The following is a 115,343-nucleotide window of genomic DNA, read 5'->3' as shown; positions in this document are numbered from 1 at the left end:
CGTCGCGGCATTCGAGGTCGGCGAGTTCGGAGCGTCGGAATGCGCCGGCGAATCCGAGTAGCATTAAGGCGGTGTCGCGGCGTTCGAATACATCGTCGGCCCATCCGTCGCACTGGGTGCGGGCGGTGTCGACGAGGTACCGGATGTCGGACACCAGCAACGGCGCTCGTTGGGTGCGGGGTCGATCGCCGGCGCTGGCGTACTGCCGACGGATACCCGCCAGCGCGGACGTCACGAGGTGGTGCTTGGTGGGCGAGGTGTGCCCGGTGGTCTGGTGGAAATGGTTGATTGCTGATGCCCACGCCGACAGGGTGCTGGCGGCGTAGGCCCTCTCCCCCACCGCGGTGACGGTGTCGGCGGCGTCGACGAGGTACGCGGCGACCGTGACGGGGTGCGCCGGCAACGCGACGTGCCCGTTGCGGGTGCACCAGTCGGTGAACCGTCTCCACCCGGATCCGTAGGCGCGGCGGGTGCCGGCCGACCGGGACGACTCCACTGCAGCGGCGATGCGTGCGGTAACCGCAGCGGGGATCGCTGGCGCTGACGTGCCCTCCGAGGGACCCGAGACGGCCATCAGAGGGCGTGCGAGGGCCGTTTCGGCTGGTCGGGAGTTCATATCCGCAGCCTAGACCCCTCGTCTGACACAGCCGCAAGCGAACTCTGTTCTGAACTGGCGTTTCAGTAGTTATAGTGCGTTAAGTGAAATTATCCGTGTCAACATCAGAGCAGTAAAGGGTGACACGGAATAACTCGGGGTTTCGGTCTCGCTGCCTCCCTCGCGTTTATCGCGACATGCGCCACCCAGACGGGATGTCGGTGGTCAACGCCATCGTGAGGCAGCGCTTTGCCGCATCCGGCCCAGACGGACGGCGCGTGCAGAAGCTACTGAACGACTTCGCTTCGCGGACTCGTCGGAGAAACACCGCCAAACCCCGAGAGACGGCGTCCGGCGGCTATTTGCCAGCACGGACCGCGGGATCACCACGACGTCCGCCCTCTTGTATGTGCAGTTTTGTCACTGTGACACCACTCAGCAATACCTGCAGCGTCGGTGATGCGTTCGTAGTGCCCCGTCCGAGGACCTCACTGATCGCAACAACTGCGTTGAATAAGGCCATACGTACGGCCATACGTCAGATCGCGTACGCGGACGCGCACTGGGCCAAGATGTGGGGTGTCAATCAACCACGGACACGGTCGCGTCGGGCGATACCAAGCTCGTCTGCTGACGGTCAGACCGCCAGCGGGTGTCGAATTACTGCGTCATAAGCAGACAACCCCGCTCCCCCACGGCCGGAGCGGCACCCGTTGATTAGCGATAGGAATGGGTGACACTTCGCGCTGGGCTCCTTGGTTTGCGATCACGGCGCCGTTGGCATCTCGTTCATGAGCCAGGGGCCGAGTTGAGCTGATACCGATAGACCCAGACGACAGCCCACAAGGTTGGCCATCACCGCAGCGCCGCGACCGTGAAGCCGTCCGTACAGCCATACGTCTGGCGCCTCGGCAGCCTCTGCTTACCGCCCGCAAGAGGGAGCCCTCAGTCGTTCGCGGTTGTATGACCTGAGCTGGCCGTTTACACACTATTGGATTATGACCGCACCTAAGACCATACACATGGCCATACCGACGAACGTTATACAGCACCGTGGCCTGACCCAACAACACGCTACCGACACGGCGCTACATACGAGCTCCGTACAGACCGTGCATACGTCCCGCTATTCGACTATTTGTTGCGCGTTACACGCGACTATGCTCAAGGCTTCAAACACACTCGTTACGGTGTCCGTTGCCCCGGTCACCAGCGCGACCTTAGATAACGCTGTTGCCAAAGCTTGTTGTCAGCCACGACTAAAGTCAGTTTATGTAGCCGTACGCCTACCCATGTGCATAGCCCTGCGCCCGGTTGTTGATACAGCGCGTCGTGAACCTCTTGGACAAGTCGAGGGCAGGGCCGTGTCGCTGCACTTCACTCCGGCCCGGATGCAGTACTTTCTGCAGGGTGACGACATCAGGAACTCCACGAACTCTGCTGGTCGCCAACCAGAAGGGGGGCGTTGGAAAGAGCTCCATCGTGTCCGCGGTGGCCGGCATGGTTGCTGCAGCGGGTCGCAGAGTGCTTGTCGTCGACGCCGACCAACAAGCGAACGTCAGTTCCTCGGATCTAGGTGTTGAAGGCGACGGCGGTAGAGGTTTGAGCATGGCTCTGCAGTTCGCGCAGGAGTTGGCGCCCATCCGCAACGTGCGCCCAAACATGGATGTTATCCCCGGGGGACCTGCTCTTGCGGTCGTCGCATCGGTAGCGGCCACCGCTGGCCAGACCGGGATCGATCTTCGCGCAAACTTTGATCACACCCTAAACTCGTTGTGCGCGAGTGAGGGGTATGAGCTGATCCTCATCGACTCGGGGCCCGGTGACGCGCCTCTACTTGATGCACTACTCGGCACAGCCAGGTATCTCATCGTGCCCACCAGGGACGACGACGCAAGCTTGTCTGGGGTTGAACTACTTGCTCTTCGGTACCTCCGCGCACGACAAGCAGGGTCCGTGATCGAGCTACTCGGCGTGGTGCTCTTCGACACCAACCCCCGCGCTACGGCCCGAAATCGTGACGTCTTCGAGCAGGTCAACGACCTACTCGAAGGCAGCGGCGCCGATCCGTTCGAAGCGTTCATCCGGTCCGACAGAGCCGCTGCGGTCGATCTGCGAACTCGACACCTCACACCGTTGGAACTTGTGGAAGCCGCTGAGTCGGACCAGAAGAATCGGTTGCAGCGACTTCGCCAGAAAAGCAAGCCGGGCGAGCGACTGTGGTCACGAGACCCCTCCGGCCTCGCTAGCGACTACCAAGCACTCACCCGCGAGATACTGACCCGCGTAACCCGTGCTGAACGTCAGCGTGTCGAAGGTGGCGTCGCATGAGCAACCGCAAACGACGTGCGGCTTTCAATCCCGAGCTGCTGGGTGATCTCGCCGATGTTCTACCACCTGTGGAGCACGTACGAATTTCGGGCGGCCACGATGAAGGCAACGACTACGACCCTGTGAACAGCGACGCTGCGGCAGAGCCATTGACCACTCTATCGATCGTGGGTTCGGGTGCGACGGAGGACGATTCTGATGAGGACCACCTAGTCAGATCTGCGCCGCAGCATGAGACGACTCCATCGTCATCAGGTGCACGACAAAAAGACTCGACGTCTTGGAAGGGCCAGTCGGAAGGATCTACGACAGCCGCTGTCGTAGAAGACACGAGCACGCGCCGCCGTGACGCGCGTCGGCGTAACACCCGGCGCGACTCGTCGACAACTCCAAGCCGCATCGCGCCCCCTGAAGTTGCCTTGCCACAGGCTGTATACGTCGCCCTAAGGTCGCTCACGCTGGACGAGCGCAACTCGAACCCAGCGACCGCCCGCTCGTACGGACAAGTAGTTCTCGATGCTGTAGAAAAACACGCGGACGAATTGAAGGACCATTGGGTAGGCGCTACGAGCAGTGCCTCATCAGGGCTATTCAAACGGGCTGAGGCCGGCAGACCGACACGTAGGCGACACCAAAAACCGCGGGCACGCGTACCTCTCGCAGGGGTAATCAATGCCGACGCATCGCTTCTCGATCAGCTGGCTATCGATTGGGGCGCCGGGAGTAGGAGCGCTCTAGTCGAAGAAGCTCTGCGCAGGTACCTGGACGTTTCCTCGGCGGACTAGTTGTCGAGCGGATTGCTTGTGTAGGGAACGCAAGCGCTTCGATCTGTCTGCGACTTCCCGCAGATGGGTGACGCGTTCTTCGTCCATCCGGGGACACGTCTCGAAGGTCATCAAAGCCGGTCATGCGCCGAGCGTCGTGCTGCTTGCGGGCGCGGTGCCGCGTCGTTGCGCTGCGGTGGTGGCGGGGTCGATTGCGTCGAGCAGGGTGCTCAGTGACGCGTAGGGGTCGTTGTCGGGTCGGTATCGGGGTTCGTCGGCCATGATCGAGTCCCAGAGCCCTTCGTCGGGGGGTGCGATGCCGTCGTCGACGATGATGATGGCGGCCGTGGACACCGGTGGGGGAGTGGGAATATGTTGGGCTTCGCGTTCGGCTAGCCACTGACGCCAGATGACGCGTTCGGCCCGGTGCCGAACAGTGCGCGAGCGTAATGCGGCGGCGAGGCCGTTGCGGTGGGCGATGTCGTCTAGATCGGCGTCGCCGAGCTGGACGTGTCCGTCTGTGACGGTGAGCAGGCCGGCAGTACGCAGATCCAAGACGGTGTCGTAGCCGCTGGATCGCCCGATCCGCACCTGCTGGAGCAAGGTGTCGACGGTCAGGGGGCGGTCGGCGGCCGCGACTGTGTCGTAAAGGATGCGGTGGCGGTACCCGATGACGCTCCACGCCGGGTGGACCGTGTCGATGGCGGTCGACCGTACGTCCGGGGCTGAGTGGCCTTGTGGCGGTGTTTCTCCCCGTGGGGATACCAGGGCGTAGCGGTCGGCGTTCTGGCCGACGCCACGGGCGATGAGCAGGACGGGAGATCCGGGGGTGTCCCGCAATCGCGCCAGGACGGACCACACGGTGGTTTCCGGCAGTAACCCTGCTGCTGTGGACAACGATCGCCCACCCAACGCCACCACGGGAACACCCTCGACGACGTCTCCTGCTGTTGCCGCACCCCAAGCCAATGCCTGCAGCACCGCATGGGTGGACCACCGATCCCGCCGCGAGGCGTACTCCCGGCTCGCCCAGTGGTGCGCCGAAGCCAGCCACACCGAAACGACCGGGTCGGTAGTACCCCCTGTGTGCTTTAACTTGTGCCCCGTATCTCGGATTGGTTCAGGCAATGACGATACGGCCCAGTCGAGCGCGCGCGCGGTGTCGCGGCGGACGGCGCCGAGAGAGTCGCTGTAGTGGGCGTAAGCGTTCCGGACGCCGGCCCACTCGGGTGTGCAGAGTCGGGCGGCGATGTCGTCGGCGGTGGCGCCAGAAAGTACTGCGTGCGCAATGACAGACTGGCGGGCCTCCGAGCGGGACGCCCACCGAGAGCGGTCGAGTTGGCCGGTGGCGGCGAACGCACGGACCGCCGCTGGTGGGGGAGCGGAACGGCACAATCGGCTGTGCAGCCGAGCTGTGCGGCCCGTTCCGGTGACGCGCTCGGCGACCGTGGTGTCCCGGATCTCGTCATCGACGGTGCGCACCGTGGCCGTTGTGCGTGTGCGTGCGCGGGCGTGGGGGAGTCCGCCGAGGAGCGCTGCGAGGCGGGTCAGGACTGCCGGTTCGGATCCGACGGTCATGGTGTCGGTCGCGGTGGCAAGATCACCGATTAGGTGCCGGTGCCCGCCTTCCCTGCATGCGGACCCGGGGACGGTGATGCATCCGGTCGCGGCGTTGGTCATCGGGACGATGTCCAACGTCGGCAGGCGAGCGGCCAGCAGATTCAGCAGAGGACGTAGCTCGGCGACGCCGGCGGTGACGCCTGGGGCGAAGGGAACCAGGATATGGCGGCCGCCGCTGGTGGAGACGTCGACGACCGCGCGGCCACCGGTCTCCGTCAACCACCCGAGAACCCGCGCCACGTCTGCCTCGACAGCGGCGGCGCCGTGAATCTTGGCGTCGAAGTCCAACGCAAGCACCCGCGCACGCCCATGGGCGAACAGCGGTACCGCCGCCGGCGCGAGCGGCCGTTTGCTCGTCAACGCCCGCGACGAGGTGAAAGACCGCGCCGCCGCGTCGTACAAGCGCATGGACCGGCGCGCCGCCAACATGGGCGCCAGGCGCCGCCATACAGCGTCCGGTGCCGAAATCGGCGACACGACACGTGCATCGATACTTGAAGCTTGATCAGGGCAGCATGTACCCTGAGACCTGTCCAGCAAGACAGTCCCTTCGGGGATCAGCAGCACCGAGGTTCGAGTTCCCGCTCGTTCCTAATGACCTTGAAGCCCTCGGCCGCCCCGCCGGGGGCTTCGTCATGTCGGTGCTGTTCTATGAGGCTCGTCGGCGTTCTCGTCCGAACAAGCGTTGTGTCAATACGTTCAACCCGTCATCGGCAGCTCCTGCGGGTTGTGGTCGAACCCACCTGCAGTCAACTCTTCGACAGTGCTCCCAGCGGCGCGCGCGGTCAGCTCGGCGAGCAGAGCTCCCAACGTGATTCCACGCTCCGCAGCCAGTGCGGTGAGCTGTTGCTTGACCTGGGGGTGCACTTTGGTGTTCATCTGTACCGGTCGATAGGGCAGCTGCGGGCGCCCTATTGGACGTGTTCTCGGTGGCCTGGGCACGGCAGGAATGTTGCCTCGAGACCCCGTCGGGTGTGCCGCGACACGCCGACACCTCGAGAGATTTTCAGATAGCCGTGTCGAGTCGACCCACGTCTTGTCATGAGACCCAGTGGTCTGGACGGACACACGGAGAACCGCCCGTGCAATGGGCGCGGAGACACGCCAATTACTTCCTGAACCTGCACCAGGGTGTGTTGTACCCTGAGACCAGACCGACACAGTCTGTCCCTTCAGTTGGTGAGCAGCACCCGAGGACGAAGTTGGCCCTTCGTGCTTGACACCGAACCCCTCGGCCCGCGGGTCGGGGGGTTCGGTGTTTGTTGCTCGCTCGTATGTTCTGCACATGTAGATGCTGCGCAGATTTCCGTAGCCGAACTAGCCCGTCAGTGGCAGTACCTCCTGGCTGAGTGCGCCGCGTAGTTTGTCAGGCCGGCCGACATGAAGACTGAGGATGTCCGAGACGTAAGCCGTCGTCTCCCTGTAGCCGTGCTGTGCTGCCGCCGCGGTCAGCGCCGCGTAGACCTCCGTCGGGACTGATCCGAGACGAGTAGTCGGACCGAGATGGGGACGTCCCATGAGGTGTACCTCCTTGTCGGGTTCGGTGCAAACAACCACGGACGGCAAGCCCGATACTGCCCTGCGACAGGCCCCGCGCGGGGAGGACACGCCGTAATCGCGACCCAAAATGACCGGCACCGTCCTGAGGGACACTGTCTCCATGGATCAAGCTGGACCACCGCTCGCTCGCCTCCCGCATCCGAAGTTCCGGCTTCCCATCGCGGGGGATCTACTCAGCGTCGACTCATCCAAGCCTGTGCAGCGCGAGATGAAGATGGCCGATGAGCTGGGGGGCATCTACGAACGCAAAATATTCGGACATCGACTCGTGGTGGTGTCTGATCCGATTCTGGTCAACGAGGTCAACAACGAACAGGTGTGGACCAAGTTTCTCGGCCTCCCGCACCGCAAGCTACGCGGCATCGCGGGCGACGGGCTGTTCACAGCGTTCAACTCCGAACCCAACTGGCAACTGGGGCATTCGATACTAGGCCCAGCCTTCAACAAGGCCGCGATGCGCCGCTACCACCAGTCGATGCAGGATTCCATCGACGGATTGCTGACAACCTGGGACAACTCGTCCGCTTCCAAATCGGTCGATGCGTACGACGAGTGCTCGAAACTGGCATTCGATGTGATCGGGCGGTGCGCCCTGTCACACGATTTCGGAACGTTCGACGGCAACGTGCCGTTCGCAGAAGCAATTGCCCGGGCGCTTGGCTACGTCAATCGATCATCGAACGACGTCCCCGTGGTCCGAGCCGTCACAGGTCGATCCGCCGCACGGCAACACGGGCAGGATCTGGCACTGATCCGGGATACTGTCGCCTCACTCGTCGACAGCCGAATGCTCGCTCGGCGTTCCGGCGTCAACGCCAACTCGGACCTGCTACAGCACATGTTCGAGACGGTCGACCCCACGACCGGGAGTGGTCTCAGCATCGACAACATCAAGAACCAAATCATCACCTTCCTCGTTGCAGGGAACGAGACGACTGCGTCGACCATGGCGTTCGCACTGCATTTCTTGAGTCGTAACTCGGGTCTGCTGCAGTCTCTGCGGGAAGAGGTGGAATACGTCGCTCCCGGTGGCGGCGCGGTCGAGTTCGACGACGTACCGAAACTCCGTCGCGTTCGCCGAGTGGTCGACGAGACGCTGCGTCTCTGGCCCGCTGCACCCGGTTACTTCCGCAAGGCGCGTGAACGCGGCCCGGCTGAACTAGGCGGCTACGAGATTCCCGAAGGATGGGTCTTCGTTCTCCTTCCACAGGTACATCGATCCGCATCCTGGGGAGCAGACGCCAGGAGCTTCGACCCCGATCGGTTCATGGCCGGCAAGATGGACCATGCCCCCGATCGTGTCTACAAGCCGTGGGGGACAGGTTTGCGAGCGTGCATCGGTCGTCAGTTCGCCCTTCACGAGGCGGTGTTGGCCCTCGCGTCCATTGTCCGGCGGTACAACGTGACACCTGACGGCACGTACGAGCTCGACGTGCGGGAGGCCATCACTTTGCGACCCCACGGGGTTCGATTGCGGCTCTCACGATGCGATTAGATGTAACGTCTGGTCTCGCCTAGTCGGGGGAGTACGCGCATGGATGTTCTGAACAGTTGGCACTTGATCGAGACTCTTACACCGGGAGTAATGACGGTCGTCAGTTCGGGTGGGAGGACCCGGAACTGGACGAAGGTCGACCGTCTCTCTCCCGCCCCGGACATTGATTTGCCCTCTTTTGTCACACACGCATGCCACTCTCGGCAGATCCAAGAGCACCGTGTCGCGAGCCGCCGCGGCATGATTCTGATCCGCGTGGTGCCGGTATTGGGGCCCTCCGGCGAGGCACACGGCGCTCAACTGTGGCTGGGCGAGTCCGACATCGTTCCTGACCCACCTCGTATCGTTTCGGGAATCTCGTGGTTGCTACAACGCACGGTGATCGCCCAGTCGCTCGAGGCGGCCTTGATGTCCGGTGTGGACCCCGCCGATCACGTCCCAGAACGCACGCCCGCCGAGTACTACGCCAAGGCCGTCAAGTTCGATGATTCGGAGTCGTTGTTCGCCGCGGCGTTGAACCCGGAGCACGGCAAGAGCTGGGAAGGCCCGATGTCCGTCCTACACGCCGACGGGCACATCATGCGTTGGCACTGTTGGGGCAAGGGGCGCACAGACCCCGGCAACATCGGCCTGCGACTGCTGTGGCACGACGTCACCGACACGACTCCACCTGACAAGCCGACGCTGCTCGAACTGGGCCTACCCAGCGCACTGGAGAGCGCGGGCACCCGGATGGCGGTGTTCGATGCGCACACGGGAATCCTGACGATGTGGTTGACGGATGCACCGGAATGGGTCCGATGGAGAGACGTCGCCAGCGGACGCGATGTTGTCCACGAGGAAGATCGATCGGTCTTGACCGATGCCCTCGACCAGTGGTCGCGATCGACCCATCGACCCGTCGTCGCGCTCGTTCGCATCAGGGCCAAGAACGGCACTGATTGGCGGTGGCAACGTACGGAAGTAGAACTCAGGCCCTACCCAGGACAGTTGAGCGGGCGTCTGATCCTGGCTGTCTTACCCGCGTCCGCGCCGACGTCGCATGATGGTGCGGCAAGGATTCCGGTCCGGCGGCAGTCGTGATAGTTTCGCCGAGGCACTCCACCTTCTAGGTCGAGATTCCTGTTGGCCGAACGGCCTTCAGACGCAGCCCATCCATCACGGGTGCTTGTTCGTGTCCGTGACGTCAATACTGCGTCTGGAGTTTGTCTATGTTTTTCGTACTGCCACAGCAGCGTCAGGCCGGCTCGCCTCGCGGACGGCTACGGACCCGTTCGTACGCCGCGACAACGCGTGGAACGGGATATCGCAACACCTCCGCAATCTTTGCTGCGGTCGAGTCGCTCAGTCGGCTCTGGCCCCGCTCCAACGCTCCGATGTACTGGGGGCTGACACCCACCTCATTGGCCAGCGCGCCTTGGGTCAGCCCACGAGACGTGCGCAAGTCACCCAAGTACTCCTCGTCTTCGACTACAAAGACGAAGTCGCTGATCGGCCGACCCAGTTCCTCCGCACAGCGAGCCAGTGAGTCGATTCGAGGGTGCGACTGTCCCCGCTCCCATTGCGAGTACGTCGACGACGCGACACCCACCAGACGGGCCACTTCAGCCCCGCTGAGGCCTACGGCAAGGCGGCGTGCCCGAAGCTGTTCTGGCGCGAAGCCTCGCAATCGCCGCCTCAACGAAGAAACCCCACGAGGGAACACGATGCCACTTGCGTTGAAGCTGTAGCACATAAAGGATGTTTAGATGCTACGGTGAAACTGGTTGTTTAGATCGTCGATTCGTAAAGATGCAGGAGGGGGGGCACTAAAGGCTTAGAACAGTCCCTGAACGCGCGAGCTGATTGCCGTCCGCATAGCGCGTCCAGGGACCAATCCACACACCAGAAAAGGGCGTGGTAGCTCCAGGCTACCGGCGGCGACCGTTCCCGAGACGACTTGGGAGCGTGTCAACGAGCGCTCTCCACCAAACGAGCAGTGCCCGTCCCCAGGTCCTGTCGAGCACAATTTCACGGTCAATATGCAGCTGTTGTCGAGATCGAGCATTGGCACCGATTGCTGAGCATCGCCTGCTTTCCATTCGCGCGCCGCCCACCTGTTTCGATCTGCGCGTCATTAGCGAATGACGCCACGTCGTTCAGCCCTCAGTGGCCGCACCTACTGAGGGCTGAACGATCGGCTATTGACCCAGCTCGGCGGGGGCCAATTCACTCACGAGTTTTGTGAAAGGTCCAGAATGTTGAACAGTGACAACAGTTTCGGGCGTCACCGTCGTCGTAGAACAGCAGCGCGTTCCGCCGTGGTCGCTGCATCCGCAGTCGCGGTGGCGGTCGCTTTCGCCGGCCCCGCTGCAGCCGACGAGGTCCAGCCAGGTCTGACGACCACGACCCCGCAACAGCCGGGTCTGTCCACCACAGTCCCCGCACCCACCCAGCAGCGTGAGTTCCTGCCCGGGTTCACCCCGTCCCCGCAGGTGCAGCAGTCGCAGTGGCGCAGTTACGACGACTATCAGTCCGGCCGCCAGCAGTCCTCGACCGTCCAGACTTCCGACTACACAACACCTTCGGTGCAGCCTGTCCCACAGGTCGGACCCCCGGCCCCGATCGCGCCGCCGCAGTCGCCTCCCGTTCCCACCGTCGACCGCAAGATCATCGCCCCGGTCGACGCACCCGAGGGCACCATCCTGATTGGCAGCCAGGCCGTCGCCCGCCCTGACTGGGTGGACGCCCGCTTCGCGGAGCAGTTCAACAACTCTGCCTCCGCCTTGCAGGCGGACGGCGCCAACGCCCTGGTGAACGCCGGCCTCGTCGACGCACCGCAGGCCGACCGCACCGCCGCAGGTGCGGCGACGGGCATCGTCGTCGGCGGCGCTGTCGGCGCAGCAGCGCTCGGTGTCCCCGCAACCGCACTCGGCGCTGTCGGCGGAGGACTCATCGGTCTCGGAGTCGGAGCCGCCACCGTGCCGTACACCTGGTGGGCACCCGGTGTCGGGTGGGTCTTCGGACCCGGCGTCGGTGCGGCCATCGGCGCGGGTGCCGGAGCTGCGGCACTCGGCATCCCTGCCACCGTCATCGGTGCCGGTATCGGCGGCGCGATCGGTGGCGCGATCGGTGCAACTGCACTCGGCGGTCAGCAGACGACCATCACCGAACCCGCTCCCGCACCCGAGGCACCGGCTCCCGCCCCGGCCGCTCCGGTGTGGACACCCCCCGAGCAGGTGCAGCAGGTCCTCGACACGACCCCGGCCTACGTCGAGCAGGCCCGCCGAACGATCGCCGACCTCCCCGGTGGCACCGACGCCCTCGCCGCGGTCGACACCGCCGTCGCCGACAACGTCCCGTTGCTCGATCAGGGTGCCGCAGCTCTGAACGACGCACTCGCTGCCTTCCTACCCGCCTGACCTCCGGGTGCGGCCGGGCCTGTCCGGTCCGGCCATATCCGAAAGTTCGGCGCAGCAGCTCGCCAATCACCCAGTCGAAGGAGGACGCGCGATGCCCACCTCGAATCGAACGGACGACGAGTGGTTCCCACCTTTGTCCACCCACACCGGCACGGCAGGACCGGTTGCGTCACAGACCGACCCGGTCGACGAGCACTACTTGGAAGCGCCCACCGTCCGCGTGACGACACTGACCGAGCAACGCCCCACAGCTCCGTGGCAGGCGGTCCTCGCTGACGTCGCCGACTACCTGCCCGCCGGGGCGCCGATGGAGATCACCGTGCGCGAACCCGGGCACGGGTGGGTTCACCGTCACCGATCCTCGCTGGCGGTCGCTGCGTCTGCCGTGGCCCTCGTCGCCGTGGTCGGCGGCGCCGCCTACGCCGTGCTGCCTTCCGCACCCGAGGAGGCACCGACGCCGTCGCTGACGCAGGACCTCGACGCCGTCGAGGCCGTGACCACCCACGCCGCGCCGCCGTCTCCCACCGAGTCGCCGGTGGTGCCGTTCGAGCAGTGGTGCGCCCAGCAGCCCGGTGGCCAGGTCGCCGCCGCCGACTCCGCCGATCCGGACCTTGCGGTCATCGCCCGCATCGAGGATGCCTACTACCTGACCCGCGACGTCGATACGGCGAGCGCGCAGCTCGCCGACGGCATCGACCTCGACCCGGCCGCGTTCGCGGCTGCCGTCGACGCCATTCCCGCCGGCACCGAACACTGCGTCCTCGCCGACGAAACAGCCGCCTCGCAGTTCCGGGTGACCGTGATCGAACGTCGCCCCGGCGGCGAGCAGAAGCGGTTCGTCAGCTCCATGACCACCGCCCCGACCGCAGCCGGGGACGCGGCCGTCATCGCCGCCATCGGGCCGGCGTCATGACCGGCACGTTCGGCGAGAGCTCGTCGTACCTCGACTGGCTACCGACAACCGATCACGTCGACACCGCGGCACCGGCGCTGTCCGACGTCCCCGCAGGTCCCGGTAAGTCCCGAGTCGCCGGCGGTCCCGCCGCAGCGGACAACGGAGTAGGCCCGGTCATCGTGGTCGCCGGCGCTCACGGCGGCTCCGGCGCCAGCGTCGTCGCCGTCCTGCTGGCACTGGTCACCGACACCACGACACTCGTCCTCGACGGCACCCCGGTCGGTGGAGACATCGTGCACCGCGCACCCGCAGCCCACGCCACCGTCACCTGGGCGACCTGGCTCACGGGCGAACGGCCGGTCCCCGCCGGGTGGTCCGTCCTGGGCCGCGACCGCCGCGCGGCAGCGACACCGGCGCACCTCGCGGACGCCGTGACGGCCGCCCGTAGCGCCGTGGGAGAGGCCGGGGTCGTGATCGTCGATACCGGGGCGTGCATCGGATCGACGTGGTTCGACGCCGTCGCCGACCTCGCCGATTACATCGTCGTCACCATCGACGACCGACCGGGCGCGGCGAACGCCGCCCGCCCCGTCCTGACCGAGCTGCGGGGGCGTCTCGGAACCGCCGGGATGGGCCGCAGCGTACAGCTCGTCGTCGCCTCCCAGCGCCTCGGCGTCGACCACGTCACCGGGCCGCTCGCCGACGCCCTGACCGGGCGGGTCGCCGCCGTGCACCACCTGCCCTACGACGCCGAACTCGCCGCCGGAATCGGTATCGACCCGGCCGAACTATCCGCCGCCGCCTACGCCACCGCGAGCGCCGTGTTGTCCGCATTCCGAGCTCCCCTGCACCGAGAGGCCCACCGACCATGACCCCACACGCCCCGTCCGTTCCGGACTGCGCCCGACCGTCGAACCAGTGGGGGCGCCTCGTCGCTGTGCCTGTCGCCGCGGCGGTGCTGCTGAGCGTCGGCGCCGCCGGCACCGCGACCGCCGCCCCGCGCAGTCGGCGCCCGCCGCATGCGACGTGCTGCACGTGTTCGGGCTGCAAGGCACCGGGGAGTCCGGGGACGCCGCGGCCACCGACGTCGACTCCGGCTTCCTGGGCTCCGCCATCACCATCCCGCTCTCCCTCGCCGCCGCCGAGGTCGGCCGCACACTGATCCCGTACGCGGCGAGTTTCGGCGGCAAGCCCGGCGACAGCACCGACCTGCCCTACGCGCAGTCGATCGAGGACGGTGTCGCCGCGGCCGGGAAGTTCCTCTCCGACTACGCCGACCGGTGCCCCGGCGCCAAGATCGCGCTGACCGGCTACTCGCAGGGTGCGCAGGTCGCCTCCGAGGTCGCCCGCGCCATCGGCAGCGGCACCGGCCCCGTTCCGGCGGCCGACGTCGCCGCGGTCGCCCTGTTCTCCGACCCGACCCGCCCCGTGGGTGCGGCGACGTTCCCCGGCTCCTCGACACCCGAGGCACCGGCGGCACCGCCCGGTGTGCCCGCCTCCGACCTCGACGGCCTGGCCGTCATCGCCGCACCGGCCGACGGCGGCGGCATCGCCCCCACACTCGCCGCCCCCACGACAGGATCGTCCAGCTCGTCGGCCTCGGAATCTCGGGCGTTCGGTCAGCTCAGCGGCCGGGTGGCGCAGTTCTGCACCCCCGGCGACCTCGCATGCTCGCTACCTGCGAACTCCTCGCTGGCGAAGATCGCCACCAACATCTCCGGGCAACTGCACCTGCAGGAGCAGGACCCGCAGCGCACCCTCACCGACCTGGCCGGGGCCGTGGGCGGCGCGACTCTGCGTACCGCCGCCGACGTCGTCAACGACGACGTCGACTTCACGGGCGGCACGTTCCAGGTCTCCACCGGTGGCGACACCGTCCTCGGGCGGCTCGCCGAGAACTCCGCACAGGCCTCCGACACTCCGGAGGCCGACGCGAAGATCGTCCGCGCCGTGGTCAAGGCCGGTGTCATGGGACTCGGCGCCGCGGTCACCGTGGCCAGGAAAGTGCTGACCCCGGCCACGATCACCGAACTCGCCACCGTGGGCCTGGCCAACCCTCCTGCCGCCCTGGCGGTGCTGGGCACCAAGATCACCGCCGCGGTGACGCAGCTCTTCCCGCCGGCCACCATCTCGTCGGTGCAGCGGCGGATCTACTCCGAGATCACCCGCGGCATCGAGGACAACAAGGGCCTGCTGACCCTCGCCACCGACGTCCGCTACTGGGACACCGTGCGCCTACACGGCACGTACGACCAGGTCCCGGTCACCGCAGACGGGCAGACCCCGGCGAAGTTCACCGTCGAGTGGTTCACCCGCCTCGCCGATGCCCTCGCCGACACCGGCGGCGGCGCCGGTACGAGCGGCGACGTGATCACACGAGCGACCACGACGACACCGGCCACCGAAACCGCAACGACCGCGCCGTCATCGACGCCGAGCGCGACACCCGGGGTCGCCACATCCACTGCCGCAGCAACGCCCGCAGGTCAGCAGTGAGGGCGACCCGCCGCAGGCCCTGACCCCCGCCCGAGATGCACCCGTACCCGTACCCACAGGAAGGAGAACCCGATGTCGGCACCGTCCACCGCCACCGCCGGTAAAGCGATCGCCGCGGGTATCTCCGCGCTCCTGGTCCTGGTGGTCGCGGTGGTGGTGGTCCTGGCCCGCACCGACGATCCCTGCGCGCCGCCGACCGCAGGGGGAAGCGGGTCCGGGCAGTTCGGGGCCGGCGCTCTCGTCAAGCCGACCGATCCGGCACAGACGACCCTCACCTCGGGTTTCGGGCCGCGGGACGGGACCGCGCACCAGGGCACCGACTACGCCGGACCCGTCGGCACCCCGATCTACGCCTACACCGACGGCACCGTGCGCGAAGCAGGTCCAGCGGACGGGTTCGGCAACTGGATCGTCCTCGACCACCGGATCGACGGCGCCGTTGTTTCCACCGTCTACGGGCACATGAGCAGCGACGGGGTCCTCGTCACCACCGGTGAGCAGGTCACCGCCGGTCAGGAGATCGGATTGATCGGCAACGCCGGTCAATCCACCGGCCCGCACCTGCACTTCGAGATCTGGGACGGCGGCCGTCTCCCCGACGGCGCGGGGACCGCCGTCGATCCGGCACCGGCGGTCGACGCCGCCGTGCCCCCGGGGTCCGCACCGCCACCCGCACCGGCCACCGCTCCCGACTCCGGCGCCTCTCCGGAGTCCGGCGGAACGAGTGGACTGGGCACCGAGCAGCTCGCATTGGCGAAGCAGACCGTCGCGATCGGCGAAGCGATGGCAGTGCCGCAACAGGGCATCGTCGTCGCGCTCGCGACCCAGTCGCGGGAGTCGACGTTCCAGCTCTACGCCAACTCCAACGTCCCCGACTCGCTGGACTACCCGCACGACGCCGTCGGGTCGGATCACCTGTCGGTCAACCAGTTCCAGCAGCAGGTGACGATCTGGGGCGACACCGCAACGCTGATGGATCCCGCCACAGCGAACCGCCTGTTCTACGAGCACCTTCTCGCCGTACCCGGGTGGGAGTCGATGCCCACCGCCGTCGCCGCTCAGACGGTGCAGGGCTCGGACCTGCCCGACGCCTATGCCGAACACGAATCCCTCGCCCGTACCCTCTACGCGCAGTTCGCGGGAGCAGGGAAAGACCTTCCCGCCGCCGACCGCGCCGCCCTCGCCGGGGCCGCAGCAGCAGCCACCGTGGGAAGCGCCGCCGCCGGTGACTGTGCGGGGTCTCCGTCGAATCCGAACGGCCCGACCTTCACTCCCGGTGGACCGTTCGGCGCCAACGTCGTCGCCGCCGCGATGGCATGGCTCGGCACCCCCTACGCCTGGGGCGGCGGAAACACCGACGGCCCGACCAACGGCATCAGCGACGGCGGAGGCGCCGCCGACGCGCACGGCGACACCGGCAAGGTCGGGTTCGACTGCTCCGGCCTGACCCTCTATGCGGTGTTCCAAGCATCAGGCGGCGCGATCAGCCTCCCGCACTTCACCGGCGACACCTCCAACCCCGGCCAGCTCTACGACCCACGCGGGCGCGACATCCCACTCGATCAGAAGCAACCCGGCGACCTCATCTACTTCGGGTCCGCAGGAGACACCCACCACGTCGGCATCTACTACGGCGCCGTCGACGGCACCGAAATGTTGCTCAACGCACCGCAATCCGGAGACGTGGTCCAGGTCATGCCGCTCTCCGGCTGGGCGGGCGAAGACATGTACGTCAGGAGATTCGGATGAACCACACCATCACCCACACCCGCCCGTCCCGCACCGGGCGGGGCGCGTTCGCTGCCGTCGCTGCCGTTGCCGTGCTCGCCGGTTGTGGAACAACCACCACCGACGCACCCGACGGCGGTCAACCGCCGACGTCCACGCGTGCGCCGGCACCGTCCTACTGCGTGGACAAGGTCGACCCCGCCACCGGCACGAACCTCTGCGACCCGGAGAAGGTCATGGCCGCCGCCGCGACCGCGCTGTACTCCTACCACCCGAGCACCCAGACCCAGAAAGGCGTCGACATCGACGCCGCCGCAACCCTTCTCAACCCGTCCTGGGTGCAGCAACTCGGCACCTCGTACTCCGCCCTCGCCCCCGTCACCGGCGCCCAATGGGACCGCTGGCGCCTGGGCAACCAGACGGTGACCGCCACCGCCGCCGTCACCCCGGACGATCGCCCCGCCGACACCGAGACCGTCGCCCGCCGCGTCGTCGCCGTCTCCCAGACCGTGCAGGACCCGGACGGTCTGGACGTCGAGGAACTGGCGCCGATCGCGCTCTACACCAGCGTCACCCGCGCCAACGCTGTTGCCGGATGGTCGCTCTCGTCGGTGGTCGTGCGATGAGCATCCCCGAGATCCGCACGGACAGCTCCGACCGAGCCGATACCCGCCGCGTCCCCGAACCCGGTGTCGCCGCACCGCCCCGCCACCGTCAGGCGCCGGTGTGGCTGGACCGCATCGAGCGCACCGACCTCTGCGCTGCGGAGCCGCTGGTGTGGCTGCTCGGCGCCCACGGCGGTGCCGCGGTGTCCACCCTCACCGCCTCCCTCGCCTGGGCCGGGGACAGTGGCCGCGCCTGGCCCTCCGGCGGGCACAGCGACTCGCCCCTCGTCGCCGTCGTCGCCCGCACCCACGCCGCAGGTCTGCGCGCCGCGCACGACCGGGCGATGGCCCACCGCGCCGCTCTCACACCCGACCCGGTGCAGATCCTCGGCGTGATCCTCGTCGCCGACACCGACCGCCGCCCCAGTCAGCAACTGCGCCGCGAGATCACCCGTGTGTCCTCGGTGTTCGAGCACGTCTGGCATATCGGGTGGGTCGAGCCGTGGCGACACCTGCTCCCCGACGAGCTCCCCGAATGGGGACCTCGCTCGCAGATGCCCACGGACAAGCGCGCCGCCGCCGACACCCGCACCGTCCCCGTGGAGCCGGTGCGGGAGCTGCACGACAGCCTCCTCGCCGCCGCCGCCGCTGCCCTGCGCACGACATCCGACGGGAGTCCGCGATGACCGACACCTGGCGAGGCCGCGCACCACCGGGCGCCGCATGCACCGACGACCCGAACCACCATCCGATCTCTTCGCACACCACTGAAAGGAACCAATCATGTTGCTGCACACTCTGACCGCGACCACCGACTATCTCGCCCAGGTCGGCCCGTCCGGCGTCGAAGCTCCTCCCGGCGCCCCGAAATACCAGCAACTGTTCAACATCGGCCTCTGGGTCGCCACGGGTGTCCTTGCCATGGTCGGGGTGTTCGCCGGGGTGAAGTTCGCCATGGGCCACGCCGACGGCACCAACACCCGCGGCCAGCAGATGGGCATCGCCGCCGTCGGTATCGGTGCGGTGTTCGCCGGCACCGCGACCACCCTCGTCAACACCCTGATGACGTGAGCGCCCGAGACATGACCGCGGCAACCTTGATACGCGCGGAGATCCCCACCGACTACTCACCGAAGACGCCACCTGCGGAGGTGACGGCCGGCCTGGAACAGGTCGGGGCCTGGTTCTACTGGGGCGTCGTCGGCACCCTCGCGATGCTCGGCGTCGTTGCCGGGGTCTATCTGGCGACGGCGTACTACCGGGGTGGGCAGCTCGGCGAGGGCGAGAAGCGGGCGGCAATCGTGGCGATCGCTGCGGTGATGGTCGCCGGGTCCGGCGGCTGGGCAGGACTCGTCCTGTGATCGGGCGCTTCGGCCACCGTTCCGCCGCGGTGGCCGTTGCACTGATCGTCGCGGCCTTCGTGGCCGGGTGCTCGAACGACACCGCAACCGGCGACGACACCACACCCAGCGCTGTCGATGTCGCCGCGTCTCCCACCGAGGTGACGTGGCGCCCGTACCAGGGCGTCGAGGTTCCGTACAGCACGGTGGACGGGCCGACCGCGGACACGGCGTCGGCCGCACCGACCGGGTATACCGCCACCCCGCAGGGCGCGGTGCTCGCCGCGATCCAGGGACAGGCCCGGCTGGCGTTGGCCCCCGACACCGCCTGGGCCACCGTGACCCGCACCCTCGTCGCACCCGGTGACGGACGCGACGCGTACGCGATCGCCCGATCTGCCGCCTCGATCACCGACGCTGCCGACCCCGCCACCACCGCGGCGTTCACCGGGTTCCGGGTCTCGTCCTACGACGACACCCGCGCCGTCGTCGAGGTGGCGACGACCATGCCCGGCGGCCAACTGACCGCGGTGCCGGTGACCGTCCTGCGCGCCACCGGCGACTGGAAGATAGCCCTCCCCGCCCCGACCGGCGGCGAGGACGATCCCACCGCACCGGCGCCGACGGACCCTATCCCGCTGACCTCCATGGATGGGTTCACCGCTTTTTCCGCCCCCTGACTAGGGCGAACCGCCCGGCCACCGCCCGATCCGACAGGAGCTTCAAGTGCAGGAATCACCCACACCACCACCAGAACCGAACTGGGTCGACGAGCACCCCAAAGCCCGTTGGCTGGCGACCTCCCGCACCACCGGCGTCGCTGCTGTCGGGTTCATCGTCCTGGTGGTCGTGCTCGTCGGCGTCGTTCTGGTCCGGAGCGGCGGTTCCAGCGACACGACTCCTGCCGCGGCGCCGTCCACCTCCGCCGGGCCGACCTCTGCACCCTCCACCGCCAACGGCGCGAAGGGCGGGTTCGGGCCGTCGATCGCCGACCCGTTCGGCCGTGAGATCGCCGTCCCGATCAACGAGCAGGGACAGCTTCTGTCGCAGACGGACCCCGGTGACCGGCCGGGCTTCGAGAGGGACGTCCCGGTTCCCGCGCCGGCCGGGATTATGTGGCAGCGGATCGGCGCCACTGTCGCCCCGTTCTCCACCTCGGATGGGCCGACCCGCATCGACGGCCGCCTCGCCTACGGCTTTACTCGTACACCGCAGGGTGCGGCGCTAGCGGGGTGGCAGATCGCCGCCCGCACGCTTCGGAGCGGCGCCGACGTGCGCGAGGTGTACAACCACCAGATCGTGGCCGACCCCGGCGTAGCAGAGTCGAAGCTTGCTCAGTTGGCGGCCGCAGGTCAGTCCGACTTCCAGCTCGGCCGCGCGTGGGTCTTCCCGCAAGCATTCAAGGTCACGGCCTTCAGCGATTCATTCGCCGTGGTGCAGTACGCGACACCGATCCCCGGAACCGGTCAGTGGGATGCCCAGCAATCGTCGCTGACATGGACCGACGACGGGTGGAAAGTGCGACTGAGCGCAGTCGACGTCGAACTCGGCCGCATCTCGACTCTGAACGGGTGGACGCGGTGGTGACCGCAGTTCGCCGCGCACTGATCGGGCTGATGCTGGCGCTGTCAGTTCTGCTCCTGTCGCACGGGGTAGCGAACGCGCAGCCCGGGATCGGTGCTGACGAGCCCGACGGTGGGTTGTTGGGGATGTGCGACTCGCTCCCTGACGCCGTCTCGGGAATTGATGTGGTCCCTGGAATAAGCGTCGGGAACACCTGCACCGCAGTGACCGCTGTCGCCGATCCCTCCGGCGCCACGGAGGCCGCAGTGGACTGGGCTGCGTCCGGCGCTGTGGGTGAGGCTGCGGAAGCGTTCCTCGAGGGATTCGGGCAGGCGGTGAACCTGATGTTCACCTGGTGGCTGGACATCCCGTTACCGGATCTGGCAGACCCGGCCTCGGTGGGTGTTTTCCACTCCTACTTCTACTGGATCAACGCATCGCTGGTCGCGGTGTCCATCGCTGTCGCCGCGGTGCGCCTGGCGGCCGCGAACGCCGCCGCCCGCGCCGAGCGGGCCACCGACACCGCGAAGATCCTGGTGCGGACGGTGTTCGCGACGGCGACGTTCGCTCCGCTGCTGATCGTCACGCACGCCGGGGCGGTGAAGTTCGGGAAGTGGATCGTCGAGGACGCCGCCGGCGGGAACGTCGCCGACGTCCTGGGGACGATGTTCGACCTGTCGCAGGTGTCGTCGCTGCTCTCCGCCGGCCTGGTGATGGTGTTCGCGCTCCTCGGCATCGTCGGCGCGCTGGTGCAGGCGGTGTTCGTCGTCGTGCAGTATGCCATGTTGATTCTTGTCGTGGGATTCCTGCCCACCGCTGCCGCCGGATCGGGGACCCCCGCCGGGGAGCAGGCGTTCAAGAAGATGATCGGGTTCGCCCTCGCCACAGTCCTGTTCCCGATCCTCTCGGCCGGGGTCTACGCGTTGGCACTGTGGTCGGCCGGCGGCGACGACGCGATGAGCAAGCTCTGCGGCATGGCGCTGCTCGCGCTGTCGTGCCTGTCCCTGCCGGTTCTTCTTCGTCTGATCGTGCCCGCCGTCGCCGCCTCAGGAGGCGCATCCGGAGCGGGGGCACTCGCCGGTGCCGCCGTCGCCACCGGTGCCGTCGCCGGTATGGCGATGAAAGCGGGCAGCGCCGGAGCCTCGGCCGCGGCGGGAGGTCGATCCGGTGGAGGAGTCATCGGTGGTCAATCCCCGGATCGTGCGACCGGCGCGATGACGAACCCTCCGTCGACCTCCGCCGGGCAGGGCGGCGGCGGCAGGTCGGGATCTGCCGGTGCCGCCGGAGCAGCGGGCGCGGCGTCCGGGGCGCAGCCGAACTCCGGCGTCGGCGGGTCGAAGGCCTCGTCGGGTGCGACCGCAGCCGGCGCAGCCTCGGCCACGAGAGCCGGAGCGACAGCGGTCGCCGCCGCCATGCAGAGCACAGAGAAAGCCTCCGGCGCCGCCGCTGGGGACGACGACCGGAACGGACAACGAGGCGGCCGCACACCGTGACCACCGCCATGAGGCCAACCACCACCCGCAGCGACCAGAGGGCTCCCATGACCAGCGACTCCACACCCACCGATTCCGCACAGACCGCCGGAGGTACCCGATGACCGCGCAGGACACCGATCGCCCGGTGCGCACATACGCCGGTTTCGTCGACGAACGACGCACCTACGCGTTCGGGCTGACCCCGTTCTCCTTCGCCGTCATCGCCGCCATCGTGCTGGTGACCTTGACGCTGATGTTCCTCACCGGCTCCGCGCTGGGATCACTGGGGCTCGGCGGCGTGCTGGTCATGTTGTGGGTGCCGTTGGTGCTCAAGGGGCCTCAGGGCAAGACCGGCTACGAGATGCTGCTCGTCCACGGACAGTGGCGGGGGCACCGCAAGGCGGGCCGCCACATCTACCGCGCCGGATCCTTGTCGAATCAGGCCGGCGGCCGCTCCCGGTTGCCCGGTATCGCCGCGGAGACCGAGATGTGGTGGGCGCTCGACACCAACGGTCACCGCTTCGGGATGATGCGTATGCCCAGCACCCACCAGTACTCGGTGCTGCTGCGTTGCCGCATCGGCGGCGCTGCCGGGAACGATCAGCACATCGTCGACGGGCTGGTCGGGTCGTGGGCGAACTTCCTCGCCATGCTCGGCCAGGTCCCCAACATCGCCGCGGCCGCGGTGACCATCGAAACGCTCCCCGACACCGGCGAACGCGCGCGAGCGAACGTCGACGCCATCACCCACCCCGGCGCCCCTGCGTCGGCCCGGGAGATCCTCACCGAACGGATCGCCGCGTCCGCGACGGGATTCCGGGTGCACGGGCGGGTGGCGATCACTTTCGACGCTGCCACCCCCGCGCAACGCAAGGACCCGATGGCCGCCGCGGAGATGATCGGGGCGCAGCTCCCGGTGCTGTACTCCCAGCTCGCGCACACCGACGTCACCGCCCTGCCCATGAGCGACAGCGAATACGCCGCCGTGGTGCGCCGGGCGTTCGACCCGGCTGCCGAGCCGGACATCGAACGCGCCCTGACCCTGGGGGAGTACGTCTGCGACTGGGCCGACGCCGGACCGATCACCGCCGAGGAGGACGCCGGCAAGGTCACCTACCGGCACGACTCCGGCGTCTCGCGGGTGTGGACGATGACCTCCCCTCCGTCGGGGTTCCCCACCGAGCGAGTGCTGTCCGGGTTGCTGTCCCCGAACTCGCAGGTTCCGCGTAAGCGGGTGACGGCGATCTTCCGGCCGTACTCCCCGGCCGATGCCGCCAAAACGGTCGAAGGTGACTTCAAATCCGCTGTCGCAGCGGTCAACACCGCCCGCGGAATCGGTTCCGCCACCGCGGACATCGCATTGGAGTCCACGAACACCGCCCGCGTCGCCGAAGCACGCGGGCACGGGTTGGTGTCGATGTCGATGGTCGTCACCGCGACCGCCGAAACCGCGGACGAGTTGACCGCGCTCGATCCGGAGATGCGGGGGCTGATCTCCGGCGCCCGGATCACCGCCCGGCCGGCCTACATGTACCAGGCGGCCGCGTTCCTCGCCGGCCTCGGCATCGGTGTCCTGCTCCCCGACCACAGCACCATCCCCAAGTCACTGCGCGGCTGAATCGTTGCTGCCGCTGCGCGGCTGACGCCGCCGCATCTCCCCGTCCACCAGTAGGAGGTCTCATGCTTCGTTCCCTTCTCGGCCCGGTGTCCCTACGCCGCCGCATCTCCGACCTGACCGGGTCCGGTCAGCTTCGACCGGCGAAACAGTCCCGCTCGGTCACCGACCCGATGAAAGCCGCCGCCACCCGCCGCCGCATCGAAGCGAAAGCGGCCGCCAAGGCCGAAGCAGAGGAGGTCAAACGCGCTGTACGCGAACGGGACCCGTCCCGCACCGACCGCACGACCAGCGGGTGGCGTAAGGCGCTCCCTCTGCGCACCCGCGGGTTCGACGGCCGCGGCGGCGGCCGGATGTCCGTGGTGGACCGGCCCGCCAGCTTCCGGGCCACCACCGATCAGGCGTGCGGGCCGTGGCCGTTCTACGTCGGCACCGGCCACCCCCAGTCCGGGACACCTCTCGGTGTGGACCCCGACAGCGGTCAGGCCGTCTGCTACGACCCCGTGTCCGCGGTGTATCGCTCACCGCGCCAACAGAACACACCGTCTCTGTTCATCCTCGGACTGCCGTCCCTGGGTAAGTCCACCGTCGCCAGAATCTTGGTGGCCGGGGCGATCGCGCAGGGGCAGATTCCGATCATTCCGGCGGACCTCAAACCCGACGAAGCCGCGCTGGTCGAGTTCTACGGCGGTGTGGTGATCCGTCTCGGCCACGGCGAGGGGTACCTCAACCCGCTCGCCGTCGGCGCCCTCGGCTCGATCCTCCCGCTGCTCGATGAGTTCCCCGACGTGCGGCGCAAGGTCGCCGCCCAGGTGCTCCAGCGCCGACGCCGGCTGGTGTCGGGGCTGTGCGAGCTCGAACGCGGTGGCCCGCTCACCCAGTCCGAGTCGAACGTCCTCGCCGTGGCGCTGCGCGTCCTCGACGCCGATCCCCGGTTCACCCCGCAGAACCCGCCGCTGCTGTCCGATCTGTTCACCCTCATCGAGAAGGGGTCACCCGAACTGGCCCGCAAGACGATCAGCGTCGACGACCCGGGCAAGTACGCCGACAAGGTCGAAGGGCTGCTCGAGACGTTGATCGGTCTCCTCGACGGCGAGCTCGGCGAGGTGTTCTCCCGCCAGACCACCACGGCTCTCGATCTGGCGGGGGAGCGCCCGCCGGTCGCGGTGTGCGTCGACGTCTCGTCCATCGGCACAGAGGATCCGACGCTGGAAGCGGCGATGATGCTCGCTTGCTGGTCGGACGCGTTCGGGGCCGTCGAAGCGGCCCATGTTCTCGCCGACGTGGGCCTACGGGAGAATCGCACGTTCCTGGTGGTCCTCGACGAGCTGTGGCGGGTCCTGGCCGGGGGCTCTCAGATGGTGCTGCGCGTCGATCAGCTCACCCGCCTGACACGCACGATGGGAACCGCGTTGCTCATGATCACCCACACCGTCGCGGACCTGGAAACGCTCGCCACCGCCGTCGACATCAGCCGCGCCAAAGGCTTCATCGAACGCGCCGGGGCCGTCATCGTGGGCGGGTTGCCGACGCAGGAGATGGACAAGCTCGACGGCATCATTCCGTTCACCCGACAGGACCGCGATCTGGTGTCGTCGTGGTCCACTCCGGCCGGTATCGACGACACCGGCCGCGAACTGCCGCCGCCGGGGCGGGGGAAGTTCCTGCTGCGCATCGGCACCGCCCGCCGACCGGGGGTGGTGCTGCAAACAGTCATCACGGCCACCGAAGCCGCCGCCGGCTATCACGAGACGAACGCTCGCTTCGCCCACGTCGGCGGCGGCGGGCGGTGAGGGGCAAGCCGTATCCGGCGGAGATCCGCAACCGGGCGGTGCAGATGGTGATCGACCGACTACCCACGGCTCGTTCGACGTGGGCGGCCATCGAAGCGGTCGCCGCGCACCTGTCCCTGCACCCGAACACCGTCCGGTGGTGGTACCGACAGGCCCAGGGCGTCACGGACGAGCGGCCCCTGATGCCGAGCGAGCAGAACGGCGAGATCGCCCGGCTGCGGGCAGAACTCGTCGAAGCCCAACGCCTGATCGCCGACCTCGTCGGCTCGACCCACACGCACTCGGCAGAAGGAGTCATCGCATGAGCACAGGAAGAGGCGCGAAGAACCCGGGCTCCGGGGTCGACCCCGCGGTGGCCATGATGGGCGGCGCGATCGTCGTCGCTGCCCTCGCGTACGGCGGTGCGGAAGCGGCGCTGCGCCTGGGTGGCGCGCTGTCCGAAATCGACCAGGACGTGCCGGGATCACCGTTCGCGCTGGTGAGATCCCTGGCGAATGGGTCGTTGGTGTGGCCGACAGGTGCGACGATCATCGCCGGCGCGTTCGGGATCGTCGCCCTGGCCGTCATCGTTGCCGGCACCGTGTGGGCGCTGAAACGGCGCCGACGGGTCACCCGCGTCGACGACGCCGGCAGGTTTCTCGGCCGCCCGCGTGAGATGGCACGGCTGGGGGAGAAGGTCCTGCGGGCGGAGATCGCCCGGTTGGGGGATCCGGTCGCCGCCGACCGGCCGGTGGCGGCGCCGTTGGGCCGGTTGGTGCTGGGACCGAACACGTTCGGCATCACCCTGTGCGCCGGGCCGGAGGACGTCGCCACTCACATCTGGGGGCCACGGATGGGTAAGACGAGCTGCGTGATCATCCCGCAGCTCCTCGCCGCCCGCGGCGCGGTGCTCACCACGTCGAACAAGCGCGACGTCGTGGACACCACCCGCGCGTACCGGGCCGAGAAGGGCCCGGTGTGGGTGTTCGACCCGCAGGGTGTGGCGCAGGAGTTGCCTCGGTGGTTCTACGACCCGCTGACCTGGGTGCGCTCGGCTCGACCGTCGACGACGCAGGGCATCAACGACACGGCCGAGTCCGAGAGTCGCCGTGCGGAGTTGACGAAACTGTTGGGCGAGAGCGTCGTCTCGACGATGAACCGGTCGGCGCAGGAGACGAAAGCGGCGACCCTCGCCGGGATCTTCGCCACGTCGTTGACGGGGGAGAACACCAAGCGGGAACCGTTCTTCGACCCGATGGGGCAACGCCTGGTCACCGGGTTCCTCCTCGCCGCAGCGGTAGAGAGGTTGCCGTTGCCGATCGTCTACACGTGGGCGACGACCCCGGAGAACCAGGAACCGGTGCGGCTGCTGCGGGCGCACGGGTTCTCCCGGTGGGCGGAGTCGATGATCGCCCAGTACAACGCCCCCGACAAGCAACGCGGGGGAGTGTTCGCCACCGCGGCGAACATGCTCGGCGCCCTCGCGTACGCCGAGATCCACCCCTGGATCAGCCGAGTGGGGGAGCGCGACACGCGCCCGGAGTTCGACCCGGCCGTCTTCGCCGCCGAGGACGCACCGACGTTGTACTGCCTGTCGATGGAGGACGCCGCCAACGAGTGCGGCGCCCTGGTCACCGCGCTGACCGTCGCCGTCACCGACGCCTTGGTGGACCAGGCCACCGCCACCCCCGCGCAGGGGCACCTGCCGGCGGGCCGGCTGCGGGTACCGGCGACCTATGCGCTCGACGAGGCGGCGAATGTGGTGCGGTGGCGGCAGCTGCCGAACCTGTACAGCCACTTCGGCTCCCGCGGCATCACCGTCACCACCATCCTGCAGTCCTGGTCCCAAGGCGAGGAATGCTTCGGGCAGGGCGGGATGAAGAAACTGTGGGGCGCGTCGACGATCCGCGTCTACGGCGGCGGTGGGTCCACCGACGACGGCCGGTTCCTGGAGAACACCTCCGCCGCCCTCGGTGATCACTGGGAGATGAACCGGACCGTTTCCATTAACTCCTCCGGCCGGTCGTCCTCGCAGCAGCGGCAGAAGGTCCGCACCCTCCCGGCTGATGCTCTCGAAGCGATCCCCGCGGGGCGGGCGATCCTGCGGGCCGCGAAATGCCCACCAGCACTCGTCGAGACGATGCCCTGGTACACCGGCCCGTTCGCGGGCGCCGTTGCCGACGCGAAGACCCGCGCCGGCCAGGACCCCGCCGTGCAGATCAACGCCGAGGACCCGGATCCGGCGGACGCCACGTCGCTCCTCCCGCAGCCCACGAAGCATCCAGCCGTGGTTTCTTCGCCGACGGTGGCCTTCTCGTGAGCGACGAGTTCGACCTGGACGCCGACGACGGTCGGGACCCTATGCAGGACAGCGGCGCCCACGAGGCACGTGCAGCGGGGGAGCATGCCGACACCGAGGCGCGGGGCCCGTACTACCCGAACGCGTACAGGTTCTTCGCCGACTTCCTCGCCCCCGCGTACCGGCGCAAGACCATCGACCACCCGGCGATGCGGTGGTGCCCGAGCTGGTTCCTGCACCCCGAAGCGAGAGCCCGCGTCGACGCACTCTGGCGGGCATGGGAGTACCTGCGCCTCGACCCGGCTACCGGGATGAGCGTGTGGTGGAAGGACCACGCCGACCACCACATGTCGAGACTGCTGTCCCCGGACGGCACCTTCAAGGACTGCACCCCCGACCACCGGCAGGTGCACCCGCTACCGAGCATCACCATCCCCACCGAACTGCTGGCGCTCCACACCGCCGACTCACCCGTCTCACCAACCTGACGTCCGAGCACGTACCCGACACACCCTCAACTTTTGAACAGAGGAGCCCTCATGGCCGACGACGAACACGAACAGCTTTCCCGCCAGACCGGCATGGTCCTGCGCACCTCCATCCAAGTCGCGATGCAAGTAGCCGAGGCCCTCGCTCGCCGACGTGAACACAACCTCCGCACCGCGGCCGCCGCATCCGAGGCACACGCACGACCATTGACCGCCCGGCTCACCGCCGAACAACGCTCGGCAGAAGCGTTGCTGCGGAGAACCGATGACCGGCAGTGGTGGGTCACCGCCGCCGATACGCAAATCGTCGACGCCGTCCGGGTCGCGCACACCTGGAAGGACACATCTCCGGTCGCTGACCGCGCAGCGCACACTATCGAGGACCGGCTGCGCACCGACATTGGCATTGACCTCGCCGCGCTGCGTGACACCGTGAACACCGCTGCCGTCGCGGCCGCCGTCGAACGTGAACTCGCCGACCGAGCAGAACGCGAGAGTCGCGACCGTGACCGATCTGCTCTCGACGAACCGAAATCGCAGAACACTGGTACGACGCAGCGCATCCCGGTGACCGGTATCGACTGGGACACTGCGCAACGCCGCGAACACGACAGGGCAGCTTTCACTGGTGCAGGCGTGGACCCGGAAGCAATCGACGCGCACCTGCTCACCGATACCTCCAACGCCGCCGTACTCGACAAAACATCCATGCGCTTACCAACGAAGACGCCTACGGCGACACCGGGGAACCGGGGACAAGACGCCGATCGCAGCATGGACCGCGGTGGCAGATGAGCCAATCGTGCGGTGTCGTCGTGTATCGCTTGTCGAGGTCGGCTCGCCTCAGCAACCCCGTGTCTTACGGTCTGTTTCGACAACACCCCCGGTTGCGCAACATTTTCACGCATGCGCATGATTCCTACCGGGCTGGCCGTTGCATGTCCGACTCGACTGAGGCACACATGTCCCAACATTCAGGTTCGTCCGCCGCCTCTTCTGTGGGCCTCGACCTGCAGATGGCGCTTTTTCGCGCGTCGGTCTGTCGAGGGGATCTTGGGTCGGTCTCATGCTTATGTTCTTCTTTGCCAGCAAGGCATGATCCTTGACGTTGCCATCCTCGCCCTTGGTGGCGTGACGACAGCCCTCCACGTCCGCCAGGACGGACATTGGTCAATCAATCTTGACGAGGCCTCGCACGAGCTTTCCCGCGGCCAGGTCGTCGTAGGCGTCTGCAACCTGGTCGAGGGTGTAGGTGCGCGTGACGAGCCCTTCGATATTCAGCACACCGCGCCGATACAAGTTCAACACGTGGGGAATGCCGGTAATCGGGCTGGCGCCACCGTATTTCGACCCTACCAAATTCTTGCCGTTACCGTTGAGTATCTCGATCGGCATCAACGGAATGTGTTGAGAGGCGGTCGGGGGTGTGATTCCCGACTGCACTACTGCGCCGCCGACACGGGTGGCGCGATAGGCTTGCACCAGCCCATCCACAGACCCTGTACACACGATTGCGTGGTCGACCCCGCGGCCCGCGGTGATAGCTAACACATGGGCCGCAAGCTCGTCGTCCGACTCGATCGGGATGAGAATGGTCGCCCCGAATCCCAATGCAGCGTCGAGCTTGTTCCCGTGGTGATCGGCCACAATTACTCGTCGAGCGCCGGCAGCATTTGCCGCCTGGACGGCCGCACTTCCCTGGCCACCGGCGCCTACGACCAGGACGTCGTCCCCTGGTTGCACCTCGGCGGCATTCGCAACCGCTCCATGACCGCCTACCACACTGCACGAAGCGAGTGCCACAACATCGAACGGGAGATCGCGGTCGACGACAACTATGCTCGCCCGATCGACCACAGTCTGCTCGGCAAAAGCTCCGACCATGCAGAGCGACCCGACAGTCGCGCCAGCCGCGTCGCGTCGCCGGTAGGTGCCGTCGAACTGCGGCCCGTCGAAGATGCGTCTGCCTTCCTGGCACCGGTGGTGTTCGCCGCGGACGCAGAACTCGCAAGCACCGCACGCGGGCTGCCACAGGAAGGCGACGTGATCACCCACAGCGACGTCGGAGATCGCCGAGCCGACTTCTGTGACGACACCCGCGCCCTCGTGCCCAAGGACCATCGGTGTCATTCCCACCGGCAGTTCACCGAGTATGGCGTGCTGCTCGGTGTGGCATACGCCTACTGCTCTGACCTCCACCATGACCTCGGTCGCCGACGGTGGGTCGAGCTCGATGTATTCCACCGCCACCCTTGTTCCGACGCCCCGAAATAAGGCTGCCCGAACTTGTCTCGATGAAGCCCTCATGTCTGTTCGCACCGTGTTCACTTGAGGACCTCTCGGCGGCGCATCCATGCATCTATGACCGCCATTGTTTGCCGAAGAAACGGACCGTCGAACAGAAGGTGGTCCGCACCGGCTATCTCGACGTGGTCTGCGTCGCGATAGCGACGAGCGGTCGCGCTCGCGATTCGAGGGTGTACAGCTTTGTCGTCCCCAGCGCCGATGACCAACACCGGGCACGTGATGGCGTCGGTGTTCACACTGGCGGCACGGCGGGGGTCAAAGAACGGGAAGGTCATCTCGGAATACGCGCGGCCCGACTCGGCGACCGATTCTTTGTAGAGCTCAAGGACTCGACCGGCGTTCTGATGCTGCGCCGCAAGGCGGAAATGGGGCAGAGTCGGCATCAACGGGCGCCGCCATGGTGCGCCGAAACGCGTGAAGTGCGATCCCCACAACCGAATCATGTTGGGATACATAGCGAAGATGCCTGCTGCCGGGGCCGGAGCTGCCGCGACCACACCGGCGACCGCGGTACGCGCGGCGACCAATTGCGCCAGCAACCCGCCTAACGACAACCCCACTACCAACGGCTTCGAGTCCAGGGAGCGACATAGCGCGACCAAATCGTCCGTGTAGTCCAGCAGGCTCACACCCGCGATGCGCGACGCACCCACGTAGCGGGGGAGTTCGTGATGACGCAGCGTGGGGGTGTGCACCGTGAAACCTCGGTCAGCGAAGGCTTGTCGAGCCGGCTCCCACCAATTGCCACGACACCCGGTCCCGTGGATAAGCACCACATGGCAAGACGACATGAGCCGAATCTACCCAGATCACACGATTTGTCAATCGTTCGATTTGTCTATTCGCGTCGGTCCTTACGTTGGCTGATGCAACGTGCAGGTGCTGGGTTGAGCAATACGGTCGATGATCGCGCGGCATGCTGGGCGCCGCCCGGAGTTGCTGAGGGAGGCAGCCGACTACGTACTCGAACACGGTGTCACGAACCTGTCTCTGCATCCGCTGGCTGCGGCTTTGGGATCACCATCGCCGTCGTGCGCCAGTCCGGCTCCAACGAACAGCTGCTCGATGAGATGAGCCAGGAGATCAATAACGAGCTGCTCATCGAACTACACAGGCCCCTGCCCTCACGGACGAACCTCCCGTCGAAACGTTGCGAGTGGTGTGGCGCCGATGGCTCGACCCCGGGAAGTGGCGTCGGTTCCGGGCCATGTTCGAGCTCTCACCGCTGTCGTTCCATTATCCGGAGCAGTACCGATGGTTCACCGAGTCCGTCGTCAGGGACTGGCTCCCGCCGATCGAGGACCCGTTGGTTCGCAGCGGTGTTTGAGTCAGGCGAGGGCAGTCTGGGTTCGTCTCGCTCGTTCTCGCTCCACCCATGCCCCCACCTGTGCCCGAGAGCGAAATTCGAGCTTGGCCATTATTCTCTCGAGGTGGCCCTCCACGGTGCGGTGGGAGATGATCAAGGACGCAGCAATCTGACGGTTTGTCAGTCCCTGGGCGACCAGTGCGGCCACTTCCAGCTCCCGCCTCGTGAGCACCGACGGCTTCTCTGGGCTGGCAGTAGCCGGAACGGGAACTTCGTCGAGCGCGACATCAATCGCGTGCTCGACGGTCTCTACGGTCCAGTCCTTTCCTCGGGAATTGACCGGCAGGGGGCGGCGCAGCGCCGACTCCACCCGTTCTCGCGCCCGAACACTGTCGCGACGGATATGCGGTCCGAACGCCGCGATTGAGGTGCCCAGCCCGTCCCACGCAGACTGGGCCGAGTTGAACAAGTCCGCAGCACGGCGGTTCTCCCGCCGCCGCTCGGCGCACCAGGCCAACACCTCGAGCGACAGCGCTGTGCAGATGCGATCCATGAGGTCCCGTTGGGCGCGCAGTGCAGCGCGGGCGCGCTCAGTCGCTGCGTCGAGATCGTCCAGGTGAAAGTAGGCGACACTGCTAACCCACGAAGTGTAGGCATTCACCCACCGTTCGCCGTATTGCCCAGCCTGTGCTGTCAAATCGGCGCACGTCTTCAGCCCGTCGTCAGGACGGCCGTCATAGATTTGGGCGATCGCGAGTTGCATCATTGCGATCAGTGTCGCCGCGGGGTCCCCTGTCCGACGGTGACCTTCGATGGCCTGCGCGAAGTGGTCGATAGCCTCTGACGTGTGACCGGAGAACAGTGCTCGTAGGCCGGTGAAGTGGTCACAGTGCGCAAGCAGGACGGCGTTGCTGGTACGTTCACCGATGTCGCGGCACTCCCGCAGACATGCCGCCGCGCCCTCTCGGTCCCCCTGAAGGAGAGCGACCCAAGCCGTCACCCACAACACGTCGCCGCGCGCGGAAGACTCGTCACCTAGAGCTGCGCTGACGCGATCCAACCAACCGCGCGCTCCGTCGAGATCGCCGTCTGCGATCCAGTGGTATCGCAGCGCAACCACCAGTTCGGCAGCGGGAGTCAAGTCGCGAATTTGGATAGACCAGTCGACGGCAGCAATCAAATTGTCGTGCTCAGTGCGCCAGCGGGCTGCGAGCTCGGACTGGCCCGCCCCGAACCACGACGCCGGTTCCGCTGCTTGCGCGGCCATCCCCAGGAAATAGTCTCGGTGCCGTCGCCGCACTTGTTCCGCCTCACCGGATTCGACGAGCCGGAGCGACCCGTACTCACGCAGAGTCGTCAATTGTCGATAACGTACGGTCCGACCGGACTCGACGACATCGACGACCGACTTGGCGACAAGACAATCCATCAAATCCAGAATTTGATCACGGGGCAGGTCGCCGAACCCGCAGATTGCCTCGACTGCATCGATGTCGAACCGGCCAGGGAACACCGCTAGCCGAGCCCACAAACGTCGCTCTGGCTCCGAACACAGATCGAAGCTCCACTGAATGACGGTACGCAGGGTTTTCTGGCGTGGAACCACATTTCGACCGCCCATGGTCAGCAACCCAAAACGTCGATTCAACCGTTCGACCACCTGAGCAGCAGAAAGAGAACGCAATCGCGCAGCGGCGAGCTCTATCGCCAACGGAATGCCATCTAGGTCGGTGCATAGCTTCGCGACGTCGTCGGCATTGCTGTCGGTGAGTTCGAAATGGGGGGCGACGGCCCGAGCACGATCCACAAGCAGCGCCACTGCGTCATGTGTGGCGATATCAATGACCGTTCCGCCGGCTACCACTCCCGGGGTGTCGAGCGGCGGGACGAAATAACAGTGTTCGCCGCTGACGCCCAGCGGCTCGCGACTTGTCGCTAGCACGCGGACGTCGGGGGCAACGTCCATCATTGCTGTGACGAGATCCGCAAGAATATCGAGCAGATGCTCACAATTGTCCAGAACTACAAGCGCGTGACGCTCGCGAAGGTGGCCGAGGAGTTGAGCTCGAGGATCCCCGCCGGGCGATACGCGGAGAGACATCGCCGCAGCCGCCGTCGCGACGACGGACTCACAACGGCGAACGGACGACAGGTCGACCCAATACACCCGGTCCTGGAACGACCGTGAGAGCCGGTCGGCTATCTCCGCCGCCAACCGTGTCTTTCCGACCCCACCAGGCCCGAGGAGAGTTACGAGTCGCGCCTGCTCGAGGAGGCGACGTACCCCGGACATCTCGTCGCGCCGGCCGATGAAAGAGGTCGCGGCATGAAGCCGCAGTATTTCCGTCATCGACCGACAACTCCTTCCGCCGAAAGGCCGGCCACCCGACTGTACGTGACGGCTAGTGACCTGGAACACAGGTGCTATGGGGGTGTTCTCCCCCCTGTGGTCTCGACTTGCCGCGGGGATCGTATTGGGAGGAGCCGGCGCGGTCCCGCTTAGGGTCACCGCGAGCGGCGCCACCGACCGAACTAGGAGGACGTCCCGATGACGACAGCAACAGCAACACCGTTGAGCCCTGCGGACCGTGGCATCGACGCAGACAGACTCGCTCGATTGCCAGCTGCGATCCACGCCGACGTCGCCGCCGCTAAATTCGACGGCGCCGTCGTGCTCGTGGCCAGGCACGGCGACATAGTGCTGCACGAGGCGATCGGTTACGCGGACCGCGCGACGAACCGGGCGCTCGAAACTAACTCCGTGTTCACGACATTCTCGATTCTGAAGCAGCCCACGAATGCGACACTGCTCCAGAAGATCGACCGCGGTGATATCGCATTCACAACCCAGGTGCGCGAAGTAATCCCGGAGTACGCACAGAAAGGCAAAGGAGCCACCACCGTCGCAGATCTGCTCCTGCATAAAGCCGGGCTGCCGCACTTCCCCCCGCTGCCTGTCGAACAGATCGGGGACATCCAGGCGGTCACCGCAGCGGCGTGCCGACTCGCACCGCAGGCCGTACCCGGCACGTCGATCAGCTACTCGGCAATGCTTGGACACAGCGTCCTCGCCGAGATCGTCCGACGCATCGACGGAGGACATCGATCATTCGGCCAGATCATGACCGAGGATTTATTCGTTCCCTTGGGTATGCACGACACCAGCTTCGGAAGCCGCGCCGATCTGGTGGACCGCGCCGTGCCCGTCGTGTCGCGTGATCGCCGACCGGGACTCTTCGACGCGGAGATGCTCGAAGGACTCGGCGCAATGATGAGCGAAACCTTTGAGCTGCCCGCCGGTGGGGCGTGGACGACGGCATCGGACTGGTTCCGGTTCGCCGAGGCGTGCCGGCGGGGCGGTGAGCTCGACGGAGTGCGAGTCTTGAGCCCCGCAGTACTTCGTCTTGCCAGGACGATTGCGACGGGTGATCTACCGAACAGCCTGTGGGACTACTCCCGCGAGATGCGCGGGTGGCACGAGTTCCCGGCGTACCTCGGCCCTGGTTTTTACTTGCGCGGCGAGGGAATCTTTCCTGCTGCGTTCGGCACGCTCGCGTCCCCGAGCACTTTCGGGGGCATCGGCGCCGGTTCGAACTGCTTCTGGATCGACCCGGACACCGACCTCACCTACGTCTTCCTGTCGGCGGGCCTTATGGAGGACTCTTACAGCTGGGAGAGGCATCAGCGCTACGCAGACCTGGTGCATTCCGCGGTAATCCGATGACACTGACTGTCCAGATTGACCGTGCGCGCGCAGGTGTGGGCGCCTCCGGATCTACAGCTTACGTGGAGCAGGGCACGGCTGGATCCGTGGAACGAACTGGATCGCGGAGGCCCCCGTGCCCACCCCGCGACCCGTAGATCGGTGAGGTCGATCAAGTGATCCCACTGCGCTGAATGAAACCCGGGCCCCTAGAAGGCGTGAGCGCGTCCGACGCGGAGTTCACGGTGTGCCCCGCACCCCGACCCGCTGTAAGGCAGGTGCTTTCAACTCATGCTAAGCGGTCGACCAGCTGGCTCGACGGTGCGTCCGCGGTGCGGATCAGCGTCCTCACAGATCGCTTGCTTGGGATCATGCTGGACCTTCGTCGATCTTGGCGAGCACGATGTCGAACCGCACGCTCGACCATGCTCCGTCGACCTGCCGTCCGTCCGGTGTGAGTTCATCGGCCGCATGTTCGGCGAAGTCCTTCACTAAAGACTCCTTTACGCCGAAGACGCTGTCGTGGTCGAGGAGGTCGTCACCGCGGACGAAGATGTGGGTGACCAAGCGACGGTGGCCGTCGGCGGTGACCATGAAATGCAGGTGAGAGGCGCGATACGGCGACCGGCCCACAGCCTGTAGCATCCGGCCGACCGGCCCGTCGTCGGGGATCGGGTAGGGCGTCGGGGTAATTGCCCAAAACCGGTAGGAGCCGTCGTCGCCGGAGAAGAGGTGTGCCCGCCCCGCGACACGGCCGTCGTCGTGCTGAACGTCGTACAAGCCGTCGCCGTCGGCCTCCCACACTTCCAACCGGGCGCCCGAGACCGGTACGCCGTCGGTGTTCGTGACGGTTCCCTCGACCCAGCACGGCTGCCCCGGGGCACCGAACGCCATGTCGTCGCCGTGCTCGATGCGCGGCGCGCGCTGAACGAAGAAGGGACCGAACACCGTCGCCTCGGTGGCGTCGCCGCGCACCTCGTTGTTGATGGCAACGGTCTGCATCGACGCACCGAGGGTGTCTGAGAGCAGCACGAACTCCTGTCGTTCGTCATTGGTGATGTGCCCGACCTCAGTGAGGAACGCTATCGCCTGCTCCCACTCCTCCTCGGTGAGTCGCACGTCGCGCAGGAATGCGTGCAGGTGGCGCGCCAGCGACGTCATGACGTGGCGCAGTCGCGGGTTCGCACAGCCGTCGAAGGACCGCAGCACACGCTCGGTGACGTCTTCCTCTACGTCGCGCTGCTCGTCGGAAATCGGCGGGTCGTCATCGGTGCTCACAGCTTGTCTCCTTCGTAGGCCGCTCGCAGCAAAGTTGTCAATGAGATCTCGGTGACCGGCGTCGGGTAGTCGGCGGGGATCGCCGCGAGTACGCGCAGGACTCAGGCATCCTGAGGTCTTCCAGCGCGGTTAGCGGACACCCGTGTGCAGGTCCGTCAGGCCCGCGACGGCGTCCTCGGTTCCGAGCGCCCGCGCGACGCGAGCCGAGGCGTCCGGTGCGATCGTCGCGTTGAACGCCAGGACGTGCGGCAGAACGACGGCGTGCGGTAGGTCGAACACGCAGCACCCGACGGTCCAATCTCGTCATTTTCGCGCCGTCCTCGGTCAGCCCCCCCACGTCGATCGCCGCGCTGCCCGAGAAGGTGGTTGGGTCCGCGACGACGGGTACACCGCTGATCAGGGCGACCGCCTCCGCGCACGCCGCGCCACCTTGACCGGGATATGCAAGACGACCTCGGTGTGGCGCGCAACGTCGGGTAGGTCGGCGATAATTGCGTCGACCCTGGGCGGCGACGCGGTCGAACGCGATGACCAGCACCCGCCGGGCGCCGAGCGTGGCCACCTTCGCATTCAACGCCGACAATGCGTGACCGGCTGCGAACACGACGCGCTGCGGCAGCGTCTCGTGAAAGAATGCGTCAGTCACATCCGCACCGTTCGATTTGCGGTTGGTGCAGATCGGCATCAACGAACGGTTTCACAGCTATGCGCGTTCGATACGCGGATGCCTATCGGTCTGTAAAGCCGAGTGTGGCCGGCGTGGCTACCCGCGGTGGTCTACCCGGCCAGCGGGCCGACCGTTGGGTGCACGGTGGTGTCGGGACGAACGAGGGCTCGCCATCCAGCAACGATGCGTAGTCGATCGCGGCGAAATCTTCGGCCAGAGATGATGCCGGGCAATGCGCAGCATGTCCTGAGGTGTCAACCGTCGTCATGTGGTCTCCTAACTTCATCGCGACACTGCCGCGATCGGGGCGCTGTCTTGCACTACGGCAGGCGCTGAGCGACGCACCGCACCGCTCCGCAGCTCAAAGATGGGCCGCGGGCGGTCGCGGTATTCGGCTCATGAAGGACCGAAGTAGCTGACGTCGTCGTTGCCGATCAGGTCTGGAACCGTCCACCCATCGAGGTCGTACTCGGCGAGACACTTCTCGGCGAGCCCGGTCATCTGCTCGACTCCACCGCGGTTCTGTGCGGCAAAGAGCAGCTCGGCTTTCACGTTCTCGTGGTTGCCCGAGTAATTGCGTTCGTACAACTCGTGGCGGCCACCGAACTCCGAGCCGATCGAGTCCCACAGCGCCTTCATGACCTTCACGCGGTCGACCGCTGAGATCCCGTTCGACCCGCGGACGTACCTGTCCAGGTACGGCCGGACGACCGGACTCTGGAAGTCCGCGGCGCTGGAGGGCAGGTAGATCAGACCCGACGCGACATCCTGTTCGATGATTTCTTTTATCCGCGGGTACCCCTGCATCATGAACATGCGGTAGGTGAGCCCGTACTCGAGCTTCGGGATCACGGTGTCGCCGATCCATGGCTCGGGGTTATGTGCCATCGCATCGGTGATAGTCCAGAACAGGTTCCGCCAGCCGATCACCTCGCCGACGCGGGTCTGCACGCCACGGAAGCTGGACGCACCCGTGGTCTCGAGGGCCTTCATCAGCAAGCCGGCGAGGAAGTCGAGCTTTACCGCGAGTCGGGTGCAGCCCTGGAAGGTGAACCGCGGCAGGAAGCCCGATTGCGGGAAGAATGCGTTGATTCGGTCTACATCGCCGTACATGAAGACGTTTTCCCAGGGTACCAACACCTTGTCGAAGACAAAGATGGTGTCGTTCTCGTCCATCCGACTCGACAGCGGATAGTCGAACGGAGTGCCCATCACTGCGGCCTGTTCGGTATAGGACGTCCGACAGATGAGCTTCACGCCGGGCGCGTCCATTGGCACCGTGCAGATGAGCGCGAACTGCTTCTTCTTGATCGGCAGCCCGTAGTGCGCGATGAAGTTGTAGTTGGTGATCGCTGATCCCGTGGCGACTACTTTGGCACCCGAGACGACGAGGCCGGCGTCGGTCTCTTTCTCCACCTTCATGTAAACGTCGCCGACCTCGTCCGGCGGGAGGTCGCGGTCGACCGGCGGGTTGATGATTGCGTGGTTCCAGTACAAGACCTTCTCCTGCGACTCGCGGTACCAGCGCTCGGCGTTGGCCTCGAAGGGTGCGTACAGGTCCTTGTTCGCGTGCAGCGTCCCCAGGAAACTTGCCTTGTAGTCAGGGCTGCGGCCCATCCAGCCGTAGGTCATCCGCGCCCACTCGGCGATGGCGTCGCGTTCTTTGACCAGGTCCGCCGAGCTCGTCGGCGCCTTGAAGAACGGCATGGTGACACCGCCGTTACCTGTGTCGGTCGGAGCGGTGACCTTGTCGCGTGTTTCCGGGTCGTGCATTGCGTCGTAAAGACGGGCGGTCATGCGAACCGGATTACGGAACGCTGGATGAGTCGTCACATCCTTCACACGTTCACCCCGGAGCCAGATTTCGCGGTCGTCTCGCAAGGATTCGATGTACTCCGAACCGGTCATCGGCCGAGTGGCGAAGGTCTTCGCAGCCAGGCTTTCCGCATCAACGACGGGGTTCTCCGTCAGCAACGGCGTCTTGGTCGGGTCGGTCTCGCGGGTTTCGACTGTGGTCATGGTTGCCTCTCTGTTCAAGCCTCGGTCACGCTCGGATAGCGTCCGGGATCGTTGTGTGGACGGGGACGAAAGAAGTCTTCGCGTCGAACCATCCGGTGATGGGGTCGTCGGAACACCCGTCCCAAGCGTTGCGCGCCGCAACGGACGACAGTCCGTGAAAGCTGCTGCTGTGGTACAGCAACGGTTCACCCTTACCCACCCGGGTCTCCACGATCTCCCCGATGAAGATGCGGTGATCGCCGCCGTCGTAGGTCTGCCACGGTCGACAGATAACCGTCGCGAGCGACGTGGCGAGGTATGGGGCCGTCTCACCCTCCACCAACACCGGCTCCGGGACCTGCGGTCGGCCGGCAAAGTGCATCGCCGTGTCAATCTGGCAGTCGGCCAGAAAGTTGACCGCGAACGGACGGCCATCGAGGAAGGAGCAGGCGCGCGATTTCTTGGTCAGCGTCACCTGGCACAAGTAAGGATCGTGCGAGACAGCGGTGAATGCGGTGACCGTGCACCCGTGAGGCTGTCCCTCGGCGTTCAAGCAGCTGACCACCGTGACGCCGCTGGCGTAGCGACTGAAGACGTCGTGCAGTGTCATCGCGGCGGTCACAACGCTACTGCCGCCGACGAGTGCCGGTCGCACTCTGACATTTCGATGGTCGCTCCCATGATCTGCTCCTTCGATCGAACGGTGGACGCCAGGACCGCGCAGCGTGCCCACCCGAGATCACCGACAATGGCCTGGGTCACACCGGGCCGTCGCGGGGCGGATCACCCCCATCGGTACCTGTGTTCGCTTTCATAGGCCTACGGGGTATGTGATTTCGCATAGGTTGCGAGGGCCGACGAAGGAGGGTGGTCCGGAGCCTGATGACCCACAGACAGTCGCTGACGACTTTTATCGGACGCCGACGAGAGATCAACCACGCCCGTGCGCGCATGCAAGAGTCCCGCCTGGTGACCTTGGTGGGACCTGGTGGGGTCGGCAAAACGCGCATGGCCGAAGAGATTGCGTCCCGTTCCGCACGCGCGTTCCGCGATTCCGCCTTATGGGTCGATCTCGCGGCAGTCCGCGATCCAGAGGCCCTACCCGCGGCGGCCGCCGCGGCGCTGGGGGTGACCGACCAGTCCAACCGCGCCGTCATCGCCCGGATCGCCGACCACCTACGAGACCGCAGCATGATGATAGTGCTGGACAACTGCGAACATCTGCTCGAAGCGGCTTCCGACTTCGTCTCGACAGTGCTCGACAATGACCCCGGGGTCCGTGTTCTCGCGACGAGCCGCGAACGCCTGGGCGTCGGCGGGGAGGTCATCTTCGAAGTACCACCTCTGACCACCCCGGAGACGGCCATCGGTCGCCGCGCTGGGGACCTCGCGACCTACGAGTCGGTCACGCTGCTGGTCGAACGTGCCCACGCGGTGGTCCCCAACTTCGTGATGACCGACGAGAACGCACCCGCAGTGGCACAGCTGTGCATTCAGTTGGACGGGATTCCGCTCGCGATCGAGCTGGCCGCCGTCCGGCTTCGATCGTTGTCACCCGAACAGTTGGTCCAACGTCTTGATGACCGTTTCGCCCTTCTGTCAACTGGCAGCCGCACAGATCTTCCCAGGCAGCAGACGCTGCGCGCGCTCATCGACTGGAGCTACGACCTGTGCTCGACCGAGGAGCGCAAACTCTGGTCCCGGCTCTCGGTGTTCCCCGGTGGATTCGATCTCGATGCGGCCGAAGCCATCTGCAGCGATCAGGACGACGCTCGCCAGGTCGTCGACGTCCTCGACCAACTCGTGGCCAAGTCGCTCGTCCGGGTCGACCGCAGCGGTTCCTCTCTACGATTCTCACAACTGATGACCGTCCGCGAGTACGGCCATGAGCTCCTCGACACCAGCGGCGAGAAAGAGGCCGTCCTACGGGGCCATCGCGACCACTACCTCTCGCGCGCCGAGGACTATGCCGCGGACTGGTTCAGCCCCCGTCAATCGCTGCTTCTCGCTCGATGGCGGACCGACCACGCCAATTTCATCGCTGCACTCGACTGGTCCCTACGGGAAAGGCATCTAGACGAGGCGGCTCGGTTCGCAGTCGCTCTGCGGTATCACTGGATCGCCGGTGGCAATCTCGCCGACGGGCGCATCCGCCTTGAACGTCTGCTCGACCGGCTCCCGGTCACCGATGTTGCGCGTGGGAACGTCCTGTGGGTCGCCGCATGGACGGCTCTGATCCAAGGGGATCGTGCGGGTGCCGCTCAACACCTGGACGCCTGCAACACCACCGCACGGCGCGAGGATGACCGTCGCCTCCAGGCCCACCACGACCATTGGGCGGCGCTCCATGCCCTGTTCAGCGGCCGTCTCGGCGACGCAATCCCCTTGTTCAACCGCGCGGTTGAGGTCCATGGCGAGTTCGGTGACTCGGCGGCCACCTTGACCGCCCAGTTCCAGCTCGGAATGGCGCATGTGTATGCCGGAGATTTCGAGTCCGCACTAGCGACCTCGTCCGACGTCGTGGACGTCGCCGATACGTACGGCGAGCAGTGGAACAAGGCGTACGCCCTGTGGGTGTCGAGTATCGCCCACTACCACCGCGGCGACCTCGACGCCGCTAAGACAGCAGCCCAGCGAGCCCTCCGCATCCAGCGGGACTTCCAAGACAAGATTTGCACTGCCTTGTCTATCGAGCTTCTTGCGTGGGTGGCCAGTGCAGAGAACAAAAAGGCAAGAGCCACCGAACTGTTCACTGCCGCCGGCACTGTGTGGTCGCTCCTCGGGACGTCGGTCTCCGCATTCGGACCGCACATCCAGGCCGACTCCGACGAAGCCTTTAGGCGCCTCCGACGGACGGCTCCGGCGGCAACGGGGCACGACTCGGAGGGCCCGTCGTCTCGTATGACCATCGGCGATGCGGTGGACCTAGCGCTCGAGATTGCGGCTCCGACCGTGCCCGCGGATGCCGAACGCGGCACTCACCTCCTCACGTCTCGCGAACTGGAGGTGGCCGAACTCGTTGCCCAAGGGCTGAGCAACCGGGTGATCGCCGAAAAGCTCGTGGTGTCACGACGCACCGTTGACGGCCACGTCGAGCGGATCCTCAATAAGCTCGGCGTCAATTCGCGCACTCAGGTGGTGGCCTGGCTCAGCGCGAGAAATTGCCGCAATTAGGAGGTGGCCGAGGTCCTCCTATGGCTTCGTCGAGACGAAGTTCCTTCGTTTTCGACGCTGTCGGTCGACGGTGGTGCGACCTCGATCGCTAGATCGTACGACCCGGACTGAGCCCGCGACCCCGGCGACGCGGGGCGTTGGGCGATCCGGGATGTACAGGCGCTCCCGGAGCTACCCCTGGCGAGGCATCGTCTGCGCGCCGGTATTTCGGCTGAGTCCACCAAGCGCCATTCAGACGTCAACCGTTTACCAGCAACGCCGTTGAAGCGCTCTGTCGCTACTTGCATTCGCTCTAAGCCATGTCACGATCATGCGCCACGCCGGCGCGACACATCCGTATGCGCCAGCGGTGAAGTCCGAGAACAACTGATTACTGAGTATGCGGTCCGCCCACGATGTCGGCGACATCGATAGTGGTCCAATGCCGTTCGGCCAGAACGCGGGTCAAGGTACGCCTCGCGGACACCGGCAATTCGAAGGACTGTCGGCTCCTCCGTTGTCCGCAAGCTCATCGACGGGTTCGTTTGCCGGTTCGACAACTCTGGGGTTTCGAGCGCTCATCTCCCGATCGAGCGAGCACCCCTACACCGCCTCAGGTTGATCGTTCTGCAGTCGACCCCCGATCACCCCATCCTTCCGAACGGGTGAGGACGGGGGCATTCCTACGCCTGTCCGCGCGTGTGATACGGATCACCGTAGTGGGTGTCTGAAGCTGCAACCACGAGGGAGACTCCATGTTCGATACGCTCAAATCGACTGCCGACGTCGACGTCATTGTTGTCGGTGCCGGTTTCGCCGGCATCTATGCGATGCACAAGTTCCGCGACCTCATGGGGTTACGCGTTCACGGTTTCGACGCGGCTGCAGACGTCGGCGGCACCTGGTACTGGAACCGATACCCCGGCGCTCGAGTCGACATCGAGAGCGTTCATTACTCGTACTCGTTCGACGAGGAACTCCAGCAGGAGTGGCATTGGTCCGAGCGATTCCCGGCGCAACCGGAAATCCTTCAGTACCTGAACCATGTCGCCGACCGACACGACGTCCGCAAGGACTTTACGTTCGGCGTCCGTGTCGACGCTGTTACCTGGGACGACTCTGCAAGCGTGTGGCGGGTCGCCACCGATGATGGGAAGACCACCACGGCACGCTACTTCGTCTCCGGTGGTGGAACGCTGTCGGTTCCCAAGATCCCCGACTTCCCCGGTGTGGAGACATTCGCCGGCCAGACCCTGCTGACCGGCAACTGGCGCGAACCGGTGGATCTCGGTGGCAGGCGAGTCGGTCTGATCGGCACGGGCTCCAGCGGCATCCAGGCCATCAGCGAGATCGCGAAGGAAGCCGCCAGTCTCACCGTCTTCCAGCGGACGGCCAACTACGCCACGCCCATCGGTAACTACCCGACCGACCCCCAGGAGGAACGCGCCGAGAAGGCGCGATATGACGAGCTCCGGGCGGCGTCTCGCAATCACTTCCTCGGTGTCCCCTACAACGAGGTGCAACCCTCGGCTGTCAAGGCCACACCCGAAGAGCGACGCGCGTTGTTTGATGACAGATGGAACCGCGGTGGTTTCCGTCTGTTCATTGACAGCTACAGCGACATCCTCAGCGACAAGGCCGCGAACGACACCGTGGCCGAGTACATCCGTGGTCGCATCCGTGAGCGTGTTCAGGACCCGATGACCGCGGAAATGCTCTGTCCGACCTCATACCCCTACGGCACAAAGCGTCCCCCACTGGAGACCGACTACTACGAGGCGTTCAACCGAGAAACGGTCACGCTGGTGGACGTCGCCTTGAACCCCATCGACGCAGTCGTTCCCGAGGGCGTGCGTCTCAAGGACGGCTCCGTCCACGAAATCGACGTCCTCGTGCTCGCGACCGGGTTCGACGCGTGCACCGGGCCGTTGCTCGCCATGAACATCACGGGCCGCGACGGCGTTCGGCTGGCCGACGAGTGGGCCGACGGTCCGCAGACCTACCTCGGCCTAACGGTGCACCACTTTCCCAACCTGTTTATGGTTACCGGGCCGCAGAGCCCGTCGGTTTTGTACAACATGCCGCTGGCTATCGAGGACCACATCGACCTCATCGGCGACACGATTGAGTACATGTTCGAGCACGGTCACGCCGTGATCGAGCCCACGTCGAAGGCCCAGGCGCAGTGGGTCGACGAGACGAACCGCATCAGCGAGATGACCCTGCTCCCGCTCTCCGCCAGCTCCTGGTACATGGGCGCCAACATCCCCGGCAAGCCGCGTCGGGTGCTCGTCTACCTCGGCGGAGCACCTCGATACCGCGCCATCTGTGACAACGTTCAAGAGAACGACTACCGCGGCTTTGCGTTCGCTCCCGACTCCGCCTCGGTGGCCACCGCCCGCGCGTCGCAGGAGCTCGATCCCTGCTTCATGTTTATCGTCCAGGCCCTGAAAGCGCAGGATTTCGCCGGGTTCCGGGCCGCGGGAGTAGAGGCGTCCCGCGCGGTCGTCGACTCGTTCGTCGAGATGCAGGCGCCGGCCAGGAAGGTCGCATCCGTAACCGAGCACGCCTACGGCGACGACCCGTCACAGCGGCTCCGCGTCTACACACCGGTGGGTGCCGATACGCAGCCATTGCCGGTCATCGTCCACCTGCACGGTGGTGGTTTCGTCGGCGGCGGACTCGACGTGGCGGACGAGCCCGTCCGCGACCTCGCGGACCGCGCCAAGGCGGTCGTAATCTCGGCCACCTACCGACGGGCACCTGACGCCCACTTCCCAGCGGCCCACGACGACGGTTATGCGGCGTTCCGCTGGGCGGTGAACCACGCCGGCGAGTTCGGGGGGGATCCGACACGGGTTGCCCTGGCCGGTGATTCCGCGGGTGCCAACCTTGCAGCGGGCGCAGCTCTGCGGGCCCGTGAGGACGGCATCGCCCTCGCGGCCCTGCTACTCGTCTACCCACTGGTGAACGCGACGATCGAAACCGCGTCCCGCGCCGAGTTTGCATCGGGATACGTGATCGAGCTCGACGACCTCACCTGGTTCGGCGAGCAGTACGCCTCCTCGCCGTCGGATCTTGACGACGTGCGCCTCGCGCTCGATGCGGCTGACCTCAGCGGGCTGCCTCCGACGTTGGTGATTACCAACGAGTGCGACCCGCTGCGCGACGAAGCCGAACTCCTCGCCGCAAAAGTGCGGGAGGCCGGTGTCGAGGCAAACCACATCCGCTTTGACGGACTCGCGCACGGTGCGTTCTGGATGTCGGCGGCGGTATTCAGGTGCGGCGATCAGCGTGAGGCGGCCGGCTCGTTCCTGGGCGCTCATCTCGGTAAGCCGAGCCGCATTTCCGTAAGCTGACATTCCGTGTCCGGGTTCACGCCCGGAAGCGATCGACTCCCCGTCACCTTACGTTGCCGGGGAGTCGATCGGTCTCTCGACCCGTTGCAGTTTGACCTGCACATCGATGGGCGCGGCCTCACTCGTTGAGCAGTCGCACCGCCGTCGAGGACCAGCATCTGGCCGTTCACGTGGTCCGACGAGGCCGAAGACAATAACCGCAGGACTCCGAATACCCTCCGCATAAGCGACCCGTCCAATGGCGCGATGGCGGTGCTACCGAACGAATTCTGGATTATCGTAGGTGCCGCCGACCAAGCAGGTCCGGTGAAAGCCCGAGCAGATGGCATTGATCTGGACCCGTTCGCACACCAGGACAGCGACATGATCTTTAGTGCCATTTCGATAGAGGACACTCGTTGCCGTAATGGGATTATGTCAACAAAATGGCCCAGAAGCGTAGCGAGACAGCGCAAGGACGGCGACGCAGGCGAGTACGCCGACACCACGGCTCGTGGCCCGTACTACCCGAACGCGTACCGCTTCTTTGCCGACTTCCTCGCCCCCGCGTACCGCCGCAGACCATCGACCACCCGGCGATGCGGTGGCGCCCCAGCTTGTTCCTGCACCTCGAAGCCCGCGCCCACGTGGACGCACTCTGGCGGGCATGGGAATCTGCAGACATACCTTCAGGGCGTCCGTGGGCTCGTGACGGACGGTGCTGCGGGCGCGTCGGACGATCTGCGGGCGTACCGGAAACCCGGTACGTCCGCAGATCACCCAAAACTACTCATTCGTTGCGGCCGCCGATTCCGGTCGAACCGTCGCTGGACGGTTTCGGTATCAGACCCACGGAGTTCGACCCCAGTTCGCTTCGCCAGGTGTCGCCGCTAGTCATCTCCGCCAGCCGTTCGCCACGGCTGACGGGTGGTGGGCGAGTGGAGTCACCTCGATGGTCATGTACGGGAACAGGGGTAGATTCCAGAGGATCTCGTGGAGCCTCTCGTTGTCGCGGACGTCGAAGACGCTGAGGTTGGAGTACTGCCCCACCAGCCGCCAGATGTGCACCCATTCGCCGCCGCGTTGCAGCTCCTGCGAGTACGCCTTCTCCCGCGCGAGAGTGTCCGTTCGGACATCGGGGTCGAGGTCGAGGGGGATGTCCACCTGCATGGTTACTGCGAACAGCATGGCCTCAGGCCTTCTGCACCGAGGGCGTCGAGTCGAGAACAAAGTCGTAGGTCACTTCCTGGCCGCCGTCGACGTCTCGGGGGTCGAGGATCAGTTCGGGCTTGACGGCGTCGGCGACGTCGTCGTCGTTGTGCGCATCGCCGGGGAAGTAGAGCTGGGTGGTGATCTGTTGGTGTCCGGACGCGGCGACTTTGAGGTGCAGGTGTGCGGGGCGCCACGGGTGCCAGCCGGCCGCAGAGATGAGTTTGCCGCAGGCACCGTCGGTGGGGATCTGGTACGGGGCAGGCTTCATCGTGCGGATGCGGAAGTGTCCGTCCGTATCCGAGGTGACGGTGCCGCGTAGGTTCCACTCGGGGATGCCGGGAGCGAACTGGGAGTAGAAGCCATCGGAGTCGGCGTGCCAGATCTCGATGACCGCGCCGCCGAGCCCCTGCCCCGCGGTGTCGGTGACCTGTCCCTGGAACAGCAGCGGAGTGCCCTGCTCACCCTCACGGGTGGGCAGGACCGCGTCGTGGCCGAGTTCGGGGGCAGCGGGGACGTAGTACGGGCCCTCGATGGTGCCCTTGCTGCCCTCGCGGGTCTCGCTGGCGACCTCCTCCACGACGTGCTCGACCCACACGTCGAGGAAGAGCGGCCATTCACCGTCCCGGCCGACGTCGATGAGCCACGCCTTGAGGGCGTTGTACTCGTCGTAGGTCACGCCGTGTTCGCGGATGGTGTCGTGCACGGCGCCGAGAACCTGGCGAGCGAGTGTGCTGACACGCTCGGGGGGCGTCGATGCTGCGAACTGCTTGTCGGAGGTGAAGCGCTGGGTCGCGTTGGCGCCGGATGCCGCGGCGGTGGCGGTGGCGGTCTCGGATGCGTGATCGATGGTCACGGGTGATTCTCCATTCTCGTGCGGGTGGTGCGGGCTGAGTCGAGTGGTGTGAGGGGCAGTTCAGGTGTCCTGCCGGTAGCGGTCGAGTTGGTCGGGGTCGATGTCGACTCCGATACCGGCGCCGGCGCGGACGGAGAGTTCTCCGTCGCGTATGGCGAGCGGTTCGGTGAGGAGGTCGTCGCTCATGTCGAGGAAGTTGGACAGTTCGCCGGCGCGTCGGGACGTGAGGTCGAAGGCGGCGCCGAACGCGACGGTGCACGCGGAGCCGAGTTGGCCGTCGATCTGGTTGCCCATGACGACCTCGAGGCCGAGACCCTCGCAGAGGTGGTGGGTTCGGCGTGCGCCGGTGAAGCCGGAGCGGGCGGTCTTGATGCTGACGGCGGTCGCGGAGCCACCGAGTACTTCGCGGGTGATCTCGGCGGGGGTGACCGCGGATTCGTCCGCGACGAACGGTACGTCGAGCTGGGAGACCAGCCATCGCCGACCGAGGACATCGTCTGCAGGACAGAGCTCTTCGGCGAGTGAGAGGTCGAGGTCGCGCATCTCGGCCATGGCGCGGGCGGACTCGGACGCAGTCCATCCGCGGTTGCCGTCGACATACAGTTCGACGTCGGGGCCGAGGTTCTCGCGCAGCGCGCGGACGACGGCGGTGTCGAGGGAGACGGGCCGACGGCCGACCTTGATCTTGAACACCTCGATGCCGTACTCGGCACGCATGCGGGTGGCTTCGTCGACCATGGCGGCGGGGGTGTCGAAGCCGAGCATGTGGCTCACGCGCAAGCGGTCGGTGTAGCCGCCGAGGAGGTCGGTGACCGGGAGGTCGAGGGTGCGTCCGAGCGCATCCCAGATCGCCATGTCGATCGCGGCTTTGGCGACGGGGTTGGCGACGGTGCGGGCGAGACGTGAGTGCACTACTTCGTGCTGGGTCAGTGTCAGGCCGACGACGGCGGGTGCGAAGAGAGTCTCGACGACGGCGACGATTCCGCGTTGGGTCTCGCCGTAGGTGAAGGGGCGCGGGGGAGCGTCGGCGATGCCGACGACGCCGTCGTCGGTGTGTACACGGATCAGAACATGCTCTGCCGCAGTGACTTCGCCACTGGCGAAGCGCAGCGGCTTGAGGTACGGGATGGAGTACGGAATCGCGTCGACGGCGACGATTTTCATGAGATGTCCTCCAGAACAGTGAGATCGGTGGATACGTCGGACGGCAGGATGCCCGCATCCTCGAGCGCCGAGATCAGAGAGGTCACCAGCGGGAGGGGCTTGCCGCGGCTCCACGCGAGTGCCAGATCGATCGTGTCGGCCCCGCTGACGTCTCGAAAGGCGACTCCGTCGAGTTTCATCGAGCGGACCGACTCCGGAACCAGTGCCACGCCCAGCCCCGCCGCAACGAGGGCGAGGAGAACCGAGGTATCGGGCGCCTCGTGTTCTCTCTTCGGGGCGAAGCCCGCGAGCCGGCAGCTCCTCAAGACGACCTCGTTGACTGCCGAGTGCGCGTCGGAATACATCACGAAGCTCTCGAAGGCAATGTCCAGGATTTCGAGTGCGGGCTCCTGGGCGAGTCGGTGATCCACCGGTAACGCGAGCACCATGGACTCGCGGGCGATGGTGCGCACCTCGAGGTCGTCTCCGGCCACCGGTGGCCGAAGAACCGCCAGGTCCAGTTCCTCTGACCGGAGACCCTCCACTTGTGCAGGTGTCAACAGGTCCCCGTGTATCTCCAGGACCACCTCGGGAAGTCGTTGACGCAGAGCGCGAGCGATGGCGGGCAGGCGGTCGAATGCGGCCGTCCCGGTGAATCCGATGCGCACCAGGCCGGTCCGTCCCTCCTCGATGCGCCGAACGCTCGTCACGCTGTCGTCCAGTCCGGCCAGCAGTCGGACGGTCTCGCGGTAGAAGTACTCACCCGCGGGGGTCAGGCTGACCTGCCGTGTGGTCCGGGCCAACAAGGTGACGCCCAGTTCGGTCTCGAGCTGCCGCACGGATTGGGAGAGGGCGGGTTGCGCGAGGAACAGTCTTCTCGCTGCCTGCCCGAAGTGGCGGGTCTCGGCGACGGCGACGAACTGCCGGAGGTGGCGCAGCTCCATGGGTCGACTCCGATCTGGGTGATTGAGTGATCCACACCACGGTAGGTCGTGAAAACATTTCCTACAAAGACTCGATTCCGCCCTATTGATAAGCAGCAGCGATCAATGGACGTCCTAACCGATACTGGGTCTTGACCTGGTGTGACGAGCGACACGCACTGTCACAGTCGAGGGAACCCCAACGTCCGGAGGACTCGATGACCGAAATGCTCGACCATGTGCGGGACCAGGTGGCCGCGGCTGTGGTGGACGACGCCGACGCCGGCATCTACCGCGCCAACCGCACCATCTTCACCGACGAGGAGATCTTCGAACTCGAGATGAAGAACATCTTCGAGGGCAACTGGATCTACCTCGCGCACGAGTCGCAGATCCCGAACAACGGCGACTACTTCACCGTCCACATGGGCCGTCAACCGGTGGTGATAACGCGTGACAAGGACGGTGAGCTGCACTTGCTCATCAACGCGTGCGCTCATCGCGGCGCTATGCTCTGTCGTCGCAAGACCGACAATCGACCCACCCTCACGTGTCCGTTCCACGGGTGGACCTTCCGTAACGACGGAACGCTGCTCAAGGTCAAGGACCCCGAGGGCGCCGGCTACCCGGACACCTTCGATGTCGACGGCTCGCACAACCTGACGAAAGTTCCTCGGTTCGGCAACTACCGCGGCTTCCTGTTCGGCAGTCTGAATCCGGACGTCTCGACACTCGAGGAGCACCTGGGTGACACGACGAAGGTGATCGACATGCTCGTCGATCAGTCACCCGACGGTCTGGAGGTGCTGAGAGGATCGTCCACCTACACCTACGACGGCAACTGGAAGGTGCAGGCGGAGAACGGTGCCGACGGCTACCACGTCAGCGCCGTGCACTGGAACTACGCCGCGACGACGTCGCGGCGCAACAACGGGGAGTCGAAGAACACCACCAAGGCACTCGACGCCGGCGGCTGGGGCAAGTCCGGCGGCGGCTACTGGTCGTACCCCAACGGCCATCTCTGCCTGTGGACCTGGGCGGCCAATCCGCAGGACCGTCCGCTGTGGGATCAGATGGATGCGCTCAAGGAGAAGTACGGAGATGCCAAGGGCGAGTTCATGGTCAAGGGCTCCCGCAACCTGTGCCTCTACCCCAACGTGTATCTGATGGATCAGTTCAGCACGCAGATCCGGCACTTCCGCCCGATCGCGCCGAACAAGACCGAGGTCACCATCTACTGCATCGCTCCGAAGGGTGAGAGCAAGCAGGCCCGATCGCACCGCATCCGGCAGTACGAGGACTTCTTCAATGCCTCCGGAATGGCCACCCCGGACGATCTCGAGGAGTTCCGGTCCTGCCAACTCACGTTCCAGGCCACGAATGCGCCGTGGAACGACATGAGCCGAGGCGCCGAGCACTGGCTCACCGGTCCGGACCCGGTGGCCGAGGCGTTGGACATGCACGGCGTGGTCTCGGCCGGTGTGAAGAACGAGGACGAGGGTCTCTTCAACGTCCAGCACGGCTACTGGCGCACCACGATGCTCGCCGCCATCGACCGCGCATCGACGACCGAGGAGAAGTGACGATGACCTTCACCGAGACTCGGATCACGCAGACGGCGATCGAACAGTTCCTGTATCGCGAGGCCCGCTACCTCGACGACCGTGAGTTCGAGAAGTGGCTCACGTGCTACGCCGACGACGTCGAGTACTGGATGCCGTCCTGGGGTGACGACGATCTGCTCACCGAGGACCCGCAGACCGACATCTCTCTCATCTACTACGAGAACAAAGGTGGTCTCGAGGATCGCGTGTTCCGTATCCGTACCGAACGATCCAGCGCCACCTCGATTCCCGAACCTCGGACCAGTCACAACATCAGCAACGTCGAGGTGATCGAGCGCTCGGGCGACATGGTCGACGTCCGCTTCAACTGGCACACGATGTACTTCCGATACAAGACGATCGATCCGTACTACGGAACGTCCTTCTACACGATCGACTTCTCCGGCGAGTCACCGCTGATTCGTCGCAAGACGGTCGTCCTGAAGAACGACTACATCCACCACGTCGTCGACATCTATCACTTCTGACCGCCGTCGGACTCCGACGACAGCAGTGCGAGAGGATCTTCCATGAGTCACCGTGTCGCGTTGTCCTTCGAGGACGGCGTCACCCGTTTCATTACCGTGACCGACGGGCAGACGGTGGCGGACGCGGCCTACCGGTCGCGCATCAACATCCCACTCGACTGCCGCGATGGCGTCTGCGGGACGTGCAAGGCTGTGTGCGAGTCGGGGGAGTACGACGGTGGCACCTACCTGGAGGACGCGCTGACGGAGGAGGAAGCGGGCAACGGGTACTGCCTCCCCTGCAGCATGACGCCGGAATCCGACCTGGTCCTGCAGATCGCCAGCACGTCGGCGGTGGCCAAGACGCAGGCGTCCACCTACGCCACGACGGTCAGTGCCGTCGAGCGTTTGTCTCCGACCACCGTCCGATTGGCCGTCACGTCCCCGGCGGGAGCCGATCTCGCGTTCCTGCCGGGTCAGTACGTCAACATCACCGTCCCCGGCACACAGGAGACCCGGTCGTACTCCTTCAGTTGTATCCCGGGGGCGGAGGAGCTGGAGTTCCTCGTCAAGCTGATCGACGGCGGAGCGATGTCGACCTATCTGTCGGATCGCGCAGCGGTGGGAGACGCCATTTCCTTCACCGGGCCACACGGCAGCTTCTTCCTTCGTGAAGCGGAGCGGCCGGCGCTCCTTCTCGCGGGAGGTACGGGGCTCGCCCCGGTGCTGTCGATCCTGCGGACGCTGGACGCCACGGGCAGTTCTCGAGACGTCCACCTGGTCTACGGCGTCAGTACGGACGACGACGTGGTCGAGCTCGACACGCTGGAAACCCTGGCGAACAGCCTCGAGGGATTCACCTGGGACTACTGCGTGTCCGATCCCGACACCGCGGCCGCCAACACCGGATACGTCACCGGGTTCATCGAGCCCCGGCACCTCAACGACGGAGACGTCGCGGTGTATCTCTGCGGACCGCCTCCGATGGTCGAGGCGGTACGCGGACACTTCATCGACAAGTCGGTCGAGCCGACAGGCTTCTACTACGAGAAGTTCGCGCCGTCTGCGAAGTCGGCGACCTCCGATGCGCAATCGGAGGACGAGGTGACTGCGGCGCCGGCCGACGAACAGCCGACGGTCGAGCCCCCCGATCCCCGGGCCGAACCGGTGTCGGCCGACGCGGAGGACTACGACGGTTTCGTCGTTCCGGACACACTCGAGCACGAGACCGAGGACAGGTCCCCACGGACGGTGTGTGGCCAGATCGTCTTCGATCGACGTGTCGCGGCGCTCGACGCCGCCACCGGTGAGCGCGTGGCTCCCGAGGACGAGCTCACGGCGATGCGCTCGATCGCGGGTCAGTCGCTCGTCGTGGGCTCGGGTGGCGGCCGCGCTTTCGCCCCCGATGCGGAGCACGGCGTGCTCGTGACGGCCGATGCCGGGTCGATTGCGGGGCAGCGCGTGTGGTCCACTGCGCCGACCGAGCCGCTCGTGGCGCGGCCGACGCCCGTGTCCGAGGAGATCGACCAGCAGCCCGCCGGGTACGAGATCGGGGAGGAACATCCGTCGGTGCACGAATCCGATGCCGTGTTCGAAGCTCGGCGTGCCCTTGAGCTCGGCGCACTGGAACTGGTCATCGGACGGCTCAGCTCGCAGCAGCTCGCCGGATACCGACTTCTGGCGGAGGCGACCACGCGGTACGTCGACGGGGACCGTTTCGTCGACGCCGCGGCGTACACGGACACCAACGCGGCGTTCCACGACTACCTGTTCATGCAGACCCGCAACGAACACCTGTTGCAGGCGTATCAAGCACTCGGCGTGAAAGCCGCGATGGCCGAGGTGCTGCGGAACGCGACATGGTGCGATCCGCTGTGCGCGCAGGACCACCTCGACATCGTCGACGCCTTCGAGGCCGGCGACCGAGACGGCGCCCGGACCCTGATAGCCGATCATGCCGAGCGGTCGAAGGTCACGATGAAGCGAGCGATGCAGGAGACTGTCGACAGCAAGCGTCCGAAGTTCGTCAGCCCCGGCCGGTTCGCCGGCAAGGTCGTGCTCGTGACGGGTGCCGCGCAGGGGATCGGCGAGTGGGTGGCGCGGCGCATCTCCGCCGAGGGCGGCACGCTGATCCTGGCGGACCGGTCCGAGCTGGTCGACGCGGTCGCGTCCGAATTGTCGAGCGACACAGCGCCCGCGCACCCGGTGCTGGCGGATCTCGAGACCTGGGAGGGTGCGTCGGCCACCGTCGAGGCGGCGATCGAGCGGCACGGCCGCATCGACGTCTCCATCCACGTGGTGGGAGGCACCATCTGGGCGAAGCCCTTCTGGGAGTACCCGCCCGAGCAGGTGCAGAAGGAGATCGATCGGTCCCTGTGGCCCACGCTGTGGTCCTGCCGAGCAGTGATTCCGCACATGGTCGCGCAGGGCGGCGGGACCATCGTCAACGTGTCGTCGGTGGCCACGCGCGGAATCCACCGGGTCCCGTACGCAGCAGCCAAGGGCGGCGTCAACGCCATCACGTCTGCGCTCGCTCTCGAGGCCGCGCCGCACGGGGTGCGGGTCGTCGCCACGGCGCCCGGCGGAACCGATGCGCCGCCCAGACGCATCGCCCGCGGGCCCGGTCCTGCCGATGACCAGGAACGTGAGTGGTACCAGGCTCTCGTCGAACAGACGGTCGACTCGTCGCTGCTGGGCAGATACGGATCCCTGGACGAACAAGCTGCTGCGATCTGCTTCCTCGCATCGGACGAGGCGTCGTACATCACGGGGACGGTGCTGCCGGTCGCCGGCGGTGACCTCGGGTGACGCCAAGTCTCGACCCTGCCGGCACCGCTCGTTCGCCGATCTCGAGGTCGAGGCCCCACTACGCTGAGCCCGTGTCCATCCGCCCGTCCGTGGTCGGCCGTCAGCGACTGCTCGACGATCTGGTCGCTGCCGCGACGCGGTCCGTCGTCATCGTCGTCGACGGCGTACCCGGTGCCGGAACCACCACGGTGATCGACGAGACCATCCATCTTGTCCACGAGCGGTGTCCGCGTGCCGTCGTTCTGCGCGCCGCTGCGGTGCCGTGGGAATCGACCGTCCCCTACGGGATCGTGCGGCAACTCGTCCCGGCTCCGGGTGTCGTCGACGCTGGGCTCGATGTTCTCGCGCAGGCCGAGTCGATCGGTACGGCGATGCAGTCCGATATCGATTCACACGTGCTGGTCGTCGTCGACGACGCGCACCACGCGGACCGCGAGTCGCTGCGCCTGCTGGCCACCACGGTGCGCCACGGCCGGGTCGGCGGCATCGCCGTGCTCCTGTCACGACACCCCCGGCCGTGCGGGACGGGAGCCGCGCACGACATCCTCGACCGTGCCGCGGACGAGACGTATGTCGTCGCCCCGCTCGGAGTATCCGACGCCGCAGACCTCGCGGCTCTCGGTGGAGCGGTGCTGCCCATGTCCGCTGCCTCCCATCTGGTGCGCCACACGGGAGGCCTGCCTCGACACATCGTCGCCCTGCTCGCCGAAACTCCCGCATCCACCTGGAACAGAGGACGGACGGAACTGCCTGCACCGTCCTTCGTGAACTCTCGGGTACGGGCAGCCTTGACCCGGTGCGACCCCACCACCCGCGCATTCGTCGAGGCAGTCGCGGTTCTACCCGCTCCCACGTCCCTGACGGTGGTCTGTGCCGTCGCGGCCATCGAGGATCCGTGGTCGGCGCTCGACACCGCGACGACTGCAGGACTGGTCGTCGTGCACCGGGGCCCCACGGCGATTCTGCTCGAGCCGCCCGACCCGATGGTGCGCGCGGCGGTCCTCGCCACGATCGGTTTCACCGACCGTGCTCGCTTGCATCGACGAGCAGCGGGCGCAGTCGAGGACCAGGCCGATGCCCTCACACATCTCGTTCATGCCTCGGCGCTGCCCGACGACACCCTGTCCGAACGGCTCGTCAGCCTCGCGGAGGAACGAGCAGCCAAAGGCGAGTGGGCATCCGCCGCGCGGCTGTACGAACTGTCGAGCCGATCGAGTCGAGACCCCACCGCTCGCGACGAACGATTGATCCTGGCCGTGGACGCGATGATCGGCGCCGGTGACGTGCCGGGCGCCGCCGCCCACATCGCCGAGGTGGAAAGCCTGCCCGACAGTCCCATGCGCGACGTCGTGCTCGGATACCTCGCCATCCTCCGAGGGCGAGCACACGAAGCGGACGACCGACTCCGGCGCGCCTGGGAATCCGTACGGAGGCGACACGATCCACATACCGCGGCGGTGATCTGTCACCGACAGGTACTGCACAACCTCGCCCGGTGCCGCGGAGCCGATCTGGTCCTGTGGGCCGACCGAGCAGTCGAACTCGTCGGGCCGGACCACGCGACCGCGGTCGAAGCACAATCCATCCGAGGTCTCGGTCTCGGTGGCACCGGCCGCACTCAAGAAGCCCTCAGCAGCTACGAGGACCTCTGGAGCCATGCATCCACCGGCGCTGTCGGCCAGCGGGTACAGATGGGCGCGGGATGGCTGCACCTCGCAACAGATCTCGTCGACACCGCTCGCGCCGAACTCGAATCGGCCGTCCCGACGGACTTTCTCGGCGGGTCCACCCGAATCTCGCTGTGGGCGCACGCCTGGCTCGGACGCACGTACTTCCTCACCGGCGACTGGGAGGCGGCCCTTCGCGTCGTCGAGGCCGGTGTCGATCTCGTCGGGCGCTCGGGATCGGTGTTGATCGCGCCCCTCCTGCGATGGACAGCCACCCAGATACATGCGCTCCGCGGAGACTGGACACGAGCCGAGGACAGCGCACGCGCCGGTGACGCCGGCGCTCGTGACTACGAGATCATGCGTGTGCCCGCGTGTCTCGGGAGAGCGGCAATCGCCGAGGCACGTGCCGACTATCCCGGGGTCCTACGGTGTCTGGCCCCGCTGACCGAGTCCTGGGCTGCCGACGACGTCTCGGAGCCGGGCTTCTGGCCCTGGGCGGACATCTATGCGAACGCGTTGGTGGTCGAGGGGCGCCTGGACGATGCCGAAGCCTTTCTGGCAGTGCACGAGCAACGTGCTGTCGTTGCCGGTCACAAGTCCACACAGGCGCGCCTCGGATACGCACGCGGACGGTTGCACGGTGCCCTGGGGGACCTGGCCGCTGCGCGCGCGTCGTTCGACGGCGCCCTGGCAGCCCTCGCCGATCTGCCTCTGATCTACGACCGGGCGCGGGTCAACTTCGCGTACGGCCAGACGCTTCGGCGAGCGGGGAAGCGGCGAGAGGCGGACGCGGTCATTTCCGCGGCGCGCGAGAGCTACCTCGCCATCGGAGCGAGTGCCTACGTCGCTCGTTGCGATCGGGAGCTCAAGGCCGGTGGCATGCGGGCCGTCCTGAACAAGGATCGGCCCCATGACATGCTGACGCCCCAGGAGGATGCGGTGGCGGCTCTGGTCGCCACCGGTCTGAGCAACCGTGAGGTCGCCGCGGAACTGTTCCTGTCGGTGAAGACGGTGCAGTTCCACCTGACGCGGGTCTACGCGAAGCTGGGGATACGGTCCAGGGCCGAGCTGGCCGCGCGGACGTCTTCCAGTTGAGACCCGTCGAATACCACACCGACAGAACGACATCGACGATGTCCACGCCCCTCGGAGGAGTACACACATGACGGTCTCACTCGCGCACGACCTCGTCCTCGGACCTCCGGGCTCGGACTCGGTGGTATTCCTCGGCTCGCTCGGCTCCGATCGCTCCATGTGGTCTGCTCAGGTGGCGGGGTTGGCGGACATCGCCACCACCGTCACCGTCGACGTGCGGGGACACGGCGGCACGCCGGTCGGCGACGGCCCTGTCGCAGTGGAGGATCTCGCGGCAGACGTCATCGGTCTTCTCGACACCCTCAAGCTGAGCCGGGTGCATCTGGTGGGGCTCTCTCTGGGTGGCGCCGTGTCGCAGACCGTTGCCGCTCTGCACACGCACCGCGTCCTCACGCTCACGGTTCTGTGTTCCGCCGCCGTGTTCGGCGATCCGGAGCCGTGGACCGATCGCGCCGAGACGGTCCGACGGGACGGGCTGGCCTCCATAGCGGAAGCCGTGGTGGGACGGTGGTTCACCGAGGAATGGGCGGCCGATCACCCCGACATCGTCGCCGGGGCCGTCGCGATGGTGTCCGCTGTGACGGACGAGGGCTACGCCCTCTGCTGTGAGGCGCTGTCGCGCTTCGACTCTCGCTCGATCCTGGGTGGGATCGATGTCCCCACCCTGGTGATCGCCGGCGATCGCGATCCCGCCACGCCTCCGGAGACCATGGCCGTCATCGCCGATGCGGTGCCGAACGCGCGGCTCATCGTCCTATCGCCCGCTGCGCACCTCGCGGCAGTCGAGCGAGCGGACGAGGTGACTGCACTTCTGCGCGACCACATCGGATCCCGCACCTGATTCGATCCTCGGAATCAGGGCTGCGGGATGCCCGCGGCCGCGACCGGATCGGTGGACTGTGCGACCGTACGGTGCGGCACCGTCATCGTGACCAGCGCGCCGATCATCGCGACTCCGGCGAACAGGTAGAACGCAGTCGCGGACGAGACCCCGGCGCCCAGCAGGAAGCCGCCCACCAAGGGGCTGCCGATACCGCCGAGGCGACCGTACCGGCGCACCACGCCACTCCCGCGGCTCGTGAGCGCGTGGGGTAATAGGTCGACACGAAGCCGTAGATGAACAACCCAAGAACACCACGCCCTAGAGGGGCCGACGATCAGGCCGGTACGTCCGCCAATGCCGTCCGACATGTAGACGATGTCGGTATCCGAATGACGTTCATATGCAAGCCCCGTCCCCATCACAAATCGGGGGCCTGTAGCACCGAACCGGTCACGGTGTGAGGATAGCTCGCCCTCGCACGGTGCCGGCGTCCAGATCGTCGAGGGCGCTCTGAAAGTCGTCGAGTGCGTACTTCGCGGTGTGCAGAACCACGGATCCGCGTGCCGCGAGAGCCATGAGGTCGCACAAGTCGTTGTAGGACCCGACCAGGTTGCCGATGACGTTGATCTCCGACGACACGATGTCGATGGTCGGCACGTCGATGTTCTCGCCGTATCCCACGACGTGATAATTGCCCGCCTGCCGCAGCATCGCGATGCCCTCCGCCGTCGCGCCGCCTTCACCGACGAAGTCGATGACCGCTTCGCCGCCCCGCCCGCCGGTCAGCTCGAGCACCTGCTCGATGTGGGTGCCGTCGGCGACGACGCCATGATCCACTCCGATGGACAGGGCCAGCTTCACCGCGTCGGCATTGCGGTCGACGACCACGATCTCGGCCGCGGTCAGCGCCTTCAGCACCTGAATTCCTATATGCCCCAGCCCACCTGCGCCGATTACCACGACGTGGTCGCGGGGAGTCAGATGCCGGGAAGCCTTCGCCGCGGCGTGATAGGCCGTCAATCCGGCATCGGCGAGGGCGGCCACGTCCGCCGGCTCCAGCGAGTCGTCGAGCTTGACCACACTGCGTGCCGACGTCTTCAGGTACTCCGCGTAGCCACCGTTCGTGTCGATGCCGGGGAATTGATTGATCTCGCAGTGCACGTCGTCGCCGGATCGGCAGGCGCGGCAGAGCCCGCACGTGATGAGCGGGTGAACGATGACCTTGTCACCCTCCTGCACGTTCGTCACGGCGGAACCGACGGCGTGGACCCAGCCGGCATTCTCGTGACCGATCGTGTACGGCAGGGTCACGTTCGACTTCTCGGCCCACTGCCCCTCGAGGATGTGCAGATCGGTGCGGCACACCCCCGCTCCGCCAATCCGGACGACCACGTCGAACGGCCCCGTGGGGGTGGGAATCGGCACCTCGGTCATTCGGAGTTTCTCGTGGTATCCCACGACCTGGACTGCGCGCATGGTGCTCATGAAGTGTCTCCTCGGCTTGTCGGGAAGGTCAGGCGTCGACCGTCGTGCGGTCCGGATCGTCGTAGCGGGTACGGAGCAGTCCCCGACAGAAGTGCGCGTTGCCGTCGATCGAGATGCGGGTTGATCGAGCCCGACGCAGCGCGAGCGGCACGTCGAGTCGGTCGTAGGAGCCACCGGTGTGATCGACCATCACCAGGCTCTGCGAGGTGGTGGGCAACCCAATGACCTCACGGCGGCGCAACAACGCCCCGGTGGTCTCGTCGTCCGGGAGCTCCCCCAGAACCACGGTGCCCACGTCCTCCATGCGCCGAGACGGGTCTCGCTTGAGCAGGGCGGTCAGGCTCCGCTCCATCGCCGCGACGTGCGCCTTGCGCTGGAACGTCGTCCGAAGTTCGTCCAGGTTGTTCTCCGCCTCGTGCGCGAACGTGCCCCGGTATCCGGCGTGCGCGGCGAGCCCGGCGTTGATGATCGGCGAATCGTGGTGGTCGTCGAGTTCAACCGTCACTAGCCGCGTCCACGCCAACGCGGTGAGCACGTCCTTGGCGTCGGAGGCCATGAGATATGCGAAATTCGGGGCGCAGAACGACGTCGGCAACCGCAGGTGCACCACGACGTCGTCGACCTCGGAGACGTTGAGCGACTGCACGAAGTCGAGATCGGTGATCGGCTCGTCGAGCTCGGGATCGATCACCGCGTCCAACGCCCGCATCGCCGCCGCGACGCGAGAACTCACCTCACGCCCCCACGAGAGCGTCGTCCGCAGCGACGTCGGCGCCGCGTGGACCCGTGGCCGTCTCGTTCGCATCGGCGATCTGCAGGTCCGGCGGCACCGGGATGTCGTACATCTTCGCCGCGTTGAGGCCCAGCACCTTCTTCTTTTGATCGAGCGTGATCGGCGGGTACTCGTTCAACTCCTCGGGAACCTGGAAGTCGACGAACGACTCGACCAACCACCTCGGCGTCCACAGCGCATAGTCGGAGGAGAACTGGATCCGGTCCTCACCGATCCAGTACAGGAGCTCGCCCATGATCTGCGCGAAGTACTTCGGCCGGGAATGGATGAACGGCATGGCGACGGCGAGGCCGGCGTGCACGTTGGGTTCCTGGGTGGCGATCCAGCAGAAGTCCTCGAGTCGAGGGAGTCCGCAGTGCTCCACGACGAAGTTCAGGTCCGTGTACTCGCTGGCCACGTGGTCGACGTCGGCGACGTCGAACGCATCGCGATCCAGCGGGCGGATGGTCGGACCCTTGTGGACGTGGATGTTCGTGATCCCCAACTCACGGCAGGCGTCGAAGTACCTCAGCGCCCAGGGATCGTCGAGCTTGTATCCGCGCGAATCACCGTGCCACTCGGCGGTGTAGAGCTTGACGCCCTTCAATCCGAACCGCTCCGCGTCGGCGCGCAGCTGGTCGAGGCCCCGCTCGCCGTTGCGAGGATCGAAGTGATGGTTGTAGGTCAGCTTGTCGGAGTGCTGCTGGGTCAGTGCCCACGCCTCTTCCGTCTGGCCGAAGCCGTTGTTGTAGAACTCCCCCAGGTGCGCCGGCTGGAAGATCGCATGATCGACGTAGCCATCCGCGAACAGGTCCTTCATCAATCGCTCGCCGCCCTGGTAGAGGTACTCGTCGTACGTCCACAGCTCCGACTCCGGTGACAGATTGCGGTGGTAGTCGTAGAAGCAGTCGATGAACTGCTTGCCGTGGATGTTGCGCTGGTTCTGCGCCCGCGCATCCCACAACGCGACATGCGCATCGACGATGAAAAAACTGTCGTCGCCTTTGGTGTACATGGTGTTTGGTCCTCTCCGTTGGGTGACTGGTGCCACAGTCTGAAGTCCTCAGACGCTAGGCCGATCGCGGCCGTGACCGAGGAGTTTCGCCCGTCTCAGTTTGAGACGACGCCGGTAATGAACCGTTGGTTCGGTTGAGCGGCAACGGTGTTCGGGTGGACTTCCTTCGCGTCGTCATGGAGGTGCCGCACATGACGTACCAGTCTCAAAGTGAGACAGATGAGACGTGGATCACGGTGTGTAATCGGGTGCACATCTTCCCGACAAGGCCGGCAACCCCGCTGACCTCGCATCCAGGAGGCGCACATTGAGTAGGCAGAGCCTTACCAAGGCACACGCGAAGATCTCGGAACTGACGTGGGAACCCACGTTCGCCACACCCGCCACCCGATTCGGTACGGACTACACGTTCGAGAGGGCACCGAAGAAGGATCCCCTGAAACAGATTATGCGGTCCTACTTCCCCATGGAGGAGGAGAAGGACAACCGCGTGTACGGCGCGATGGACGGTGCCATCCGCGGCAACATGTTCAGGCAGGTTCAGCAACGCTGGCTGGAGTGGCAGAAGCTCTTCCTGTCAATCATCCCGTTCCCGGAGATCTCCGCGGCGCGCGCGATGCCGATGGCAATCGACGCGGTGCCCAATCCGGAGATCCACAACGGTCTCGCGGTGCAGATGATCGACGAGGTGCGTCACTCGACGATTCAGATGAATCTCAAAAAGCTTTACATGAACAACTACATCGACCCCGCCGGGTTCGACATGACCGAGAAGGCGTTCGCCAACAATTACGCCGGCACCATCGGTCGTCAGTTCGGTGAAGGTTTCATCACCGGTGACGCGATCACTGCGGCCAATATCTATCTGACCGTGGTCGCGGAGACCGCGTTCACCAACACACTGTTCGTGGCGATGCCCGACGAGGCGGCCGCCAACGGCGACTACTTGCTTCCGACGGTGTTCCACTCGGTGCAGTCCGACGAGTCCCGCCACATTTCCAACGGGTACTCGATCCTTCTCATGGCATTGGCCGACGAGCGCAATCGTCCTCTGCTGGAACGTGATCTGCGGTACGCATGGTGGAACAACCATTGCGTCGTGGACGCCGCGATCGGCACCTTCATCGAGTACGGCACGAAGGACCGCCGCAAGGACCGTGAGAGCTACGCCGAGATGTGGCGTCGGTGGATCTACGACGACTATTACCGCAGTTACCTCATCCCGTTGGAGAAGTACGGCCTGACCATTCCGCACGATCTCGTGGAGGAGGCCTGGAATCGCATCACGAACAAGGGTTACGTCCACGAGACGGCTCGTTTCTTTGCAACCGGCTGGCCGGTCAACTACTGGCGCATCGACACCATGACCGACGCCGACTTCGAGTGGTTCGAGCACAAGTACCCCGGGTGGTACTCGAAGTACGGAAAGTGGTGGGAGGAGTACAACCGCCTCGCCTACCCCGGAATCAACAAGCCCATCGCGTTCGAGGACGTCGGTTACCAGTACCCGCACCGATGCTGGACCTGCATGGTGCCGGCCCTCATCCGTGAGGACATAGTCGTGGAGAAGGTTGACAACCAGTGGCGCACCTATTGTTCCGAGACGTGCTACTGGACCGACGCAGTGGCCTTCCGCAGCGAGTACGAGGGTAAGGAAACTCCGAACATGGGGCGCCTCACCGGATTCCGTGAGTGGGAGACCCTGCACCACGGCAAGGACCTAGCCGACATCGTGTCCGATCTCGGCTACGTTCGGGACGACGGCGAGACACTGGTCGGTCAGCCGCACCTCGATCTGGACCCGAAGAAGATGTGGAAGCTCTCCGACGTGCGGGGCAACACCTTCCAGAGTCCCAACGTGCTGCTGAACCAGATGACCGAGTCCGAACGGAATGCGCACATTGCGGCGTACCGCGCGGGCTGCACCGTTCCTGCCTGACTCGAGACCTCGGTGGGTAGCGCCTGTCAGCAGGCGCTACCCACCGAATCCAGTCAGCACCATCGATTCTCCCCGAGAGAGCCCTGTAGCAGACCAGGAGGCACCTGTGGCCGACATACACCGGATCACGTTCGAGCCGGTCGACATCGAGATGGAGGTCTGCGAGGACGAACACATCCTCGACGCCGCCTTCCGGCAAGGAATCCATCTCATGCACGGCTGCCGTGAAGGTCGCTGTTCCGCGTGCAAGTCCTTCGTGCTCGACGGTGACGTCCAGATGGAGAACCACTCGACGTTCGCGTGCAACGAAGCCGAGGAGGCCGAGGGACTCGTACTCCTCTGCCGCACCAAGGCGTACAGCGACTGCACCATCGAGCTACTCAACTTCGACGAGGACGAGCTCCTCGGCGGCATCCCGATCCAGAACGTGACCACCCGCGTCACCTCGCTGGAATCAATAACGGGCGACATCGTCGCGCTGCGCCTGGAACCGGTCGAACCGGCGGTGTTCGAGTTCAAGCCCGGCCAGTACGCGGATCTGACCATCCCCGGCACCGAAGAGCATCGATCCTTCTCCATGGCGTCGACACCGGCGACGCCGAACACGGTCGAGTTCCTGATCAAGAAGTACGCCGGCGGCAGGTTCGCCGCGCTGCTCGACGACGGAATCTCGGTCGGGGATCACATCGCGCTGACCGGACCATACGGCACCTCGACTCTGAAGGACGGCCACGTGCTCCCGGGTGGTCTGTATCGGCGGCGGCGCAGGAATGGCTCCCATCCTCTCGCTCGTTCGACAGATGAGCGAGTCGGGGAACACCCGACCGGTCCACTTCTACTACGGCGCACGCACTGCGCGTGACCTCTTCTACGTCGACGAGATCACCGCGCTCGGCCGCACCCTCACCGACTTCACGTTCGTCGCCTGCGTATCGGATGCGGCGGACGAGCCGTCGTCCGATGCGGTCTCGGTGGAGGAAGGCAACGTGACCGACGTCGTGCGGCGACTCGAACCCGGCATCGCCAAGGCCGAGGTCTACCTGTGCGGTCCGCCGCCAATGGTCGACGCCGCGCTGGAACTGCTCGACGCGTGCGGGACCCCGAGCGACCAGATCTTCTACGACAAGTTCACCAGTCCCGCATTCGACCAGTGATCGTCCCGATCACGGTCCACGCAGAACAGAGAGGCCAGACATGACCGCATCCATCGAGCCGAAACAACGCAGCTTCCCCACCATCGAGTTCACGGACTCCGAAGCGGGCGCGAAAGAGTTCCCCAGCTCGAAGAGCCGCACCTACAGCTACTACACGCCGGCCAAGCGGCGCTCGACGATGTACGAGGACGTGACCGTCGACGTACAGCCCGACCCCGACCGGCACCTCACCCAGGGATGGCTCTACGGATTCGGTGACGGTCCCGGCGGTTACCCGCAGCAGTGGACCGTCGCGGCATCATCGAACTGGCACCAGTTCCTCGATCCGAACGAAGAGTGGGACCAGACCATCTTCCGCAACAATTCCGCGGTCGTGCACCAGGTGGAGCTGTGTCTGACCAACGCCCGACGGGCACGCGCGTACGACGGATGGAACACTCCGTGGCTCACCTTCGTCGCGCGCAATCTCGGCGCCTGGATGCATGCCGAGAACGGTCTCGCACTGCACGTGTTCACCTCGATCCAGCGGTCCGGACCGACGAACATGATCAACACCGCCGTGGCGGTGAACGCCGCGCACAAGATGCGCTTCGCCCAGGATCTCGCGCTGTTCAACCTCGACCTGTCCGAGGCGGACGTGACGTTCGACGGGTCGGTGCACGTGGACGTCTGGAAGGACGCTCCCGAGTGGCAGCCGGTCCGTCGCACCGTCGAGCAACTGACGGCCGTCCCGGACTGGTGCGAGCTGTTGTTCGCCACCAACATCGTCTTCGAGCAACTCGTCGGCTCGCTGTTCCGCACCGAACTGATCATGCAGATCGCGGCACGGAACGGGGACTACATCACCCCGACGATCGTCGGAACCGGTGAGCACGACTACGACCGTGACCTCAACTACACCCGCACGCTCTTCCAGATGCTGACGCGGGATGCCAAACACGGCGATGCGAACAAAGCGCTGTTCGGCACCTGGATGGCGCTGTGGGTTCCCCGATGCCTTGAGGCCGCCCGTGCGCTGCAACCGATCTGGTCGCAGCCGGCGGACAAGGCCGTGACGTTCGCGACGAGTCTCGACGCCGCGATCGCCAAGTTCACCGTTCTTCTCGAATCCCTCAATCTCGACGTCCCCAAGGAGCTGGCGCTGTGAGCATGCAATTCGGATCGAACACCGAGTTCTCCAACAAGTGCGGCGTCACGCTGATGAACACACCCGTCGGCCGCGTGGTGGCCGAGGTGATGGGGGACAAGGACGGCGTCGAACTGACCGAGTACCCGTCGATGATCCGGGTCGACGGAACCGGGCTCCTGTCCTTCGACTACGACGAGCTCACGGACGCTCTCGGACAGGATTTCGACGGGTCCATCTTTGAGGAGATCAGCTCGACACACTACGGACGCATGGTGCACCTCGACGACAGGACAATGTTGTTCGCCAGCCCCGAGGACGCGGCGGAGTACATCGGCTTCGACCTCGCCGAGCGTTCCTGACCCATCGACCGACACCCCTACTCGCTCGACCCGGGAGGCACAGCCATCATGACCACTGCACTGCGACAGTGCACCACCGACGACGTCCTCGAAGCGCTCGGCCGACGTCGTCGGCTCCGGACCGTACGGGACCTCCGCGCCAGGCGGATTCGTCACATCCGTGGTGGTCGACGACGACGGCGTCTCGGTGCGCCTGCGTCTGCCCGCTTCCTCTCGCTCGTCGGCGGCTGCTCATCTGCTGGTCTCCGATTCCCTCGACGCACTGCGTGGCGTCGAGGGAATAGATCGGGCCGCCGTCGTGATCGAGGACCATCCAGGCAGTGCCGCGATCAACGGCTACGTACTGGCCGAGTCCTGGCCGCGACGGGCGCCCTATTCCGTCGACTTCGCACGCAGGGCCTACCTGGCGGCAGCCGAGAGGTCGATCGCACTCCATCTGATGATGACGGGGGAGAGGACCGACCGCATCGGCTCGCTCACGCTCCGGGACATCCGAGGCGAGAGGTACACGACGGCGTTGTTACGTCGGCGCAGCGCGCTCGGGTTGAGCATCTGCCCCAACAGTCGTCTGTGTGTCGACGAGAACGGCAGAGTCATTGCGCAACAGAACATCCGGATCGCACTGACGATCACCGCACCGCCCGGACAGTGAACGGCCGCACCTCGGCCGCGCTCATGACACCACGTCTCCCATCGGAAAGGAATCACCACCATGGCCAAGGAACTGCGGTTCAACACCGAGGCACGGGCACTCCTCGAACAGGGCGTCAACGCCCTCGCCGACGCAGTGAAAGTCACCCTCGGGCCCAAAGGACGCAATGCGGTACTGGAGAAACTGACCGGCCCACCGACGATCACGAACGACGGCGTCACGATCGCGAGGGAGATCCAACTGAGCAACCCGTTCGCGAACATGGGCGCTCAGCTGGTCAAGGAAGTAGCCATGAAGACCAACGGTGTCGTCGGCGACGGAACAACCACCGCCACCGTCCTCGCGCAGGCCATGGTGCGCGAGGGACTCCGGGCGGTCGACGCCGGCGCGAACCCGATGCGGCTGCGCCGGGGTATCGAGACGGCCGTATCCTGTGTCGTCGCAGGCCTACGTTCGCAGGCAGTCGATGTCGTGGGGACCGCCGACCTCGAGCGCATCGCGACCCTCGCCGCCAGTGACGACGAGGCGATCGGGCAGTGTCTGGCGAAAGCCGTCGAGTACGTCGGCAGGTCGGGGGTGGTGACCACGGAGGAGAGCGACACCCTCGGCATGTCGGTCTCCGTCGTCGACGGCATCGAGTTCGACCACGGGTACATCTCCGGGTACATGATCACCGATCCGGAGCGCGCCGAGGCGGTACACGACAACCCCGTCATTCTGTTGACGAACAAGAAGATCAATCAGGTGCAGGACATCATGCCCAGTATCGAGGCGGCGAAGCGCGCGGACCGACCGTTGGTGGTGATCGCGGAGGACGTCGACGGGCCGGCGCTGCAGCTGCTCGTCGGCGGCAACATGCACAAGACCATGCAGTCGGTGGTGGTGCGCGCCCCCGGTTTCGGTCATCGCCGCGTCGCCGAGCTCCAGGATCTCGCGGTCGCGCTCGGCGGACAAGTCATCGCCAAGGACACCGGACTCGAACTGTTCGAGGTCTCGCTCGAGCAGCTCGGATCCTGTGATCGGATCACCGTCACGGAACACTCCACCACGATTGTCGGTGGCCGCGGTGACCAAGCGTTGCTCGACGCCAGGGTCGCCCAGCTCGAGGCGCAGTTCGAGCGTTCCAGGATCGACGGGGATAGGGACAGCCTCGAACAGCGCATCGCGCGTCTGACCGGCCGGGTTGCGGTGGTGCGCGTCGGCGGTGCAACCAGTGTCGAGCTGAAGGAGCGGATGCTGCGGGTAGAGGACGCACTCGCCGCCGCGCGCGCCGCGCTCGAAGCCGGGATCGTCTCCGGTGGCGGCACGGCGCTCGCCCAGTCGCACCGAGCGCTGGAGTCTCTCAAGGTCAGCGGAGATCAGGCCGTGGGTGTCGAGGTCGTTCGCAGAGCGCTCACCGAACCGCTCCGGTGGATCGCCATCAACGCCGGTTTCGAGGGCGAAGAGGTGGTGGAAATGGTGACCGGGCTGCCCCTCGGTCACGGTTTCAACGCCCTCACCGGGGAATACGGCGACATGTTCGACGACGGCGTCATCGACCCGTTCAAGGTGACCCGCGCCGCACTTGAGAGTGCGGCCTCCATTGCGGCGCTGCTCATCACTACCGAGACCGCCGTCGTGGAAGAGGTCTACGGCCATCCGGGTGCCATCATGGCCCCTGGGTTCGGCGACCTCGCCGAGGGCATGGTGCGGCCGTCGAACATTTACTGAGGGCGAGCCCGTCGATGCGGGAGCCTTCTGCGCAACCAAAGGCTCCCGCCGGTCGTCGCGCTGCCAACGGGTCAGCGCCGGCGACGGTCGCGAAACGGGGACACACGCCGTGCACGACAGTAGGGTCACACCCGCTACGGCGCCGCGACGCAGCACGCGTAGTTCTCTCTCGGACGGTAGGCGGAGATGACGAACGATCGAAAACCGGTGGTTGACACACGACGTGCACGCGAACGGTTTCTGACCGACCAGCAGTTTGATACCACTGTCCGGGAACAGATCTCGATCTCCTGGGAGCGCTCTCTGTCCTCGAACGTCCGACCGGACCGACTCGAACTGCCTTTCGTGAGGGAGCCCGACCTCGAGAGCCCGCTCGTCGTCGCCGCAGACCCCGTCCTCCGGCAGCTGGCGGAGGGCCTGGTCGACGAACCCGTCTCCGTGATTCTCACCTCCGCCGACGGTGTGGTCCTGAGCAGACTCGCCAGCGACGATCACCTCGTGCGCGCGCTCGATTCAGTGGATCTCGCGCCGGGGTTCAGCTACTCCGAGCGACACGCCGGCACCAACGGAATCGGGACGACGCTCGAGACACGGACACCCACGTTGGTCATGGGTCACGAGCACTACGCGGAGAGCCTGGGGGGACTCGTGTGCGCGGGCGTCCCAATCGTGCACCCCCTCTCCGGTCAGGTCGTGGGGGTACTCGATCTCACGGGATGGGTGGAGGACGGCGCGCCGCTGCTGGTGACGCTGGCGAAAACGGCGACCTCTCAGATCCAAGGCCGCTTGCTCGCCCAGTCCAGTGAGAAGCAGACGGCACTTCTCAACACGTATCTAAAAGCCTGCCGACGCTTCCGCCAGGCCGGAATTCTCGCGTTGGGTCATGACATCGTCCTGCTTAACAAGCGTCTGCGGGAGGCCCTGGATCCGAGCGAACAGGCCGCGGTGATCGACCACGGGCTCGACCTGACCGCACGGAACAGTCCGGGGCAGCATGTCGTCACACTCCCCAGCGGCCTGACGGTGCGGCTGTCGCCGTACTTGGACGGGGCCCCGGCGGATTCGCGGTCGGGCGTCTTTCTCGTGCACCTGTCCGTCGCCGCCGAATCGACCACACCGCCCCTTGAGGAGGCGATCTCGCTTCCGGGAATCGTCGGGAACAGCCCGTCCTGGCGACACAGCTGCCAGCAGATCGCGCGGTCGGTGCGGCACGGTGACTGGGTGGCCGTCGCGGGGGAGGCCGGTAGCGGCCGGTTCTCCGTTCTCCGGGCCGCCGCGACCGCCCATGTCGACGCCCGCACGCGGGTCTTCTCCGCTGCGGAGATCGAGAGCACCGCGGAGTCGTTGCAATCTCTGCAGTTCGAGGTGGAACAAGACGGTTTCAGTCTGATCGTCACCGACATCGATCTCCTGTCCGATCCGGTCCAACGGGTGATCGCCGAACTACTCCAGGGTCGCGAACACGCAGGGTGGGTGGGAGTGACCATCGGGTTCGGCGAAGACGATGGCCGTAGCGGAGCGCTCGTGCTGCCCTTCTTCCGGCACACGGTGCACGTGCCGGCTCTGCGCCACCGAATCGACGACTTGCATCAGCTCGTCCCGTACATTCTCCGACAGATGAGCCGCGGTCAGGACCTGGTCCTCGCGCCGACGGCGCAACGTCAGCTCGCGAAGTACAGCTGGCCAGGCAACGTCGCTCAGCTCCACCAGATCCTGCAGGAGGTCGTGCAGAAGCAACGCTCAGGTGTCATCGAGGTGGACAAGCTTCCGCCCGTGTGTCGCGCGTCGAGCCGACGCACGCTGACGCAGCTGGAAGCACTCACCCGTGATGCGATTGTGCGTGCTCTCGAGGACAACGGCGGCAACAAACAAGCCGCGGCTCGTGCCCTGGGTACCTCACGAGCGACGATCTACCGCAAGATCCGCGAGTACGGAATCGACATGTTGGCAACCACTATCGTTAGCTGCGAAACACAATCCACCAACGCCAAGTCAAGACCAGCGAGGAATGGCTGTCCGACTACCCGTTACAGCCGTTGATGAACCGATGGGCTTCGGAACCGACACTGCACTGGTGGTCGACATCTTCTACGACGGCGCGGAGGTTCGCGATTGGATCGAGGGCACATCCCTACCCGTCGGCACCCTCACGTCGATATCGGTTTCGTAGGCGGCCATGAGCATGTCGATCACGTACCCGATGGTTCGGCGGTCGTCGAGGTAGGCTCGCGGCTACAACGGCCGGATTCCGCGATGAGCGCCGCAGGGCGCGATGAGCGCCGCAGGGCACGACGAACCGGCGCTGTCGGCGGAGTTCGTCCGGCAGTCGTCCGTGCGGATGCCCTCAGGGTCGGCACCGCACCCTCGCGCGGCTCTCGGTCACCTTCCGCGCCCCACCCGCGAGCGGGAGAAGAACCCGAGGAAATGGCCGCCGAGCTCGCGCTGCCGGACCTTTACGGCCACCTCGCCGGTGAAATCGTGGCCACCGCGCCGCTCCTACAACTCGTCGACGGAGAACGACTTCGACGCGCTCGCCTTGCCGGAAAGCCGCACGGGGTGGCGTGGGAGGCCGCCGGGCCGGCCCGCGCCGAATGGGGGCACTACCGGCGCGATGGGGCACATCGATGGTGTGGGAGATGGCCGCACCGCCGGAGTCGGTGTTCACCGACACCGTCCTCGGACCGCTGCTCGCACCGCACGACGACATACCCCCGCAAACGCCTCACCCTGATTTACCGGCCGTATCCGACCGGGGACGCCACGAAGAAGGTCGAGAAGCAAAATCGAGTGCCTGCACGCCATCAACTCCCGCTGCGCCAAGATCAAGCTCCGCCGAAGCGGGAGAGCGTCTCGGGACCACCTCCCAGGCCCGCAAGGAGATGGTCTCCAGCGCCGGGCAGTTCCCCTACTCGGCGTTGCTCGTGGCTTCGTGGGCACGGCGCGGCCCCCTGCATATTCAGTGGACAGCTTGACCGTCTGAGCCTCGAAGCACCGTCGATCACGGTGGACGGCGCTGATCTGCAGCGGAATCTGTGTCCGAATAGGCCCTGGCCGGTGGCCAGCTTGCGCGTGGTCGATGCACGTGACGCGTCAACTATGCGTCGCCTCGCCGGCCCCATCATCACCTCGGGCCTATGCCGCACTCAGCACGAGCCCCTGAATTTGCTCGAAAACCTTGCACCCTGCGTCCGGGAACGCTTACCGTAAGCCGTTCTATACCAACCCGGCTGTGCGTTCCCCGCGTTATGCACGCATGATTCCCGCCGGGTTGGCCGCTGCGTGTCCGACATCGACTGAGGTGCACATGTCCCAACATTCAGGTTCGTCCGCGACTACCCCTGGGGGGCTCGACCTGCGGCTAGATGCGTTTCCACGCGTCGGACTGTCGACGGGGGCCTGGGTCGGTCTCATGCTCCTGTTCTTCTTCTCTAACTACGAAATCAGCGTGTTTGCGCTCGCCCTGCCTCAGATGATGGCCGAACTCGAACTGTCCGTCGGAGCTGTCGGTTTCCCGGTCGCGGCGAACATGATCGCGTTCGGGTTCGGGGCCCTCCTGGTCGGATGGGTAGCCGACCGCAAGGGGCGGCAAAAGGGCATGATCTTGACGGTTGTGATCCTCGCCCTCGGTGGTGTGACGTCGGCACTGTCTTGGGACATCTGGTCGTTCACGGTCTTCAGGTTCATTTGCGGGATGGGAATGGGCGCAGTACCCGCCCTCGCCACCGCGTACATCGGCGAGACGGCCCCGAAACATCTACGTGGCAAGTACCTTGCCCGGTTGATCCTCGTAGGCCTGGTGATCAACGCTGCGGTCGGATTTGCCTCGCTGCCGGTTCTCAATGCGACATCGTCGGGATGGCGATGGTTGTATGCATTCGGCGGGCTGGTGATCGTAGTCGCCTTCTTTGTCAACAAGCGAATGATCGTTGAGTCCCCCCGGTGGCTCGCGCTGATGGGTCGTCACAACGAGGCCCATGACATCACGGCGGTAATGGAGCGGCGTGTGGGCCTCGAGCCGGGACGTTTCGTCCGAACAACGGAAGACGAGGAGATAGCTGTCAAAGCAGCGCTCGCTGGCGAGCCGTCGGTGACGATGCGTGCAATGTTCAGGAAACCGTACGGCGGGCGAATGGCTATCGTTCTGACGTTCTGGACGTTATTTTTCCTCGCGGTCTACGGGTTCAACAGCTATTCACCGCTGATACTCGAAGGCCTGGGAATGACCACCTCGGATGCGTTGTTCGTCATCGTTCTCGCACGCTTGGCGCCGATCATCTCCGGTTTCGTTGCGGTACTCGTCATCGAGAGATGGGAACGCAGGACACTGACGATGATCGGGTCGGGCATCCTTGCGTTGGCTTTTGTCCTGATCGGCCTGAACTTCGGAACCCTCGGAGTCACCGTGGGCGTCCTGATGACGTCGTTCGCGTTCTCGTTCGTCGGGCCGCCGGCCATGACCTACACCTCGGAGATTTTCCCGACCCGCGCCCGCGCGTCTGCCTCGGCGATTGCCGACGGATTCGGCCACGTCGGAGGAGCACTCGCGCCGGTCGTCGTTCTGCCGGTGTTGACACTGGCAGGGTCCGGTGCCGTATTGGTCCTCTTGACCACGGTCACCGTGCTGGGTGCTGTTGCCGTTCGCTTCGGGCCGCTCACTCGAAACCGTTCGTTGGAGGACATCTCTGCTGATCCTGTATCGGTGTCGGACATCGAGACGAAAGCCCCGTCCGACGACGCGGTCGCAGGCCGCTGATCCGGTGCCGATCCCACGTCGGTCTCTAACATCGAGACGAAGGCCACGTCCGACGAGGCGAGTCACGGGCTGCTGATTCGCTCCGTACGCAAGAAAGCCCCGTCAGAACGACGGGGCTTTCTTTGTGGCGGCCACTATCCCATCGCGGCGACGCCACCGTCCGCGTTGATCGTCACGCCGGACAAGTAGGAACCGGCGTCGGAGGCGACGAAAGCCACGACATTGGCCACCTCTTCAGGAATGGAAACTCGGTCAAGGTCGATGCGATCCATACGCCACTTGTAGTCCCATTCCGTGCTGTGGTTCGCCAGTACCTCTCGCAGTTCCGCGTGCAACATGATGCCCGGCGAAACACCATTGACCCGCACGCCGAGCTTGCCCACCTCGTAAGCCAGGTTTCGCGTGAATTGAATGACCCCGGCCTTGGCAGCTCCATACACCGCACCGCGGGGGCTGAGACTGCGGCCAGCTCCCGCAGCGATGTTGATGATGTGCCCTGATTTCTGCGGAATCATGTAGTCGAGCACTGCTCGTGAGCAATACACGGTGTCGACGAAGCCGAGCGCAATCGTGTTGTCGATCCCGGCCCGGTCCTGGTCCTTGAACGCACGCATCTCACCAGCCCCGACGTTGTTGACCAAGACATCGATCCCACCCATCAGGTCGTTGCTGTTCGCGATGAACCGGTGAGCGTCGTCCCAGTCGGTGACATCGCATTCGACGGCGAAGGTCTTCGTACCCCAACGCTCCGTGATTTCGCTCGCTGCGCCCTTTGCGCCATCGAGGTTGCGGTCGGCCAGTACCACCGTGGCGCCGAGGCCGGCCAGGCGATGAGCGATCGCCCGTCCCAGGCCGGGGCCTCCTGCGCCGGTGACAATGGTGCGCTTTCCCGTCATGTCCATCAACTCGGACACTTTCTTGACCGCAATCCCGTGCGGCGCACGGTCGAACCCGACCTCTTTCAAGATGTCCACGTCGGTCATCGAAAACCCTTCTCGTCAGCTCGGAACAGCCACTGCAACGGCCGTATAAAATGGCTTACCGTAAGCCATCCGGTAACTATACGTGTCGGGCCCGAGCCGTACCGGCGTTCGGCCGGTACGGTTCGGCATCCTCGATGTCGGTCAGTTCATGCACTGTCCACCGGCGACGTCGATGGTCTGTCCGCACATGTAATCGGCAGCCTCGGTGCTGAGATACGCCACCATATTGGCGACCTCCTCGGGCAGGGACACTCGTCCGAGCTGGATGTACTTGTCGACAGCTTCGAGCATCGACCCTTTCGCTGCGAGAGACTGCTCGTCGGACGCGTTGGCGAGAATGTCCCGCAACAGTGGGTTGATCATGACGCCGGGCGCCACCCCGAGGACATTGATCCCCCGCAGAGCGAACTCGTGAGCGAGGTTCCGGGTGAAGCCGATGACTCCGGACTTCGAGGCGTTGTACACGGTCAATCCGCGGTGCTGGATGCGGCCTCCGACCGACGCGATGTTCACGATGCGCCCCCGACCCTGGGGGAGGAAGTGTTCGATCGCCGCGTGTGCCCCGTACATCAACATGGTCAACGAACCGTGCACGGTGTAGTCGATGTCGGCCTTGGTGTGGTTCTCGAACGCGTCCGACACCACCTGAACGGGATTGTTGATCATGATGTCGAGGCCGCCGAGAGCGTCGACACTACGATTGACCACGTCGTGTACCTGGTCCCAATCGGACAAATCCGCCTGGAACGGCACGGCGCGCGTGCCCCAGCGCCTCTCGATCTCCTGCGCCCGATGGGTGGCCCCGTCCCCGTTGATATCGATGACTGCGACGTCGGCGCCGAGGCCCGCCAGCCGGTTGGCGATGGCCTGACCGAGGCCACCTCCGCCGGCTCCGGTGACGATGGCCTTGCGCCCGGTCAAGTCCATCAGGTCGGTGACGCGTTTGTCGATGATGTGCTCGGGGAGGCGGTCGAAACCCATGGTCTGCGCGAAATCGTCCTGCGATGTCATCGAACTCTCCTGACCGGAACAGCAGGTCGCCCGATGCGGCCCGCAGTAATGGCAACAGTACGTTGCCATTACTGCGATAAGGTCGAAACCGTGGAAACTTCTCGGCGCACCACTGGCAAACAGACCGGGGCACGCAGTTCCCGCGTTGTCGACGCGGTGCTCGGCGCCGCAGTGGACGAGCTCGCACAACGAGGCTTCTCGTCGTTCGCCGTCGACTCGGTGGCGCGCACGGCGGGAGTCAATCGCACCACCATCTACAGGCGTTGGCCCACGAAGACGGCCTTGATTGCCGCTGTCCTCGAACCGGTCATGTCGCGCTACGACCACGTGCCCGATTCCGGTTCCGGCCGCGACGACCTCTATGCCCTGCTTCTAACGGTGCGCGACAACGCAGCAACCACCGAGGGCCTGGCCTTTGGTGCGGCAATACGAGCGGATGCAGAGGAGATGTCGGACTTGCTCGAGACCGTGGTCCGCCGCGCCCTGGCACCGTTTCACGCGGTTCTACGGCGTACGACGGAGTACGGCCAGCTGGCGCAAGAAGATGTTGACACGATCGCGCACACCGCTTTCATGAGCGTGATCATGTGGAGGCACACTCATGGCGGAGACGCCACGGATGCGGACTGCAGGCGCATCGCCCGCCTGTTGCTGGGCTCGGCGGGGGCCGACCGGCGCGACTGAGGCCGAGGCGTTCTTCCTGCGCGTCACGCGAGAGGTTGATCGAACCGGCCATGTTCAGCCCGGCGTCGACCACCGCACGAGGACCGAGGCGACGAGAACGTCGATTTCACCTCGCCCGCCCCCAGTAAGGCTTACGGTACGTCTCACTGTAGCCGCGGGTTCGCCAACTCGGTGACCGGGCACAGTCGACGAACTCCTGCATCGAGAAAGGCCGGCAATGTCGGATACGAGGGCGAAAGAGAACACGAACTGGGGGCGATGGGGCGACGGCGACGAAATCGGCGCCTTGAACCTCATCACTGCGGAACGACGACACCGCGCACTGGGCACCCCGCGGACCGGCAAGCTCTATTCCTTGGGCCTGCCGGTCCGCAGCGACACTTTGCCCCCCGTGCCCTACCGCGTCCCCAGCCAGCGTGTCACCTTGACCAACCAAGCGGATATGCCGATGTGGAACGCTATCGGCGAGCAGATGGGCGTGCCCTCGCCGGGCACCGGAGCGAACGAGGACGTGTTCATCACGTCCACCCACAACGGAACCCACATGGATGCGCTCTGTCACGTCTTCCATGAGGGCAAGATGTACAACGGATTCCCGGCCGATTCCGCGTCGACTCTGGCCGGATCGCACTTCGACGGAATCGAAAAGATCGACGGTATCGCCGGGCGCGCGGTCCTGCTCGACGTTGCGGCGCACGTGGGGGTGCCGTGGTTGGAACCCCGAACGAGGATCGACTCCGACTTGCTCGAAGCGACTCGACAGGCGCAGGGCACCACCGTCGAGACCGGTGACATCCTGCTCGTACGCACCGGGTGGATGGACTTCGCCCTGTCCGGAGAACGAGCCGACGAGTCGTACTACGGCGGATACGGGCAGGCCGGCCTCGGACTCGGAGCCGTCGATTTCATCGACAGCCATGACCTCGCCGTCGTGGGGGCGGACAACAGCGCGGTCGAATGTCTTCCCTGCGACGAACGCTACCAATCAGTGCACGTCGAACTGCTGGTACGCCGTGGAATTCACCTTCTCGAACATCTCGATCTTCGAGCGCTCGCAGCGGACCGCGTACACGAATTCTTCTTCGTCGCCGCACCGCTGCGCATCGTCGGCGGCTCCGGCAGCCCCATCAACCCCATCGCGATCGCGTGAGTGAGAATACGATGACAGACACCACGAGCGCCAACGACGCCGCACTCCGCGTTGGAACTCCCGAGATCGACATCGAGTCGATTCGAGCGAAGTACGCCGCCGAACGCGACCGCCGCATTCGACCCGACGGGAATGCGCAGTACAACAGGCTCACCGGCGAGTTGGCCGAGTACGCGGCGGATCCGTATACCCCGCTCATCGAGCGAGAACCCGTATCCGACGTTGTCGATGTCCTGATCATCGGCGCCGGTATCGGCGGTTTGACCACCGCCGCCCGGTTACGTGCGTCCGGCCTACAGTCCGTGCGACTGATGGACCAGGCAGGGGACTTCGGCGGCACCTGGTACTGGAACCGTTATCCGGGAATAAAGTGCGATATCGAGTCACACGTGTACATGCCGCTGCTGGAAGAAACCGGAACGGTCCCGTCGTGGCGGTACGCACCGGGTGAGGAAATTCGTCGCCACCTCGTAGCTCTCGCAGAGCGTTACGACTTGTACCGAGATGCTCTCCTCCACACGCGGGCGGTGAAGGCAACCTGGACCGATGGACGATGGAACATCGAAACCGACCGCGGTGATGCGTTTTCCGCGAAGTACATCGTCGTGTCGGCAGGCGGAGTCAACACCCCCAAATTTCCTGGAATCGAAGGAATCGACAAGTTTCAGGGTCGGATGTTCCACACCAGCCGATGGGACTACTCCTACACCGGAGGGGACCAGTTCGGCGGCTTGACGGGTCTGACCGACAAGCGAGTCGCCGTCGTCGGTACCGGAGCGACAGGGGTTCAGGTGATCCCGGAGATAGCCAAGTACGCCCAGCATCTGTACGTCTTTCAGCGCACGCCGGCACTGGTCGCTCCCCGGGACAACAGGCCCACTACCGAAGACTGGATCGCGGACCGCGGGCCCGGTTGGCAACACCGCCGTATGGAGAACTTCCTCCAGATCACCAGCGGCGGAACACCGGAGACCGACATGGTCGACGATGAATGGACCCGGAAGGCCAAGTTCCTCAACAAACAGAACACCGGAACCTGGAGCGGTGATCTCAACGACCCCGAGCAGGAACTGCACGAGGAAATCGAGGACGCACTCGCGATGGACGCGATCCGGGCACGGGTGGACGACATCGTGACCGACCCGGCCACAGCGGAGCTGCTCAAACCGTGGTTTCGCTACTTTTGCAAGCGTCCCACGTTCAGCGATCTCTACCTTCCGGCGTTCAACCGAGACAACGTCACTCTCGTCGACACCGCGAACTTCGGTGGGGTCAGCCGCATCACCGAAAACTCGATCGTCGTGGGGGACAACGAGTATCCGGTGGACCTCATCGTTTTCGCGACGGGTTTCGAGGTCGGAACGTCGTCCCTGATGACGGGGGAGTTCGACGTCGTTGGACGCGGCGGGAAGCGGTTCCTCGAAGCCTGGCAGTACGGGCCGCGCACGCTCCACGGCTATCTCACGGCCGGGTTCCCGAACCTCTTCCACCTCGGCGTCATCCACTCCGCCAACAACATCAATTTCTCGCACATGCTCCAGATTCATGCCGAACACGTCGCAGATGTGATCGGTCGTATCGAGACTGCGGGGGCCGGGGGAGTCGAGCCGACACCGGAGATGGAGGATCAGTGGGCCGCAGAGATCGAGGCGACCGCGAGAAACCTGCACGATTATCACGCGACGTGCACACCCGGCTACTTCAACGCCGAAGGAAAGCCGATGAACGGGGGCATCACGTACGGACCAGGACCCATCGTCTTCCGCGAGGCCCTGTCGCACTGGCGTGAGACATCGCTCGACGATGCGGTCTTCGCACCCGAATCTTAGGACCCACGCGTCTGAGCCTTGTTACGCGCGAACGAACGAAGGGCGGTCACAGCAAGTGCTGTGACCGCCCTTCGTTCGTTCGCGCACCCCGGGGTCTCAGTAGGCCCTGACCGGTGCCGGATTGACAGGGTTACGGCAGCCGTCGATGGGTGCCACGCGCGGCTTCTCGACGAACTCCAGACGAATCCCGTCGGGGTCGGTGATGCACAGAACCCGGCTCCTTCCTCGTTCGCCGAGGTCCCACTCCTCCGGGGGTGCCATGATTTCGAGCTCGACGCCGGTGTCGCGGGCGGCCGTCACGATGTCGTGGACGCGATCGAGATCGTCGACTTCGAGACCGATGCGGGCAATGCCCCTGTTCGTGGCCGACTGGTACGGCCGGCACTGATCCGGTGTGCGGGGCGGAAAGCTCAGCTCGGAGATGTCGATATGCACACGCGCGTCGCCCCGCGCGGTGTAGAGGTGGCTGTCCCACTGGGCAATGTCGCTGCCGGGACCCTGTGACGACGGAATGGGTTCGCAGGGCCGACTCTCGTAGGCCAGGTCCAGGCCGAGGAAGTGACCGTAGAACTGCATCGCTTTCCCGATGTCCGTGACGGACGGATTCACATGGGTCAACCTGGGCGCGAATGCCGGTTCGATGCCCTCGTACGACAGGCCGGCGAACGACACGCAGGTACCGTCGGGGTCGAGGACCGAGACGTAGTTGCGATAGATGTCTCGGTTGGTCGGTCGAATGTCGTGTGCGGCGAGCTCGGCCAGTTTCGCCTTCGCTCCCGGTATGACGAACGCCATCTTGGCCAGGCCGATGTGCCAGAAGATCGGGTACGCCTCCCCGTCGGTGCGTGGAGAGGTCCATTCGACCAGGTGGATCTCAGTGGCGAATGTACCGTTGCCATCCGTCATTGCACACGCGCGAAAGCTCCCGCGTTCGAGTCCGAGACCACGGAACGACTGTGGGGGAGCGGTGAATTCGGAGAGGGGCCGAAGAGGAGTCACCGATTCGTAGAATGCGCGAGAACGTGACAGATCGGACACGTTGACGACGATGTACGCCACCCTGTTGATGCGGTCGCGCAAAGTGACCTCCGAGCGCGTTGACTCGTCGTTGTTGGTCGCGGTTCGATTGGGGTCGGGTTCGGTCATGTCGAATCCTGTCGATGGTGGCCGCGGCGCGGCAAGAGGCGGCGCCTGGAAGCGCCCTCGAGGTGGAACCGGGAAGGAAAGGCGACGCCGGCAAACTGGCCGTCACCTCGAAAGAACATCTTACCGTAATGCTTACTGTTGGCGTGCCCGTTGTCCGTGCGGAGGCTCGTCGGGGCTGTCGATCCGCGTGGGTGGTATGGCATCGCCTCTTTCGCCTGCTGCGATATCGTTTGCCGATCGACGACGTAGCGCATCGCGCAACAGGCGCCGAGACGAAGACCGAGCGACATTCGATTCAAGGGGTCCGATCATGAGCAAGCCTGCGACTCGGACCCGGCGATCACGCGGTTCCATCGACGCCAACATGATCATCGACGGAGCTTTCGCGCTGGCACGCCGCGACGGTCTCGATGCGCTGTCGATGCCGAATCTTGCCCGCCACCTGGGCGTCGGGGTGACGAGCATCTACTGGTACTACAAGAACAAGGACGATCTCCTTCGTCAGATGCACGCTGCGGCCGTGCGTTCGATCCACGAGAAACTACCGTCCGTTCGCGACTACGAGCCGGAGGACTGGCGGGACTATCTGCACACCCTGTTCCGTCGCCAGCGCGAGGTGTACAGCGAAGACAGTCTTGTGACAGACCTGATGCTCAGCCACAACAGCGACTACAGTCGCCGAACCACTCACTTCGTCTACGCGCAGGTCGAGCACCTGCTCGCGTTTCTGGTTCGCGCGGGATTCGACCTCGACACCGCATGGCATATCCACTCCGCCTTGTCGATGCTCACGCGCGGTTTCACTGTCACCGAGCGCGCTCGGACCGTCAGTGGCACGCCGCCTGTCGGACCCGAACAATTGCGCCTGTTGAACCCCGACGACACTCCCTTGCTCGCACGATTGGCCGCAAGCGGGTCGATCATCATCGACACCACCGGCGACACGAGCTTCGAATTCGGGCTGGAGATGATCCTCGACGACGCAGAACGGCGGTTGGCGGCCACGAACACTCCAAACTGACCTGTCCGCACCGCCGGCGCGCTCCGATCGGAGCGCGCCGGCGTCGGCACGGTCAACTCAGTGCGCCCCGCCGGTGACGAGAACGGTAGCCGTGCCGGCGGAGAGAACGTCCTGCAGCTCGTCGGTCACGGTCAGCTCCACGGTGACGACCTGACCGTCCGCCTCGCCCCTGACCTCGGTGACCACGCCCGCGGCGGTCACGCGTCCGGCAAGGTTGGGCTTGCGGAACCGCGCGGACACGCTCTGAATCCGCCCCATCGGGCCCAGCCAGTCACGCAACAAGCAATGCATGTAGGAAATCTGCAAGTTGCCCATTCCAAAAGCGCCGGGCATACCCGCAGCGCGTCCTGCTTCGTTGTCCATGTGGATGGGGACGAACTCGTCGTTCACGGCGGCGTATCGCCCCCACACCGCTAGTCCCGTGTCTCGTACAAAGCCGGGCAGCACGGCCCCCACGTCGCATGTGAATGTCGACATCGACTGCGCAGTAGACGAATCGGTGTTCATCGATGATGCTCCTTCGTTGGGTGCCGGTCAGTAGCGGATGAGTGTCATCGACGTGCGCCGCACGACGCTTCCCGTCTGGTTCACCCAAGTGTCTTCGGTTGTCGTCATCAGCATCGGCCCGCGTTTGCCCTCACGCACCGAGTAGTCCACGAGACGGTCAGTGCCGGTGATGACATCGCCTTCGCACATGGGGGCCGTGTGTGTGACCACCACTCCGCCGTTGAGTTGAGTACGCAAACCCGGCCCCTCGACGCCGAGCAGTTTCTCGATTCGATCCGGATCCGCAGGATCGGGTGCCGGATGTTCGGTGCGGTGCTCGGCAACACTCCAGGCGAAGGGGTTGAACTCCTCCGGCGCCACGAGCTTGTCGCGACCGCCCAGGAATCGAGCCGGCGGATCTTGCGGCCAGTACACCGCGATGGCCCACCGACGAATGGCTGAGGCATCCACCGGGTGGGAGGTACGCACCGCCAGAACGGCGCCGACGCCGGCTCTCATCGCGTCGGTCAATGGTGTGGTCATGCAGCGCCCTTTCGTTGTCACGGTCGGCCGCCCCACCAACGGGGCTCCGTACATCCACTATAGAAAAGCTTACGGTAAACCTTTTGACAACAGGTGTCCTGAGTGCGACGCTACGAGTCACACCGAAGGCCACCAGGCTCACCAGAGGGATGATCGATGCCAGCAGACGTGAATACGGAGCTTCAGTTCTTTCTCGACTCCACCCGCACATTCCTCGAACGCCGGGGATCCATCCCCACGGTCAGGGCGATGCACGCCGAGGGGTCGACGCTCGACCGAGCGTGGTGGAGCCAGGCCGCCGAGCTCGGGTGGACGATGTTGCTCGCCCCGGCATCCCTCGGCGGCGACAGCCCATCCGGTGAAGGCCTGGTCGATCTCGCGGCCGTGGCGGAGCTGACGGGAGCCCACGCCGCCCCCGGTCCACTCAATTCCACCAGCGCGGTGATCGCAGGGTTCGCCCACGCGGACGCGGAAGCCGGTCACGACGACACGATCGAGAGCATCCTCTCCGGCGAGCGCGTGGCCGCGTGGGCTGTTCACGCTCCCGGTCCCGCCTGGCGCCCGTTCGAACCCGCCGTTCGTGCAGAACGAACCACCGACGGACAGTGGCGACTCGACGGAGAGATCCGCTCCGTCGAGTTCGGCGCCGAAGCCGACGTTCTGCTTGTGGTGGCCCGCACCGGCGACAGCGTGGCCGAGTTCCTGGTTCCCACCGACCATGCGAACGTGGCGGTTCGGGCCCGCGGTTCGGTCGACTTCGTCCGCAACTACGCGGACGTGTCATTGGTGGATCTGCAGTTGCCCACCGAAGCGCTGGTCGTTGCACCCGACAACGGAGTCGCCGTCGTCTCGCATCAGATGCAGGTGATGAACGTACTACAGGTCGCCGAAGCCGTAGGCGCGATGGGCAAGGTCTTCGATCTCACGCTGCAATGGGCGTTCGATCGATTCTCCTTCGGTCGCCCCTTGGCCTCTTACCAGGCTCTCAAACACCGCTACGCGGATGCAGCGCTCGCCGTGCATGCGTCCCGCGCCGTGCTGGCTGCTGCTGTGCGGGCAACGCAACACGCCCACCCTGACGCAGCCAAGGTGGTGAGCGCCGCCAAGGCCTTCGTGGGGGAGTCCTCGGTTCGCATGATGCAGGACTGCTGCCAGCTCCACGGAGGCATCAGCCAAACCATGGAACACGACCTCCACCTGTTCCTCAGGCGGGCCATGGTGGCTCGCGAAATGTATGGATCACCTCGCGAACACCGTTCCGCGATCGCCGACATCGTCTTCGAGGAGAAGAAGTGAGCGAAACACTGGACGACTTCCGTGGCCGCGCACGTACGTGGCTCGCGGAGAACATGCCCCTCCGTAGCGACCGGGGCGACACGGCGACCGTTTCGGTCGGCAAATGGGAACGCGTTCGCGAACTGCAGGCCAAACTGCACCAGGGCGGGTTCGCCGGGTTGTGCTACCCGCGCGAGTACGGCGGGCAGGGACTCGGCTTCGAGTACCAAGCCGCATTCAATGACGAAGCCTCGCCGTACGAGATGCCCGTCCCCGTCAATTTCCCTACTCTGACCATCTGCGGGCCTACTCTGCTCGAGGTCGCCAGCGAAGACATCAAGCGGGACCTGCTTCCTCGCATGATCAGTGGTGAACTCCTCTTCTGCCAGTTCCTCTCCGAACCCAACGGTGGGTCGAATCTCGCGGGCGTACTGACCCGAGCGGACCGCCGCGGAAACGGTTGGGTTCTGAGCGGATCGAAGATCTGGTCCTCCGGAGCGGACGCGGCGGACTATGCGATGTGCCTGGCCCGCACGAACTGGGATGTACCCAAGCACCGGGGTTTGACCATGTTCGTCTTCCCTATTCACCAGGAAGGCGTGGACGTTCAGCCCATCGAGATGGTCAATGGCGTCAAAGAATTCTGCCAGGAATTCATCGACGAAGTGTTCGTACCGGACTCTGCTGTCGTCGGTGAGGTCGACGACGGCTGGAGTGTTGTCAACCGTCTCCTCCATCAGGAGCGACTCGCGGTGTCCGGTGCTTCACCGTTCATGAGCGGAAAGAACTACTCGGACGACGGACCGGGGCCGGGCGAACCGCAGGCGACGCTGCCCGAACTGGCCGGTGCGCTCGGCATCGCGGACCAGGATTGGGTGCGCGACATCATCGGCTCGGTCGAGACATCGCACGTGGTACATCGCGCTCTGGTGAAGTACCTCCACAGCGAGGTCGTTGCCGGCCGTCTGCCCGAAGTCGGCATGACGCTGGGCCGCTTGTATCACGCCGAGGCATTCGAAGCCGAGTTCGACGCCGGGCTGAACCTGGCCGGATCGATCGGCGTCTCACGTGACGCACAGGACGAAGTCGGGCACTGGTCCCGCAACTACCTCTCACGGCAGAGCGCGAGCCTCGGAGGCGGAAGCACCGAGATGGCGCGGAACATCATCGCCGAGCGACTGCTCGGCATGCCCCGTGAACCTGCACCCGACAAGGATCTGCCGTTCCGCGAGGTCCGCCAATCTCGATGACGCACCCGCGCACGCCGAGAACAACGCGTCAACCCCACCAGGAAAAGGAGTAAGGATGGTCACTCCATCCCTCGCCACCCGCAGTGCACTCGATCGAGTGCTCAAACCGGACACTGTTGCCATCGTCGGCGTTCGAGACGGCTCGCCGTACCTCGAAGCCGTGCGCCGGACCTTGGTCCATTCAGACGTCGAGATCTACATCGTCAACCCGCGCCACCCCGAGGTGGACGGACGGCCGACGTACGCATCGCTGGCCGACATACCCGTTCCCATCGACGCGCTCTATCTCGCCACCAACGCGGCTCGCTCGGTCGAGTACGCAGAGTCCGCCGTGGGCCTTGACATCGGAGGCCTGGTCGTCGTGGCCGGCGGATTCGGTGAGGTGGGCCCGGCCGGCGGCGAACTGCAACGCCGCCTGGTAACCGCTGCTGAAGCCGGCGGTTTTGCGGTCATCGGGCCCAACTGTCTCGGCATGATCAACGTACCCAGACAGATCAGTCTCGCCATCGCCGCCGACCACCAGCGGCGGCCCGGAGGCATCTCGGTGGTGTCACAGAGCGGGGCCCTCATCAACGGCGTATCGATGGCTGCATGGGAGCGCCGCTCGATCGGGTTGAACTTGCTGGTCTCCGCAGGTAACGAAGCGTTCACCGATCTCGCGGACTACGTCGACTACCTGGCCGACGACCCCGACACGACCGCAATCGGACTCGTCATCGAGAAGGTGCGGCGGCCGAAACAGTTCTTCTCCGCCATTCGCCGTGCACTGAGCCAAGGGAAGCCCGTCGTAGCAATCAAACTTGCGCGTAGTGAGCGAACACGCGAACTGGCGGCCTCGCACACCGGAGCACTGACCGGTGACGCCTGGACTTACGAGGTGGCCCTCCGTCAAGCCGGAGTTGATCTGGCGTACGACTGTGACGAGCTGATCGACCGCCTTGCCGTCCTCGAGCAACTGGGCACCGAGTACCGCCGAAAGATCCAGGGTCTCGCGGTCCTGAGCTTCACCGGCGGCTTTGCCTCGCTCACGGCCGACCTGGCCGGCGATCTCGGCTTCACTCTCCCCGCCCTGGACGATTTCCGGCCGTGGCTGGCCGAGAACCTGCAAGGATCATCGGTACCCAACCCGCTGGATGCAACGGGGTTCGGTATCACCGTTTGGCCTCAAATCATCGACATGTACATGTCATCCGCTGACATCGACGCCTGCATCTTCGTCCACCCACTCTCGGACGCCGACGAAGCGGGCGGGCGACACGCTTTGGAAACGTTCGTCGCCGGCGCCCAGAAGTACGGCAAGCCCGCCTTCGTGACAAGCTGCGCGGGCCCCCTGGGGCAGTGGGCCCAAGACCTTGTCGCTACCAACCCAGCAGTGGCAGCGGGGTGGGGCCCTCGCCAGACGCTGCAAGGCATGGCCACCCTGGGACAGTTCGCCGCGCGCGCCGGCCGAGCAACACAGCAGGAACACACGGTGCATCTGATTCCCCGCCCGGACGGCACCCCGGTGATCGAGCGCGGATCACACATGCTCTCGTTCGCCGACGCCAGCGAACTGTTCGACCGTCAATCGATTCCCGTCGCACCGTTCCGTGTGATCGGCGAGGCCCAACGGGACGCGGATTTGACGTTCGCGGGACCGTACGTGGTCAAACTGGCCGACGTAGCCCATCGAAGCGATCACGGAGCAGTTCTGCTCAACATCAACTCCGACGGTCTGACCGAGGCAATCGGCAAGATGCGACACCTCGCGGACGCCGAGAACCTGCCCACGACCGTGGCCGTCCAACCGATGGTCCCCTCTCATGGCGAGGCGTTCGTCGGCGTTCAGTCCACCGAACTCGGCCCCCTCGTGGTGTTCGGCCTCGGTGGGATCTTCGTCGAAGTTCTCAAGCGTGTCGGCGGACTGCTGGCACCGTTCGATCGACGGGACGCGCTCGAGTTGCTTGCCGAGTTCGACGACGTCGAGATCATGCACGGTCTGCGCGGACGTAAGCCGTGGGACCTCGAGACCCTCGCGGACATTCTGGTGCGCGTCGGCGACCTGGCAGCGGGATCGACGGAGTGGCTCGACTCACTCGACATCAACCCGCTGCTGGTGACCGACGACGGGTTCGCCGCCGTGGACGCGCTGTGTTTCGTGCGGCCCGCGACGTCGAACGACGAACGCACCTCCACCGCCGTCTCCAGCTAGCTCATTCGACATATCGACCGAGGAGTATCGATGACGTTTCCACGACGCCAAGCGGCCATCGCCGGCGTGTATCGCACCAAGCAGGGCAAGCTCCCGGACCGCACCGGCTTCTCCCTCCAACTCGAAGCCATCAAGGGCGCCATTGCCGAGGCCGGCATGCAGCTCAGCGACATCGACGGGCTACTGACGCTGCCGTTCTCCAACCACCATGATGCGCAAGCCGGAGCGACCGACACACACCAGTTCTGGGCCGAGCAGCTCGGTGGGCACCCGATCGACTACATCAGCGTCGGCGGTTCCGCCGGGCAGATCGCGAAGGCCGCCAGCGCGATCAGCTCGGGACTGTGCGAAGTCGCCGTCCTGTTCTACGGTCGTGCTGGTCAGTTCCTCGGCCCGCGAGGAACCGTCTCGACCGGACGAGCACCGCGCGTTCCGGAGTGGTCGTGGAGCGTTCAGGGCGCATACATGGTTCCGTTCTACGCCCTGTGGGCCCAGCGCTACATGCACGAATTCGGTGTTACCAGCGAGGATCTGGCCGAGGTCGCAGTCATCGACCGGTACCACGCAACGCTGAACCCCGAATCGGTGATGGGCCGCAAGGGGGAAATTACGGTCGACGATGTGGTGAATTCCCGCATGATCGCCGAACCGATGCATTTGCTCGACTGCTCATTGGACAACGACGGAGGCTACGCAGTCGTCGTCACCACGGCCGAACGCGCACGTGACGGCGCCAAGAAGCCCGTCTACGTACTCGGCGGTGCGGAAGCGGTGCACACCGACCTCTACCTCACTCAGGACGGCGATTGGTTCCCCGAAGGCGGTCGCTCTGTCCGACGCGCCGCTGACCGTGCGTTCGAGCAGGCAGGGGTGACCCGCGACGACATCGACTACTTCGGCAGCTACGACTGCTTCACCATCACTGCGGTCCGCAACTACGAGGAGATGGGCTTCTGCGCCCTCGGGGAGGGCGCTGACTTCGTCAAAGCCGGCCACACCCGTCTCGGCGGCAAGCTCCCGACCAACACCGACGGCGGACTCCTCTCCGGAAGTCACTGCGGAGACCCGTCAGGACTGTTCGTGGTGGAAACCGTGCGCCAGTTGCGCGGCGAATGCGGTGACCGACAGGTCGCAGACGCCAAGATCGGGCTCGCACATCAGCAGGGTTACGCAGTGCACGGCCTGTCCAGTTCGGTCATTCTCGGTGTCGATTAACCAGGAGCAGATTATGTCGTCGTCAACCCAGCCGTACCTCAAGCCCATCCCCGACCGCACACCCCGCAACAGAGAATTCTGGGATGCGCTACGCGAGCACCGCTTCTTGCTTCCGCGTTGTCGCGATTGCGGTCGGCACTCCTGGATTCCGTACCCCGCGTGCAGAAATTGTCTCTCCGAAGATCTCGAGTGGGTGGAAGCCAGCGGCAATGCGACCGTCTACAGCTTCACCCTGGTCCACCGCGGAGCTGGACCGTTCCAGGAAGAAGCCCCATATGCGCTGGTGGCCGCGGCGCTCGCGGAGGACCCCAAGCACTGTGTGCTCCTCGCCAATACAGTCGACATTCCCAACGAAGAGCTGCGAATCGGTATGCCGGTCCGGATAGCGTTCGAGGACATTGAAGGCGAGGACACAACGCTCTGGAGAGTCGGCCCAGCGTGAGTTCTCACCACACCGCGGCGGCGAGGGGCGTGGTTCTGACCCTCGCCGCCGCGGGCTCGTTGGCCGCAGCAATGCAGACCTTGGTCACCCCCTTGCTGCCGGCGCTACCGACGATCTTCAACACCACAGCAGCAGGAGCCGCTTGGATCGTCACGGTGACACTGCTCGCCGGTGCGGTCTCGGTTCCGGTGACCGGGCGACTCGGGGATCTCTACGGCAAGAAGTTTGTGCTACTCGCCTGTACGGTCCCACTGATCGCGGGGTCGATCTTGTGTGCCCTGTCGGAGTCTCTCTTTCCCGCCATCGTCGGCCGAGGGCTCCAAGGGGTGGGGATGGGCATCATCCCTTTGGGTGTCGCGTTGCTGCGCGATGTGGTCCCCCCTCACCGTCTGAACAGGTCGATTGCCCTGGTCAGTGCCTCAATGGGTATCGGAGGAGGCCTCGGTTTGCCGATCTCGGCTGCCGTAGCGGAGTACGCAGACTGGCGTGCGTTGTTCTGGGGCGCAGCCGTAGCCACCGCGGCGGTGGCACTTCTGGTGTGGCGCCTGATCCCGGCCGCGCCTGCGGGAGATCCGACGGGCCGCTTCGACCTCCTCGGGGCAGTGTTGCTCGGCGTCGGACTTGTCTCACTGCTGCTCGTCGTGTCCAAAGGTGCCGAATGGGGTTGGGTGTCACCGGCCGTGCTCGGTGCTGCGGCAGTCTGCATCGTCGCACTCCTCTTATGGTGGCGATGGGAACGACGTTTTTCGTCTCCGCTCATTGACATAGGCGCGGCCACAACATCACGAGTACTGCTGACCAACGCTGCGTCGTTGTTCGTCGGATTCTCGATGTATGCGTCGATGCTCGTCGTCCCCCAGCTTCTTCAAGCTCCTCTCAGCACCGGACACGGTCTCGGACAATCAATGCTCGCCGCTGGGCTGTGGATGCTCCCTGGTGGTCTTATCGTCGTCGCGGTCGCACCGCTGGGCGGAAAGCTGATCGACCTGTTGGGGCCTAAAGCCGTCCTCCTCGGGGGAACGACGGTGCTGATTGTCGGATACGGCATCGCCCAGGCCCTTCTGAGCACCACCTGGGGCGTGATGTCCGCGGCAATCATCATCAACGCCGGTGTAGGACTGTGCTTCGGATCCATGCCGGCGTTGATTCTGTCATCGGTGCATCGGTCCCAGTCCGCTGCGGCCAACGGATTCAACACCCTGGTGCGGTCACTCGGCACCGCCATCGGTGCGGCCGTGACAGGCGCCATCCTGGCCCATGCGACCACCAACGTCGGGGGCGCAGCCGTGGCGACCGAAGCCGCCTTCCGCGTCACCCTCGGGGCCGGCCTGATGGTGGCTGTCGTCGCGCTCGCTCTGGCCACCTTCATCCCCAAATACCCAGCTCGGCCGACCACCTCGGCCGACTCCGGATCAGAGTCGGCCGCGATGTCCTGACCCGAACCCCGCCAGCCGCGCGCCTGAGACCGCACCGGCGAAACCCACACCCCCGAGCCTTCGTTCGAACATCCTTTGCCCGCGAACAGGAGCACCACCATGACGATAATCAAGCCCGACATCACTCGCCTGCCCGGCACCGGACTGGTGATAGGCGCGGACCGAGTCGAGGATTCCTCGGGGGGCGCGGTCGAACACCGATACCCCGGCGACGGATCCGTCACAGGTTTGATTCCCCTCGCCGGGGCACACGAAGTCGACGCCGCCGTTCGCGCAGCGCGAGCGGCGCAGCCAATCTGGGAAAGAATGGCACCTCCCGAACGGCGCAGGCTACTGCACCGTCTCGCGGACCTCATCGAAGCGGACTCCGAACGCCTTACGCACCTCACGACGATCGACAACGGCACACCCATGATGGTCACCGCGCACGGTGCTCCGGCCACTGCGGAGCTGTTTCGCTACAACGCCGGCTGGACCGACCGCCTCGAAGGCAGTGTCATACCCACCTGGCCGGGATCCAACTTGGACTACGCCGTAGAAAAACCCTACGGTGTCGTCGCCGTCATCATTTCCTTCAACGGCCCTCTAATCGGCTGCGCCATGACCGCCGCACCCGCTTTGGCAGCCGGCAACACCGTGGTGATCAAGCCCTCGCAACTCACGCCGTACTCCCCGACACGTCTCGGTGAGCTGGCGCTGGAAGCCGGAATCCCGCCGGGCGTGATCAATATCCTGGTGGCCAGCGCTCAGGGCGGCACCGAGCTGGTCAAGCATCCTGGCATCGACAAAATCCACTTCACCGGCAGCGGACCGACTGCTCAGCGCATCGTCACCGACGCGGTGGCCAATATGACCCCGGTCGGACTGGAACTCGGCGGCAAGTCCGCAGCACTGGTCTTCGATGACATCGACGTCGACGCCACCGTCCCAGCCTTGCTGTCGGGCCTGATCAACATGTCCGGACAAGGCTGCATCAACGCGACACGCCTGATGGTGCAAGACGGGATATACGACCACGTTGTCGCCGCCGCCGAGAAAACCATCGAACACATCCCCATGGGGGACCCGTACGACAAGACCACCGTGATGGGTCCGGTCATCAACGAACAGGCCTGCGACCGCATCTTGGGAATGATCGACCGCGCCACCGAAGGCGGAGCACGAGTCGTCACGGGCGGCCATCGAATGGGAGACGATCTGGCGGATGGATTCTTCCTCGCGCCGACCATCGTCGCCGACGTGCCGAACAGTTCCTACATCGCCCAGAACGAAGTGTTCGGCCCGGTCCTCTCCATCCTCCGGTTCACGAACGAAACAGAAGCAGTTTCGATGGCCAACGACACCGAATTCGGGTTGGCCGGTTATGTCTACACGCACAAATTGGAGCGTGCACATAGAGTTGCCGACAAACTACAGGCCGGCAATGTATGGATCAACGATTGCACCGGGATTCCGGCCTCCGTTCCCTTCGGCGGCGTCAAAGGAAGTGGCTTCGGCAGATTGGGTGGAAAGTGGGGTGTCCGCGAATTCACGCAGCCGAAAAACATTTGGCTCAAACTCTGACTGAGAAGGGCTGTAAGGTCGACACACGAAAGGACCGTCCAGCTTCACCAGCACTCAGAAAGGCAGATGTGCAAGAGCGTACAGTCCGATTGCCGGTCCCGGTTACAACACATTGGGACTGGCAACTACACGGATCCTGCCGAAATCATGCCTGCGACCCATTCTTCGCGGAGGATCCGTCGTCCGAGGCTCTCGCAAAGCAGATCTGTAGTGGATGCCCCGTCCTGCAGACCTGCAGACAGCATGCCATCATATGCAACGAGCCATACGGTATTTGGGGCGGCCTCAAGCCGGAGGAACGCAGTAAGCGCCGGTGGGAATACACGGCACACAATGTTCGTGCACGTGCCAAAAATCGAAAGTTCGGCTAGCAACTGCCTTTCTCGAAACCTACACGTGAAGGTTCTCGAACCACATGTCTGATCCGATTTCGAATCGAGAGCGCAACGCGGCGCGCCGCAGACGAGCAATACATCTGGCTGGAATGAAGCTGTTTGCCGAAAACGGCTATCATCAGACATCGGTAGCAGAAGTGGCGTCCGCATCTAACCTAGCACCGCGCACTGTTTCGTATTATTTTGCGAGTAAACATGATATTGCTCTCGCGACCTGTGACGAGGCATCTGAGCGGCTCACTAAAGCAATCGAGAAGTTGGCATCGGGCGGTTGCGTAGTTGCCGCCATCATCGCTTGGCTGACCGCAGAACCTGAACACGTCGATCCCGAACTGTGGCATCATCGTCACGCCATGTTTCTCGCCAATCCCGAGCTGGCGTATGGGTCTCTGCGGCTGTCGGCAAACCACATTAGCGCGCTGGGGTCCGCATTCGAGCGCCAATACGGAGTTCCGTGCAACAAAATTGATGTTGGAATTGTTGTAGGTGCCATTGATGGCATACTCGTGCAGCACTATAGAGCATGTTCGGACATCCGAACACACCACGCATTTATTGCGATAGCGAAAGCGGCCATGGTCGGCGTTGCGGAGGTAGTGCTCAATCACGTTGAACCATGACCGGCCTGGTCGTGGACTGAGTACCGATCGGCGCTGCGGTCGTCGGCGGTCGTCGGCGAGCGCCACCCATGCGTGGAGTTAAGGTTCGCACGCCTCGATGCGCCGCCGCACCGCGAGGTCCGCTTCGGTCGGGGATACCTCGCCTCTCCGAACGGCGTGGACCTGAGCGGAGATGAACGTCTCCTCGGCGACGTTTGATCACGGAACTTTCTGGTACGCGGATTCATTCGATGTGCACGGTGACGGCCGTCGGTGACAGTGAAGGTTTCCGCAGACCGATCGATCAGCAGTCGTTCCTACTGACCCCGGTGGAAATGGTGGTGGCGAGCCAGTCCGTGACACTGGGAATCATCGTTTCTTGAGTAAGGATGTGGTTCAGGACGGGCACCGACTGCCGCTGAACGTGCATGCCGAGCGCGCAGTACATGTCGAACTGCTTGCGCTGCGTCGACGCCGGAACGATGTCGTCCGCGTCGCCCCAGTAGAGGAAGGTCGGCGCGTCGAAAGCGATGCGCCCCAATGTCTGAGCATCGACGACTCGGGCGATGTCTGGGTCGGCCAAGAGCTGGTCGAGCGGTCGGCCGCTGCGGGTGAAGGTCGAGGACTGCGCGAAGGGATGACCGAGGACTGTCTGGGTGAGGCAGTGATCGGGCTGTTGGTTCATCCGTTGGGCGGCGTGGCCCGCATCGTTGAGTTGGCGGTCGGCGAGGTCGAGACTCGGGTAGGCGGCGTCGAGTCCGGTGGCCGCGTTGAGGGCGAAGTCGACGTACAAGCCGCCGTCGAGGAAGCGGCCGTTGTCGGCGAGGTAGGTCGGTGTGCCGCCGGACGCAACCGCCGCGACGTTCAGTTCGGGTGCGTAGGTGGCGGCGAGTTGCGCCGCCCACGACGCGCCCGCGCCGCCTTCGGAGTACCCCCACAGGCCGACCGGCGACTCCTCGGTCACCCCGCTGCCGGGGACGGTTCGAGCGGCACGGACCGCGTCGAGTACGTTGCGGCCCAGTACCTGCCCGATGGTGTACGGGTGAGTGCCGCCGTTCGTGTAGCCCTCGTAGTCCGAGACGGCTACCGCGTACCCCTTCGTCAGCAGGGGTAATGCGTCGCCGAGTTGGATCTCTTCGTTCCGAGCGATCTGCTTGCTGACCGAACAGTTCTGGCCCTGTCCGTGTGTGCCCGGTGCGAGTCCGACGACCGGTCTCGGGCCCGCACCCGGCCACGGTTGGTTCGGCACGAGAATTGTTCCAGTGACGGCGGTTTCGGCGCCGTCGACGAGCGGGTCGAGACCCGGGTCCGCGCCGCGGGAGGTGTACATGATCTGCACTCCGCGCGCCACCGTCGTGATCAGACTCGATGCCGGCAGGTCTCGAGTGCGCATCACGGCGCCGTGCGGTGTGGACCCGGAGAGCTGCGGAACAGAGTAGAAATCGTCCTCCACTGCAGACTGCGCGCCCGCGGGCGCCGCGAACACTCCCGCTGAACACCAGATCGTCAGCGTAGCGACCGCCAAGCATGTCGCGCGTCGCGCCGGCGGTGCTTGTGTGCGACCGGTCCCCACCCGTTGCTTCGTCATGTGGCAAAAGTAACAGAATCGACCGATTTGTCAATCAGTCGATTTTGATACCTGGGTTCGCGGCACCCCCGGCGAAGTGCGTAAAATGTGACGCGTGAGATCCCGTGATCGGACCCCGGATCGGCCAATCGCCGATCCATGTACGGGCCGCCCGGAAGTCCGTCATGAGGAGGACGGTCGCGCGTCCAGGTGGGCGCATCGTCGCCCTGAATTGTTGTCGGCGGCGACGGATTACGTTCTGGACAACGGGGTGTCCCAGCTGACTCTGCGGCCGCTCGCCGGGGCGATCGGTGTCACCATCAGCACGCTGATCCGCCAGTTCGGCTCCAAAGGTGAGCTGATAGAAGAGATCACCCGCAACGTCAACACGGAACTGCTGAACGACTTGCGCACGGACCCGGAACTCGTCGGCGTGACCCCAGTGCAGACGCTGCGAACATTGTGGCGTCGGTGGCTCGATCCGGTGACGTCGCGGCATTTTCGGTTGATGTTCGAGCTTTACAGTCTTGCGCTGCAGGACCCGTCGTCGTACAAGTGGTTCATAGAGTCGGTGGTGGCGGACTGGCTGTCACCTATCACCGAGAGACTGGTCGACGACGGTGCCGATCGCGATCAGGCCAGAGTCGTCGCCACCGTCGTACTCGCCACCATGCGCGGGCTGCATCTGGACTACATCGCCACCCGAGACGCCGACCGCATCGACGCGGCGTTCGAACTCGTCGTCGCGTCGCTCGCCCCGATCGAGAACCGCACCAGCTGAAGCCTCGTGCGATGGCGTACGCCCCGGTCATTCACACAAACACGATCGACGTGGAATCGAGTCCGGCGAGGTCGTGCCTGGCGAAGGAGCTCCAGTTGCGGAGCTTAGCGCCGATCAAGGGCTGCGGCGGCTGCTCACCGGCCAACATCGGTGCGTCGGTCCAGTCTGCTTCGAAGAGAAATGGCAATTCGAGGCAATGATTTGCCTGCGTGACGAGTTTTCCAGGAGCCCAGTCGAATCTGTGCTTTGCGATAGTACCGCCGACGTAACGCCAGATGTCGACCACCGAGTCGATCTCGGACAGAGTCTGGGTGGCATGTTCGACAGCGCGTAGTGCCAGGAAATGTCCCAGAATGCCAGCCTCCGCAATCGAGCAGCGGCCGCATTTATGGCCACGAAGGAGACTTGTCGAGTCAGTCGAGTTCGTTCTGGAGTCCAAGCACCGGAGACCCCGTCAGACAGCTCAAGGCTTGAACGCACCGCAAAAAGCCGATTAGTGCATCAACTCGAACACCGATACCCCAGGTCGGCATGTGTCGGCGACACGAATAGCAAAGGCCGTTAGTCGCGTCGCGGCGCGGCGGTTGAGCGGGGATCCGTAAGTGCGGTCGTGGTGTCGGTGGGGGAGTGCATGCTGTCGGGGTGCGCATCAGAACGCTGGCCGGACCGCCCCTCCTGCACGAGTTGGCCGCCGACCTCAGCCGCGTGATCGTCCTGGCCGATCTCACCGACGCCAGAGCCCTGGATCAAGAGACCTGGTCCCCGGGTCGAGGGGTGGCGCTCGACGGGGCGATGAACCGGGGGTCGCGACCATGACCACGCAACACCTCGGGCGGCAAGCGGTGCGTGCTGCGGCGGTGACGGAAGCTGCACTCGTCCTGCAGGACCGGGTCGATGTCCTCCTGGATCGACTGACCGATCGGGTCCTCGGCACGCCGAGAGCGGGATCGGACCGCTGGTTGCATGACTTCCGGCACCCGTCGGCCACACCGCAGGAGCGTGCGCATGTCCGGTCGGCGATCCTGACCGCCGCCGGATTCGCCCCGCACCCGCCCAGAACAGGTACCGGCTCGCGGCGGAACCGCCGCGGCGACCCCGCACAACTCACGATGTTCTGACAATCGACGGCGTGGCGAGTGTGCCGTTACAGCGTTGTAGCGCTGGATTGTTGCGTCTGCGATCTTTCACAGCCAGGCCATCAGGGAGAAGAATTGTCGAGCTCGTGACCCGCGACTGTGTTGACGGCAGTGCCGTCTACAGTGCGAACGTGACGCACACGGCAGCCGCATCACACCCAGAGAATCCCGTCGACGGCCTTGTCCGCAGCCGGGTACGCCCTCGTGTCGGCCTGTTCGAGCAGCTCCACCGCTATGTAATCGGTGACGTCGTCCAATCTCACTCCGAACTCGTCATAGAGGTTTCTCCGCGTCACCAGTGTCAGCCCGGGGTAATCGTCGTGCTCGAAGGCGATGTGTAACTGCCCGCTCGGCCAATCCCCGACATACGATGCCCGGAAAGCAGATGCCTTGCCGGCGCGAATCATTCTGTCTATCCGATGGACGCAGAATGCCACGTACGAGTCGTGGTCGAGGGGCCGCGGACCGACGGGCCGACAATGGTCGGTGATGTCGACCCCGCCGATCGGCACCGCAGAGACAACGCCGTCGGTGTCGACGATCTGGATTCCGTCGGCGGCGACCCTGGTCTCAGGGTCGAATGCGGTGGTCACAGACCAGAGCCGGTCATCGGCGACGGTTCCGGCGAGGAGTCGGACGCCGGGACACTCGATCGTCCGTTCGATTACGTTCGAGCGGTAACCGCGGATAACGGTGGTGGTTCCGAACGGCTTGTCCAGCCCCCAATGCCATCGCCACTCGCCGCCGGACGCCCGCTTGCGGTAGTGCTTCTCGTTGTAGGTGAGGTCGGCGTACTCGCTGCCCGTGTCGCCGAGGTGCTCCGTCGCCTCGTGCTCGGTGCGGGAGATGCGTTCGGGGCGGGGCTCGTCGAGAGGTACGTGCAACGAGGTTGTCTGCCCGGTCAATCGGAAGCGGACCGGTGACGAATCGCTGTCGACGGGCACCCTGACCCACGGTTCGTGCTCCACCTTGACGACGATCACTCGCACGATCGCGCCGATGCTGTAGACGAAACCATCCACCGGACGCACTCGGTGCCGCCTCCAGGCAACACGAACACAAGCGACGATTGCCGACACTTGAAACGTCGAGGTGGCACATCGGGCGAGGACGCGATGTCATTGGGACGCTTCCGCACCGTGTGGCAATATGCTCCCCCGTGACCTGCGGCGATCAAGCCATCACCGTGGACGTACTCGGCGTGCGAGATGCCGTCGACGGTGACGCGAGCCAGTGGTCCGTCAGGATGATTCTGTATCCACAACCCGCCCTCATCTGCGTCAATCCGCGGCGTTGATCGGGCCTCGGTGCTTCGTGCCGGCGTAGCCAGCGGCAGGTCCACCCAGGAAACCAGCTTCACGAATTGTGCTGTGGAAGAATCGAACACAGCGGCAACAGGTTGAGTACTGTCGATCACCCATACATGCTCGGCCGAGTGGAATATTCGGCGCGGTCGCAACGACCTGCGCGGCAATCCGGCGCTCATGCGCCTTTCTGCGATGTCATGCTGACAGATTAGCAGTGACCCATCGCGACGTGATCAATCCCGCCACACAGCCGTGAACCTGCACCCGGGGGCCACCGAGGTGCGGTGCCCTGAAATCGTAGGTCGTCGCCCTGAGATCGGTGGACAACGGGCGCCCGGCATCATCCATGTTCCATGGCTTCGAGAGTTGATCGAAAAGACGCATGCAGGATCTCTCACAAGAGCGATCTCCATGGTGCCAAACAACGGCTGAACGACGAACGTGCCAAACGCTGCGGTTGGTGACCGGACTTCCGGTTGAACCGGAAACCGTCGAGCAACATAAAGCGATTCGCACTCGAAGTGACCATGCTGGAAGATTTCAGCCCCCTCAAGACGGCCATCTGGTCGTACCGTCATGCATCACAAACGTTCGGAATGGAATACCGGGGGCGCACTCGGCTTGTTGTGGACGCTGCTGTTGATCAGCATCATCAGCTGGCCGGCTCGCGAATCGTATGCCTTCGTAGGTCAGGACAGCTCCCCGACCACTGACCTCGGCGATACGCTCGCTCAGCGCTTGCTGGTCCTCGCCATTTCATACCCCTTCCTGGGAATGCTTCTGGGATACGGCCTGAGCAAGTATCTGACACGACGAGATCGACGATCGTAGGTATCGTCGCGGCCTCCACCGCTCATGACAACGATGGTCGACCCGCAGGGCATCGCTGACCTCGAAGAGCCGACCATCGAGGGCGACGAACCGCGCACAGCTCAGGACTACGTGCGAGATTCACAGGTCGGCGTCGTCCTCGACGACGGGTTCGCGGTCGACCCTGACATGTCCGCTACCGAAGGCGGATGGACGGCCGATTCGTGAATGTGGCTGCTCCGGCGTACGGACCTGCCACGCGCTTCAAAACGGCACCCGGCCTAACTACCGATGATGGTAATCAGTGCCGATAATTTATATTATGACATAATACCTGTTCAAGGCCTAGCGACCGGATTCGGAAGCGTAGTACTCCGCAGCGACCGCCGGGGTTGCCGAAGATATTCTCTTCGTCGACCGGAAATACACCCTGAGTCGGGCTCCAACTCCTCTGCCCATCCCGTCTTGCCGAGCATACGGTCGACCTATTGACCGCATACTCGGCAGGACGAGACGGACGCCCACGCATTTTCAATAGGCACAAACCGATGAAAGTGCACCGTCGCGTTACCTGCAGATCTGCTTCACAACCCTTGGCGGGCAGATGGCCATCTAATTCTCTAGATACCCTGTTCCAGTTCGCGACAGGTCAGTGAAGACACCGGTGTTGGTGTTAAGAACCAACGCTCCCCGCTGGAAAAGCATGAATCGCTGACCAGCTGCTAGCAGTTCCGGCGGACTGTCGCGTTCGTCTGACCATGGATATCCCAGTGATCCACCCTCATACCCCGTCTCAGCCCATCGAGTCAAGAATTGCCCCGTAATAGGATGGGGTCCTGAGGTGGGTGACCAGTAGATAAAACCGTTTTGGAATTGCTGTCGCCGCCCGATGTTGTCCGGATTGACCAACTCGTCGGAGAGCGGATATCCCAGAACTCCAGATTCATAGCCCAGCGAAGCCCATTTGTCCAGTATGGCAGAAAGTACATAGTGGGCTCCTGAATTGGGTGACCAATAGATCACACCATTTTGGAATCTCGCCATACGCCCCTGATTATCAGGAAGAACGATCTCGTCGCCCGTCACATAACCGAGCAGTGTTCCACCAGGGGTGTTACCGCCGACAGAATTCCATTTGTCACGTATGGGGCCGTTCCGGATGGCCGAACCAATGGCATTTTGAAAGGCGACATAAACGGCCCCGTTTTGGAACTCCTGATGCCGGCCCCCGTCCGGCAATACGATCTCGTCAGTGGACGGGTACCCGAGCCAACCGAGTTCGTACCCGAGCTGGCCCCACCGGTTGAGAAAACTGTTCACGACGGGATGGGCGCCGGTACTCGCCGACCAATAGATCGGCCCATTGGCGAAAGTCTGGCGGCGTCCGAACCCGTCCGGGTTCACCAGCTCCTCCGAAGTTGGGAAAAGCAAGAAACTGAACTGAGCACCCAGCGAGTTGTACTTGTCGCGGATGGCACCGCACACCCAGTTGTCCGAGGGCCAGTACTGCTGGCAGTCGGGACCGGGCGCCGGAATTGCTCGAGCCGAGGAAGGCTGCTGCTGCTGCTGCAGTTCGTACTCGCGAACCTCCGCGCGGTCCGCATCCTCCTTGGTGAACGGCTCGGGCCACTCTTCCCGGTCTGAGCGCATCTTGCCGGGAACAACGGTGCTGTTCGGGTTCTCCGTAGGCAGCCCGGTGTACGGGATCCGCTCACCCGCAGGTGTCGGCGCGGTGGCGTCGACGCTCGGGGGCAAGCTTGTGGCGATCGGTGTCGTCGTGCTCGACGGTGCGGGCGCCGGTACGTCCGCGCCACCCGGTACCTCGGACGCTGAGTTGGGTGCCTGCGAGGTGGCCGGGGCCAGTGACGGTGCTTCGGCGCATGCCGTCGGCGTCACAGACGTGGTGGTAGCAGTGGGTACCGGCGTAGAGCCACCACTCGTAGCGGGGGCGCAAGCAGCGTCGCCCCCTGGCTGCGCCGGGCCACCCAGCGGTTGCGCGACAGCCGCGTGAGACCCAGTTGACACAGCCACAGATACGAGGACGATCAATATCGATTTCTTGAGAACCTTCATCTGACGCTCCTGCCCGCTTTGAATAGATCACGACTACGCAAGCCCAGTGGCCGCATCACGAAAACCTGCAGATCGTTCCTTGCCCAGGCGTGGTCTCAGCTGGATCAACGGGGTCACAAACCGCCGGTGCCGTTTTTGCTCCAACGGTGAGATACTCGCCGGTATCTGTGGTCTGCGTCCAGGCTCGGACGCCTACTTCTAGGGTCTGGTTGGCATAGTTGAAATTGTTGTCAATTTGCCAACTGCGGGTCGATCCATCGCAAGGGAAAGAATCCGTGTTCTGGAAATCAACCTGTACCCCATTGACGATCATATAAATCGTCATATGCGTGTCATCATCAAGATACGGGTATTCGGAAGAGACGGGATCATAAACACAGTTGTACTGAACAAGGGGACGCGTCGACGTCGGTGTAACTGTCACGCGGAACCGGAGCACGTCCGCGGGGTAAGCTACTGCCGAGTTACCAACAAACGACGCGATAACTAGCCTCATGTATCGCCAAGTATTACTGACAGCGTTGCCGTTCACATTGAAAAACTCCGGAGATGTGCCGGGATCGTTGGAAATGTCTGATGGAATGTTGGCGCCAGGCAGATCCCTGGCTGCCGTAGGACCATCCAAGGGCGGAGGATCTGTGTACAACGGCGCTGGCGCAGGCGTGGAAGGCTGCGCACCTACGGTGGCCGGGCTGAGCGCGAGCGACGCCGTTACGACGCATGCGGTCAACACCAGGCGGCAGATCTTCATACGTTTCTCCTCGATCAGCGATTGTTAGAACGGCCCCGATTGGCCGGTGCGTTGCCCACCGCGCGGTTGGTTAGCTGAGGTAATTTGTGGAACGTACCATATGTTACGTACTGCTGCACCGATTACCGAACACGTTGACAATGGCTGTGACCTGGGCACACTTGGTGCAGACACATTAAGGCGCTACCATCGATTAATCGTCCTTGCCTGCCAAACCGGACAAAACGGAGAATGTTGAGTGGAATCCTCTCGGCGAGTGAATACGGGATACATCGTCGGACGCACCGACAGCGAAGCAGAGATGGCTCCTGGGATGCTGTCGGCGCCCGTCGCCGCGCAAAACCTGGAACCACTTGCGCCAAGCGCCGTCCGGAGTGGATGCAACTCCGTTGTTCGCGTCCAAGGTTCAAGCCCACTTCCCAGGATCCCCGGGGGAAACGCTCGCGTTTCGCGTCGACCGGTTCCGCATGTTCGCGAATGGTTTGGAGTTTGCCTTGACGGCGGCGGTAGATTCAGCGGGGGATGTGGCCCTGAACGGCCTGAATATGAGTGGGCGCGTCCGGCCTGGTGATGGCGCGAAAGTTACATTTTCCGTTGTCATCGAAGATAGAGGTGTAGTGTTAATCAATGATGCACGTTCGCTCCGACACACTCCTGACGATCCTGATGAACCGTGGCTGCACTGTGCAGGGTCCTTCGGGAACGCGACTCAAGTGGGTGCACATTACTTCCTAAGTCCGCGCCTCGACGCGGACCTCACGTTCATACTCGAATATCCGGAAATTGGCGTCGGCAGGCGAACGGTGACCGTATCCATAGCCGAGCTTTCGGCCAGGTGAACTCAGCTGGCTGACCGTCGCGTCATCGAGGATGAACATGAGATTTATAGACGATTTCGATGCAAGCGGACCGGGCGTTCATCGATATAATTTCGCATGGTCGGGATACGGGCCACCTGCTTTCGAGGAAGCCATCGCCAAGCGACGTCAATTCGAACAAGACCGCGATAGGAGACTCGCAGGTCGCAGGCGATTGCCAGCATGGCGCATCAAACCACAAAAAAGTAAAAACTTATGCCGCCGGGAAGACCAGGTTTTCACGAAAGATGGCACTGCGCAGTTTCAACACATTGCGCTGTCCAAAGTTTGCGCCTCTAAGACCGGTATCAGTTTCGACATTGATCTTAAAAAACCCGGCAACGTAGACAACGGGACGGTGTCAACACACCACGTGTCCAATTCCGCTAAGAAACAAAAACTTTTTTATCTCGGCATAGTTTTACCGAGTGGATCAATTGTCTCGAACCAGAAAACAGCCCTCAGGTACGCGCCGGCCGACGACGACTTTATTACACCTTGGTTGCATGCTGGCGCACTGGAAGAAAGCTCCACCAACTTGCGAGCAAGCTACTTTCTTTCACCCCACCCAGGCATCGGCGGAGAACTCACGTTTACCATTTCCAGCACACCCCTCGGCATAGAATCAGGCCTATCAGTGAGCATGATTTGTTGACCTGCGGGCTACGGCAAACAAGCTTTCGCCTGTTCCACTCCGGCAAATATGCGTGGCAGCGAGCGACGGCCAGGCTCGCTACCCGATGCTGAAACATCCTTTCGGTGCCAGGAATAGGGGGCCGGGTGAGTATCTACTCAATGTGTTCTCGTCGACCCGGTCGTGTTGATCCCAGTTGCCGAGGTCGTACATCGAACCTGCGAACTCGACTACAAGGCTGTCGATAGCGTTCTCGGTAGGTGGGTTCCACGCTGAAACTAGGGCTACATCTATGCCCAAGTCCAATCGATGCATGGAAGGGTAAGAGGTTATCGAGCCATTGGTGACCCATTCCGCGACCAGTGCGCCGGCGTCGCTGGCTTGCGCGTAACCGGTCACCATCCCGAGCATGCAACCGATCTCGATCGTCGCGAAGTGGAATCGCTCGTGGTCTTGAGGCCGTCAACTACCCGCATCTTAGGAACCGCAACCGATCCGCGGTGCGCGTGGTGACGCCAGCTGGGATGCAACGTGGCCAACGTGACGACCCAGCCGGAGGGAACTGGCAGCAACCGGGCACGTCGAACCGCTCGGGATGCGCGTGTGGGCGAACGACTGCTGCCTGAAGCACGGTCTGCCCTCGCCTTTCTGGCCATCGGGCCCACCGTGCTTCAGGCAATGAAACGGCCCGTCAGACGCGCACAGGCTTACCGCAGTTGCCGCAGGTCATCACGCCGTGGCGAGTGACCTTGAGGCCGTAGAAGAGAACGGACCACTCCGCGACAAGTACAACAGCGTCGGCGGACTCACCCCCGGCAGCAGCTTCCTCGGCTACCTCACCGGCGACCACATCCGAACACTGCCCGACGGCCAAGGCCAGATGGCACGCTTCCAGAACGGCGTCATCTACTACTCGCCCACAACGGGTGCGCACCCAGTAGTCGGTGACATCCTCGCGATTTGGGCTGAGGATGGCTATGAAGCGAGCGGTGGATTTGGGTATCCGATCGCATCGCAGGTGGTCAACGGCAACAGAACCACTCAGGAGTTCCAGGGCGCGACACTTGACGTAGTGAGCGAGACATTCGCGGTCGAAATTGAAGTAGGCAAAGGACCGTGCATCTTCTCTTCGGCCGTCGATCGTGTACACAGAAAACAAAAACCACCTACCCCCTTCCGAGCGGGGGCGCATGTCTGGTACAACCCAGTATCTAATTGCCCTCCCGCATCTGAAATGCGAGCGGTCGTATCGGGACAGCTTCAGACGCTGAGCCCGCAGGGCGTCTGGCAAAACCGCGGACCCCTGCAGGTGAGTCCCAATCATAAACCTGGAAGTGGCGGGGGTAACTGGTTCCCCGTTCAAGAATTATGCAACGGCACAGGCCCCTTGACATGGCGAGTCATCGGCGACGTCGATCTTATCGGCGCTGAAGATGGTTTATATACGCCGGTTTCTTATGGTTGGGAAATTGCGTGCAGTTGAGTCTCACGAGTGGTAGCGACTCAGGGGAGAGCGGATGCGGAATCTACTGATATACGCAGCAACGACCGTTGTCCTGTGCAACCTCTACTTCGTCGCAGTGTTGGCTTGGTGCAGCCGACGGCTAGGTGAATCACCGGACACGATTAATGGCGGATTTAGCACGCCAACCGAGACGGTTGGCATGGACACCGCTGTTTATCTCACGCCCTCCGTGTATCTACTGCCTTTGGGTGGCGTACTTATCGCCACCCTAGTTGCTGTTGTAACACGGATGCTTGGGTGGCGGCTAATTTCGTCAGCCTAGAATCTTGCGGTTAAAGGTAGTCGGTGGGCCCCCGTTGGCCTTAAGGTGGGCCCACCGACGCGCATATTTTATAATGCGTGGGCACATTTTGGTCAGATGCTGCCTAGTACCTATCGGACCTGCTAGATCCCAAATTCCAGATATGTTGCTAATCCCAATAGGGTAATTGTTCTTCGGGTGCAACGCGCACACCATCCAGCCTCTTGTTTGCAACTATTTCTTGAATCGCACCTTCGTCGGCACTCACTATCGCATAGTGGTCGTCGACATCGTATGTGATTGCCCAAGCTCGATCAGCTGGCCATACGAAAGCAGGATTTGGGGCAAGACCATAAGGCCACACAATAGGGTCTATTGCGTTCCAAGACGAGAAATCTTCTATGTTGCCACGCAAAATCCAATAGTCTCTATCGGGTAGGTGCATTTTTGGAGTATTTCTGTTAATTCCATCCGTGCCCCATCCATCCCACATGGCATAATAACACTCTTCAGAAGTCTGGGTGTACTTATACAGAATTTTAAGAGCTATCTCAATCTTTTCTTTATCACTCAGGATGCGATCTGGGAGATTCGCACCGACCGACGACTGACCGAAAAATTCGGGGTCTGGAATGAACCGAATACGTGCGTAAGACGTGAATCCACCTGGAGCTGGACTGATCCCCTGGCCCCAGGGTGTTGATTGGTCTACCAGCCAGCAAGTCGATCGCAGGTCAGCGCATGGTTCAAGACTCATGTGTCCATTTCTAGCGCGGAAGAACCGGGTGTGCAATTTCCGGTGGTCTTTGGCGCGCTTGCGCCGAGCCATCGAGACGGTGCCGCCAGGAAGGTCCGGCCGGCGCATGCTTCCGCGCTTCGTGGATGAACGTGACAGCGGTAATCACGAGGGCCCGACAGATCATGCGTTGGACGCACAACGGGTCCCTGCCGCACTATCTAGGGGCCGACTGGCTCGACAACCAGACATCGTCCATTACCGAAAGAGTGCTTTGCCTCTTGGAGGACGCCGGCGCCATCAAGATCGCACTAGCCACCGGCACCGATCCGAACTCGTGGAATGTCGTCGCGACCGGCGAAGTACCGCCGCTGGTGGATTAGGCTCGTCCGGTGATTCGCATCCTGCGTGAGGCCGGCGCATGGGTCAATGCCGCGGTTGTCACGGTGATCGTCGCCGTCGGAATCTTGGTTGCGGGTGTGACACATCGCTCCCAATCCGAAACAGTCGCGATTCCCGGATGCAGCGCAGTCATCCCAGAGGACGAACAGGACCGCATCAACTTCGCCTTCACCGGCGACGGCTTCGGTGGTGATTTCGGTGGTGGTTTCGATTCCGGTTCCGACCTCAGCGGTCCGGACGCGACCGTGCCATGGGCGACTCCGGCCGGAGCCGAGACAATGACGGCTGCACTGGTGTCGGCGCTGCCACCAGAAACGGTGATAACGACGGACAACGTCGGGTCGGACCTGCGCTTCACTCCGCAGGCTCCTGCCGCGGAAAGGTTCGGGTTCGTCCAGAACACCAGCGCACTGGGCAAGATCGCCGTGGACGGGCGATCAGGATGGCTGGTCGTCGACATCGCACGCACTGGCGCACTCGCCGGCCCGTGCTTCGCCGGTCAGGTCGACGAGCGCGTAACGCACCCGGACGGCACCGTCATCGACGTTCTCGAACGCGGCTACTCACGACGAGCGACCTTGCACACCCCCGACGGGTTCGTTGTCGACGTTAACGCCGACGACGACGTGCTGACTTCGAACCAGGTGGCCGACATCGCCTCGACGCGAGCCTTACGTATGGGCGCCCTATAGCGAACGGCCATCGATGTCGATAATGCCAATTATTGCCGATAATTTAGATTATGACATAACCGCTGGTCACGGTTCGGTCATCAAAGCTACTTGCGGCCGGTGCCGTAAGGCAACGGCCCTGGGTCGATGATGGATGCGCGCCAGACGTTGCTTACATCGGGTTGCGCTCGGAAGGCGCTCGGGACGCGCTGACCGGTGGAGTCGGGCTGCTCGCTGAATGGGCCTTCGACACTCCTGCCGGACGTCGCGTGTGATCCGAGAACGTTCCAGTCGAGGACTCCATCGGCCAGAGCAGGGTGCCAGTCACCGATCGGCTCGCCAGAGACAACAGCACTGCGTACGTCGTGGAGCATCAAGGTCAACGACGACCACTGCGGAATTCCGAGGTGGCCCCCGTCCGAGCTTCGGAAAGAAATGCATCCGCGCTGTTCACCGGGCCGGGTGTCGTAATACAAGTGATTTGAATCCCACTGCGTAATTGGGATATAGCTCGGCAGGAAAAGATGATCGTCAGTGTCGATGCCCGCAACATCGTTTGACGCCATAATTTCGGAGTAAGGACCGTAGAACTCCTCGTCGCCGGCGACGATGTCCTGCATCACGTCGATCATGAGGGCGTGCCGTGCCGGGATGTCCGACACAGGAAGCAGTGAACCGGCTGGAAACAGTGTTCCTGCGCCGCCGATGGCGTCCTGCCCGTCGTGCAGCGCGTAGAAATCGCGCAATTCTGATGTCCACGGGGCCGTACGTTCTTCAGCGCTTCGAACTTGAGTAGCCGGAGCTGGCGGACGGAGACTCGCCGCGGTCACGGGCGCCAGTCGGCGGACCGCGGTTACGAGTGCGTTCCACTCCTCCGCAAGGACCACGCAGCCACGCTACAGCCGTACGTACATCCATCCGAGGCATCGGAGTGGGTTGGCTGCGGGCCGACTGTTTTAAAGTTCTCGGTGTGTCCACATCGCAGTCACCCACAGTCTTCATCACCTGGGCACACGCAGACACCGACTGGGACCCCGATCAAGTCCGTGTGTGGCGGCAACAGGTACGGCGATTCGCAACGGTCCTGATGCAGGACTGTGGCATCGAGACCGAGATTGATTTGTGGAACCCGGCCGCCGATTGGACCAGATGGGGACCGCAGCAGATCCGCGATCACGACTACGTGGTGGCGCTGACAAGTGTGGCGTGGCGGGAGCGATTCGAAGGCGAGAACACCCCTACCGTCGGAGCCGGCGCCGTGGCTGAGTGCAATGAGCTACTCGGCATCTTCGCACGCGACCAGTCCGAGTTCAGGCGGAGGGTTCTCCTGGTTCAGTTGCCAGGTGTTGGGGCGGACACCATCCCAGGACAACTACACGGCATAGCTCGTTTCCCTCTGAACAGCATAGATAAAACTGCCCTTGAGCCTCTGGTGCGCTACATGACCGGTCAGCCGCTGTACCTCAGACCCACCCGCGGCCCAGCGCTCCTGCTACCTCCAGAAGACCTCGACCAGCCCACCGGCCAGGCCACGCCATCCACTCCCCTAGCGGCCGACGTGGCTGGCCCCGCGACCCCCGCAGCGCAGTCGGTTTACGAATCACTCGGCCGCGAGATGTACCTGAAGCGGTCCCAGGACGTGTCGCACTCCCGGTTGAGACTCAGACGTCGCGGTGTCGGACTGGACGAAGACGAAGTCGAGAGGACACTGGCCTTTCGCGCCGGCGTCCCTGTCGCACTGACCGAGCTAGCGGCTGGTGAATTGAGAATGCTGACGGCTCCGCTCGGATCCGGGAAGTCGGATGTTGCCGAGGAGTGGCACCGGGCAAATATCGAGCGAGCTTCGAGCGACCCACTGAAGCCGATCCCGGTCTGGTTTTCGGTCGACGATATCGCTGACTCCGTCGAGCGCGCGATCGTCGACGAGGTGGGGCGTACTGCACTCTCTCGCCTCGGTGTCGACCTCGTGATCGACGGGCTCGACGAGCGGACGGATCGAGCTGCGGACGTCATGCGCCGAGCATCCGAGTTCCTCGTACGTTGGCCGTTGTCTCGTCTCGTGCTGACCTCGCGGGCGACCCTCGCAGCACGCGACACCGAAGTCGTCACGTTGGAGCCGCTCGCTGTCGCCCGTGGTGCTGAACTGGCCAGCGTCGTTGCCGACCGACCGTTACGTGCCATCGGCATGGACCGGACACTGTTGGGGAGGCCCTTCTTCGCGTTACTGATCGGCAAATACATCGATGCCGACGGCGGAGAGGCAGGAGCAGCCGAGCTGATCGACATGGTGGTCAGCAAAGTCGTCGAGTCGGACTCCTTTAACCTGTATGCGGAGCTCAAGCGCCTCGCCGTGGAAACTATCCGAAGGGGCGGACCGGTTGATCCGGTGAGTTTCACGACCGAGGCAGCAGCGGCTCAGATGCGAAAGTCGCCGATGGTGACAGTCTTCGGGCGGGCATGTGCATTCTCCTTAGCGACGTTCGAGCAGTGGTTCGCCTCCAAGGCACTACTCGAGGGTGAGGTCGACGTAACGGATCTCCTCGACTCCCTCTCAACTTTTGACCGCTGGAAATACGTGTTCGCGAACGTGTTGGCGGCCGGCGATCCAGAACGTGTCGATCCGATCATGGCAACTCTTGCGGCCTGGAATCCCGGCGCTGCGGCATGGGTCGTCCGAGAAACCCGCGAGAGCGGGCTCGCGAGGCCACGCCCAGTCCTTGATCCCGCAGACTGGAAGCGAATCGGGGAACGACTGCGGTATGCGACGGCTGCCTGGCTCGAAGGGCTCGGACCGTTCGCGGCGGCGTTCTGTATGACCGCGATGGGCGCGGCCCAGACGTTCGACGACACCACCATTGAAGTAAATGTGGACCGCGGACGTCTACGCGTCGCGTGGGTAGGCCCCTCCCAGCTTCCCGGAGATCCTTTACCCCCCGGTCGTCAACGAGATACCGATGGGCCCCGACGGGGAGATCAACCGTTCGTTCGTTTCGCGCACCGGTCCGCTACCTATTGGGGTGAACTGGGTCTGGCAGCAGGCTCAGGAGTACCTGGCGAGCGACCTTGAGGACCGCTTTAAAACGCTGGTGGAACTTGCCGCTATGGCCAACCCCGGCGTTGCCCAGCAAGAACTGTCGGAGTACATGCAGGGTAGGTCGACGCACCATGGAGCACCAGGGCTCAAAGTGTCGGCGGCGGTTCCCAACCTGTACCCGGGCCCGGACATGTCCGCCACACCACGCGAGCCCTTCGGCAGGTACACAGCCCCGCAGATGAAGGCACGTATCGAGAAAATTCTCGAGGCGGCTATGAAGTGCTACCGGGAACTGGCAGACCTCTTGGCCATCCGTTTCGGACGAACCCTTGCATTGAGAGGGATGATGCCCGTGACGTTCTACGGCGTGGTCTTCCACGATCCCGACAGGGACCGCGGGGCGTTCGATTGGAGCCATGGGGAACCTGGGCTCGACTGGCTCCTGAAGCCAGCCAACGTCCACTCCACTCACGGCAACTCGGAGCGACACAACACTGTGGATCTAACGCTCAACGACCAGCACTGTTCGGACGAGATTCATGATGAGCGCGACGTCCTTTACGAGGCGTTTCGCTCGTACGTCGACTCGGACCCGAGTTACGAGCCCTTTGCCCGCACGTTCTCGACTACGTCTGGACGCATCAACGCGCTGCAGGCTCGACCTGCGACTCGTCTGGCAATGTCATGGCTGGCTGAGGACCTCGTGCAGCTCGGGTTTTTGCCGGACAACTTCCGAATCGTGTCCTGGTAACGCGCAGACGTGGATGTCCCGACACTGATGGGTGACTGATACTCCCTCGGACTAGCGCTCCGGACCGCCCCGCTCGATGTCTCGCTCGGGCAGCGTCGGAGTCGCGCCCTGCGCACCGTCGCCTGCTATACCCCGGCGTGTGCGCCGCTCCCCGACCGCACGAGCTACGTCCCGTTCGAGCGCCGCCATCAGCTCGTCTCGTTCTCTCGCCGGAAGCTCCTCGAAAGACGTTCGAACCGCACCTGGAGTCGGTGCCTCAGTGACGACCTCACCTGCGGCGCGTCGAGCCGCTTTATCGGTCTCACCGACCTCTGTCGGTGCGACACCAGGCCCCACCTGAGTAGCTGCAGCAGAGGGACGGGCGTTATCGATCTCGACTCGCGCAAGTAGTTGATCATGCAACGTCGTCAGCTCTCGTTCCCGTACGAGTGTCAGCGTGTGCGCCTGGTGGGCATGACCGGCGGCGCGCTCGACGTCGGCGAACGCTTCCATAGTCCGCATCATCTGCCGCAGCAGTAGTGCGTTCGCTGCGGCGCCGCCGCGGGTAGCGAGCGCCGCCTGCATCACGATCAACGCCGCCCCGCCCGCGTGCCGCCGCTCAAGGTCCGGCGTGATGCGCTGATGCGCGGGTATCTGCGCGGACTGCGACAACGCCGCCGCGGCTCTCGCCAACGGGCCCGGTGTGGGCTCGGTACGTGCTGACCATGCGGCGAACACGCCTGCGGTTCGGCCGGCGGCGCGCGCCCACTGCGCGGTGTCCGCGATCGGGATCGACGTCAGGTAGGTATTCCACTTACCGATGTCTTCGGCTGCCCGCGTCAGCAGCTCCGGATCGAGTGGTGTGCGTTCGCGCCCGGTGGTGATAGTCACCGCGGCGCCCCGGCGGGCGGTCGACCACTCCGCTGCCGCGTCCTCCGGTGCGGTACCAGCGGTGTCCCACTCGTCGCGCAGTCGCGGCAACGTCAGGTCCTTCGCCAGGCGCCCGCCGCCGTACCAGACGGGGTTGGTGCCGGCGGCTCGCTCGGCGGCCGTGGGCGTGGTGGCGACGGAGTACCCGACCACCGTGCCCGTGGTCCCGGTGTCGTTGCGAGGCCGGACTAGCACCTTCTGCGCACGCAATCGGCGCACGAACTCCGCCTCGGTCTTCGACGCGGTTGCGCACGCCCGCACCGTGCGCTCCAACAGTGCCCGCGACGTCTCCGGTGCACCGGCGCGGGTGGCGCGAGCTGCTTCCGCCGGCTTGATCCCGCGGGTGCCGCGCTCGTTCTCCCTCGACGTCAGCACGACCAGACCGTGGGTGCGTTCGAGGGTGGTGCACGCGGCCTGGGCGCGCTTGAAGTCGTTGAAGGTGTCGACCTTCGTGCCATCCTCGCGAACCGCAGACGCGGCGATGTGGATGTGGTCACCACCCGCAGTGGTCTTGCCGTGCCGAATCGCCACCCAGCGCGCAGACGGACGAGGAGACTCCGGGTCGTCGAAGCTCATTTCACGCATGAAGTCGGCAGCGATGGCGCCCCATTTCTCGTCCGACAACTCCCCCTCGTCGGGGTTGAGCGAGAGCGAGCAGTGCCAGACGTTGCGGTCACTGGTGGCATCGGCGAGCGCCACCGACCGTGGGGTGCCATCGTCGATCGCTGCGTTCATCTTTTGGCGGTTCGTGTACGAGACCTCCGTGCCGAACACGACCCGTGCCGTGTCGATTTCGTGCGCCAACTCGATCGCATCGGAGTGCGACAACTCCCCCGACGGCGCACCCAGTACGACACTCTCGTGGCCGGCGACGATGTGCGGGTTCTCGTGCTCATTCGACCGGCCGGGGCCGGCCAGGTACGACACCAGTCCCGTCATCTTCGCCCCGCGCGTGATGTTCGGGATCACGTCCCGGTCAGCTCCCGCGGCAAAGTGCGCACCCGGTCGAACACCCGACGCACCGACGCCAACGTCGCCTCCGTCTCCGGCGCCAACTCCCCCGTCGCATTGGCGACCTTCGCGAGCTGGTTGACATTACGACCGAGCGCCGCGATCAGCTTGGTGACAGCAAACAACTCCGTCAGATCCTCCCGCGACACCGACGCCCGCGGAGCCTTCAGCGCCGAGTCCGCCAGCAACCGCGCCACCGTCACACCCTGCACCCGAGCAGCCGCCTGCACCGCGAGTTCCTGCTCGTCCGTCAGCTTCACCACATGCCGGTGCACCCGGCCGCCCACAACGTTGGACTGGCGGCTGCGCAGCCAGCTCGCACTGCTCTCACCCACCGCCCACTCCCCTCATCCCGACCGTCCCGAACATGCCCAGCGCAGCGACCCCGAACGGGGACCCACACCGCCCAGTGTGGCAGGCGCCCGCCGAAACCGCCAGGTTTAGGGCACCCAAGTAATAGCTTGCTCCGCCTGAAGCACGACGGTGGTCCGTGGAGCGTGCGGAGCGGGTCACCGTAAAAGACGCTCAGGACGAGCGCAGCAAGTTTCCGACGGGCGCACGTTCACACCGCGACTGCCGGTTCATCCGGCCTCACCCAAACAACCCGCATGTCCTGGCGGACTCGGCACTAGGCTTCGCCGCAACAGATCCCTCGACCAGGAGGACCCAGGTGCTCGATCCGGTGAGTGGTGTCGCATTAGGCGCCGTCGGCAAGGCTGCGGACAGCGTCGCCGGTGAGGCCGGCGGGTTACTCGCCCGCGTCTTCGGCCCTGCTGCGGATCAGGTCGGTGAGGCTCTAGGCCGTTACACCTCGTACCGGCTCGGGAACGCCAACAAAATTGTTGATGCGGCGTCTCGGAAGAGTCGACCGGAGAGTGAGGATTGGCAAGTTCCGCCCCGGCTCGCGCACTCGCTCCTCGACGCAGGTTCCTACTGCGATGACGAGGTCATAGTCGACTACCTAGGCGGAGTCCTGGCAGGCGGGCGCACCCCCACGGGCCGCGATGACCGAGCAGTGAGTTGGTCCAGCCTCATTACCCAACTCAGCGCCATACAACTGCGCACGCACTACCTGCTCTACACCGCTTGGATCGCATTCTTGCGTCAGCATCCCGATGTCGACCCGTCGATGGACAACCACGATTGTCTCCTCTTCGTCGACTCCGTAGAACTCGTCGAATTGCTCGTCGATACCGATACGACGTCACTCGGCAGCCTGCTCTCCCACTCAGTAGGCGGACTTACACGCAACGACCTGATCTCCTCGTTCACATGGGGGTTCGGACCGCCAGAGCTGGCAGCTAAAAATTCGAACCGGAACCCGTCTGCTCTTGAGCACCTGTGGGAGTCAAACCACCTGTTGTGGTGTGCGCCCACCATGTCCGGATACGAGTTGTGGGCATGGGCGCACGGCTTTTCGGAGTTCGATCAAGACACGCTTCGCGAGATTCACGACGACCAGCCAGTCACAGGCCCACTCACACATACGGCGTTTGCATACGACCTACCGAAACGCGGTGCTCAGTCGAATACGTGAGCCTGCTGCACAGCTCCGTATCCATGTCGTAGTAGCTAACAAGTGGACGGTCCAGCAACTGTCTCCTACAGTCGTGGGCGACCGGGACGCCGTGCGGGCCGCCCCGGTCAGTCCCCCTCCATGGGTGGGTCGAGCAGTCGCGTGCGGAGCACGCGCACCCGCGGTGACTCACCTGGACTGACCGCTCCCGAAAGGCCCGCATCATGTCTGTCACCACTGTCACTCCTGTCGACCCGGCCGCCGTTCGCGCCGCCGCCGAGGCCGCATTGAACGACCGCCTCGCCCACATCGACACCATCGTCACCGCGCAGAACGACCGCGCCGCCGCCGCCGACGAAGTCCGCGCGGCGCAGGCCCGGGAAGCGGCGCTCGCAGCCACCGAGACCGCAGCGTTTCGCACCGCAGTTGTTGGCGGGTGGACCGTCGCCGAGCTCCGCAAGGCGGGCCTGTCCGTGCCGGACTCCGTCGCCCGGCCCAGCAAGCGCGCCGCCCGTACCACCGGCGGTCGCGGACGTGGCACCGACACTGGGTCCGGCCGGCCCCAGGACACCAGCACTACCGCCGTTGAGACGACGGCGGACGCCGAGCAGACCACTGTCGACGAGTCGAGCGCGGCATGAGCGGCGGAGTCGAAGCGACGGTGTGGCGACGCACCCCCGCCGGGGAACCCGGCCGCACACCACTCGCGCAAGGAGTGTTCGTCGACGACGCCGGGGCACACGAGTTCATCGCGCACCAGATGCGCACCCTCCCCACCAGAGGGGTCGACGACGTGATGATCCAACTCGTCGCCGTCCACGGCGACGGACCGTCCCGGCCGACCCGCAACATCGTCGGCAGCACCTCGTCGGTGCTCGCCGATCTCGACCACCCCGACCAGGCTGCGCTCGCGATCTCTTCCGTCCTCACCCGCACCGCACAGACCCGCAGCGTCGACGTCGCCGCGGTACTGGAGCTCGCGGCCGCGTCGGCGGCCGCGAACGTCGGCGGCACCGACACCCTGCTGGCAGCGGCCCCGCAGTCACAGTCGGCGCAGCACGTCGCCGCACTGGCAGCGTTCGGGACCGATCCGCAGTTGCCGTTGGCGAAGCGGACGGCAACGGTGGTGCTCTACCTCGAGACCCGCGACCAACAGCTCTCCGACTACGGGATCCAGGAACTGTGGCACCGGGACCGGGCGAGCATCCGGGCGGCGATGCGGCCGGCCGACCTACCGTCCTCGGCGGTGACCGAGCTCGGCGCGGAGCTGGTCGCCGTCGACCGGCTCTATGCCGCGGACACCGACGCCTACGTTGCCGCGTGGACCGCGGCGGCGACGGAAAAGGCGCGGCGGATGGGCCTGCGGGACTCGGTGCCGGTGGTGGTCTCGACGGAGGAGACGGAGTTCTTCGACGACGGGGATCTCGAACCGATCTACGACCACGCGTTCTCCCTCACCCCACTACCCGGGTGCGGGTACATCCCCGAGACGTTCCCGCACCGCACCTCGGACGGCGGTGTCGACGTCGAAGCGTTCATCACCACCGAGCATGCCGCTCGCCGCGGGTACCGCGACCGCCTACGCGGGCAGGGCGGCACCGGCGAACAGGTCGCGTCATGAAGCATGTGCCTCCGGCGGACCCCACGTGCGGAAGCGTCGTCCTCGTGTCAGGTCTTGCTAGCGTCGCGTCGTGACCATATGGGCTGATGTCGAAGCTGACCATCAACAGTTCTTTCTGGCTGCTGTGGATGTGGACCCGTCGACGGTGCTCGGTGCCGTCGATCTGCTCGACGCGTCTTCGAACGTGGTGGTCATACGCACCGGGATTGCCACTGGACCTGTGTCGGTGGCCTTGTCCGTCCTCGACGGCGAACCGGCCGCTTCCGCCACTCGGTGGGAAGACGTCGACGACGCTGTGGTGGCGGTGACGAGGCCGCTGATGGTGATGACCACCCTCGGTGACGTAAGTGAGACTCACGGGACAGTTGCACCGCCGATGACGGGATGGGTGTCGGTGCGGGTGTCGGCGAATGGCCGAGGAGCGCAGTCAGGT

92 protein-coding genes and 6 pseudogenes (1 of these 98 running past the window's edge) are annotated in these 115,343 nt (G+C 64.7%); 64 read left to right on the top strand and 34 right to left on the bottom strand.

The window, feature by feature from the left end; translation table 11 throughout:
* A protein-coding gene (locus tag QE397_RS00480; protein WP_307090978.1) for a site-specific integrase crosses the window boundary here: on the bottom strand, nucleotides 1-616 show its 5' portion. The gene continues 557 nt to the left of window position 1, outside the view; only the first 616 of its 1,173 coding nucleotides appear in the window; its start codon is at nucleotides 614-616; its stop codon lies off the left edge, out of view.
* 1,416 nt (nucleotides 617-2,032) lie between these two features.
* Between QE397_RS00480 and QE397_RS00475 the strand changes: the two genes are divergently transcribed.
* On the top strand, nucleotides 2,033-2,926 hold the full coding sequence (locus QE397_RS00475; RefSeq protein WP_307091046.1) for a ParA family protein: 894 nt from the start codon (nucleotides 2,033-2,035) through the stop codon (nucleotides 2,924-2,926).
* A 905-nt stretch (nucleotides 2,927-3,831) separates the two neighbouring features.
* Here the strand turns inward: QE397_RS00475 and QE397_RS00470 are convergent.
* Nucleotides 3,832-5,787, bottom strand: a complete 1,956-nt coding sequence (locus tag QE397_RS00470; protein ID WP_307090976.1) for a hypothetical protein — start codon at nucleotides 5,785-5,787, stop codon at nucleotides 3,832-3,834.
* A 222-nt stretch (nucleotides 5,788-6,009) separates the two neighbouring features.
* On the bottom strand, nucleotides 6,010-6,189 hold the full coding sequence (locus tag QE397_RS00465; RefSeq protein ID WP_027507136.1) for a hypothetical protein: 180 nt from the start codon (nucleotides 6,187-6,189) through the stop codon (nucleotides 6,010-6,012).
* A gap of 781 nt (nucleotides 6,190-6,970) precedes the next feature.
* Here QE397_RS00465 and QE397_RS00460 point away from each other — a divergent pair.
* Nucleotides 6,971-8,365 (top strand): cytochrome P450, encoded by a 1,395-nt coding sequence (locus QE397_RS00460; RefSeq protein WP_307090971.1) that lies wholly within the window; start codon nucleotides 6,971-6,973, stop codon nucleotides 8,363-8,365.
* A 39-nt stretch (nucleotides 8,366-8,404) separates the two neighbouring features.
* A complete protein-coding gene (locus QE397_RS00455; RefSeq protein ID WP_307090969.1) occupies nucleotides 8,405-9,448 on the top strand; it encodes a GAF domain-containing protein in 1,044 nt (347 codons plus the stop codon).
* Between the two features lie 154 nt (nucleotides 9,449-9,602).
* Here the strand turns inward: QE397_RS00455 and QE397_RS21735 are convergent, their stop codons facing one another.
* Complete coding sequence (locus QE397_RS21735; protein ID WP_373425198.1) at nucleotides 9,603-10,100, bottom strand: helix-turn-helix domain-containing protein; 498 nt, start codon at nucleotides 10,098-10,100, stop codon at nucleotides 9,603-9,605.
* Nucleotides 10,101-10,665: 565 nt separating this feature from the next.
* Here QE397_RS21735 and QE397_RS00450 point away from each other — a divergent pair.
* The 18 genes from QE397_RS00450 (at nucleotide 10,666) to QE397_RS00365 (ending at nucleotide 28,837) form a co-directional block, all read left to right on the top strand.
* The gene (locus QE397_RS00450; protein ID WP_307090967.1) at nucleotides 10,666-11,766 is read left to right on the top strand and encodes a hypothetical protein; all 1,101 of its coding nucleotides are present in this window, start codon (nucleotides 10,666-10,668) and stop codon (nucleotides 11,764-11,766) included.
* A 220-nt stretch (nucleotides 11,767-11,986) separates the two neighbouring features.
* On the top strand, nucleotides 11,987-12,679 hold the full coding sequence (locus QE397_RS00445; protein WP_307090966.1) for a hypothetical protein: 693 nt from the start codon (nucleotides 11,987-11,989) through the stop codon (nucleotides 12,677-12,679).
* A complete protein-coding gene (locus QE397_RS00440; RefSeq protein WP_307090964.1) occupies nucleotides 12,676-13,533 on the top strand; it encodes a hypothetical protein in 858 nt (285 codons plus the stop codon). Before QE397_RS00445 ends, QE397_RS00440 begins: the two co-directional genes overlap by 4 nt.
* 154 nt (nucleotides 13,534-13,687) lie before the next feature.
* Entirely contained in the window at nucleotides 13,688-15,157 is a 1,470-nt protein-coding gene (locus QE397_RS00435) for a cutinase family protein (protein ID WP_307090963.1), read from the top strand.
* Between the two features lie 72 nt (nucleotides 15,158-15,229).
* Nucleotides 15,230-16,906, top strand: coding sequence for a peptidoglycan DD-metalloendopeptidase family protein (locus tag QE397_RS00430; RefSeq protein ID WP_307090961.1), 1,677 nt, complete (start codon nucleotides 15,230-15,232; stop codon nucleotides 16,904-16,906).
* Entirely contained in the window at nucleotides 16,903-17,511 is a 609-nt protein-coding gene (locus tag QE397_RS00425) for a hypothetical protein (RefSeq protein ID WP_307090959.1), read from the top strand. Before QE397_RS00430 ends, QE397_RS00425 begins: the two co-directional genes overlap by 4 nt.
* Entirely contained in the window at nucleotides 17,508-18,176 is a 669-nt protein-coding gene (locus QE397_RS00420) for a DUF6668 family protein (protein ID WP_307090957.1), read from the top strand. Before QE397_RS00425 ends, QE397_RS00420 begins: the two co-directional genes overlap by 4 nt.
* A 97-nt stretch (nucleotides 18,177-18,273) precedes the next feature.
* The gene (locus QE397_RS00415) at nucleotides 18,274-18,561 is read left to right on the top strand and encodes a hypothetical protein (RefSeq protein ID WP_307090955.1); all 288 of its coding nucleotides are present in this window, start codon (nucleotides 18,274-18,276) and stop codon (nucleotides 18,559-18,561) included.
* Entirely contained in the window at nucleotides 18,558-18,851 is a 294-nt protein-coding gene (locus tag QE397_RS00410) for a hypothetical protein (RefSeq protein ID WP_307090954.1), read from the top strand. Before QE397_RS00415 ends, QE397_RS00410 begins: the two co-directional genes overlap by 4 nt.
* Before the next feature lie 29 nt (nucleotides 18,852-18,880).
* Complete coding sequence (locus QE397_RS00405) at nucleotides 18,881-19,510, top strand: hypothetical protein (RefSeq protein ID WP_307090952.1); 630 nt, start codon at nucleotides 18,881-18,883, stop codon at nucleotides 19,508-19,510.
* 46 nt (nucleotides 19,511-19,556) lie between these two features.
* The gene (locus QE397_RS00400) at nucleotides 19,557-20,417 is read left to right on the top strand and encodes a hypothetical protein (protein WP_307090950.1); all 861 of its coding nucleotides are present in this window, start codon (nucleotides 19,557-19,559) and stop codon (nucleotides 20,415-20,417) included.
* On the top strand, nucleotides 20,414-21,886 hold the full coding sequence (locus QE397_RS00395; protein WP_307090948.1) for a hypothetical protein: 1,473 nt from the start codon (nucleotides 20,414-20,416) through the stop codon (nucleotides 21,884-21,886). Before QE397_RS00400 ends, QE397_RS00395 begins: the two co-directional genes overlap by 4 nt.
* 100 nt (nucleotides 21,887-21,986) lie before the next feature.
* Nucleotides 21,987-23,486: an SCO6880 family protein gene (locus QE397_RS00390; RefSeq protein WP_307090946.1), complete on the top strand. Its 1,500-nt coding sequence runs from the start codon at nucleotides 21,987-21,989 to the stop codon at nucleotides 23,484-23,486.
* 62 nt (nucleotides 23,487-23,548) lie between these two features.
* Nucleotides 23,549-25,276 (top strand): hypothetical protein, encoded by a 1,728-nt coding sequence (locus QE397_RS00385; protein ID WP_307090943.1) that lies wholly within the window; start codon nucleotides 23,549-23,551, stop codon nucleotides 25,274-25,276.
* Complete coding sequence (locus QE397_RS00380) at nucleotides 25,273-25,581, top strand: transposase (RefSeq protein ID WP_307090941.1); 309 nt, start codon at nucleotides 25,273-25,275, stop codon at nucleotides 25,579-25,581. The genes QE397_RS00385 and QE397_RS00380 overlap by 4 nt, the downstream gene beginning before the upstream one ends.
* On the top strand, nucleotides 25,578-27,575 hold the full coding sequence (locus QE397_RS00375) for a type IV secretory system conjugative DNA transfer family protein (protein WP_307090940.1): 1,998 nt from the start codon (nucleotides 25,578-25,580) through the stop codon (nucleotides 27,573-27,575). The genes QE397_RS00380 and QE397_RS00375 overlap by 4 nt, the downstream gene beginning before the upstream one ends.
* On the top strand, nucleotides 27,572-28,042 hold the full coding sequence (locus QE397_RS00370; RefSeq protein ID WP_307090938.1) for a DUF4913 domain-containing protein: 471 nt from the start codon (nucleotides 27,572-27,574) through the stop codon (nucleotides 28,040-28,042). The genes QE397_RS00375 and QE397_RS00370 overlap by 4 nt, the downstream gene beginning before the upstream one ends.
* A gap of 51 nt (nucleotides 28,043-28,093) precedes the next feature.
* A complete protein-coding gene (locus QE397_RS00365; protein WP_307090936.1) occupies nucleotides 28,094-28,837 on the top strand; it encodes a hypothetical protein in 744 nt (247 codons plus the stop codon).
* Between the two features lie 375 nt (nucleotides 28,838-29,212).
* Here the strand turns inward: QE397_RS00365 and QE397_RS00360 are convergent, their stop codons facing one another.
* From QE397_RS00360 to QE397_RS00350, 3 genes are all read right to left on the bottom strand, one after another.
* On the bottom strand, nucleotides 29,213-30,286 hold the full coding sequence (locus QE397_RS00360) for an alcohol dehydrogenase catalytic domain-containing protein (protein ID WP_307090934.1): 1,074 nt from the start codon (nucleotides 30,284-30,286) through the stop codon (nucleotides 29,213-29,215).
* Nucleotides 30,287-30,366: 80 nt separating this feature from the next.
* On the bottom strand, nucleotides 30,367-31,140 hold the full coding sequence (locus tag QE397_RS00355; protein WP_307090931.1) for an alpha/beta fold hydrolase: 774 nt from the start codon (nucleotides 31,138-31,140) through the stop codon (nucleotides 30,367-30,369).
* Between the two features lie 537 nt (nucleotides 31,141-31,677).
* A complete protein-coding gene (locus tag QE397_RS00350) occupies nucleotides 31,678-34,005 on the bottom strand; it encodes a LuxR C-terminal-related transcriptional regulator (protein ID WP_307090929.1) in 2,328 nt (775 codons plus the stop codon).
* Between the two features lie 198 nt (nucleotides 34,006-34,203).
* On the opposite strand from QE397_RS00350, the gene QE397_RS00345 reads away from it, so the two are divergent.
* On the top strand, nucleotides 34,204-35,379 hold the full coding sequence (locus tag QE397_RS00345) for a serine hydrolase (RefSeq protein ID WP_307090927.1): 1,176 nt from the start codon (nucleotides 34,204-34,206) through the stop codon (nucleotides 35,377-35,379).
* Between the two features lie 81 nt (nucleotides 35,380-35,460).
* Here QE397_RS00345 and QE397_RS00340 read toward each other — a convergent pair.
* The 5 genes and pseudogenes from QE397_RS00340 to QE397_RS00320 form a co-directional block, all read right to left on the bottom strand.
* Nucleotides 35,461-35,567: pseudogene (locus QE397_RS00340) on the bottom strand (hypothetical protein); the annotation flags it as partial.
* A gap of 160 nt (nucleotides 35,568-35,727) precedes the next feature.
* Nucleotides 35,728-36,636, bottom strand: a complete 909-nt coding sequence (locus QE397_RS00335; RefSeq protein WP_307090925.1) for a dioxygenase — start codon at nucleotides 36,634-36,636, stop codon at nucleotides 35,728-35,730.
* A 129-nt stretch (nucleotides 36,637-36,765) separates the two neighbouring features.
* Nucleotides 36,766-36,915, bottom strand: coding sequence for a hypothetical protein (locus QE397_RS00330; RefSeq protein WP_307090923.1), 150 nt, complete (start codon nucleotides 36,913-36,915; stop codon nucleotides 36,766-36,768).
* Nucleotides 36,916-37,699: 784 nt separating this feature from the next.
* Complete coding sequence (locus QE397_RS00325; protein WP_307090922.1) at nucleotides 37,700-39,322, bottom strand: 4-hydroxyphenylacetate 3-hydroxylase family protein; 1,623 nt, start codon at nucleotides 39,320-39,322, stop codon at nucleotides 37,700-37,702.
* A 25-nt stretch (nucleotides 39,323-39,347) separates the two neighbouring features.
* On the bottom strand, nucleotides 39,348-39,911 hold the full coding sequence (locus QE397_RS00320) for a flavin reductase family protein (protein WP_307091044.1): 564 nt from the start codon (nucleotides 39,909-39,911) through the stop codon (nucleotides 39,348-39,350).
* 272 nt (nucleotides 39,912-40,183) lie between these two features.
* Here QE397_RS00320 and QE397_RS00315 point away from each other — a divergent pair, with 272 nt between their 5' ends.
* Both QE397_RS00315 and QE397_RS00310 read left to right on the top strand, forming a co-directional pair.
* Nucleotides 40,184-42,475: a LuxR C-terminal-related transcriptional regulator gene (locus QE397_RS00315; RefSeq protein ID WP_307090920.1), complete on the top strand. Its 2,292-nt coding sequence runs from the start codon at nucleotides 40,184-40,186 to the stop codon at nucleotides 42,473-42,475.
* Between the two features lie 734 nt (nucleotides 42,476-43,209).
* On the top strand, nucleotides 43,210-45,813 hold the full coding sequence (locus tag QE397_RS00310) for an alpha/beta hydrolase fold domain-containing protein (RefSeq protein ID WP_307090918.1): 2,604 nt from the start codon (nucleotides 43,210-43,212) through the stop codon (nucleotides 45,811-45,813).
* Between the two features lie 873 nt (nucleotides 45,814-46,686).
* On the opposite strand, the gene catC is transcribed toward QE397_RS00310, so the two are convergent.
* Genes catC through QE397_RS00290 form a run of 4 tightly spaced genes read right to left on the bottom strand, consistent with a single transcriptional unit; the run spans nucleotide 46,687 to nucleotide 49,944 of the window.
* Nucleotides 46,687-46,980: a muconolactone Delta-isomerase gene (gene catC, locus QE397_RS00305; RefSeq protein WP_307090916.1), complete on the bottom strand. Its 294-nt coding sequence runs from the start codon at nucleotides 46,978-46,980 to the stop codon at nucleotides 46,687-46,689.
* A gap of 4 nt (nucleotides 46,981-46,984) precedes the next feature.
* The gene (gene catA / locus QE397_RS00300) at nucleotides 46,985-47,857 is read right to left on the bottom strand and encodes a catechol 1,2-dioxygenase (RefSeq protein WP_307090914.1); all 873 of its coding nucleotides are present in this window, start codon (nucleotides 47,855-47,857) and stop codon (nucleotides 46,985-46,987) included.
* A 60-nt stretch (nucleotides 47,858-47,917) separates the two neighbouring features.
* The gene (locus QE397_RS00295) at nucleotides 47,918-49,021 is read right to left on the bottom strand and encodes a mandelate racemase/muconate lactonizing enzyme family protein (protein ID WP_307090912.1); all 1,104 of its coding nucleotides are present in this window, start codon (nucleotides 49,019-49,021) and stop codon (nucleotides 47,918-47,920) included.
* Nucleotides 49,018-49,944: a LysR family transcriptional regulator gene (locus tag QE397_RS00290; RefSeq protein ID WP_307090910.1), complete on the bottom strand. Its 927-nt coding sequence runs from the start codon at nucleotides 49,942-49,944 to the stop codon at nucleotides 49,018-49,020. The genes QE397_RS00295 and QE397_RS00290 overlap by 4 nt, the downstream gene beginning before the upstream one ends.
* A 197-nt stretch (nucleotides 49,945-50,141) precedes the next feature.
* Here QE397_RS00290 and benA point away from each other — a divergent pair, with 197 nt between their 5' ends.
* The 5 genes from benA (at nucleotide 50,142) to pcaD (ending at nucleotide 58,408) form a co-directional block, all read left to right on the top strand.
* Nucleotides 50,142-51,506 (top strand): benzoate 1,2-dioxygenase large subunit, encoded by a 1,365-nt coding sequence (gene benA, locus QE397_RS00285; RefSeq protein WP_307090907.1) that lies wholly within the window; start codon nucleotides 50,142-50,144, stop codon nucleotides 51,504-51,506.
* A 2-nt stretch (nucleotides 51,507-51,508) separates the two neighbouring features.
* Nucleotides 51,509-52,015: a benzoate 1,2-dioxygenase small subunit gene (gene benB, locus QE397_RS00280; RefSeq protein ID WP_307090905.1), complete on the top strand. Its 507-nt coding sequence runs from the start codon at nucleotides 51,509-51,511 to the stop codon at nucleotides 52,013-52,015.
* A 42-nt stretch (nucleotides 52,016-52,057) separates the two neighbouring features.
* Nucleotides 52,058-54,802 (top strand): benzoate 1,2-dioxygenase electron transfer component BenC, encoded by a 2,745-nt coding sequence (gene benC / locus QE397_RS00275; RefSeq protein WP_307090903.1) that lies wholly within the window; start codon nucleotides 52,058-52,060, stop codon nucleotides 54,800-54,802.
* Between the two features lie 71 nt (nucleotides 54,803-54,873).
* The gene (locus tag QE397_RS00270; RefSeq protein ID WP_307090901.1) at nucleotides 54,874-57,567 is read left to right on the top strand and encodes a LuxR family transcriptional regulator; all 2,694 of its coding nucleotides are present in this window, start codon (nucleotides 54,874-54,876) and stop codon (nucleotides 57,565-57,567) included.
* A 67-nt stretch (nucleotides 57,568-57,634) separates the two neighbouring features.
* Entirely contained in the window at nucleotides 57,635-58,408 is a 774-nt protein-coding gene (gene pcaD, locus QE397_RS00265) for a 3-oxoadipate enol-lactonase (RefSeq protein ID WP_307090899.1), read from the top strand.
* A gap of 14 nt (nucleotides 58,409-58,422) precedes the next feature.
* On the opposite strand, the pseudogene QE397_RS00260 reads toward pcaD, so the two are convergent.
* The 4 genes and pseudogenes from QE397_RS00260 to QE397_RS00245 all read right to left on the bottom strand — a co-directional run.
* Nucleotides 58,423-58,718: pseudogene (locus QE397_RS00260) on the bottom strand (MFS transporter); the annotation flags it as partial.
* 122 nt (nucleotides 58,719-58,840) lie between these two features.
* Complete coding sequence (locus QE397_RS00255) at nucleotides 58,841-59,866, bottom strand: NAD(P)-dependent alcohol dehydrogenase (protein WP_307091040.1); 1,026 nt, start codon at nucleotides 59,864-59,866, stop codon at nucleotides 58,841-58,843.
* Between the two features lie 37 nt (nucleotides 59,867-59,903).
* A complete protein-coding gene (locus QE397_RS00250) occupies nucleotides 59,904-60,584 on the bottom strand; it encodes an iron-sulfur cluster assembly protein (RefSeq protein WP_307091039.1) in 681 nt (226 codons plus the stop codon).
* A gap of 25 nt (nucleotides 60,585-60,609) precedes the next feature.
* Nucleotides 60,610-61,662: an amidohydrolase family protein gene (locus QE397_RS00245; protein ID WP_307090896.1), complete on the bottom strand. Its 1,053-nt coding sequence runs from the start codon at nucleotides 61,660-61,662 to the stop codon at nucleotides 60,610-60,612.
* A gap of 307 nt (nucleotides 61,663-61,969) precedes the next feature.
* On the opposite strand from QE397_RS00245, the gene QE397_RS00240 reads away from it, so the two are divergent.
* From QE397_RS00240 to QE397_RS00205, 8 genes and pseudogenes are all read left to right on the top strand, one after another.
* Nucleotides 61,970-63,601 carry a methane monooxygenase gene (locus tag QE397_RS00240; protein ID WP_307090893.1) on the top strand — a complete coding sequence of 544 codons (1,632 nt, stop codon included), beginning with the start codon at nucleotides 61,970-61,972 and terminating at the stop codon, nucleotides 63,599-63,601.
* Between the two features lie 106 nt (nucleotides 63,602-63,707).
* A pseudogene (locus QE397_RS00235) lies at nucleotides 63,708-64,755 on the top strand (2Fe-2S iron-sulfur cluster-binding protein).
* Nucleotides 64,756-64,795: 40 nt separating this feature from the next.
* Nucleotides 64,796-65,902, top strand: coding sequence for an aromatic/alkene monooxygenase hydroxylase subunit beta (locus QE397_RS00230; protein ID WP_307090891.1), 1,107 nt, complete (start codon nucleotides 64,796-64,798; stop codon nucleotides 65,900-65,902).
* Entirely contained in the window at nucleotides 65,899-66,243 is a 345-nt protein-coding gene (gene mimD, locus QE397_RS00225; RefSeq protein ID WP_307090890.1) for a propane 2-monooxygenase effector subunit MimD, read from the top strand. Before QE397_RS00230 ends, mimD begins: the two co-directional genes overlap by 4 nt.
* Before the next feature lie 160 nt (nucleotides 66,244-66,403).
* Complete coding sequence (locus tag QE397_RS00220) at nucleotides 66,404-66,895, top strand: hypothetical protein (RefSeq protein WP_307090887.1); 492 nt, start codon at nucleotides 66,404-66,406, stop codon at nucleotides 66,893-66,895.
* 60 nt (nucleotides 66,896-66,955) lie between these two features.
* Nucleotides 66,956-68,605, top strand: coding sequence for a chaperonin GroEL (groL, locus tag QE397_RS00215; RefSeq protein WP_307090885.1), 1,650 nt, complete (start codon nucleotides 66,956-66,958; stop codon nucleotides 68,603-68,605).
* 186 nt (nucleotides 68,606-68,791) lie between these two features.
* Nucleotides 68,792-70,549: pseudogene (locus tag QE397_RS00210) on the top strand (sigma-54-dependent Fis family transcriptional regulator); the annotation flags it as partial.
* A 1,465-nt stretch (nucleotides 70,550-72,014) separates the two neighbouring features.
* Nucleotides 72,015-73,358 (top strand): MFS transporter, encoded by a 1,344-nt coding sequence (locus QE397_RS00205; RefSeq protein ID WP_307090883.1) that lies wholly within the window; start codon nucleotides 72,015-72,017, stop codon nucleotides 73,356-73,358.
* A gap of 134 nt (nucleotides 73,359-73,492) precedes the next feature.
* Here the strand turns inward: QE397_RS00205 and QE397_RS00200 are convergent, their stop codons facing one another.
* Together QE397_RS00200 and QE397_RS00195 are read right to left on the bottom strand one after the other, a co-directional pair.
* Nucleotides 73,493-74,341 carry an SDR family NAD(P)-dependent oxidoreductase gene (locus QE397_RS00200; protein ID WP_307090881.1) on the bottom strand — a complete coding sequence of 283 codons (849 nt, stop codon included), beginning with the start codon at nucleotides 74,339-74,341 and terminating at the stop codon, nucleotides 73,493-73,495.
* A gap of 141 nt (nucleotides 74,342-74,482) precedes the next feature.
* Nucleotides 74,483-75,352, bottom strand: a complete 870-nt coding sequence (locus tag QE397_RS00195) for an SDR family NAD(P)-dependent oxidoreductase (RefSeq protein ID WP_307090879.1) — start codon at nucleotides 75,350-75,352, stop codon at nucleotides 74,483-74,485.
* Nucleotides 75,353-75,385: 33 nt separating this feature from the next.
* On the opposite strand from QE397_RS00195, the gene QE397_RS00190 reads away from it, so the two are divergent.
* From QE397_RS00190 to QE397_RS00180, 3 genes are all read left to right on the top strand, one after another.
* A complete protein-coding gene (locus tag QE397_RS00190; protein ID WP_307090878.1) occupies nucleotides 75,386-76,036 on the top strand; it encodes a TetR/AcrR family transcriptional regulator in 651 nt (216 codons plus the stop codon).
* Nucleotides 76,037-76,253: 217 nt separating this feature from the next.
* Nucleotides 76,254-77,186, top strand: a complete 933-nt coding sequence (locus tag QE397_RS00185) for a cyclase family protein (RefSeq protein ID WP_307090875.1) — start codon at nucleotides 76,254-76,256, stop codon at nucleotides 77,184-77,186.
* 11 nt (nucleotides 77,187-77,197) lie between these two features.
* The gene (locus QE397_RS00180) at nucleotides 77,198-79,015 is read left to right on the top strand and encodes an NAD(P)/FAD-dependent oxidoreductase (protein ID WP_307090873.1); all 1,818 of its coding nucleotides are present in this window, start codon (nucleotides 77,198-77,200) and stop codon (nucleotides 79,013-79,015) included.
* A gap of 96 nt (nucleotides 79,016-79,111) precedes the next feature.
* On the opposite strand, the gene QE397_RS00175 is transcribed toward QE397_RS00180, so the two are convergent.
* Nucleotides 79,112-79,921, bottom strand: coding sequence for a VOC family protein (locus QE397_RS00175; RefSeq protein ID WP_307090871.1), 810 nt, complete (start codon nucleotides 79,919-79,921; stop codon nucleotides 79,112-79,114).
* A 604-nt stretch (nucleotides 79,922-80,525) separates the two neighbouring features.
* Between QE397_RS00175 and QE397_RS00170 the strand changes: the two genes are divergently transcribed.
* On the top strand, nucleotides 80,526-81,182 hold the full coding sequence (locus QE397_RS00170; RefSeq protein WP_307090869.1) for a TetR/AcrR family transcriptional regulator: 657 nt from the start codon (nucleotides 80,526-80,528) through the stop codon (nucleotides 81,180-81,182).
* Nucleotides 81,183-81,239: 57 nt separating this feature from the next.
* On the opposite strand, the gene QE397_RS00165 is transcribed toward QE397_RS00170, so the two are convergent.
* Both QE397_RS00165 and QE397_RS00160 read right to left on the bottom strand, forming a co-directional pair.
* The gene (locus QE397_RS00165) at nucleotides 81,240-81,689 is read right to left on the bottom strand and encodes a MaoC/PaaZ C-terminal domain-containing protein (protein WP_307090867.1); all 450 of its coding nucleotides are present in this window, start codon (nucleotides 81,687-81,689) and stop codon (nucleotides 81,240-81,242) included.
* Nucleotides 81,690-81,716: 27 nt separating this feature from the next.
* Nucleotides 81,717-82,199 carry a MaoC family dehydratase N-terminal domain-containing protein gene (locus tag QE397_RS00160; protein ID WP_307090865.1) on the bottom strand — a complete coding sequence of 161 codons (483 nt, stop codon included), beginning with the start codon at nucleotides 82,197-82,199 and terminating at the stop codon, nucleotides 81,717-81,719.
* A gap of 168 nt (nucleotides 82,200-82,367) precedes the next feature.
* Between QE397_RS00160 and QE397_RS00155 the strand changes: the two genes are divergently transcribed.
* The 10 genes and pseudogenes from QE397_RS00155 (at nucleotide 82,368) to QE397_RS00115 (ending at nucleotide 92,598) form a co-directional block, all read left to right on the top strand.
* Nucleotides 82,368-83,507 carry an acyl-CoA dehydrogenase family protein gene (locus QE397_RS00155; RefSeq protein WP_307090863.1) on the top strand — a complete coding sequence of 380 codons (1,140 nt, stop codon included), beginning with the start codon at nucleotides 82,368-82,370 and terminating at the stop codon, nucleotides 83,505-83,507.
* Complete coding sequence (locus QE397_RS00150) at nucleotides 83,504-84,736, top strand: acyl-CoA dehydrogenase family protein (protein ID WP_307090860.1); 1,233 nt, start codon at nucleotides 83,504-83,506, stop codon at nucleotides 84,734-84,736. The genes QE397_RS00155 and QE397_RS00150 overlap by 4 nt, the downstream gene beginning before the upstream one ends.
* Nucleotides 84,681-86,927 carry an acetate--CoA ligase family protein gene (locus QE397_RS00145; RefSeq protein ID WP_307090858.1) on the top strand — a complete coding sequence of 749 codons (2,247 nt, stop codon included), beginning with the start codon at nucleotides 84,681-84,683 and terminating at the stop codon, nucleotides 86,925-86,927. Before QE397_RS00150 ends, QE397_RS00145 begins: the two co-directional genes overlap by 56 nt.
* Before the next feature lie 30 nt (nucleotides 86,928-86,957).
* A complete protein-coding gene (locus tag QE397_RS00140; protein WP_307090856.1) occupies nucleotides 86,958-88,142 on the top strand; it encodes a thiolase family protein in 1,185 nt (394 codons plus the stop codon).
* A gap of 13 nt (nucleotides 88,143-88,155) precedes the next feature.
* A pseudogene (locus QE397_RS21730) lies at nucleotides 88,156-88,320 on the top strand (zinc ribbon domain-containing protein); the annotation flags it as partial.
* Between the two features lie 15 nt (nucleotides 88,321-88,335).
* Nucleotides 88,336-88,584 (top strand): Zn-ribbon domain-containing OB-fold protein, encoded by a 249-nt coding sequence (locus QE397_RS00135; RefSeq protein WP_307090854.1) that lies wholly within the window; start codon nucleotides 88,336-88,338, stop codon nucleotides 88,582-88,584.
* 29 nt (nucleotides 88,585-88,613) lie between these two features.
* Nucleotides 88,614-90,020 (top strand): MFS transporter, encoded by a 1,407-nt coding sequence (locus tag QE397_RS00130; RefSeq protein ID WP_307090851.1) that lies wholly within the window; start codon nucleotides 88,614-88,616, stop codon nucleotides 90,018-90,020.
* Between the two features lie 99 nt (nucleotides 90,021-90,119).
* A complete protein-coding gene (locus tag QE397_RS00125; RefSeq protein WP_307090849.1) occupies nucleotides 90,120-91,583 on the top strand; it encodes an aldehyde dehydrogenase in 1,464 nt (487 codons plus the stop codon).
* The gene (locus QE397_RS00120) at nucleotides 91,532-91,954 is read left to right on the top strand and encodes a WhiB family transcriptional regulator (protein ID WP_307090846.1); all 423 of its coding nucleotides are present in this window, start codon (nucleotides 91,532-91,534) and stop codon (nucleotides 91,952-91,954) included. The genes QE397_RS00125 and QE397_RS00120 overlap by 52 nt, the downstream gene beginning before the upstream one ends.
* Before the next feature lie 44 nt (nucleotides 91,955-91,998).
* Nucleotides 91,999-92,598 (top strand): TetR/AcrR family transcriptional regulator, encoded by a 600-nt coding sequence (locus tag QE397_RS00115; protein ID WP_307090845.1) that lies wholly within the window; start codon nucleotides 91,999-92,001, stop codon nucleotides 92,596-92,598.
* A 283-nt stretch (nucleotides 92,599-92,881) separates the two neighbouring features.
* Here the strand turns inward: QE397_RS00115 and QE397_RS00110 are convergent, their stop codons facing one another.
* Nucleotides 92,882-93,970: a lipase family protein gene (locus QE397_RS00110; RefSeq protein WP_307090843.1), complete on the bottom strand. Its 1,089-nt coding sequence runs from the start codon at nucleotides 93,968-93,970 to the stop codon at nucleotides 92,882-92,884.
* A 289-nt stretch (nucleotides 93,971-94,259) separates the two neighbouring features.
* On the opposite strand from QE397_RS00110, the gene QE397_RS00105 reads away from it, so the two are divergent.
* On the top strand, nucleotides 94,260-94,925 hold the full coding sequence (locus tag QE397_RS00105; protein WP_307090841.1) for a TetR/AcrR family transcriptional regulator: 666 nt from the start codon (nucleotides 94,260-94,262) through the stop codon (nucleotides 94,923-94,925).
* 31 nt (nucleotides 94,926-94,956) lie between these two features.
* Here QE397_RS00105 and QE397_RS00100 read toward each other — a convergent pair whose 3' ends face one another.
* Nucleotides 94,957-95,211 (bottom strand): hypothetical protein, encoded by a 255-nt coding sequence (locus QE397_RS00100; protein WP_307090839.1) that lies wholly within the window; start codon nucleotides 95,209-95,211, stop codon nucleotides 94,957-94,959.
* Nucleotides 95,212-95,567: 356 nt separating this feature from the next.
* Here QE397_RS00100 and QE397_RS00095 point away from each other — a divergent pair, with 356 nt between their 5' ends.
* Nucleotides 95,568-95,741 carry a hypothetical protein gene (locus QE397_RS00095; RefSeq protein WP_307090837.1) on the top strand — a complete coding sequence of 58 codons (174 nt, stop codon included), beginning with the start codon at nucleotides 95,568-95,570 and terminating at the stop codon, nucleotides 95,739-95,741.
* A complete protein-coding gene (locus tag QE397_RS00090; protein WP_307090836.1) occupies nucleotides 95,738-96,043 on the top strand; it encodes a hypothetical protein in 306 nt (101 codons plus the stop codon). Before QE397_RS00095 ends, QE397_RS00090 begins: the two co-directional genes overlap by 4 nt.
* Nucleotides 96,044-96,213: 170 nt before the next feature.
* Here the strand turns inward: QE397_RS00090 and QE397_RS00085 are convergent, their stop codons facing one another.
* The gene (locus QE397_RS00085) at nucleotides 96,214-97,083 is read right to left on the bottom strand and encodes a hypothetical protein (RefSeq protein ID WP_307090834.1); all 870 of its coding nucleotides are present in this window, start codon (nucleotides 97,081-97,083) and stop codon (nucleotides 96,214-96,216) included.
* Nucleotides 97,084-98,232: 1,149 nt separating this feature from the next.
* Between QE397_RS00085 and QE397_RS00080 the strand changes: the two genes are divergently transcribed.
* Nucleotides 98,233-98,406: a hypothetical protein gene (locus QE397_RS00080; protein ID WP_307090833.1), complete on the top strand. Its 174-nt coding sequence runs from the start codon at nucleotides 98,233-98,235 to the stop codon at nucleotides 98,404-98,406.
* A gap of 384 nt (nucleotides 98,407-98,790) precedes the next feature.
* Here the strand turns inward: QE397_RS00080 and QE397_RS00075 are convergent, their stop codons facing one another.
* Both QE397_RS00075 and QE397_RS00070 read right to left on the bottom strand, forming a co-directional pair.
* Nucleotides 98,791-100,074 carry an LGFP repeat-containing protein gene (locus tag QE397_RS00075; protein WP_307090832.1) on the bottom strand — a complete coding sequence of 428 codons (1,284 nt, stop codon included), beginning with the start codon at nucleotides 100,072-100,074 and terminating at the stop codon, nucleotides 98,791-98,793.
* Nucleotides 100,075-100,306: 232 nt separating this feature from the next.
* Nucleotides 100,307-101,002, bottom strand: coding sequence for a hypothetical protein (locus tag QE397_RS00070; protein ID WP_307090830.1), 696 nt, complete (start codon nucleotides 101,000-101,002; stop codon nucleotides 100,307-100,309).
* Between the two features lie 870 nt (nucleotides 101,003-101,872).
* On the opposite strand from QE397_RS00070, the gene QE397_RS00065 reads away from it, so the two are divergent.
* The gene (locus tag QE397_RS00065) at nucleotides 101,873-102,514 is read left to right on the top strand and encodes a hypothetical protein (RefSeq protein ID WP_307090828.1); all 642 of its coding nucleotides are present in this window, start codon (nucleotides 101,873-101,875) and stop codon (nucleotides 102,512-102,514) included.
* A gap of 715 nt (nucleotides 102,515-103,229) precedes the next feature.
* Nucleotides 103,230-103,976: an LGFP repeat-containing protein gene (locus QE397_RS00060; RefSeq protein WP_307090825.1), complete on the top strand. Its 747-nt coding sequence runs from the start codon at nucleotides 103,230-103,232 to the stop codon at nucleotides 103,974-103,976.
* Between the two features lie 452 nt (nucleotides 103,977-104,428).
* On the opposite strand, the gene QE397_RS00055 is transcribed toward QE397_RS00060, so the two are convergent.
* A complete protein-coding gene (locus tag QE397_RS00055) occupies nucleotides 104,429-105,016 on the bottom strand; it encodes a hypothetical protein (RefSeq protein ID WP_307090823.1) in 588 nt (195 codons plus the stop codon).
* Nucleotides 105,017-105,387: 371 nt separating this feature from the next.
* Between QE397_RS00055 and QE397_RS00050 the strand changes: the two genes are divergently transcribed.
* Complete coding sequence (locus QE397_RS00050) at nucleotides 105,388-106,089, top strand: hypothetical protein (RefSeq protein WP_307090821.1); 702 nt, start codon at nucleotides 105,388-105,390, stop codon at nucleotides 106,087-106,089.
* A gap of 86 nt (nucleotides 106,090-106,175) precedes the next feature.
* On the opposite strand, the gene QE397_RS00045 is transcribed toward QE397_RS00050, so the two are convergent.
* Complete coding sequence (locus tag QE397_RS00045) at nucleotides 106,176-106,814, bottom strand: hypothetical protein (RefSeq protein WP_307090819.1); 639 nt, start codon at nucleotides 106,812-106,814, stop codon at nucleotides 106,176-106,178.
* Between the two features lie 224 nt (nucleotides 106,815-107,038).
* Here QE397_RS00045 and QE397_RS00040 point away from each other — a divergent pair, with 224 nt between their 5' ends.
* The gene (locus QE397_RS00040; RefSeq protein WP_307090818.1) at nucleotides 107,039-109,135 is read left to right on the top strand and encodes an SEFIR domain-containing protein; all 2,097 of its coding nucleotides are present in this window, start codon (nucleotides 107,039-107,041) and stop codon (nucleotides 109,133-109,135) included.
* A complete protein-coding gene (locus tag QE397_RS00035) occupies nucleotides 109,086-109,853 on the top strand; it encodes a hypothetical protein (RefSeq protein WP_307090816.1) in 768 nt (255 codons plus the stop codon). The genes QE397_RS00040 and QE397_RS00035 overlap by 50 nt, the downstream gene beginning before the upstream one ends.
* Nucleotides 109,854-109,904: 51 nt before the next feature.
* Here QE397_RS00035 and QE397_RS00030 read toward each other — a convergent pair whose 3' ends face one another.
* Nucleotides 109,905-111,731 (bottom strand): relaxase/mobilization nuclease domain-containing protein, encoded by a 1,827-nt coding sequence (locus QE397_RS00030; RefSeq protein ID WP_307090815.1) that lies wholly within the window; start codon nucleotides 111,729-111,731, stop codon nucleotides 109,905-109,907.
* Nucleotides 111,728-112,108, bottom strand: a complete 381-nt coding sequence (locus QE397_RS00025; protein WP_307090813.1) for a plasmid mobilization relaxosome protein MobC — start codon at nucleotides 112,106-112,108, stop codon at nucleotides 111,728-111,730. The genes QE397_RS00030 and QE397_RS00025 overlap by 4 nt, the downstream gene beginning before the upstream one ends.
* 155 nt (nucleotides 112,109-112,263) lie before the next feature.
* On the opposite strand from QE397_RS00025, the gene QE397_RS00020 reads away from it, so the two are divergent.
* From QE397_RS00020 to QE397_RS00005, 4 genes and pseudogenes are all read left to right on the top strand, one after another.
* Nucleotides 112,264-113,310: a hypothetical protein gene (locus QE397_RS00020; protein ID WP_307090812.1), complete on the top strand. Its 1,047-nt coding sequence runs from the start codon at nucleotides 112,264-112,266 to the stop codon at nucleotides 113,308-113,310.
* Nucleotides 113,311-113,513: 203 nt separating this feature from the next.
* Nucleotides 113,514-113,930: a hypothetical protein gene (locus tag QE397_RS00015; protein WP_307090810.1), complete on the top strand. Its 417-nt coding sequence runs from the start codon at nucleotides 113,514-113,516 to the stop codon at nucleotides 113,928-113,930.
* The gene (locus QE397_RS00010) at nucleotides 113,927-114,910 is read left to right on the top strand and encodes a hypothetical protein (protein ID WP_307090809.1); all 984 of its coding nucleotides are present in this window, start codon (nucleotides 113,927-113,929) and stop codon (nucleotides 114,908-114,910) included. Before QE397_RS00015 ends, QE397_RS00010 begins: the two co-directional genes overlap by 4 nt.
* Before the next feature lie 70 nt (nucleotides 114,911-114,980).
* Nucleotides 114,981-115,343, top strand: a pseudogene (locus QE397_RS00005) (hypothetical protein); the annotation flags it as partial.

The organism is Rhodococcus sp. SORGH_AS_0301 (assembly GCF_030818285.1).
In the GTDB taxonomy this organism is placed as follows: domain Bacteria; phylum Actinomycetota; class Actinomycetes; order Mycobacteriales; family Mycobacteriaceae; genus Rhodococcoides.
The sequence above is the reverse complement of the archived record's forward strand: the minus strand, read 5'-3'. Positions and strand labels throughout refer to the sequence as shown.

What these genes read in the sequence shown, in the direction of transcription:
- QE397_RS00465 (WP_027507136.1), bottom strand. Translation starts at nt 6,189, where the DNA reads ATGAACACCAAAGTGCACCCCCAGGTCAAGCAACAGCTCACCGCACTG.
- QE397_RS00460 (WP_307090971.1), top strand. Translation starts at nt 6,971, where the DNA reads ATGGATCAAGCTGGACCACCGCTCGCTCGCCTCCCGCATCCGAAGTTC.
- QE397_RS00455 (WP_307090969.1), top strand. Translation starts at nt 8,405, where the DNA reads ATGGATGTTCTGAACAGTTGGCACTTGATCGAGACTCTTACACCGGGA.
- QE397_RS21735 (WP_373425198.1), bottom strand. Translation starts at nt 10,100, where the DNA reads ATGTGCTACAGCTTCAACGCAAGTGGCATCGTGTTCCCTCGTGGGGTT.
- QE397_RS00440 (WP_307090964.1), top strand. Translation starts at nt 12,676, where the DNA reads ATGACCGGCACGTTCGGCGAGAGCTCGTCGTACCTCGACTGGCTACCG.
- QE397_RS00430 (WP_307090961.1), top strand. Translation starts at nt 15,230, where the DNA reads ATGTCGGCACCGTCCACCGCCACCGCCGGTAAAGCGATCGCCGCGGGT.
- QE397_RS00425 (WP_307090959.1), top strand. Translation starts at nt 16,903, where the DNA reads ATGAACCACACCATCACCCACACCCGCCCGTCCCGCACCGGGCGGGGC.
- QE397_RS00420 (WP_307090957.1), top strand. Translation starts at nt 17,508, where the DNA reads ATGAGCATCCCCGAGATCCGCACGGACAGCTCCGACCGAGCCGATACC.
- QE397_RS00415 (WP_307090955.1), top strand. Translation starts at nt 18,274, where the DNA reads ATGTTGCTGCACACTCTGACCGCGACCACCGACTATCTCGCCCAGGTC.
- QE397_RS00390 (WP_307090946.1), top strand. Translation starts at nt 21,987, where the DNA reads ATGACCGCGCAGGACACCGATCGCCCGGTGCGCACATACGCCGGTTTC.
- QE397_RS00385 (WP_307090943.1), top strand. Translation starts at nt 23,549, where the DNA reads ATGCTTCGTTCCCTTCTCGGCCCGGTGTCCCTACGCCGCCGCATCTCC.
- QE397_RS00375 (WP_307090940.1), top strand. Translation starts at nt 25,578, where the DNA reads ATGAGCACAGGAAGAGGCGCGAAGAACCCGGGCTCCGGGGTCGACCCC.
- QE397_RS00365 (WP_307090936.1), top strand. Translation starts at nt 28,094, where the DNA reads ATGGCCGACGACGAACACGAACAGCTTTCCCGCCAGACCGGCATGGTC.
- QE397_RS00355 (WP_307090931.1), bottom strand. Translation starts at nt 31,140, where the DNA reads ATGTCGTCTTGCCATGTGGTGCTTATCCACGGGACCGGGTGTCGTGGC.
- QE397_RS00350 (WP_307090929.1), bottom strand. Translation starts at nt 34,005, where the DNA reads ATGACGGAAATACTGCGGCTTCATGCCGCGACCTCTTTCATCGGCCGG.
- QE397_RS00345 (WP_307090927.1), top strand. Translation starts at nt 34,204, where the DNA reads ATGACGACAGCAACAGCAACACCGTTGAGCCCTGCGGACCGTGGCATC.
- QE397_RS00325 (WP_307090922.1), bottom strand. Translation starts at nt 39,322, where the DNA reads ATGACCACAGTCGAAACCCGCGAGACCGACCCGACCAAGACGCCGTTG.
- QE397_RS00320 (WP_307091044.1), bottom strand. Translation starts at nt 39,911, where the DNA reads ATGACACTGCACGACGTCTTCAGTCGCTACGCCAGCGGCGTCACGGTG.
- QE397_RS00315 (WP_307090920.1), top strand. Translation starts at nt 40,184, where the DNA reads ATGACCCACAGACAGTCGCTGACGACTTTTATCGGACGCCGACGAGAG.
- QE397_RS00310 (WP_307090918.1), top strand. Translation starts at nt 43,210, where the DNA reads ATGTTCGATACGCTCAAATCGACTGCCGACGTCGACGTCATTGTTGTC.
- catC (WP_307090916.1), bottom strand. Translation starts at nt 46,980, where the DNA reads ATGCTGTTCGCAGTAACCATGCAGGTGGACATCCCCCTCGACCTCGAC.
- QE397_RS00295 (WP_307090912.1), bottom strand. Translation starts at nt 49,021, where the DNA reads ATGAAAATCGTCGCCGTCGACGCGATTCCGTACTCCATCCCGTACCTC.
- QE397_RS00290 (WP_307090910.1), bottom strand. Translation starts at nt 49,944, where the DNA reads ATGGAGCTGCGCCACCTCCGGCAGTTCGTCGCCGTCGCCGAGACCCGC.
- benA (WP_307090907.1), top strand. Translation starts at nt 50,142, where the DNA reads ATGACCGAAATGCTCGACCATGTGCGGGACCAGGTGGCCGCGGCTGTG.
- benB (WP_307090905.1), top strand. Translation starts at nt 51,509, where the DNA reads ATGACCTTCACCGAGACTCGGATCACGCAGACGGCGATCGAACAGTTC.
- benC (WP_307090903.1), top strand. Translation starts at nt 52,058, where the DNA reads ATGAGTCACCGTGTCGCGTTGTCCTTCGAGGACGGCGTCACCCGTTTC.
- pcaD (WP_307090899.1), top strand. Translation starts at nt 57,635, where the DNA reads ATGACGGTCTCACTCGCGCACGACCTCGTCCTCGGACCTCCGGGCTCG.
- QE397_RS00255 (WP_307091040.1), bottom strand. Translation starts at nt 59,866, where the DNA reads ATGCGCGCAGTCCAGGTCGTGGGATACCACGAGAAACTCCGAATGACC.
- QE397_RS00250 (WP_307091039.1), bottom strand. Translation starts at nt 60,584, where the DNA reads ATGCGGGCGTTGGACGCGGTGATCGATCCCGAGCTCGACGAGCCGATC.
- QE397_RS00245 (WP_307090896.1), bottom strand. Translation starts at nt 61,662, where the DNA reads ATGTACACCAAAGGCGACGACAGTTTTTTCATCGTCGATGCGCATGTC.
- QE397_RS00230 (WP_307090891.1), top strand. Translation starts at nt 64,796, where the DNA reads ATGACCGCATCCATCGAGCCGAAACAACGCAGCTTCCCCACCATCGAG.
- groL (WP_307090885.1), top strand. Translation starts at nt 66,956, where the DNA reads ATGGCCAAGGAACTGCGGTTCAACACCGAGGCACGGGCACTCCTCGAA.
- QE397_RS00205 (WP_307090883.1), top strand. Translation starts at nt 72,015, where the DNA reads ATGCTCCTGTTCTTCTTCTCTAACTACGAAATCAGCGTGTTTGCGCTC.
- QE397_RS00200 (WP_307090881.1), bottom strand. Translation starts at nt 74,341, where the DNA reads ATGACCGACGTGGACATCTTGAAAGAGGTCGGGTTCGACCGTGCGCCG.
- QE397_RS00195 (WP_307090879.1), bottom strand. Translation starts at nt 75,352, where the DNA reads ATGACATCGCAGGACGATTTCGCGCAGACCATGGGTTTCGACCGCCTC.
- QE397_RS00190 (WP_307090878.1), top strand. Translation starts at nt 75,386, where the DNA reads ATGCGGCCCGCAGTAATGGCAACAGTACGTTGCCATTACTGCGATAAG.
- QE397_RS00185 (WP_307090875.1), top strand. Translation starts at nt 76,254, where the DNA reads ATGTCGGATACGAGGGCGAAAGAGAACACGAACTGGGGGCGATGGGGC.
- QE397_RS00180 (WP_307090873.1), top strand. Translation starts at nt 77,198, where the DNA reads ATGACAGACACCACGAGCGCCAACGACGCCGCACTCCGCGTTGGAACT.
- QE397_RS00175 (WP_307090871.1), bottom strand. Translation starts at nt 79,921, where the DNA reads ATGACGGATGGCAACGGTACATTCGCCACTGAGATCCACCTGGTCGAA.
- QE397_RS00170 (WP_307090869.1), top strand. Translation starts at nt 80,526, where the DNA reads ATGATCATCGACGGAGCTTTCGCGCTGGCACGCCGCGACGGTCTCGAT.
- QE397_RS00165 (WP_307090867.1), bottom strand. Translation starts at nt 81,689, where the DNA reads ATGAACACCGATTCGTCTACTGCGCAGTCGATGTCGACATTCACATGC.
- QE397_RS00155 (WP_307090863.1), top strand. Translation starts at nt 82,368, where the DNA reads ATGCCAGCAGACGTGAATACGGAGCTTCAGTTCTTTCTCGACTCCACC.
- QE397_RS00140 (WP_307090856.1), top strand. Translation starts at nt 86,958, where the DNA reads ATGACGTTTCCACGACGCCAAGCGGCCATCGCCGGCGTGTATCGCACC.
- QE397_RS00125 (WP_307090849.1), top strand. Translation starts at nt 90,120, where the DNA reads ATGACGATAATCAAGCCCGACATCACTCGCCTGCCCGGCACCGGACTG.
- QE397_RS00115 (WP_307090845.1), top strand. Translation starts at nt 91,999, where the DNA reads ATGTCTGATCCGATTTCGAATCGAGAGCGCAACGCGGCGCGCCGCAGA.
- QE397_RS00110 (WP_307090843.1), bottom strand. Translation starts at nt 93,970, where the DNA reads ATGCGCACTCGAGACCTGCCGGCATCGAGTCTGATCACGACGGTGGCG.
- QE397_RS00090 (WP_307090836.1), top strand. Translation starts at nt 95,738, where the DNA reads ATGACCACGCAACACCTCGGGCGGCAAGCGGTGCGTGCTGCGGCGGTG.
- QE397_RS00080 (WP_307090833.1), top strand. Translation starts at nt 98,233, where the DNA reads ATGGTCGACCCGCAGGGCATCGCTGACCTCGAAGAGCCGACCATCGAG.
- QE397_RS00070 (WP_307090830.1), bottom strand. Translation starts at nt 101,002, where the DNA reads ATGAAGATCTGCCGCCTGGTGTTGACCGCATGCGTCGTAACGGCGTCG.
- QE397_RS00065 (WP_307090828.1), top strand. Translation starts at nt 101,873, where the DNA reads ATGAACATGAGATTTATAGACGATTTCGATGCAAGCGGACCGGGCGTT.
- QE397_RS00055 (WP_307090823.1), bottom strand. Translation starts at nt 105,016, where the DNA reads ATGAGTCTTGAACCATGCGCTGACCTGCGATCGACTTGCTGGCTGGTA.
- QE397_RS00015 (WP_307090810.1), top strand. Translation starts at nt 113,514, where the DNA reads ATGTCTGTCACCACTGTCACTCCTGTCGACCCGGCCGCCGTTCGCGCC.
- QE397_RS00010 (WP_307090809.1), top strand. Translation starts at nt 113,927, where the DNA reads ATGAGCGGCGGAGTCGAAGCGACGGTGTGGCGACGCACCCCCGCCGGG.